94 protein-coding genes, 1 other RNA gene and 1 pseudogene (2 of these 96 running past the window's edge) are annotated in these 115343 nt (G+C 40.2%); 27 read left to right on the top strand and 69 right to left on the bottom strand.

The features are described from left to right. The 3 genes in view from RB604_RS09990 to RB604_RS09980 are tightly spaced (at most 7 nt apart) and all read left to right on the top strand, a layout consistent with a single transcriptional unit that may run on beyond the window. Positions 1-366, top strand: the 3' end of a protein-coding gene (locus RB604_RS09990) for a FecR family protein (RefSeq protein WP_021936518.1). Its footprint begins 477 nt before the window's first position; 366 of the gene's 843 nt are visible here — the last part of the coding sequence; its start codon lies off the left edge, out of view; it ends in the stop codon at positions 364-366. Next, a complete protein-coding gene (locus tag RB604_RS09985) occupies positions 363-2864 on the top strand; it encodes a TonB-dependent receptor domain-containing protein (RefSeq protein WP_007478452.1) in 2502 nt (833 codons plus the stop codon). Before RB604_RS09990 ends, RB604_RS09985 begins: the two co-directional genes overlap by 4 nt. 7 nt (positions 2865-2871) lie before the next feature. After that, entirely contained in the window at positions 2872-3876 is a 1005-nt protein-coding gene (locus tag RB604_RS09980) for a DUF4249 domain-containing protein (RefSeq protein ID WP_021936521.1), read from the top strand. A gap of 11 nt (positions 3877-3887) precedes the next feature. Here the strand turns inward: RB604_RS09980 and dinB are convergent, their stop codons facing one another. The 4 genes from dinB to ssrA all read right to left on the bottom strand — a co-directional run bounded on the left by dinB (position 3888) and on the right by ssrA (position 9646). Continuing rightward, the gene (gene dinB, locus RB604_RS09975; protein WP_025819683.1) at positions 3888-4976 is read right to left on the bottom strand and encodes a DNA polymerase IV; all 1089 of its coding nucleotides are present in this window, start codon (positions 4974-4976) and stop codon (positions 3888-3890) included. Between the two features lie 130 nt (positions 4977-5106). Then, positions 5107-6003 (bottom strand): response regulator transcription factor, encoded by an 897-nt coding sequence (locus RB604_RS09970; protein ID WP_005924777.1) that lies wholly within the window; start codon positions 6001-6003, stop codon positions 5107-5109. A gap of 131 nt (positions 6004-6134) precedes the next feature. Next, a complete protein-coding gene (locus RB604_RS09965) occupies positions 6135-8855 on the bottom strand; it encodes a ligand-binding sensor domain-containing protein (protein ID WP_055295219.1) in 2721 nt (906 codons plus the stop codon). 394 nt (positions 8856-9249) lie between these two features. Beyond that, positions 9250-9646: a transfer-messenger RNA gene (gene ssrA / locus RB604_RS09960) on the bottom strand. A gap of 309 nt (positions 9647-9955) precedes the next feature. Here ssrA and RB604_RS09955 point away from each other — a divergent pair. The 7 genes from RB604_RS09955 (at position 9956) to RB604_RS09925 (ending at position 18052) form a co-directional block, all read left to right on the top strand. Continuing rightward, positions 9956-11095 carry an ABC transporter substrate-binding protein gene (locus RB604_RS09955; protein ID WP_055295217.1) on the top strand — a complete coding sequence of 380 codons (1140 nt, stop codon included), beginning with the start codon at positions 9956-9958 and terminating at the stop codon, positions 11093-11095. Continuing rightward, on the top strand, positions 11092-12108 hold the full coding sequence (locus RB604_RS09950; protein WP_007478461.1) for a FecCD family ABC transporter permease: 1017 nt from the start codon (positions 11092-11094) through the stop codon (positions 12106-12108). The genes RB604_RS09955 and RB604_RS09950 overlap by 4 nt, the downstream gene beginning before the upstream one ends. Continuing rightward, positions 12105-12860 carry an ABC transporter ATP-binding protein gene (locus tag RB604_RS09945; protein ID WP_005924789.1) on the top strand — a complete coding sequence of 252 codons (756 nt, stop codon included), beginning with the start codon at positions 12105-12107 and terminating at the stop codon, positions 12858-12860. The genes RB604_RS09950 and RB604_RS09945 overlap by 4 nt, the downstream gene beginning before the upstream one ends. A gap of 153 nt (positions 12861-13013) precedes the next feature. After that, complete coding sequence (locus tag RB604_RS09940) at positions 13014-15854, top strand: glycoside hydrolase family 3 C-terminal domain-containing protein (RefSeq protein WP_055295214.1); 2841 nt, start codon at positions 13014-13016, stop codon at positions 15852-15854. Positions 15855-15856: 2 nt separating this feature from the next. Then, a complete protein-coding gene (locus tag RB604_RS09935) occupies positions 15857-16981 on the top strand; it encodes a lactonase family protein (RefSeq protein ID WP_055295212.1) in 1125 nt (374 codons plus the stop codon). Positions 16982-17085: 104 nt separating this feature from the next. Next, complete coding sequence (locus RB604_RS09930) at positions 17086-17319, top strand: hypothetical protein (RefSeq protein WP_007478466.1); 234 nt, start codon at positions 17086-17088, stop codon at positions 17317-17319. Position 17320: 1 nt separating this feature from the next. Beyond that, positions 17321-18052, top strand: a complete 732-nt coding sequence (locus RB604_RS09925) for an ATPase (RefSeq protein WP_007478467.1) — start codon at positions 17321-17323, stop codon at positions 18050-18052. A 64-nt stretch (positions 18053-18116) separates the two neighbouring features. Here RB604_RS09925 and RB604_RS09920 read toward each other — a convergent pair whose 3' ends face one another. From RB604_RS09920 to RB604_RS09890, 7 genes and pseudogenes are all read right to left on the bottom strand, one after another. Next, on the bottom strand, positions 18117-18776 hold the full coding sequence (locus tag RB604_RS09920) for a B3/B4 domain-containing protein (protein ID WP_055295211.1): 660 nt from the start codon (positions 18774-18776) through the stop codon (positions 18117-18119). Positions 18777-18940: 164 nt separating this feature from the next. Beyond that, a pseudogene (gene pgeF / locus RB604_RS09915) lies at positions 18941-19748 on the bottom strand (peptidoglycan editing factor PgeF). Beyond that, positions 19745-20905: a GTPase ObgE gene (gene obgE, locus RB604_RS09910; protein WP_005924818.1), complete on the bottom strand. Its 1161-nt coding sequence runs from the start codon at positions 20903-20905 to the stop codon at positions 19745-19747. The pseudogene pgeF and the gene obgE overlap by 4 nt, the downstream one beginning before the upstream one ends. A gap of 50 nt (positions 20906-20955) precedes the next feature. Beyond that, positions 20956-21321, bottom strand: coding sequence for a four helix bundle protein (locus tag RB604_RS09905; RefSeq protein WP_005924820.1), 366 nt, complete (start codon positions 21319-21321; stop codon positions 20956-20958). A gap of 45 nt (positions 21322-21366) precedes the next feature. Continuing rightward, positions 21367-21936 carry an adenylate kinase gene (locus RB604_RS09900; RefSeq protein WP_005924822.1) on the bottom strand — a complete coding sequence of 190 codons (570 nt, stop codon included), beginning with the start codon at positions 21934-21936 and terminating at the stop codon, positions 21367-21369. A 133-nt stretch (positions 21937-22069) separates the two neighbouring features. Beyond that, positions 22070-22609 carry a hypoxanthine phosphoribosyltransferase gene (gene hpt, locus RB604_RS09895; RefSeq protein WP_007478471.1) on the bottom strand — a complete coding sequence of 180 codons (540 nt, stop codon included), beginning with the start codon at positions 22607-22609 and terminating at the stop codon, positions 22070-22072. 40 nt (positions 22610-22649) lie between these two features. Further along, positions 22650-24194 (bottom strand): peptide MFS transporter, encoded by a 1545-nt coding sequence (locus RB604_RS09890; protein ID WP_007478472.1) that lies wholly within the window; start codon positions 24192-24194, stop codon positions 22650-22652. A gap of 204 nt (positions 24195-24398) precedes the next feature. Between RB604_RS09890 and RB604_RS09885 the strand changes: the two genes are divergently transcribed. From RB604_RS09885 to RB604_RS09875, 3 genes are all read left to right on the top strand, one after another. Beyond that, complete coding sequence (locus RB604_RS09885) at positions 24399-25910, top strand: bifunctional ADP-dependent NAD(P)H-hydrate dehydratase/NAD(P)H-hydrate epimerase (protein WP_055295209.1); 1512 nt, start codon at positions 24399-24401, stop codon at positions 25908-25910. Positions 25911-25981: 71 nt separating this feature from the next. Then, on the top strand, positions 25982-27043 hold the full coding sequence (locus RB604_RS09880) for a DUF4831 family protein (RefSeq protein WP_007478474.1): 1062 nt from the start codon (positions 25982-25984) through the stop codon (positions 27041-27043). A gap of 30 nt (positions 27044-27073) precedes the next feature. After that, positions 27074-27355, top strand: coding sequence for a hypothetical protein (locus RB604_RS09875; RefSeq protein ID WP_007478475.1), 282 nt, complete (start codon positions 27074-27076; stop codon positions 27353-27355). Here the strand turns inward: RB604_RS09875 and RB604_RS09870 are convergent. From RB604_RS09870 to RB604_RS09670, 41 genes are all read right to left on the bottom strand, one after another. Then, complete coding sequence (locus tag RB604_RS09870) at positions 27345-27695, bottom strand: PqqD family protein (RefSeq protein WP_005924837.1); 351 nt, start codon at positions 27693-27695, stop codon at positions 27345-27347. The two genes, RB604_RS09875 and RB604_RS09870, sit on opposite strands and share 11 nt — an antisense overlap. A 5-nt stretch (positions 27696-27700) precedes the next feature. Beyond that, complete coding sequence (locus RB604_RS09865; protein ID WP_007478476.1) at positions 27701-29095, bottom strand: MFS transporter; 1395 nt, start codon at positions 29093-29095, stop codon at positions 27701-27703. Between the two features lie 156 nt (positions 29096-29251). Then, entirely contained in the window at positions 29252-29635 is a 384-nt protein-coding gene (gene secG / locus RB604_RS09860) for a preprotein translocase subunit SecG (RefSeq protein WP_005924843.1), read from the bottom strand. 6 nt (positions 29636-29641) lie between these two features. Then, the gene (locus RB604_RS09855; RefSeq protein WP_005924846.1) at positions 29642-30415 is read right to left on the bottom strand and encodes a DUF8458 domain-containing protein; all 774 of its coding nucleotides are present in this window, start codon (positions 30413-30415) and stop codon (positions 29642-29644) included. A gap of 5 nt (positions 30416-30420) precedes the next feature. Next, on the bottom strand, positions 30421-30948 hold the full coding sequence (locus RB604_RS09850; protein WP_025819665.1) for an LptE family protein: 528 nt from the start codon (positions 30946-30948) through the stop codon (positions 30421-30423). Beyond that, complete coding sequence (locus RB604_RS09845; protein ID WP_005924851.1) at positions 30935-32134, bottom strand: sigma-54 interaction domain-containing protein; 1200 nt, start codon at positions 32132-32134, stop codon at positions 30935-30937. The genes RB604_RS09850 and RB604_RS09845 overlap by 14 nt, the downstream gene beginning before the upstream one ends. A 32-nt stretch (positions 32135-32166) precedes the next feature. Continuing rightward, complete coding sequence (gene pdxA, locus RB604_RS09840) at positions 32167-33264, bottom strand: 4-hydroxythreonine-4-phosphate dehydrogenase PdxA (protein ID WP_007478478.1); 1098 nt, start codon at positions 33262-33264, stop codon at positions 32167-32169. 6 nt (positions 33265-33270) lie between these two features. Continuing rightward, on the bottom strand, positions 33271-34317 hold the full coding sequence (locus RB604_RS09835) for a DUF4837 family protein (protein WP_021936531.1): 1047 nt from the start codon (positions 34315-34317) through the stop codon (positions 33271-33273). Positions 34318-34391: 74 nt separating this feature from the next. Beyond that, on the bottom strand, positions 34392-35426 hold the full coding sequence (gene rlmN, locus RB604_RS09830; RefSeq protein WP_021936532.1) for a dual-specificity RNA methyltransferase RlmN: 1035 nt from the start codon (positions 35424-35426) through the stop codon (positions 34392-34394). 162 nt (positions 35427-35588) lie between these two features. Then, positions 35589-37727: a peptidylprolyl isomerase gene (locus tag RB604_RS09825; protein ID WP_005924863.1), complete on the bottom strand. Its 2139-nt coding sequence runs from the start codon at positions 37725-37727 to the stop codon at positions 35589-35591. Between the two features lie 120 nt (positions 37728-37847). Then, positions 37848-39104 carry a hemolysin family protein gene (locus RB604_RS09820; RefSeq protein ID WP_005924865.1) on the bottom strand — a complete coding sequence of 419 codons (1257 nt, stop codon included), beginning with the start codon at positions 39102-39104 and terminating at the stop codon, positions 37848-37850. Positions 39105-39107: 3 nt separating this feature from the next. Next, positions 39108-39686, bottom strand: a complete 579-nt coding sequence (gene lptC, locus RB604_RS09815) for an LPS export ABC transporter periplasmic protein LptC (RefSeq protein ID WP_021936534.1) — start codon at positions 39684-39686, stop codon at positions 39108-39110. 42 nt (positions 39687-39728) lie between these two features. Then, positions 39729-41054, bottom strand: coding sequence for a hypothetical protein (locus tag RB604_RS09810; RefSeq protein WP_007478481.1), 1326 nt, complete (start codon positions 41052-41054; stop codon positions 39729-39731). A gap of 45 nt (positions 41055-41099) precedes the next feature. Beyond that, the gene (gene bamG, locus RB604_RS09805) at positions 41100-42362 is read right to left on the bottom strand and encodes a BamG family beta-barrel-assembly machinery protein (protein WP_005924871.1); all 1263 of its coding nucleotides are present in this window, start codon (positions 42360-42362) and stop codon (positions 41100-41102) included. Then, the gene (locus RB604_RS09800) at positions 42349-43080 is read right to left on the bottom strand and encodes a type III pantothenate kinase (RefSeq protein ID WP_122281995.1); all 732 of its coding nucleotides are present in this window, start codon (positions 43078-43080) and stop codon (positions 42349-42351) included. Before RB604_RS09800 ends, bamG begins: the two co-directional genes overlap by 14 nt. Positions 43081-43214: 134 nt before the next feature. Further along, the gene (locus RB604_RS09795; protein WP_005924877.1) at positions 43215-43310 is read right to left on the bottom strand and encodes a smalltalk protein; all 96 of its coding nucleotides are present in this window, start codon (positions 43308-43310) and stop codon (positions 43215-43217) included. A gap of 112 nt (positions 43311-43422) precedes the next feature. Further along, entirely contained in the window at positions 43423-43896 is a 474-nt protein-coding gene (locus RB604_RS09790) for an HU family DNA-binding protein (RefSeq protein ID WP_021936537.1), read from the bottom strand. Between the two features lie 168 nt (positions 43897-44064). Beyond that, positions 44065-45624: a PD-(D/E)XK nuclease domain-containing ATP-binding protein gene (locus tag RB604_RS09785; protein WP_055295205.1), complete on the bottom strand. Its 1560-nt coding sequence runs from the start codon at positions 45622-45624 to the stop codon at positions 44065-44067. A 506-nt stretch (positions 45625-46130) separates the two neighbouring features. Beyond that, the gene (locus RB604_RS09780) at positions 46131-47270 is read right to left on the bottom strand and encodes a DegT/DnrJ/EryC1/StrS family aminotransferase (RefSeq protein WP_055295203.1); all 1140 of its coding nucleotides are present in this window, start codon (positions 47268-47270) and stop codon (positions 46131-46133) included. Between the two features lie 14 nt (positions 47271-47284). Next, positions 47285-47905 carry an MBL fold metallo-hydrolase gene (locus RB604_RS09775; protein ID WP_005924889.1) on the bottom strand — a complete coding sequence of 207 codons (621 nt, stop codon included), beginning with the start codon at positions 47903-47905 and terminating at the stop codon, positions 47285-47287. After that, positions 47883-48644, bottom strand: a complete 762-nt coding sequence (locus tag RB604_RS09770; protein ID WP_055295201.1) for an SDR family NAD(P)-dependent oxidoreductase — start codon at positions 48642-48644, stop codon at positions 47883-47885. The genes RB604_RS09775 and RB604_RS09770 overlap by 23 nt, the downstream gene beginning before the upstream one ends. After that, positions 48641-49699 (bottom strand): 3-oxoacyl-ACP synthase III family protein, encoded by a 1059-nt coding sequence (locus RB604_RS09765; RefSeq protein ID WP_007478488.1) that lies wholly within the window; start codon positions 49697-49699, stop codon positions 48641-48643. Before RB604_RS09765 ends, RB604_RS09770 begins: the two co-directional genes overlap by 4 nt. A 2-nt stretch (positions 49700-49701) precedes the next feature. Then, complete coding sequence (locus RB604_RS09760) at positions 49702-49923, bottom strand: acyl carrier protein (protein WP_055295199.1); 222 nt, start codon at positions 49921-49923, stop codon at positions 49702-49704. Between the two features lie 21 nt (positions 49924-49944). Next, entirely contained in the window at positions 49945-50592 is a 648-nt protein-coding gene (locus tag RB604_RS09755; RefSeq protein ID WP_055295197.1) for an acetyltransferase, read from the bottom strand. 6 nt (positions 50593-50598) lie between these two features. Further along, a complete protein-coding gene (locus RB604_RS09750; RefSeq protein WP_055295195.1) occupies positions 50599-51207 on the bottom strand; it encodes a sugar transferase in 609 nt (202 codons plus the stop codon). Between the two features lie 11 nt (positions 51208-51218). Continuing rightward, the gene (locus tag RB604_RS09745; RefSeq protein WP_055295193.1) at positions 51219-52424 is read right to left on the bottom strand and encodes a glycosyltransferase family 4 protein; all 1206 of its coding nucleotides are present in this window, start codon (positions 52422-52424) and stop codon (positions 51219-51221) included. Between the two features lie 3 nt (positions 52425-52427). Then, positions 52428-53612, bottom strand: coding sequence for a non-hydrolyzing UDP-N-acetylglucosamine 2-epimerase (gene wecB, locus RB604_RS09740; protein WP_055295227.1), 1185 nt, complete (start codon positions 53610-53612; stop codon positions 52428-52430). A 13-nt stretch (positions 53613-53625) separates the two neighbouring features. Then, complete coding sequence (locus tag RB604_RS09735) at positions 53626-54771, bottom strand: capsular polysaccharide biosynthesis protein CapF (protein WP_055295191.1); 1146 nt, start codon at positions 54769-54771, stop codon at positions 53626-53628. 108 nt (positions 54772-54879) lie between these two features. Further along, positions 54880-55935 carry a polysaccharide biosynthesis protein gene (locus RB604_RS09730; RefSeq protein ID WP_005932691.1) on the bottom strand — a complete coding sequence of 352 codons (1056 nt, stop codon included), beginning with the start codon at positions 55933-55935 and terminating at the stop codon, positions 54880-54882. 4 nt (positions 55936-55939) lie between these two features. Further along, complete coding sequence (locus RB604_RS09725) at positions 55940-57172, bottom strand: glycosyltransferase (protein WP_122281994.1); 1233 nt, start codon at positions 57170-57172, stop codon at positions 55940-55942. Beyond that, positions 57169-58242, bottom strand: coding sequence for a glycosyltransferase (locus RB604_RS09720; RefSeq protein WP_055295186.1), 1074 nt, complete (start codon positions 58240-58242; stop codon positions 57169-57171). The genes RB604_RS09725 and RB604_RS09720 overlap by 4 nt, the downstream gene beginning before the upstream one ends. A 7-nt stretch (positions 58243-58249) precedes the next feature. After that, positions 58250-59437, bottom strand: a complete 1188-nt coding sequence (locus RB604_RS09715; RefSeq protein WP_055295184.1) for an O-antigen ligase family protein — start codon at positions 59435-59437, stop codon at positions 58250-58252. Next, positions 59434-60039, bottom strand: coding sequence for an acyltransferase (locus tag RB604_RS09710; RefSeq protein ID WP_055295182.1), 606 nt, complete (start codon positions 60037-60039; stop codon positions 59434-59436). The genes RB604_RS09715 and RB604_RS09710 overlap by 4 nt, the downstream gene beginning before the upstream one ends. Continuing rightward, positions 60039-61487, bottom strand: a complete 1449-nt coding sequence (locus RB604_RS09705) for an oligosaccharide flippase family protein (protein ID WP_172680695.1) — start codon at positions 61485-61487, stop codon at positions 60039-60041. Before RB604_RS09705 ends, RB604_RS09710 begins: the two co-directional genes overlap by 1 nt. A 7-nt stretch (positions 61488-61494) precedes the next feature. Next, the gene (locus RB604_RS09700) at positions 61495-62118 is read right to left on the bottom strand and encodes an acyltransferase (RefSeq protein ID WP_172680694.1); all 624 of its coding nucleotides are present in this window, start codon (positions 62116-62118) and stop codon (positions 61495-61497) included. Positions 62119-62122: 4 nt separating this feature from the next. After that, on the bottom strand, positions 62123-63388 hold the full coding sequence (locus RB604_RS09695; RefSeq protein WP_055295167.1) for a nucleotide sugar dehydrogenase: 1266 nt from the start codon (positions 63386-63388) through the stop codon (positions 62123-62125). Between the two features lie 20 nt (positions 63389-63408). Beyond that, complete coding sequence (locus RB604_RS09690) at positions 63409-64380, bottom strand: SDR family oxidoreductase (RefSeq protein WP_055295162.1); 972 nt, start codon at positions 64378-64380, stop codon at positions 63409-63411. An 87-nt stretch (positions 64381-64467) separates the two neighbouring features. Then, positions 64468-66906: a GumC family protein gene (locus tag RB604_RS09685; protein ID WP_055295157.1), complete on the bottom strand. Its 2439-nt coding sequence runs from the start codon at positions 66904-66906 to the stop codon at positions 64468-64470. A gap of 18 nt (positions 66907-66924) precedes the next feature. Next, positions 66925-67716: a polysaccharide biosynthesis/export family protein gene (locus RB604_RS09680; RefSeq protein WP_021936612.1), complete on the bottom strand. Its 792-nt coding sequence runs from the start codon at positions 67714-67716 to the stop codon at positions 66925-66927. A gap of 40 nt (positions 67717-67756) precedes the next feature. Next, positions 67757-68239, bottom strand: a complete 483-nt coding sequence (locus RB604_RS09675; RefSeq protein WP_055295149.1) for a UpxZ family transcription anti-terminator antagonist — start codon at positions 68237-68239, stop codon at positions 67757-67759. Positions 68240-68320: 81 nt separating this feature from the next. Further along, complete coding sequence (locus RB604_RS09670; protein WP_055295145.1) at positions 68321-68872, bottom strand: UpxY family transcription antiterminator; 552 nt, start codon at positions 68870-68872, stop codon at positions 68321-68323. Between the two features lie 1056 nt (positions 68873-69928). On the opposite strand from RB604_RS09670, the gene RB604_RS09665 reads away from it, so the two are divergent. Both RB604_RS09665 and RB604_RS09660 read left to right on the top strand, forming a co-directional pair. Continuing rightward, positions 69929-70276, top strand: coding sequence for an SH3 beta-barrel fold-containing protein (locus tag RB604_RS09665; protein WP_005924960.1), 348 nt, complete (start codon positions 69929-69931; stop codon positions 70274-70276). A gap of 246 nt (positions 70277-70522) precedes the next feature. Further along, a complete protein-coding gene (locus tag RB604_RS09660; RefSeq protein ID WP_005924962.1) occupies positions 70523-71296 on the top strand; it encodes a DUF4373 domain-containing protein in 774 nt (257 codons plus the stop codon). Positions 71297-71426: 130 nt separating this feature from the next. On the opposite strand, the gene RB604_RS09655 is transcribed toward RB604_RS09660, so the two are convergent. Continuing rightward, entirely contained in the window at positions 71427-72695 is a 1269-nt protein-coding gene (locus RB604_RS09655; protein WP_005924964.1) for a sensor histidine kinase, read from the bottom strand. 590 nt (positions 72696-73285) lie between these two features. Here RB604_RS09655 and RB604_RS09650 point away from each other — a divergent pair. The 7 genes from RB604_RS09650 (at position 73286) to RB604_RS09620 (ending at position 82869) form a co-directional block, all read left to right on the top strand. Continuing rightward, a complete protein-coding gene (locus RB604_RS09650) occupies positions 73286-74035 on the top strand; it encodes a class I SAM-dependent methyltransferase (RefSeq protein WP_007478497.1) in 750 nt (249 codons plus the stop codon). Positions 74036-74058: 23 nt separating this feature from the next. Then, entirely contained in the window at positions 74059-74574 is a 516-nt protein-coding gene (locus tag RB604_RS09645; protein WP_007478498.1) for a P-loop nucleotide/nucleoside kinase family protein, read from the top strand. Between the two features lie 296 nt (positions 74575-74870). After that, positions 74871-76076: a lipoprotein N-acyltransferase Lnb gene (gene lnb / locus RB604_RS09640; RefSeq protein ID WP_055295141.1), complete on the top strand. Its 1206-nt coding sequence runs from the start codon at positions 74871-74873 to the stop codon at positions 76074-76076. Next, positions 76073-77647 carry an alkaline phosphatase family protein gene (locus RB604_RS09635; protein WP_055295139.1) on the top strand — a complete coding sequence of 525 codons (1575 nt, stop codon included), beginning with the start codon at positions 76073-76075 and terminating at the stop codon, positions 77645-77647. Before lnb ends, RB604_RS09635 begins: the two co-directional genes overlap by 4 nt. 48 nt (positions 77648-77695) lie before the next feature. Continuing rightward, the gene (secA, locus tag RB604_RS09630) at positions 77696-81013 is read left to right on the top strand and encodes a preprotein translocase subunit SecA (protein WP_007478500.1); all 3318 of its coding nucleotides are present in this window, start codon (positions 77696-77698) and stop codon (positions 81011-81013) included. A gap of 245 nt (positions 81014-81258) precedes the next feature. Next, positions 81259-82356: a DUF6340 family protein gene (locus tag RB604_RS09625; protein ID WP_005924980.1), complete on the top strand. Its 1098-nt coding sequence runs from the start codon at positions 81259-81261 to the stop codon at positions 82354-82356. A gap of 66 nt (positions 82357-82422) precedes the next feature. Continuing rightward, complete coding sequence (locus RB604_RS09620; protein WP_005924983.1) at positions 82423-82869, top strand: hypothetical protein; 447 nt, start codon at positions 82423-82425, stop codon at positions 82867-82869. Positions 82870-82983: 114 nt separating this feature from the next. Here RB604_RS09620 and RB604_RS09615 read toward each other — a convergent pair whose 3' ends face one another. Further along, entirely contained in the window at positions 82984-85617 is a 2634-nt protein-coding gene (locus RB604_RS09615) for a valine--tRNA ligase (RefSeq protein ID WP_055295137.1), read from the bottom strand. Between the two features lie 175 nt (positions 85618-85792). Here RB604_RS09615 and RB604_RS09610 point away from each other — a divergent pair, with 175 nt between their 5' ends. Together RB604_RS09610 and RB604_RS09605 are read left to right on the top strand one after the other, a co-directional pair. Then, entirely contained in the window at positions 85793-86857 is a 1065-nt protein-coding gene (locus RB604_RS09610; protein WP_005924989.1) for a DUF3810 domain-containing protein, read from the top strand. 51 nt (positions 86858-86908) lie between these two features. Then, a complete protein-coding gene (locus tag RB604_RS09605; protein WP_005924992.1) occupies positions 86909-87697 on the top strand; it encodes an aspartate dehydrogenase domain-containing protein in 789 nt (262 codons plus the stop codon). Here the strand turns inward: RB604_RS09605 and RB604_RS09600 are convergent. Beyond that, entirely contained in the window at positions 87680-88564 is an 885-nt protein-coding gene (locus RB604_RS09600; protein WP_055295136.1) for a D-isomer specific 2-hydroxyacid dehydrogenase family protein, read from the bottom strand. The genes RB604_RS09605 and RB604_RS09600 overlap by 18 nt on opposite strands. A 219-nt stretch (positions 88565-88783) precedes the next feature. Between RB604_RS09600 and mazG the strand changes: the two genes are divergently transcribed. Next, positions 88784-89569: a nucleoside triphosphate pyrophosphohydrolase gene (mazG, locus tag RB604_RS09595; protein ID WP_055295134.1), complete on the top strand. Its 786-nt coding sequence runs from the start codon at positions 88784-88786 to the stop codon at positions 89567-89569. A gap of 135 nt (positions 89570-89704) precedes the next feature. On the opposite strand, the gene RB604_RS09590 is transcribed toward mazG, so the two are convergent. The 13 genes from RB604_RS09590 to RB604_RS09530 form a co-directional block, all read right to left on the bottom strand. Continuing rightward, positions 89705-90142, bottom strand: a complete 438-nt coding sequence (locus RB604_RS09590) for a hypothetical protein (RefSeq protein WP_005925005.1) — start codon at positions 90140-90142, stop codon at positions 89705-89707. Positions 90143-90167: 25 nt separating this feature from the next. Then, positions 90168-90575 (bottom strand): hypothetical protein, encoded by a 408-nt coding sequence (locus RB604_RS09585; protein ID WP_005925007.1) that lies wholly within the window; start codon positions 90573-90575, stop codon positions 90168-90170. A 17-nt stretch (positions 90576-90592) separates the two neighbouring features. Continuing rightward, entirely contained in the window at positions 90593-91144 is a 552-nt protein-coding gene (locus tag RB604_RS09580; RefSeq protein ID WP_005925009.1) for an RNA polymerase sigma factor, read from the bottom strand. A gap of 14 nt (positions 91145-91158) precedes the next feature. Beyond that, positions 91159-92976, bottom strand: coding sequence for a L,D-transpeptidase family protein (locus tag RB604_RS09575; RefSeq protein ID WP_055295132.1), 1818 nt, complete (start codon positions 92974-92976; stop codon positions 91159-91161). Positions 92977-92983: 7 nt separating this feature from the next. After that, positions 92984-93346, bottom strand: coding sequence for a T9SS type A sorting domain-containing protein (locus tag RB604_RS09570; RefSeq protein WP_005925013.1), 363 nt, complete (start codon positions 93344-93346; stop codon positions 92984-92986). Positions 93347-93377: 31 nt separating this feature from the next. Continuing rightward, complete coding sequence (locus tag RB604_RS09565) at positions 93378-94292, bottom strand: ribonuclease Z (protein ID WP_055295130.1); 915 nt, start codon at positions 94290-94292, stop codon at positions 93378-93380. A gap of 72 nt (positions 94293-94364) precedes the next feature. After that, positions 94365-96161 (bottom strand): 30S ribosomal protein S1, encoded by a 1797-nt coding sequence (gene rpsA / locus RB604_RS09560; protein ID WP_005925017.1) that lies wholly within the window; start codon positions 96159-96161, stop codon positions 94365-94367. A 164-nt stretch (positions 96162-96325) separates the two neighbouring features. Then, positions 96326-97318 (bottom strand): GIN domain-containing protein, encoded by a 993-nt coding sequence (locus RB604_RS09555; RefSeq protein WP_005925020.1) that lies wholly within the window; start codon positions 97316-97318, stop codon positions 96326-96328. A gap of 586 nt (positions 97319-97904) precedes the next feature. Beyond that, positions 97905-100454 carry a M6 family metalloprotease domain-containing protein gene (locus RB604_RS09550; RefSeq protein WP_055295126.1) on the bottom strand — a complete coding sequence of 850 codons (2550 nt, stop codon included), beginning with the start codon at positions 100452-100454 and terminating at the stop codon, positions 97905-97907. A 99-nt stretch (positions 100455-100553) separates the two neighbouring features. Further along, positions 100554-101453, bottom strand: a complete 900-nt coding sequence (locus tag RB604_RS09545) for a T9SS type A sorting domain-containing protein (protein WP_005925028.1) — start codon at positions 101451-101453, stop codon at positions 100554-100556. Positions 101454-101495: 42 nt separating this feature from the next. Continuing rightward, positions 101496-103256: a RagB/SusD family nutrient uptake outer membrane protein gene (locus RB604_RS09540; RefSeq protein WP_005925032.1), complete on the bottom strand. Its 1761-nt coding sequence runs from the start codon at positions 103254-103256 to the stop codon at positions 101496-101498. Positions 103257-103285: 29 nt separating this feature from the next. Then, a complete protein-coding gene (locus RB604_RS09535) occupies positions 103286-106372 on the bottom strand; it encodes a SusC/RagA family TonB-linked outer membrane protein (RefSeq protein ID WP_007478511.1) in 3087 nt (1028 codons plus the stop codon). A gap of 12 nt (positions 106373-106384) precedes the next feature. Beyond that, the gene (locus tag RB604_RS09530; RefSeq protein WP_055295225.1) at positions 106385-108955 is read right to left on the bottom strand and encodes a zinc-dependent metalloprotease; all 2571 of its coding nucleotides are present in this window, start codon (positions 108953-108955) and stop codon (positions 106385-106387) included. A 136-nt stretch (positions 108956-109091) separates the two neighbouring features. Between RB604_RS09530 and RB604_RS09525 the strand changes: the two genes are divergently transcribed. Next, on the top strand, positions 109092-111590 hold the full coding sequence (locus RB604_RS09525; RefSeq protein ID WP_005925041.1) for a leucine-rich repeat domain-containing protein: 2499 nt from the start codon (positions 109092-109094) through the stop codon (positions 111588-111590). A gap of 330 nt (positions 111591-111920) precedes the next feature. Here RB604_RS09525 and RB604_RS09520 read toward each other — a convergent pair whose 3' ends face one another. After that, positions 111921-114107 carry a DUF5686 family protein gene (locus RB604_RS09520; RefSeq protein ID WP_005925045.1) on the bottom strand — a complete coding sequence of 729 codons (2187 nt, stop codon included), beginning with the start codon at positions 114105-114107 and terminating at the stop codon, positions 111921-111923. 375 nt (positions 114108-114482) lie between these two features. Between RB604_RS09520 and RB604_RS09515 the strand changes: the two genes are divergently transcribed. Continuing rightward, positions 114483-115343: the start of a glutamine synthetase III family protein gene (locus RB604_RS09515; RefSeq protein ID WP_005925048.1), read on the top strand. Its footprint extends 1329 nt past the window's final position; the window shows 861 of its 2190 coding nt (coding positions 1-861); its start codon is at positions 114483-114485; its stop codon lies off the right edge, out of view.

Here is a 115343-nt window from a genome sequence, read left to right as displayed (position 1 = left end):
TCCACTAAAGACAGCACAGTGACATGGATTGTTTCCGGGAAAGTCCGCTTCAGCACTTCAAGGCAGTGTACAGACCTTACACAGAATATGCGGGCCATAGTAAACCGGGAAAACGGACAAATTCAAGTCTCCGCAAAAGATCATCTGAACGAACTGGCCTGGAAAACCCACCGACTCGTTTATCAAAACACCCCGTTGCGAGAAGTAGTGGCAGATTTGGAAAAACTCTATCAAATAAAACTAAAAAATATACCTCCACAAAATCTGAAACTAACGGCAACTTTCGACACAATGGAGATTTCAGACATACTTTATATTATCAACCAAACACTCGACACGAACCTAACTATCACCATACAACAATGAAAGAATCTGTTATCTGTTTCAAATTTCTGTTGATCGTGCTGCTGAGCCTCTTGCCTACGGCAAAGGTGAAAGCAGCACCATCCGGCGAACCGCTCATCAGTCTGGAAGTTGCCAACGCCAGCCTGCAAAAGTTGTTACCCTTGTTGGAAGAGCAGGCCGGGGTTACTTTCACTTATGAATCTTCCCTGCTAAAAAATATGCCACAAATTAATATTTCTTTTTACCGGACTCCATTTTCCGAATGTATGCGTAAACTGTGTGTGCTTCTGTCTATCAGCTACAAGCAAGAAGGACATTTTATCATTCTGAAACGGACAAACATACATGAAGTTGCTACCAACGGATTACAATTCGACAGTATTCAGCATCTGCAAGAGGTCGTTATCAGTGCAACGTCTTTGCAAAAAAACTTATTGCTAAACCCACAAATGGGACAAGCCCGATTCGGCTATGAAAATATTAAAAGTACCCCTGTTCTTTTCGGAGAGGCCGATATTATAAAGATAATACAAACACAGCCGGGAGTATCGCCCGGAATAGCCGGATTTGCCGATATGTATGTACGAGGCGGCAATAACGACGAAAATCTCTATCTATTAGAAGGAAATCCACTCTATCAAGTGAACCATGCGGCAGGACTCTTCTCCGGATTCAATGTCGAAGCGATAGAAAGTACAGATTTCTATAAGTCAGCCTTTCCTGCACGCTACGGAGGCAGACTTTCCAGCGTAGTCGACATCCGGACTAAAGACGGAAATTTAAGAGAACACCACGGTAACATCATGTTGGGACTCACCTCTGGCAGCTTCAATCTGGAAGGTCCCCTTATTAAAGATAAAACTTCTTTCAATTTAAATCTACGACGCACCTGGTTTGATATACTATCGGCTCCGGCATTGGCAATCATGAATGCAACCAAACAGGACGGAGCAGATAAAACCATAGCCCGCTATGCCTTTACTGATCTCAACTTAAAACTCACACACCATTTCAACTCTCACAGCCACGCCTTTGCCGGTATTTATTTTGGTCGTGATTATCTCAAAGGAGGAAGTAAAAGTACAGACGAAAATGACAAAGAAGAAGATATCAGCCGATTACGCTGGGGAAATGTCATGGGATTTGCCGGATGGTCACATTCATTCAATTCCAGATTTTACAGCAACATCAACGTTGCCTACACCCATTACGCCTCCAAACTTCAAAGAAATCTTAAGGAACAGAATGACGAAAAACAAACCTATTACCAAACATCCAGCCTAAATGGAATAGATGATATCAGTCTACGAACCGATTTTAATTATCTACCGACAACCAACCAGCACATCCGCTTCGGGAGCCAGTATATCTATCACCGTTTCCGACCAGAATATAGCTCCGTCCGATCCTCTTCCGATGCAACCCTCAACAGAGACAATCGGAATCAGCAACTCCATGCACACGAATTAGGAATTTATGCCGAAGACGAATGGAAACTCAACAATGCAATCCGTTTAAACACCGGTCTGCGTTTCAGCCTATACAAAATAAACAATAAAACATACACCAATTTAGAGCCACGCATAAGTACCGCATTCCATGTTGCCCCCCAATGGAGCATAAAAGCATCATATGCCAGAATGAATCAATATGTACATCAGATCAGCGAAAGTTACATCAATTTACCTACGGATACATGGATGCCCGTAAATAATAAATTCAAACCCTTGTGTAGCGACCAACTTTCCGCAGGAGTTTATTACACTCCAAATAAGAATTATGCTTTTTCTGCCGAAGGATATTATAAATGGTTGAACCATATTTTAGACTATAAAGACGGTTACAACTACCTGTCTTCCTTTGCCGAATGGGAAAACAAATTCACTGCCGGTAAAGGTAACACGTATGGTATAGAACTTTTTGCCCGAAAAGAAACGGGGAAAATAACCGGCTACATCGGTTACGCTCTAAGCTGGAATAACCGCCAATTCGACGAAATCAACCATGGAAAATCTTTTCCGGCCAAATTTGACAATCGCCATAAATTAAACATTGTAGCCAACTGGCAAATAAACAAAAAGGTCGAACTGAACGCATCGTGGACCTATATGACGGGAAATAGAGTGACCGTATCTTTTGAAAATCAGCAAATTCTGGGACAGGTACAAAGCCCACAAACCGGGAATATCTACCCGGGACAGCCACTGCTCCCTCACTTCCATCCGGATGAAGGAGTCGGATATTACACCACCCGAAATAATTTTCGTCTGCCGGCCTACCACCGTCTGGATTTAGGTATCAACATTTATCGTTCACTAAAGAAAGGTAGAACCGGCATATGGAACATCAGTATCTATAATGCTTATTGTTATATGGCGCCTGTAGGTATATACAAAAGATTCTGGACCCAGAATCCAATGGGATCGGGTTACTACCCGGAAAATAAATCAGATTGCTATTTTGAAACTCTCCGGCTTATACCAATAATACCATCCGTATCGTACACTTATAAATTTTAACATTATCATGAAACAGAAATATTATACATTTATTCTTTTACTTCTCAGTTTGTCATTAAGCAGTTGCTACAAAGAAATAGACTTGGATAAATACCGTACACAACCCAAAATAGTCATAAACTGTGCCATTTCACCGGATAATGTCATCATGGCCAGTGTCACACGCACCTGGTTCTATCCCGAAAGTACCCCTTACGTTAAACTTCCTCATGCCAAAGTAGATTTATACATCAACGACGAATATGTCGAACAAATGAAATGGGAACAATACAACAAAAATGACCATTCAAGCGCCTCTCCCGATTCAGTTTTCACATCGCACATCACTCCAAAAGAACAGGACAAGGTAAAAATTGTAGTTTCCGCCAAAGGCTATGAAACCGCTGTTGCCGAAGAGACAGTTCCCCGTCATGTTCCCATCCTAAAAACCGGTTATCATAATATCACCAAACGTCCTAATACGGATGTTACATATATCGATCCTGACGGCAACCTCATAGAACAATTTATTTATGAAATAGAATACGAAATCACTTTTCAAGACAAAAATGAGACATCCGACTTTTATGCGTTGACTACTTCAAGAACAAAAACATATTCCTGGGGAGAGGATTTCTATCAAAACGAACTGCAAACAACAGATCCGGTTTTATCCGAGAATATAAATATCTTGGACGGTGCTATGGGATTTGATGGTTTGGATAATCATTCTTTCCTATTCACAGACAAACAAATATCCGGGCAAACATATACACTCAAATTTAAAGAGACTTGTAAAGAAAATCCCGACGGCAGTACAATCTCAATCTATCTTTACAGCCTGTCTCAATCTTATTACCAATACATCCTGTCAATACAGAAAATATCAGGAAGTACTCTGGAGGGAGCATTGGGAAATCTTGGCTTCGGAGAACCTATCCGTGTATACAGCAATATAGAAGGGGGAAGCGGCATTTTAGGTGCCTGCAATATATCTGTTCAAAAAACAACTATCCACTACAAAGAGCCATAGACTTTGACCGATCACTCCCAATCACTGAACTCAAAACTCAGTTGTTCCCAAGCACCATGCTCCTCTGCTTCTTCCTTCGGATTGGAAACAGAAAGCCCAATCAGACGGATCGGATGATGTTCGTAGTCCACCTCTTTCAACAGTTGTTTGGCCAAAGGAAGTATTTTATCCAAAACCGTTAATTCCTGTGCTTGAGTGATGCTACGTGTAATCTGACTAAAATCATGAAATTTGATCTTTAATGTCAGTGTATTCCCTTTAAAATCTTTCCGGTTCAAACGTTCGACCAACTCTACCGCCACATGATACAATTCTATAATAACAGAGGAATGCAAAGAGATATCTTTTTCCAAAGTTCGTTCACAACCGATCGATTTACGTATACGGACAGCTTCTACCGGACGCAAATCCACACCGCGGGCAAAATCATAATACAATGCCCCCACTTTGCCAAACTGCCGTACCAACATATCCAATGAGCACATACGCAGTTGCAATCCGTTATGAATCCCCAATGTATGCATTTTTTTTGCCGTTACCGGTCCTACTCCCCAAAATGATTCGATAGGCAAAGCACCGATAAAGTTCATAGCCTGATCCGGATGGATGGTACAAAGCCCGTCGGGCTTACGATAGTCCGAAGCTATTTTAGCCAGGAATTTATTATAGGATACACCTGCAGAGGCTACCAGATTCAGTTCGCCACGAATACGTTTTTTGATCTCTTTCGCTATATCCACAGCCAAAAAGATACCTGCCTTGTTCTCTGTAACGTCCAGAAAAGCCTCATCCAAAGAGAGCGGTTCGATGATATCCGTATACTCGTGAAATATTTCATGTATCCGGCGTGATACGGATTTATATACCTCCATTCGTCCGGGAACAAAAATCAAATGAGGACACAAACGCTTCGCCTTTTGCGACGACATAGCCGAACGTACTCCATACCGGCGCGCCTCATAACTGGCTGCGGCAACTACTCCCCGCTCTTCAGCATGTCCTACAGCAAGAGGTTTACCACGTAATTCCGGATTGTCCCGTTGCTCTACAGAAGCATAAAATGCATCCATATCAATATGTATGATCTTTCGTTCCATGATCTTGATTCAAGAGTCAAATATAAGGAAATGCAGGTATACACGACAAGCATTTATTCACAAATTTCGATAATAGAAACAAAAAAATCCGCATGCCGGTCATGCGGATTTCTTTCTCATTATCCTCCTTTCCTTACAAACTATTCACAAACTTCCTGGGAGATTCTCCATAATATTTCTTAAATACCTCCCGAAAATATTTCGGATCACTAAATCCGGTAAGCTCGGCTACTTCCGTCACCGTATACTTCTTGCTTATCAGTAAAACCAGTGCTCTGTTCAGCCTTACGGTACGAATATAATCGGCCGGTGCCTGATTGGTAACCAACTTTATTTTTGCATAAAAGCCGGAGCGGCTCATATTCATCTCCGCACTGAGCATATCGATATTAAAATCCGGATTAGAAAGATTCTCCTCAATCAATTTGCGTACCTTGCCAATAAAGTCCTGTTCGTCTCCCGGCAACGTATTTTCAATGTCCGGCCCTAACATGTCCTCAGCCCCCAATACCAGTTTGATGTATCTTTTCCTTATAATACCCCGGTTAAATATCAAGTTGTCTACTTCGGCCCGCAGACGGGAGATGTCAAGAGGCAACGTCAGACAGCAGTCGGCTATCCGATGACTGTCGTTCCCTATATTTACGGGGTCTTTCAACAATACAACGGGGATATGAGCGGTTTTTACATCCGATTTAACTTGCAGACAAAGCGCTTCTCCCGACAAATTCGTAAAGGTACTGGCCAGTAGAATAACATCCGGCTGTTCTTTAACTATTGTTTCACAAGCAGACTCCGCCTCGGATACGGCACAAATATTATACTCCCCTGATAAAACCTGTATCAGGAAAGAACGTAATTCTTCATTTTCTTCAACCAGCAGAATGGTATTTTTTTCTTTCAACTTCTTTTGGGAAAAATTTTCCGAAGTTAAAGCACGCTTTATAGAAGAGAATGTACCGTCTTTTTCATGGTTCTTATCGACAGGCTGTGACCGAAACAACGAAGTTCCCGGCAGTAGTTCCGGCAACTTTGAGAAAGACTTAAGAATGATAGGAAAAATCAAAATGACAGAGATACATCCATTTTTCTTTGAAGAAAAGACAACTTTTCCTTTATGTAATTGTATTAATCTCCGGATTAACAACCAACTTGCTACACCTAATGAATTGGTACCGGTTCCTTTTTTGCTGAATAGAGTTTTTTTTTAACACAGCCACCATCAGAAAATTCCAGTTTCATCTCCCAACTTCGGGAAGTATAGGCAGTGGTCAATTCAATTTCTTCCCCATCGTCCACATTATCCACGATTATTTCCAACATTCCTCTTATGATAGCCGTCATTTTCTCTTTATCAATCCAGACGCGCAGAAAACCGGGAGTACCATCCCAATGCAATTCTACGTTTTTCTGTTCTATTACCGGAGTTAACTGTTCTATGGTTTCATTCAAAAACATAGTCAGCTCCGTTTCCAGTAAGAAAAGTTTCTTAGGATGCGATGAAATACGCCCTATGGTAACTAAGTTAGTAAACATATAATCTATTCCCTTCACTTGCTGCAAGATGTCTTTAAATGTGTCAGAAGAATACTTTTGATATAAATTCTCCAACGGGCTCTTTATCAATGTCAAAGGCATACATATATCTTTGGCGGCATTGATAAAAACCTTTATAGTCTCGTGTGACAGATTCCTGTCTCTCCAAATCAATATGAACCGTACTGACAATATTCCAAGCAATACGACAACAATACCGTAAAATAAAAAAGCCCCTTTTGTTTGCCACAAAGGAGGATGTATGATTATTTGCATGTTTCTTTGTGCAATAGGATTACCATTTCTTACAGACAGGGCACGTACGGATACAAGATGTTTTCCCGAACTAAGATTTGAAAAATGAATAAGGTTCTTTGAAGTAGGCGTAGTCCATGCCTGGTTATTCAATTTCCATGAATACACAATACCCTCCGGTGCATCATAATTGATAGAAGTGGCAGTGAAAGAAAAAGTGTTCTGATTATGATTCAATTTCAGAATTCCAGTATAATTGATAGATAACTGTAAAGGAGACTTCTCTGAGGAAACCGTTACAGGCTGATGGAATACACTGAAATTATCCAGATATATGCACGGATGATTCCTATACAAAGTTTGAAGCGTATGTTTACCAAATCGGAATACCCCGTCGGACGTGCCCAACATAAAAGTTCCGTCGTCCAATAAAACACCGGAAGTCAGATAACCGTTCACACTGGATGAAAGCCAATGAAACTGTTTGGTATCCGGAATAAAGCTATAAAGAATTTTATCCGTACCGACCAACAACTTTTCCTTATCCGGCAAAATGAAAGAAATATTACGAATATCCCCGGATGTCTGTAATTTCGCTTCTTTTTGTCCCGGTGTTACTACAAACATCCCATACCCCCGGGTACCAATATACAAACCACTTTTCTCCTCATACAAAGCACATACAGGAACCCTGTGATATCCGGAAAATCCGATCGGCTTCAATGTGGTATCTTTCACATTAAAAAGCGATAATCCGGCATCCGTACCAACCCATATGTTGTCAGCATCCTTCCGAAGCAAAACATTGACAAAAGGAATATCGGCATACCTACTTCCGGTTTTCATCTTATCCTTGCTAATGATAAACAGTCCATGCATATAATTGCCCGCACAAATCTTTCCCGGAGATATTTCACAAAGAGAAGTATATTGCTTACAAGATAAATCGGAAGCCACATGTCTCCATTTTCCCGTTCGCGAAAAATAACAGGAAATACCATTATCCGTAGCAAACCAGATATCTCCTTCCGAATCTTTCAACAATGCATTTACCCGATCGTTGATAAGTGACTGTTCATCTCCCGACACATGTTTATACCATCCATGTTCCTCCAAATCGAGACCATCTACCATACTGACCCCGTCCGGAAAATCAGCTACCCATATACGTTGATGCTCATCCACAAATAAATCGGAAATCCGGTTGCTGCGAATCGATCCCCCTTTCTCAGAATCAGCATTCAGAAAGGAGGAAATCTGATAATTATCCATATTCAGACAATAGACACCAATTCCTTCGGTAGCAATCAGCACTTTTCCATCCCTATACTTTTTCAAGGAGGAGACCCGGTGTCCTTTCCAATCGCTTCGCGCATGCAACAACTGTTTCGTAGAACAATCATATACCTCCATTCCAGCCAAACGGTCGGCAAGAACAAGACGATGAACTTCCGGAACATAAAGCATCTTATAAACCTGCGTACATTTACTGAACAAATCAGAAGAGACATCGATCGGAGTATCACCGGAAGAGACAAAAGAATAAACTCCTGTTTCGGAAGCTAAATAATATTTCCCGTCTCCCACAGATAGTAATCCGGAAATATTTCCAAAAACATGCTGTATCCGATGTAACTTTCCTGTCGGCAAATGAAAAATGTATAGCTCCTTATTACTACCTAACCACGCATTATCTCCATCATCCATACAAAGGAAAGAGAAAGTCCCCCTAACTTTCTCTTTTAAATCAATGTACTTTTCAAACCGATCGCAGAGACGATTGTATAACCATATATTCCCATCTTCGCTAAACAGCCACAATTCATTCTTACTATCCGTACATAAATTATAAGAGTACAGACACGAGCGAACAGAATCATTACCCCAATTTAAATCATACCGCTTCAGGTGTGTACCGTCATAGCGGTTTATTCCATCGTAAGTCAAAAACCACATATATCCGCACAGATCTTTCTGTATTTTGAGAACAGACCGGTTATCCGTTTCGGTACCTCCCGAAACATGCTTACAGATGGCTGCATGACACAATATGCCTTGTATCATCATAATGATGAATAAAATATATCTCATTGTTTGTATAATTTTAAAATAAGAAAGTCACTTGTAAGAATACCACACAGAAAGAATGAGGGGGGAAAAACAGCCCTATCCATACACAATGGGTAGGTGATCTGATTCTTTGTGTCTCCGTCATACGCGCTAACATACAATCATACATGGTATAGGAAAACAATCAAAGAAGCCAATTGAATCATCATACACTAATTATTAATCAACTCATAAATACAAAATACGAATTTAGCGATTACATATTATCAACAGACTTATAGACTAACGAATTTAGCTTTTGAATTGTTTAGCAGAATAGCAAAGATGAACAAAAAAGAAGCTACAACATTCACACCACCGACAAAAACAATAAAAGCCACTTCCAATATTATATTGAAGTGGCTTTTATTATCTCCGGTGGACCTGGAGGGAATCGAACCCTCGTCCAAACGAGGAAATCATAAGCTTTCTACATGCTTATCTTTGCCTAATTTTTCGTGTAACGGCAGAACCAAAGCCATCAACCATTACCTTATCCTCTTAATTTTCACCAAAAGTGCGAGGCCACTTTAGGCTATCCCCGATGTAACTGCACCACTGGATCGGAATGCTTCGGAGCAACAGCTTCCGAGTGATGTCTCGTCCTGGCACCTTGTGCCTGGATTAAGCTAATCTACTATGATTCGATTAAGCAGCAAGAGCGTAATTAGTTTCGCCAGATAAAATTTTGAGGACTGAGATTTAAGTGCCAATCAACGACGCACTGCATGCTTACTCACCATTTCTGCCCGCTGTCAAATCCAGTCAAGCCCAAATTATGATTTTGCAAAGATAAAACTTCTTTTGCTATGTTGTGCAATGTATTCACAAATATTATCAATAGCAGGAATAATAAGACAATATGCAAATAGGTTAATGTGCCAATTGCCATATGACATATCAGCACAACCTATCGGCACATTATTAAATTAAAAAGTCAGTGGAAAAAGGGGAAATATTCTCAAAGAGAACTATCTTTGTGGCATTATTTTTATTCTTTGACGCAGTACTTTATTGGATGCATAATGTATTGTAAAAAAGCTAAAGCTCAACAATAGAATAAGTTGTCAAATTCAATAATCATGAAAAAGAAATCGACCATTTCAATTCTTACATTACTATGCCTTTTTGTTCTGACAGGCTGCGTATCTAATAAAAAAACTTCTTTAGAAGCATTCAAACAGGATGTATATACGCCTGAATATGCCACCGGATTCAAGATACTGGGTGCAGATAACAGTGCCAGTACTCTGATACAAATCTCTAATCCGTGGCAAGGTGCCAAGAATGTAGAAATGTCCTATTTCATTTCGCGCAATGGCGAACAGGCCCCAACCGGATTTACCGGCCCGGTGATTCGTGCCGGCGCCAAACGTATTGTGTGTATGTCTTCTTCCTACATTGCCATGCTCGATGCCATAGGACAGACAGACCGGATTGTGGGAGTATCAGGCATCGACTATGTATCGAATCCCTATGTCCTTGCACATAAAGAATCGATCAGGGATATGGGTGCTGAAATGAATTACGAACTATTAATCGGACTGAAACCGGACGTCGTTTTGCTTTACGGCATCGGAGATGCCCAAACTTCGGTAACGGACAAAATGAGGGAACTTTCGATTCCTTACATGTATGTAGGAGAATATCTGGAAGAATCGCCACTGGGCAAAGCCGAATGGTTAATCGCACTATCCGAACTCACAGACAGCCGGGAAAAAGGGATCGAAGTATTCCGTGAAATTCCGAGACGCTATCAAGCGCTGAAAACTCTCACAGAATCTGTTGAACAACGTCCTACGGTCATGTTCAATACCCCGTGGAACGACAGTTGGGTAATGCCTTCAACTCAAAGTTATATGGCGCAATTGGTTGCCGATGCAGGAGCAGACTACATTTATAAAGAGAATGTTTCTAACAGCTCGACACCTATCGGACTGGAAACAGCCTACGGACTGATACAGAAAGCAGACTACTGGATCAACGTCGGTGTTGCCTCCACGCTGGATGAACTGAAAGCGGTCAACCCTAAATTCGCAGATGCAAAAGCCGTACGTGAAAAAACAGTCTATAACAACAATCTGCGACTGACTCCCACAGGAGGAAACGATTATTGGGAATCGGCTGTCGTACGTCCCGATGTAGTTTTACGCGATCTGATCCATATCTTCCATCCCGAACTTGTAACCGATTCACTCTATTACTACCGACACCTGGAATGAGACAAACCCGTAAACGCAATGTTCTTTTATTTACCACATTAGGAATTGTTGCCGTACTGTTACTACTGACAGATATGGCAACAGGAGATACTTATATTCCTATCTCTAAAATAGGGGCGGTACTGACCGGAGGTGAATGCGATGAAATGACACGCAACATTCTCCTCTCTATCCGGTTTATACGGGTAGTAGTGGCGGCACTGATAGGTATTTCCCTATCCGTTAGCGGTTTGCAGATGCAGACCGTTTTCCAGAACCCACTGGCCGATCCCTATCTGTTAGGAGTCAGTTCCGGGGCAGGATTGGGAGTAGCCCTGTTCATATTAGGAGCTCCATTATTGGGATGGTCGGAATTTCCATTACTTCAATCGATGGGAATCGTAGGCTCCGGATGGATAGGAACTGCCGTTATCTTACTGGGAGTGGCCATCATCAGTCGGAAAGTAAAAAACATTCTCGGTGTCCTCATTATGGGAGTAATGATCGGCTATGTAGCAGGTGCCATTATTCAGATTCTGCAATATCTGAGTTCCGCCGAACAACTCAAGATGTTCACATTGTGGTCGATGGGATCACTCAGCCATATCACAACGACTCAGTTAGGAATCATGATCCCTATCGTATGTATCGGTCTGCTGATTTCCATCTCCTGCATCAAATCACTGAACTTATTATTGCTCGGAGAGAATTATGCGCGTACAATGGGAATGAATATCAAACGTTCGCGTACCCTTATCTTTGTATCCACCGCACTACTGACAGGAACCGTCACCGCTTTTTGCGGACCGGTAGGTTTCATCGGGCTGGCAGTGCCACACATCACCCGATTGATATTCAATAATGCCGATCACCGGATACTCATTCCCGGCACAATGTTAACAGGATTAATCGGTATGTTGCTTTGCGATATTATTGCTAAAAAATTTCTATTACCGGTCAATTGTATCACCGCTTTATTGGGAGTTCCGGTTATTTTATGGGTAATCGCTAAAAATCTGCGTATAATCAAATGATTCAACTCAAAGAATTGACATTAGGATACGGGCAACGAATCTTGTTGGATAAAGTTTCTGCCCGGATAACAGGGGGGCAACTCGTTGCGCTGTTAGGACGTAACGGAACAGGAAAAAGTACCCTGCTCCGTGCTATAATGGGACTGGAAAAACCGCAAACCGGAGAAATCGTGCTACAAGGAAAGAATATCGCTTCACTGAAACCGGAAAAGCTGGCCCGGAATATCAGCTTTGTAACAACTGATAAAGTACGCATCGCCAATCTGCGTTGCGAAGATGTCGTTGCATTGGGACGCGCTCCCTACACCAACTGGATCGGGCAATTACAACCGGCAGACCAGGAGCGCGTAGACAAAGCCATGCAACTGGTAGGCATGTCCGGATATGCCGATAAAACAATGGATAAGATGTCCGATGGTGAATGCCAGCGTATCATGATCGCACGTGCGTTGGCACAGGACACTCCTGTCGTCCTCCTTGATGAACCGACTGCTTTTTTGGATCTGCCCAACCGCTACGAACTTTGCCTGTTGCTTAAAAAGTTGGCACAAGAAGAGGGAAAATGTATTCTCTTCTCCACGCACGACTTGGACATTGCTCTGTCTCTCTGCGACTTTATCATGCTGATAGATAATCCGCAACTATATAGCCTGCCTACCCCGGAAATGGTGACCAGCGGGCATATAGAAAGGCTTTTCCGAAACAAATCCGTCACATTCGATGCACGGGAGATGAGAGTCCGAATCAAATAAGTACAAGTAATCATACGGTAAATCATACTGAGACGAAGCTCACTTTCAGACCTCTTGGATATTTTCACTCCCGTTTATGGACAATTTTATCCATCTTTTCTCACAAAGATGCATTATCTTTGACACTCAGAACATAATTAATAAAAAGATACCATGAAAAGACTAATCATCGCAACCCTTTTATTAGGAAGTATCTCGCCGCTACCGGCACAAAAATCAATGAAAATACCGGCCGTATACAAACCTGTGAAAACCGAAATGTATAAAAAAGGCTGGATCGATTTTAATAAAAACGGAATAAAAGACATATACGAAGATCCGACTGCCCCGATAGATGCACGCATCGAGGACCTGTTCAGTCAGATGAATCTGAACGAAAAGACCTGCCAGATGGTGACTCTTTACGGATATAAGCGGGTATTGAAAGACGATCTGCCTACTCCCGAATGGAAGCAGATGTTGTGGAAAGACGGCATGGGTGCCATCGACGAACATCTGAATGGTTTTCAACAATGGGGGTTGCCGCCATCGGACAATGAATATGTATGGCCTGCTTCCCGTCACGCCTGGGCACTGAATGAAGTACAACGCTTTTTTGTAGAAGAAACCCGTCTGGGAATACCGGTGGATTTCACCAACGAAGGTATCCGGGGAGTGGAAAGCTACAAAGCAACCAATTTCCCGACACAACTCGGTTTGGGACATACCTGGAACCGTAAGTTGATTCATCAGATAGGACTCATCACCGGCCGTGAAGCCCGCATGTTGGGATACACCAACGTATATGCTCCCATCTTGGATGTAGGGCGTGACCAGCGTTGGGGACGTTATGAAGAAGTATATGGCGAATCACCTTATCTTGTTGCCGAATTAGGCATCGAAATGGTTCGGGGCATGCAACACAACCATCAAGTTGCCGCTACGGGAAAACATTTCATCGCTTACAGCAACAACAAGGGTGCCCGTGAAGGGATGGCGCGTGTAGATCCGCAAATGTCACCCCGCGAAGTAGAAATGATTCATGTATATCCCTTCAAACGGGTGATACAGGAAGCAGGATTGTTAGGAGTGATGAGTTCGTACAACGACTATGACGGGTTCCCGATACAAAGCAGTTATTATTGGCTGACAACACGCCTGCGCGGTCAAATGGGCTTTCGCGGATATGTAGTTTCCGACAGTGATGCCGTAGAATATCTCTACACCAAACACGGCACAGCCAAAGATATGAAAGAAGCCGTGCGTCAAAGTGTGGAAGCCGGACTGAATGTACGCTGTACTTTCCGCTCACCGGACTCTTATGTACTGCCACTACGCGAACTTGTACAGGAAGGCGGATTAAGCGAAGAAGTCATCAACGACCGTGTACGCGACATCCTGCGTGTGAAGTTCCTTGTCGGATTGTTCGACGCTCCTTATCAGACGGACTTGAAAGGAGCAGATGACGAAGTAGAAAAAGAAGAGAATGAAGCGGTAGCTTTACAGGCCTCCCGCGAATCGATTGTCTTGTTGAAAAATGAAAATAACACCCTTCCATTGGATATAACTTCTGTGAAGAAGATTGCAGTTTGCGGTCCGAATGCAGCAGAGAAAGCATATGCACTAACCCATTACGGCCCATTGGCAGTAGAGGTTACTACGGTAGTAGACGGACTTCGCGAAAAGCTGAACGGAAAAGCGGAAGTGCTCTATACCAAAGGTTGTGATCTGGTAGATGCCCACTGGCCGGAGTCGGAAATCATCGATTATCCACTAAGCAAGGATGAACAGTCGGAAATTGATAAAGCCGTGGCCCAAGCCCAAGAGGCAGATGTAGCCGTAGTAGTGCTGGGAGGAGGACAAAGAACTTGTGGAGAGAATAAATCGCGCAGCAGCCTCGACCTTCCGGGACGCCAGTTGGATCTGCTGAAAGCAGTACAAGCCACAGGAAAACCAGTGATATTGGTACTCATCAACGGCCGGCCGTTGTCTGTAAACTGGGCGGATAAATTTGTACCGGCCATTCTGGAAGCCTGGTATCCGGGATCTAAGGGAGGAACGGCGATTGCCGATGTACTGTTCGGTGATTACAATCCGGGAGGTAAACTCACGGTGACTTTCCCAAAGAGTGTAGGACAAATACCGTTTAATTTCCCTCATAAACCTTCTTCACAAATCGACGGTGGAAAAAATCCGGGAACCAAAGGAGATATGTCACGCGTCAACGGTGCTCTTTACCCTTTCGGATACGGTTTAAGCTATACCACATTCGAATATTCGGATATAAACATCTCTCCCAAAGTAATTACTCCCAATCAAAAGGTACAGGTACGCTGCAAAGTTACCAATACAGGCAAACGTGCAGGAGATGAAGTGGTTCAGCTTTATGTACGCGATCTTCTCAGCAGTGTCACAACATACGAAAAGAATCTCGAAGGCTTCGAACGCATTCATCTACAACCGGGTGAAACAAAAGAGGTATCCTTTACCCTCGACCGGAAAGCACTGGAACTTCTGAATGCGAAAAATGACTGGGTAGTAGAACCCGGAGATTTCAGTATCATGTTGGGAGCCTCCTCAGAAGATATCCGGCTAACCGGTACATTGACCGTAAAAGAGCACGGAAGCATCGACATGGAAAAAGCAAAAACAGACAATCCCGTCAGTGCCAGCACCAATATGGAGATGACCGGCAATACGCTTGATCATAATTTATCCACCTCTTGGGAGGGAAATAAAGGAGATTATATTACCTTTGCCTTAGAGAACGGAGCCAAAGTGGACGGACTTTCCATCGCTTTCAGCCGTGAAAACGGACTCCCGGCAGAATTCGAAATTCAACTTTCGGGTGGTGGAGGACAGTTCCTCACTGTGTATTCCGGAACAGTCAATGAATACAACAAACTGCTCCCGTTCCGCTTTAAAGGAACCACCGCCAGCGACCTGCGTATCGTATTGGGCAGTGACCGGGTAGGTATCTCCGAAGTGAAACTGGAACAATTGAAAAAGAAATAATTATGTTCAGTAAATTGATTATGGGAGTGTGTGCCGTCAGTATGCTGTCATCAGCCTGCACCACCCGGAATGCTTCACAGCAACGGGCAGAAAATGAATTGACTATGCTTGTGGGGACTTATACTTCGGGCAATAGCAAGGGAATCTATACTTTCCGTTTCAACCAGGAGACAGGGAGTGTGTCTCCACTCAGTGAAATAGAAGTGTCCAATCCGTCTTATCTTACCTTATCGGCAGATAACCGTTTCGTTTATGCTGTCAGCGAACAGAACGACAGTGCGGCAGCCGTCCATGCTTTTTCCTTCAATAAGAAGAACGGGACGCTCCAACTGCTGAACAGTCAAAAAACAAGAAGCGAGGATCCCTGTTATGTATCTACGGATGGCCGAAAAGTACTGACCGCCAATTATAGTGGCGGTACCATGTCCGTTTTTCCTATCCGGTATGACGGTTCTCTCGATCCTTCTGACACGTTGTTCCAAGGATCGGCCTCGGGACCGGATACCGACCGGCAAGGCACACCGCATATTCATTGCGCCATCTTCTCACCGGATAGTAACTACATTTTCGCTACAGATTTCAGTGCAGACCGTATCCTACGATATGCAGTACACTCCAAAGAGGAACTTCCACGCCCCCTATCCGAAGCTGTCGACATACAGCCCGGTTCGGGCCCCAGACATCTGATATTCAGCAAAAACGGGAAATACGCCTATCTAATCAATGAACTATCGGGCAAGGTAATTGCTTTTGCATATGCCGACGGAAGATTGAATGAAATCCAAACCATCACAGCCGATACCATTCAAGCCCGGGGCAGTGCAGACATTCATCTGAGCCCGGATGGTAAATATCTATATGTCAGCAACCGATTGAAAGAAGACGGTATCGCCATCTTTGAAGTCAATCCGGAAAAAGGGACATTAGCAAAAGTAGGTTATCAGCTAACGGGAAGTCATCCACGCAATTTTAATATCACTCCGAATGGGAAATACCTGTTGGTAGCTTGTCGGGACAGTAATGCCATACAGATATTCGAACGGGACATCGTAAGCGGTTTGCTGAAGAAGACGGGAGAAGAAATAAAAATGGACAAGCCGGTATGTATTCAGTTTGCTGGAGAATAGTAAAGAATGAATAGTTTTCTGTAAAATAGGATAAAACAGTTGTCAATACAGACTAAAAAGCTTATATTTGAAAAACCTCTTAAATCAACAAAAAAATAAAAGGTATGAATAATAAAAAGATTGGAAAAGAGACAGATGAGGAAGTTCTGATACAAACTGCTTTATCAAAATATGGCAGAAGAGCTTATGATACCTCTATTGCTGAAGGGCATTGTGTTTCTGTCCTTCGCGGAAACAGCATCCTTTTGGTAGATTCAAGTGGGATCAGAAAAAAAATAGCGACCGTTAAGCAAGCTAAGACTAAAATTACCCAACGGAAATTCAGTTTAAAAAAATAAAATGAAAAGGTTAAGAATATTTGCCGGTCCTAATGGTTCCGGCAAATCTACTATTATAAAAGTAGTAACTGATGCAGGAGTTCATCTTGGTTTGTATATAAATGCAGATGAATATAAAAAAGAACTGAATAAGACACATTGCTTTAACTTTTCCAATCTAAATATCATACCATCCGAACAGGATTTTCAAGACACATACCATAATTCATTATTATTCGATTCATCGGATGGAAAAAATATTTCCCGACTAATAATGTTCAACAAAGAGGGATTTGCATTACCTTCAGAATATATGGTAAATGATTATTTCACCTCCTTTCTTGCCGATTATGTGCGAAATAAGCTATTAGGTAATTGCAATAAGTTTACATTCGAAACAGTCATGTCCCATCCTTCTAAATTAGATTTTATTTGTAAAGCCCAAGAAATGAAATATAAGGTTTACTTATATTTCGTTTCATTAAGCGATCCTACCTTAAATCTAAATAGGGTACAACAACGAGTTCAACAAGGAGGCCATGACGTTCCACCAGAAAAAATAAAAGAAAGATATTATAGGACAATGGAACTTCTACTTGATGCCATCAAACTTGTAGATAAAGCTTATATATTCGACAATAGTTATTCCGAACCTAAGCTTTTTGCATCAATTGAAAATGATGAAATTAAGATTAGTGACAATATAGACTACATTCCTACTTGGTTTCAAGAATATGTACTGAATAAGCTATAAATCACCACTACTATACTATCATTTCTCATACAATGAACAATCCCGGAGTTACCGCAGAAACGTATTACTCAAAGAAAAATACTTCACCGCCATCAGAGCCGGCATATTTTCTCAATAAATCCTGTATCATAGCAGCAGTCTCAGACAGACCTGCCTTTCCGCTATATCCATTGACAATAGCAAGGATATGAGTCGTATCCAATCCCATTTTTGTACGTTCATTATCACTGGTAGGCGTACCGATACCTCCGATTTCATCCCTATACACCGGAAGCCCTTCAATATTCAATATCCCCCTGCCGATACCTTCAAACGGTTCGCCGGATTTGCCTATTCCGAGTTCCAGTGTCTTGCCCTGTATCTTATCGGCATCAAACCCACCGATGGAATACCCTGTACGAAGTGAAACCAGATTAATCAAATCCACCAACGTATCAATCTGATACAACGGAATCCCCCGCATCAGACGCCGGCGCAGAGCTTCGGCCGAAGGACGATAACGTCCGGGATCTTTTCCACATCTTTTATATGCCTCACGCGTAGCGGCAATAGCAGGTTGCAACTTGATATCTTCCATCTTTGTGTTCGAAGTCAACTCCCGGGTAAAGGCATCGATTTCCTTCCAAAGTCCTTCACTGTAAGCTGTATTTCTTACTTCCGCATAAACAGCTACTCCTGCAAAACCAGGACATGCAGCTTTTATTTCATTTGATAATGTAATCATAAATAATGTGTCAATGAGTCAATATGCCAATGTATCAATAAGTCAATATGCCGAATGCCATGCCATGCAGAACAACACAGTTCAAACATCCTAAATAACAACGCAATGAATATACCCAAACCGAATGCAAGCGCAGCCAATTGACACATTGGCATATTGGCAAATTAATTAATTATTAGTATTCCCGACAAAATACGACCGGAAGCAATTCCCAACCGTCGAGCCGAAAAGAACTCTTCATGATGAATATAGGTACAAATACCGGCTACCTCGATTTGTGAAGAAGGAACACCGAAACAACTGCTGACGGTTTGTTTCCCATAAATCGATATGAAACTTTCCCGTATTCGCATTCCGGCAAGATATCCGTGACATATCGAAACCATTCAAACGAAAAGCTTCATAAACCTCATCGCCCACTTCAAAAGATTCCAATGAGATGCCAGGACCGATACAAGCCACAACCTCTTCTCCCACCGTACCATAAACCGCCCGCATGCGCTCCAATGTATGGCCGACTATAAAATTCACCGTTCCCCGCCACCCGGCATGCACCGCAGCAATTGCCTGATGCTGCTTATCGTACAATAATATAGGAATGCAATCGGCCGTAGAAATACAGATACAGCAGCCGGGAATATCAGTCACCAGCGCATCGATACCTTCCAACCGCACACGTCTTTCTCCTTCCGAAAGCGCAAGAAAAGCTCTGTCTATCACCAGATTTTTCACACCATGCGTCTGATGCGGAATAATCAGTTCCGAAAGTTTCACGGGCATCGCCTCAAACAACAACTCCTGATTCCGGCGTACATGCTCCATTTCATCATCGGTAAAAGGCGAACAATTAAATGTGGCATACGCATCCTTGCTGCAACCGCCTCTACGGGTCGTCACAAAATGAGAAATGTTGGAATACGAACCAAGCGACCCGTATCCCAACATCTTTTTATCTTCTGCAAGCGAAATCATTTCTCTTCCCAGTCTTCTTCTTCGTACTCGTATTCCAAGTCATCGTCATCATCCTCTTCCTCATATTCATATTCAAGGTCTTCATCCTCTCCCATGGCTTTGAGTTCGTCCTGCAATTTACTTACGTCCTTCGGACGATGTACGATAGCCTCTATTTTATTGCTCTCTTTGTTCAATTCTTCCCACAGAATGTCTTTCAGAACAGAAATACCGAGACCGGAAACCGAAGAGATAAACATGTGTGGAATATTATCCGGCAACGTAGGTTCTATTTCATCCATCAGCTCCTGATCGAGCATATCGCTCTTGGTAATAGCAAGCACCCGTTGTTTATCGAGCATTTCCGGATTAAAGGTTCGCAATTCATTCAGTAAAATCTCATACTCCTTACGGATATCATCACTGTCCGCCGGTACCATGAATAACAACAGAGAGTTACGTTCAATATGACGCAAGAAGCGCAATCCGAGCCCTTTTCCTTCACTGGCCCCTTCAATAATACCGGGAATGTCTGCCATCACGAATGATTTTCCATCGCGATAAGAAACGATACCCAAATTCGGCTCCAATGTGGTGAAAGGATAATCGGCTATCTTCGGCTTGGCAGCAGAAACAGCCGACAACAATGTAGACTTGCCCGCATTCGGAAAACCTACCAGGCCGACGTCCGCCAAAAGCTTTAACTCCATAATTACCGTCATCTCCTGCATCGGTTCGCCAGGCTGTGCAAAACGAGGCGCCTGTCGGGTAGCTGTCTTGAAATGCCAGTTACCCTGTCCGCCACGGCCGCCCTTCAGCAGAATTACTTCTTGTCCGTGTTCGGTTACATCGCAAATGTACTCTCCCGTTTCGGCATTGTACACTACTGTCCCACAAGGTACTTCAATTACTTTATCTGCTCCGTCCTTGCCGAAACTCCGGTTTTTACTACCCGACTCTCCATGACCGGCCAATGCATGACGGTCATATTTCAGATGAAGCAGCGTCCAATAGTTACGATTACCGCGCAGAATAATATGGCCTCCTCTTCCGCCATCGCCCCCATCGGGACCTCCGTTAGGAACATATTTCTCGCGCCTCATGTGCGTAGAGCCTCTTCCGCCCTTACCCGAGCGACAGTATATCTTTACGTAGTCAACAAAATTCGATTCAGCCATACTATTTAGTAGTTAGAATTTAGTAGTTAAGTAGTAAGTAGAAGATAGATTTAGTAATATTTCAGCAAACCCTGACAATATGCATTTAACATTTTACTCACTTCGGAAGCCGACACCAACAGTATCGTTTTATCTTCCTCTGTTATATACTCCAAGTCTCTGGAAAGAATAACAAAATTTCTTGTTTCTTCTAACGATCCTTGTGATATATTGTAAAAATGCAATTTATCTTTTTGCCCTATTCTTACAAACCCTTCTGCGATGTTAGCAGTAATAGAAGCAGAAGCACGCCTCATCTGATTAACCAACCCAAACATTTCTTCTTTGGGAAATCCCTTAGTTATCCGGTAAATGCTTAAAACATACTGATGAGCCTTTTGCCATACTAAAAGATCCTCAAATGATTGCGTCGACATTACTACTTTACTACTTACTACTCACTACTTAACTACTTTCATTATTTATAATGCACTCACCGCCTTGCAGATGTCCTCAAAAATAGCTTCCATCGAACCGAGTCCGTTGATATGCTGATACTTACCCTCACCTTTATAGAAATCTTTTAGCGGGGCAGTCTGAGTATTATATACAACAAGGCGTTTCTTAATTGTCTCTTCATTATCGTCGGCACGACCGGAATCTTTACCGCGTTTGATCAGACGGGTCATCAGTTCATCCTCAGGCACATCCAGATCGATCATTACAGAAATATCCTGTCCACGTTCTTTCAACATGACTTTCAACGCTTCTGCTTGCGGAATAGTTCTTGGAAATCCATCAAAAATCACACCTTTACTATCTTTGAAGCTATCAAATACATTTGCCAGTATATCCACCATTAATTCATCGGGAATCAATTGTCCCTGATCGATATACCCTTTAGCAGTTTTACCCAATTCTGTGCCGTTTTTAATTTCTGCACGCAATACATCTCCGGTAGAGATATGGTTGATACCATACTTTTCTACGATACGTTCGCTTTGTGTTCCCTTTCCTGAACCGGGAGCACCGAAAATTACAATGTTCAACATTTTGTTATTAACAATTTTACAATTTAAATCTATTACCTATCTTGCAATCTATTATTTTTATTCTCATTTTATTCTCAATCAGCAGTTCCATCCTACTTAACTACTTTATTACTCTGACTACTTAACTACTTGACTACTGTTCTACCACCGTATAAATATCAGGATAGTTACGTCCGAATCCATCATAGTCGAGTCCGTATCCCACGATAAAATCATTAGGAATCTCCATTGCAACGTACTCAATATTCAAATCGACCTTGAGTTTTTCCGGTTTCACCAACAATGAAGCAATATGAATCTCTTTCGGACCACGCGTACCTAAAGTCTCGAGCAAACGCTGCATAGTCAATCCCGTATCCACAATGTCTTCTACAATCACTACCGTGCGTCCGGAAATATCCTCGTTAATACCGATCACCTCCTTTATCACCCCGGTAGACGATACCCCCTGATAAGAAGCCAACTTTACAAATGAAATTTCACAAGGGATTGTAATATGTTTTATCAAATCGGCCGTGAACATGAATGATCCGTTCAGCACACTGAGGAACAGAGGATTTTTACCTGCCAAGTCGCGGTTAATTTCGTTCGCTACGCGAATCACTTCTTTTTGAATGTCCTGTTCTTTGATAGAAACAGTAAATAGTTTGTCTTTTATCTGAATGGTATTCATAACCGGTAGTTTAAAAAAGTTGGATGCAAAAATACGATTTTTATTCCACTCCATGCATCATCTTTTGCAATTTCTTTGATAGAAGGAACAGAATCAGAGAAGCAACTCCCGACATCACGACAAACACCATAAAGAAATCATACATGCTGGCAATCTGATATCCAAAGAGACTTTTCACCTTTCCTGCTTCGGGATAGAGACCTGCAAGCATCCCGGCAAACTTATTGGCCGTAGCCGTAGAGAGATACCAGATGCCCATCATCAGTGAAGCAAAACGAATCGGAGTCAGCTTGTTCACCATTGACAACCCGATAGGTGACAGAGCAATCTCTCCCATTGTATGTATAAAATACAGCCCTGTCAGCCAAATAATACTTACTTTTACTCCCGGTTGGGCATCTTTCACCCCAAAACAGATGAAAAGATAACCTAAAGAAAGAAGCAGTAATCCGATGGCCTGTTTGGTAGGTGAAGAAGGCTCCATATGACGCTTATTAAGAAATCCCCAGATACCGGGCATGATATAAGCAAGTATCACGACAAAGAACGGATTGAAAGATTGGAACCAGGATGCCGGCATCTCCCAACCAAAGATATCACGGTTGGTCTGATCGGCTGCAAAAAGAGTCAAAGAAGCTCCTGCCTGCTCATAAGCCGCCCAAAAGAAGATAACAAAGAATGCCACAATATAAATTACAAAAATACGGCTACGCTCTATTTTTGTCAAAGAGCCATCCAGCAAAATGGTAATCGGAAACACGATACAAGCTGTAAAAATGCCGATGCTGATCCAATCGTCACCGAACCATGCGTAAAAAAGAGTTCCCAATACCAACGTCAATGCAATCAGGATTACCGCATTCCGCTTTTTCCGGCTATTACTCAATTGCGGATGTATTTTCTTCTCTTCCGCATCTATCTTCTTTTCTTTCTTCGCATCCGGAATGATCCCCAAAGGTTCTCCCGTAGGAGAAATCAGATACTTATTCTTTTGTGTTTCGAACAGCAGAATTGTCAGTACAATCATAAATGCCGCTATCAAGAAACCCCATTTGAAATCTTCGGGATTACCCGTATCCCCGAAATATCCGCATACCAACGGAGCGATAAACGAACCGACATTCACCCCCATATAAAAAATGGTATACCCGGCATCAAGCCGTTTATCTCCGGGCTTATAAAGCTGTCCCACCAACGATGACACAGTAGGCTTAAAAGAGCCGTTTCCTAAAATCAGGAAAGTCAATCCACCATACATCAGCCAATGAGACAATACCACCCTATCCAACATAGAAGCACTGAGGAACATCATCAACTGCCCGATTCCCATCATTACGGCACCCCAAAAGACGGAACGACGTATCCCCCAATATTTATCGGCAATGTATCCGCCAATCAAAGGAGTAAGATACACCAAACCGGTATAACTGCCATAAATAGATGCCGCAGACTCGGTATCGAATAATAAAGCTTGAGTTAAAAAAAGAATAAAGATGGCGCGCATTCCATAATAACTGAAACGTTCTGCCGTGCTTGTAGCAAAAATAAGATAAAGGCCTTTCGGATGGCCTTGCAATGTCCCCATGAAATTCTATGTTTTGTAGTTTATGGGACACAAAGGTACGAAAAAACGACAAAAAACAAATTTATCTCCCACAAAGAAAAACTTATCTATTCACCTTCCACAAGCTATCTACCAACAATTAGCATGTTTTCTTCATGCAACAAACGGAAAAAGTCGGAAGAATCATGTACATTTGTAAGTCGAAAACTAAAAAAGAACATCACAATGAAAATATTTCCAAGTAGTACTATCAAAAAACTGGATGCTTATACCATTGAACATGAACCGATTCAATCGATCCAACTAATGGAACGTGCCGCCCATGCATTAACAGAAGCCATCATAAACCGATGGGACAATGGAACGCCCGTTACGGTTTTTGCCGGACCGGGCAATAACGGTGGAGACGCTTTGGCAGTAGCCCGCATGATGGCGGAAAAAGGATATAAAGTAGAAGTTTTTCTCTTCAACACCAAAGGAGAACTTTCACCGGATTGCCAAGCCAACAAAGAACTGGTAGAAATCATGGACGAAATAACTTTCCACGAAGTCAGTACCCAATTTGCTCCTCCCGCTCTGACAGAAGACCATCTGGTAATCGACGGCTTGTTCGGTTCAGGGCTGAATAAACCACTTAGCGGAGGGTTTGCAGCCGTAGTAAAATACATCAACGCATCACCGGCCACTGTAGTAGCCATCGATATCCCGTCAGGGTTGATGGGAGAAGAAAACACTTTCAACATCCGGGCCAATATCATTAAAGCGGATGTTACCCTCAGCCTCCAATTACCCAAACTGGCCTTTCTCTTTGCTGAAAATGCAGAATTCCTCGGAGAATGGGAATTGCTCGACATCCATCTGAGTGAGGAAGGAATCGAAGAACTGGATACCGATTATGAAATGTTGGAAGTGGAAGAAATACGTTCCCTCATCAATCCCCGAAAGAAATTTGCCCACAAAGGCAACTTCGGACATGCACTATTAATAGCCGGTTCTCGAGGAATGGCGGGAGCATCCGTCCTGTCAGCCCGTGCCTGCCTGCGTTCCGGCGTAGGGTTACTCACCGTACATGCTCCCATTTGCAACAACGACATTTTGCAAACTTCCGTACCGGAAGCAATGGTCGAACAGGATGCCAGTGAAACCTGTTTTGCCGTGCCAACCGATACGGACGATTATCAAGCAGTAGGCATCGGTCCCGGATTGGGGCAGAACGAAGAAACGGAAGCTGCCCTTCTGGAACAATTGGACGGTTGCCAAACTCCCCTTGTCGTAGATGCCGATGCGTTAAATATATTAGCCAATCATCGCCATACGCTCACCAATCTCCCTAAAGGTTCTATACTCACTCCCCATCCCAAAGAGCTGGAACGCCTCGTCGGCAAGTGTCAGGATTCTTACGAACGTCTGACCAAAGCCATCGAACTGGCTCATGCAGCCAAAATCCACATTGTCTTGAAAGGAGCCTATTCAACCATTATCACTCCTACAGGAAAATGCTTTTTCAATCCTACCGGTAATCCGGGCATGGCAACTGCCGGAAGCGGAGACGTACTCACAGGTATCATTCTGGCGCTACTCGCCCAGGGATATCCGGCCGAAGAGTGCGCTAAAATCGGTACATTCGTACATGGACTTGCCGGTGACTGTGCCTGTAAAAAGTTAGGGACAATCAGTCTGACGGCAGGAGATATCATTAGCCATCTGCCGATGGCATGGCGCCTTGTAAGCGAATAAAGGTTAAGAACTTATGGATTTATCAATAAGTTCATTAACTTTGTTATCAAATCAGTTAAAAAGAAACCAATATGAAAAGACTAATTATACTGACAGGATTGCTGGCTACCACCATCATAGCATCTGCACAGACAGAAGTTGTAACCGGCGTGATGCGCGGCAAAGATTACGGAGTGACTTATGCACTTCCGAAAACCCAGATAGAAATCGAAGTTAAAGCCAATAAAATAACCTATATCCCCGGAGAATTCAGCAAGTATGCCGATCGTTATCTTCGTTTGAATAAAGTATCCGCCGATCCGGAAGAATATTGGGAATTGACGAGCGTACAAGTCAAACCGGTAGGTATACCGGACAAAGACAACGTATATTTCGTAAAGATGAAAGATAAAACCGTTGCCCCACTCATCGAATTGACCGAAGACGGTATTATCAAGTCCATCAATGTCCCTATCGATAAGAAAGCGGCAATTCCGGCCCAATCATTAGTACCTGCACAAAAGAAAAAAGTAAATCCGCGTGATTTTCTTACAGAAGAGATACTAATGGCAAACTCTACCGCAAAAATGGCAGAACTTGTCGCTAAAGAGATCTATAACATCCGTGAAAGCAAAAATGCCTTAGTACGCGGACAAGCCGATAACATGCCCAAAGACGGTGCACAACTCAAACTGATGCTCGATCATCTGGATGAGCAAGAACAAGCTATGACTGAAATGTTCTCGGGAGTACTCAACAAAGAGGAAAAAATATATACCATCCGCCTAACTCCCGGTAAAGACATGAACAACGAGGTCGCTTTCCGCTTTTCTAAAAAGCTGGGAATAGTAGCCAACAATGATCTTGCAGGTGAACCGGTATACATCACTCTTAAGAATCTGAAAACGGTCAAAATGCCAGAAGACGACGGAAAGAAAAAGGTAGACGGTGTAGCCTACAACGTCCCCGGTAGGGCTTCTATCGTATTGAAACAGGAAAAAGAGATACTGTTTGAAGATGAGGTGCCTGTTACCCAATTCGGAACAGTAGAGTATTTAGCTCCTACTTTGTTCAATAAAAATTCAACGGTAAAAGTAACATTCAATCCCGTAACCGGTGGATTGGTAAAAGTAGATCGCGAAGAGAATAAATAACCGATTATCCTACAAAAAACAACTTATAATATGGGTGGTGAAGGACATATGCTCGACATGATCCGTCGACTGAAAGAGGGAAGAGATTCTTCCCGCCTGCGGCGTGAACGGACCAATGAAAGGATGAAACGCCTGCAAAAAAAAGAGCCTTACCCCATGCCCGATACATCCCCGGAAGAGATGGGACGCATTATCCGTCAATCAGAAGAGAAAAAAGAGGCGGACGACCGTTATTTCGTATTCGGAACCCTCATCATCATAGGAATCCTTCTCCTATGTGCCGTTATACTATGGGCCATCTTCATTCGCTGACAGCTAATTTAATGAACCCGTCTTTTTGTAACTGAGAGAAATAAGCCAATACACGAGACTCGTAGTTCTCTTCATCGTTGAAGTGGGCTGCGAGTTTCTCTATAATCTCACGCACTGTACTTTTACCATCGATCAGCTCCCACACAGCAGTACCATGTTCCTCCAGACGGACATGAATATCAGGAGACATTCCTTTAGGAAGCAGAAAGCGACGCATCCAGTCGTATTTAAACCGGGGAAAAGCGATGACAACAGTGCCATCGCTTTCTTTTTCGGTCGTTATATGCGTACTACGGAAAGGAATAACATCCAACAGGTTTATTTTTTCTTTCGTAGCCATATCGTTTATTTCTTTATGTTAGCTTCCTGCAAACCATAACCTTTCTTCTTGTCTTCCGCTTTCAGCATCAAGGCTACAATCAAAGCCAAAACACCGAACACAGCAAAAATACTCATTGGCAAAGTATAGTCATACGTCTGTATACCATCTACAACAGGCCCCTTGCAGAAAGAGTTCAATACCCATCCTATCAAGAGAGGAACCAGCATCAATCCCCAATTCTGCACCCAGAAAATAAGTGCATAAGCTGTTCCCAACTGGTTTTCGGGAATAATTTTAGGTACGGAAGGCCACATCGCAGAAGGAACCAAAGAAAAAGCAATCCCCAACACGATCATTACAAAAGTAGCAAACCACCATACATTCAGAATCGGAAGTGCAAAAAGCACGTGTACACCGATCAACAGCCAAGCTCCCGTAATCATCAAAGAAGCACCTTTTCCTATACGGTCATACAAAGTTCCGAAGAGGGGAGTAAGGAATAAAGTCCCCAATGGCAAAAGACTTGGAATGGTACCGGCCAACTCCGGATCCACATGATATTTCTGTACCATCAGATCGGCTGCATACTTAATGAACGGGAAAACAGCTGAATAGAATAATACACATAATAAAGCGATCAGCCAAAAGCCTTTATTGCGCATAATAACAAACACATCTTTTGCACGGAAAGGTTCCTCCGGTTCTTCACCTTCCGCTTCAAGAGAAGCATCCAGCTTTTTATCATAGAAAGTATAAATGAAAAATGCAATGGTTCCTACACAAAGCATCACCAGACAGAACAATACAGGAGCCGGAATATTAGAATGGAATACTCCGCTTTCATCCGTATGCCCGAAGAAGTTGGAAATAGGTACGGTTATTGCCATAGCCAGCATGGTTCCGATACGAGCCGTAGCCATTTCAAGTCCCATAGCTAAAGCCATTTCCTTCCCTTTAAACCACTTTACAATAATCTTGGAGACCGTAATACCGGCAATCTCCACTCCTACACCAAAAATAGCAAATCCCAATGCGGCCAATGCAACTTGAAGTTTCAATGTCATTCCGAAAAATTCCAGATTTCCGGTAATATCCGTAGAAATGGCATAATATTTAAGTCCGCAACCGAAGACCATGAATAAACAGGCTCCCATTCCGGTGAAACGTACCCCCATTTTATCAAGAATGATACCACCGAAGATAAGCATCAATAAAAATACATTGAACCACCCGTAAGCACTGGTAAAAATACCATAATCCAAACTATCCCAAAGGAGTTCTTTTTCAAGCATCGGTTTTAACGGAGACATTACGTCAGTGAGGAAATAGCCGCACAACATTGTAAAAGCGACCAAGGCGAGCACACTCCAGCGTAGTGCTTTAGAGTCACTCAGATTTTTTTTCAATTGTTCTGTCATTGTAATATTTAAAATCTTTATTAGTATTAGTACAGTTTACAAAGGTAACTAAATATATAACAAAAAGATAGATTTATAAACAAAAAAGAAGCGAAACTATAACTTTCAAATGAAAATTATAGCTTCGCTTATAACCAACCAAAAGCTTCTCTGTTATTAGTTAGCAGGCGCTTCTGTTGCCGGTGTTTCTGTTGCAGGCGCATCAGCGGCAGGTGCTTCAGTAGCAGGTGCGGCTGTACCTGTAGGCATATTATACGGATTTGTTTTTTCTTCTTGCTTAGCTTGTTCCAGAATCACATCTTGTGTTTTTGAGGAAGAAGTAGGAACAACATAAGCTGTAGCGATGCTCATTACAACCATAAATGCAGCTAATCCCCAAGTAGCTTTTTCCAAGAAATCTGTAGTTTTGCGAACACCCATAATTGCATTAGATGATGAAAAGCCTGATGCAAGACCTCCACCTTTTGAGTTTTGAATCAGTACGATAAAGCACATCAATATGGCTGCAATAACCATTAAGATAACGAATACTAAGTACATTTTTTGTTATTTTGATTTAGCGTTAATAATCAGTTTCTCCAAAAATCTTATTTGGTCTGCAAAGTAAGCATTTTTTTTTGGATATTTCAAACTTAATTTTTTAATAATTTCAAGAGCTTTGGAATATCTTTGCTGTTTAACATAGATTTTCGCCAATGTTTCGGTAAAACAACTATCATCTTCCTCCTCTTCAGACTTCGATTCGTCAGAAGACAAATCCTTGGCAGCTTCCTCTGCGACGGAATCCTCTCCGGGCAGAAGAGGTTTCAATCGGATAGCCGATTCATTCTCACTCTTTTCTATAAAGCCGTCGATCAGTTCAAATCCGCGAAGTTTAGGAGCTTCAGGCTGTTCGCCGACAGAAGCGTCATTGTCTTGCAACAAGTATGCCGTATAATCCATCGCATAATCCAGATCGGTCCGGGCAGTAACTTCCTCGGGAACCGTAGACAAAAAAGCGTCGATCAATGTCAATGTCCGATCAAGACTGAGCTCCGTTTCCGGCAACTCTTCCGTAACCGCCTTCTTCTTACGGGAAAGTACATACTTGTCCCCTTCGATCAGATAAAACAGTGAACGCCGATCGGCTACGTATAAAATCGCTTTCCGCAATTCCGCCCCGAAAGTGATATCATGCAATAAATACAAATTCTTAAGATACAACAGACGGAGCGACTGAAAATAAGGATAACGTGTGAGCTGCGTACGCAGCTCATACAACGTGTCTTTATTCAACATTTCAGGATGCTGAATCCATTGTCGAAGGTTAGCAGAGATCATTTAAATTACCAATTTGCCACAGTCGCGTTAAATATCTGATCAGTTATCTCTTTGGTTATTTCAGCAATCGTTGCGTCCGGTATATTGGGCAATAAAGAGTTCGGGTCGAGGTCGGAACGGAAAGCCGAGAATTGTTGTTCAAAATCTTCCTGATGGTTCGTGTTGTTCACATAACGTACATTTACCGTAATGGTCACTTTGGCTTTCGAAGAATAACCATCGGCTGCAACGGCCTCATTATATACATTAATACCGGTTATTTCTCCCTCGATCTGCAAATCTGCATTGGCCGATCTTACCAATTGCAACCGGGTCTGGCGGGTAAAGATGTCTTTCAAATCATCATTAAACTTATTAGCCAAAGGCTGATAAACGTAAGTAGACTTTATAGGGAAATCAGCAATCGAAATCGTCTTTACCTTATCATAGTTAATAGACGCCCCGTTAAACTTATAAGAGACGCTACACGCCAGAAGTATTGCCGGTAAAACCAACAATAACATCCATTGTGGCATTTTTTTAATCCAAACCATATTCTTTTATTTTTCTATAAAGGGTACGCTCGGAAATATTCAGATCCTGTGCTGCACTTTTTCTATTTCCGTGATGCTTTTCCAAAGCTTTGCGTATCATTTCTTTCTTCACTTCGTCCAACGAAAGGGACTCTTCCACATATTCCTCTGTATCTTGTATATCGTCATCTACCGGACAGGGAGCTTTCACCGGATGAATAATCGTAGGTACCGACGCAGGAGGCACCGGTGTCACAAGCGACACATTTCCCTTTTCCGCCATCAGATTATGTACCATCTTCTTCAATTCCGATACTTCCTGTCGCATATCAAACAAAACAGAATAAAGAATCTCACGCTCGCTCTCGAAGTTCTTACTGTCCTTTATCCCGAACAAAGCAGGAAGCCGTTGCGTGTTCTGCACCGGAAGATACCCTTGCAGAATAGCAGCGTTAATTTCCCTATTGGTCTCTATTATCGAAATCTGCTCTGTTATATTCTTCAACTGGCGTACATTACCCGGCCATGGATAGGCAAGCAATACCTGCTTGGCATCTTCCGTCAGTTGAATGGCAGGCATACGGTATTTCTCTGCAAAATCACCGGCAAATTTACGGAACAACAATAAAACATCCTCCCCACGCTCACGCAAAGGAGGTATCTGGATAGGAACCGTATTCAAACGATAATACAGATCTTCACGAAAACGACCGTCAGCAATCGCTTGTGTCAGGTTCACATTCGTTGCGGCAACAATACGTACATCTGTTTTCTGCACTTTTGACGATCCTACTTTGATAAATTCACCGCTTTCAAGCACACGAAGCAAACGCGCCTGAGTAGGCAAAGGCAACTCCCCTACTTCATCCAGAAAAATCGTTCCACCGTCCGCTTCACCAAAATATCCTTTGCGCTCACCGATAGCACCGGTAAAAGCACCTTTTTCATGTCCAAACAATTCCGAGTCGATTGTCCCTTCGGGAATGGCGCCGCAATTCACTGCAATATACTGTCCATGCTTCCGACGGCTATATTGATGAATGATCTGCGGAAAGCTCTCCTTTCCCACCCCGCTTTCCCCGGTTATCAGTACGGACAGATCAGTGGGAGCAACCTGGATGGCTACATCAATGGCGCGCGACAAAGCCTCCGTATTACCAATAATACCGAACCTGAGTTTTACTTGTTGAATCTCCGCTTTCGTCATAACTGCACTATAAATTCCTTCTCCAATTTCATTTATACATCATCGTCCACAGTGTCAAGTTTCAGCTTGTCACTATCGTCACGTTTCTCGTAATATTGCTTTCTCAACGGATTGGCATGAGCAGCCTTATCACGCTGCCGGTTACGGAATACATCTATCGCCACATATACCGCCTGACGGAAAGAATCTTCACAAGCCAATCCCTTACCGGCGATATCATAGGCTGTTCCATGGGCAGGTGAAGTACGTACCACCGGAAGACCGGCCGTATAGTTCACTCCTTCATCCATAGCCAATGCCTTGAATGGCGCCAACCCCTGATCGTGGTACATAGCCAGCACACCATCAAAATGAGTAAAGTTACCTGATCCCATAAAACCGTCTGCCGGATAAGGTCCGTAGCAGAGCATTCCTTTCGCAGCCATTTCCTGAATAGCCGGAATGATAATTTCCTGTTCCTCCGTACCGAGCAATCCCTCATCCCCGGCATGCGGATTCAGTGCCAATACAGCTATGCGAGGTGCACCGATTCCAAAATCCTGTTTGAGGGACTGATGGAAAATAGTCAGCTTGTCTTGAATAAGCTCTTTAGTGATAGAAGAAGCAATTTCACGAACGGGAATATGTCCGGTCACTAATGCTACCCGGAAATCATCCTTCATCAGAATCATCAGCGACTTGCTGCCATTGCCCAATCTCTCCTCGATATATTCAGTATGGCCGGGAAATGAAAATCCCTCCGACTGAATCGTATGCTTATTAATGGGTGCCGTCACAATGACATCGATCAACCCTTCTTTAAACTCTTCGATTGCTTTTTCCAGCGCACCGAGAGCAGCCTTACCGGCTTCCGGATCGGGTTTCGAAAATTCCACTTTCACCTCGTCGTCCGTACAATTCACTACACTCAAACGATTGTGAGCAGCTTCCGAGGCAGAATTAACAATACTGAAGTTAGTCGGCAAATCCAAAGACTTACGATGATAAGCAGCCACTTTAGGCGAACCGTAAATAATCGGAGTACACAACTCCAACATAACCGGATCTGCAAAAGCCTTCAATATCACTTCATAGCCAACGCCGTTAATATCTCCCTGGGTAATACCAATCCGTATTTTAGAATCTTCCATGTGTCGTTATTTATTAGTTTGTTCCTCTCTGGCGACGTTGCCCATCGGAATTTCTCCCTGTACTTTCTCTGCAGGAAGTTTCAGCGTATAGAGTGATGCTTCGAGCATGCGTACCAGATTGCGTTTTAATTTATCAGGTGAATATACAAAAATCTCTGCTGTGATTATACGCTGGTTGGCTTTATCCAAACGGGTATGCGATACGAACGGGCCACCCATAAAATCGCCCTTCATTCGCCAAAGCCCACGGGCTTCCATCGTATAATCTCCATGTATATCAATAGGTCTCACGTCCACCGTTATAGAATCCGTAGACATATACATCCCTTCTTTTGCCCCCGGAATATTCGCTTTCATCACCGAATCACGCTTATGAATAAAATATTCCTTCGTGAATGTATTCTTATCGGTATACGGATAAGAATATATAACAAAATTCTGATCGCCGGTAGCTGTATTGGTAGATGCCCAGAAGAAATCCTTTCCCTCCTTGGAAGAAGCGAGTTCCGCCGGAAGCCAGATATCACAATCGAATTTACTACCTACTTTAGTAGATATATAATCATTGTGCTTATGCTGTAACTGAGCTATCTGACGATTCATCTCGGCGCGCGTAAAGAAATCGATAATCTGCTGCTTATTCTCTTCTACAAATTTCTCAAATTCCTGTTCATTAGGTGCCTGTATGGTAAGAATCAACTGCGGGGCCGCATAAACATCCTTAGCATATTTAAAAGCCGGTTTTGTATAAATATCGCGTACGTCCACGATGATGATATTACGTATCAGCTTCAAAGTAGAATCGTAATCTTTCGGAGAAGTATACATAATCCTAAAAGAACGTTCCGACTGCGGCAAACCCGGCACATCCGTATCGAGCACATCATACAAAGCCCTTCCTGCCGGACGCTCCCACAAAGCATGATCAACAACTACAAGAATCTCATACGCACGACCGCTGGAGGTCGGGGTAAATACACCCTTCTTACCATTACAAGAAGAAAAAATCAATGCTACAAGAGCCATACCGAGGAAAAACAGATACTTCTTCATATTGATCATTTTTTATGTTTTTACAAAACTACGACAAGTTCGTATATTTTCATCCGATAAGTTAATAATTTATATTAATTCTTGTTATTCTCTTCCTGCTTCGCCGTAGACAACATACCACAAGCAGCAAATATATCCTCCCCTCTTGAAGAACGGATAGTAGAGAACAAGCCATGCGAAGTCAGATAATCACGGAAAGCCGTCATCGTCTCCATATCAGCACCGTTCAGATCGACATCGGGAATAGCATGAAAACGAATCAGATTCATCCGGCAATCCAACCCACGAAGCAATTTCACAAGTTCCTTAGCATAAATCAACGAATCATTAACACCCCTAAAAACAATATATTCGAACGAAAGTCTACGTTGTTTACTAAAATCATAGTTCTTTAACAAATTTACGATTTCAACTATTGAGAAAGCACGTTCGGCAGGCATCAAATCCGAGCGTTGAGAAGGAAGCGGCGAGTGCAAGCTAATCGCCAGATGGCAATCGCTCTCTTCTATAAAACGCTGCAGCCCCTTACGCAATCCCACAGTAGAAAGAGTGATCCGTTTAGGACTCCACGCGTAGCCATAAGAAGCTGTCAAAATTTCCAAAGCCTTCAGCACCTCATCCAAATTATCCAAAGGTTCACCCATTCCCATCATGACAATATTGGTCAGCTTATCGCACTCCGGCAATGAGTTTATCTGATTCAGTATTTGATTAGAAGTCAGATTCGCCGTAAATCCCTGCTTTCCGGTCATACAGAACTTACAATTCATTTTGCACCCCACCTGTGAAGAGACACAAAGAGTAGCACGGTCGTCATCCGGAATATACACTGCTTCCACGAAATGATTCTCTCCTACCCGATAAAGATATTTAATAGTGCCATCGACCGAATGCATGGCATCGACAGGCGCTTCCCCTCCTACTTCATAATCGGCCTTCAATGCTTCCCGGTGTTTCAATGACAAATTAGTCATTTCATCAATAGTAGCCACCTTTTTATCATAAAGCCATGATGCAATCTGCTTAGCGGCAAATCCCGGCATTCCCAAGCCTCTGACTACCGATTGCAACTCAACAAGAGTCATTCCCAAAAGAGGATATTTAGACATATTCTTTACAAATCAACGTTATTTATGCAAATGTAAGGAATTAAAGTTAATTTCAGAGCAGACTACAGACAAAAGTTAACGTAAAAAGGCCGTTCCCATCCAGGAACAGCCTTTTACATATCTTCATTCGGTTTTAGCCCCTATTTAAACAGCCTCTTATTATCAGAAGAATAAATAACGTGAATCCTTCACTTCACCCTTCAGATAAAGATCATTCATCAAACGTCCTGCCAAACGAGCGTGCATATTTTCCAATGTAGCTTCTTCTGTTTTCGCATCAAACGTTTCATTTAGCTTATCTTTCGCATACATCTGCAGCACAAACACTCCGGCATTTCCTTTAATCGGAGCACTCAATTTATTAAGTTCTGCTACTGAAGCATAAGCACCTACCAACGGCTCACTGCTACGCAAAGCGGCAATATAAGCAGGAGCAGCGAAAGTAACATGTTTCACAGAATCACTCACCGCATTGGCCATTGACTTGTACTGATCAAAAGAAGTTGCATTAGCAGCTTTCATATCGGCCATTATCTTTTCAGCCTTCTTATCTTTTACAATCTCCGCTCTCAACTGATCTTGTACCTGTTGCAACGAACGATAGCCTTCAGGAGTTACACCAGCCAGTGCAACCACCAGCAGTCTGTCGCTTTCACCACATTCATATAATCCGGAAACTTCACCCGGCTTAGCAGAGAACGCCCATTTCAAAGCTTCTTTGGTACCTCTGACACCACCAATTCCATGCTCAGAGCTATACAAATCGTTTCTTTCCAACAATCTATATCCAGCTTCTTCCGCATTCGCCACCATTTTATCCAAAGAAGGATTAGCAGCAATAAACTGGCTGAAATTATTATAAGCTCTATTATAAGTTTCCTTGCTGAAATTTACCGGACGCTTGATCACGGCTACTTTATATTTATCCTTAACAGCCTTTTTATTGGTCACTTGAAGAATAATATTAGCCTGTCCGAAAGCCAAATTAGCTACCTCTTTTACTCCCAAATTATTGATAGTAGAGATAAATTTCAAATTCTCATTATCAATCTGCTGATTCTCATAACTTGCAGCAGCCAGCCAGTTGGCATCTCCGGTCTGACCATACTTCTTTGCCAGTTCAGCAAAGTCCGCACCACCTTTAATGGCATTATAAATACTGTCGGCCAATGTTTTTGTTTTGGCAGCATCTTCTGCATATACCTGAATCTGACGGAATTCGATTGAGTCGGGGGCAGCCGCCTTTGCAACTACCTTGAAAGAATTAATCGTATTATCAGCACCGTTATAATAAGGACCATATACTTTACCGATCGCAGCAGAGTCCATACGGGCAATTACATCTCTCGGGAAAGCTGTTTTGTTATAAAACAAATCAACATACGGCTGTTCCGAACCGGTAAAACGGATGAAAGAAGTATAATCATTATCCGTAGCAGCCAACTGCTGAGTATAATCCTCAACCTCTTTTTCGATAGCAGCTCTGTCTTCAGGGCTTGCAGTTACCTGTACATCGATATATTTGATGTCACGGGTTTCCACATACTGTTTGAACTGTTCCTTTTTCTTATTATAAAGATCTTTCAATTCCGATTCCTTCACTGTAATTGTAGAATCCACGATAGAAGAATAAGGCACTGCTGCAAGCAACACATCCATTTGATTTACTCTTGCATCAAAAGCATCCTGTGCCTCTATCGGATTAGACAAAAGTGATTTCGAAATCAAAGCCTGATATTTTTCTGCCAGACGGTTCTGAATCAAACTCTTTTCTACAAACGACCAGAATTTATACATCATAGTGTATTGTTCCACGTACTGAGCCGGCATTTGAGAAGGATTCATTTTCGAATACTCTACCAAGAACTTCTTCAACATATCTTTATCAAAAGCACCTGTTTGTGGATTCCGGAACGGAGTCTGCTGCAAAAGCGGATGAACACCGGCATCGATGATTGCCTGAATCTCTGCTTTTGATACAGTAAGTCCGAGTTTTTTTGCTTCGTTTTCAAGAAGTTTATTATTTACGTACGTACGCCATACTTCATCTTTTACTTGATTGGTCTGATCGTCACTCAACGAAGTCGTCCCACTTGAAAACTTTATTATGTCAGTATACTCTTCTACCAATGCCTGATAGTCTTGAGCGGAAAGTGCGTCCCCGTTCACCTCTCCTACATCATGTGACTGGTGCGGCTGCAATACTTTCCATGCGTCACCCGCAATGAAAGCAAACAACGCCAAGCCAATAACGATCACCAATAAAGGTCCTTTCGATCTAATGTTTTGTAATGTTGCCATTTTAATTAATACAGTTTATTTGTTTATTATTATTTTCTCCTTAGTTGTTTTAGCGCACGAAGATACAAAAAATGCTAATATACATCTATTTATTAGCGAAAAAAATGGAGGTATACAGCATTATTCCGCAACTTTCAGCCGTACAAGCTCTATTTTTGTCGGTGTAACCTTAATAATTTTAAACTCATACCGCCCGATAGAAATAATTTCATGCAATTTCGGGAAGCTCTGATATTGACTAAGAATCAATCCGCCAACCGTCAGATAATCGTCTGATTCGGGCAGGTCAAGATCAAAGGTTTCGTTCACTTTTTCTATTTCCAGACGTCCGGAAAGCACATACTCCCCTTCTCCTATCTGCTTACAAATATAAGATGTATTATCGTGTTCATCCTCTATATCACCGAATATTTCTTCTACCAGATCTTCCAAAGAAACAATTCCGGAAGTTCCTCCGAACTCATCCACTACCACGGCAATTGTTTTCTTTTGCTGCATAAAAAGTTTCATCAATTTGTGGGCGGCCATCGTCTCCGGTACGATAGGTACCTCCTTTACGTTTTCCCGCCAATCTTTGGGATTACGGAACATTTCCGACGAATGAATATAACCCACCACATTATCGATGTTCCCATCATAAACAATAATCTTGGAAATCCCGGATTCCACAAACCGGTTTTTCAAATCTTCCAGCGTAGTAGACAGATCGACAGCTACCACCTCTGTACGGGGCACAATACAATCCCTTATTTTTATCGTTGAGAAATCCAGAGCATTCTGAAATATCTTCACCTCCGTATCCAGTTCTTCACTGTTATCGGCATTATCTATGCCGGACTGCACAAAATAATCCAAATCGACCTTTCCAAATGCCTTTGCGGATGCCTCCTTGTTTATTTTCATCCCGAACAGACGCAGGAACAAATAAGATACTCCGGAAGCAAATTTAGAAATAGGATAAAGAATAATATAACAAAAGAACAAAGGAACCGCACAGACATTCAATACCAGATTAGGGTTAATTTTAAACAGCGTTTTGGGCAAAAACTCCCCTGTCACCAAGATAATCAGAGTTGAAATAACAGTCTGTACCAGAACCATCACAAAGTGATTCGTAATAAATCCGGATAAAAGATTATCACCAATAATCTGTGCCATCAAAATACCATAAATAACCAATGCTATGTTGTTACCCACCAACATAGTAGAAATAAAGTTATTCGGATTTTTAAAAAAGATAGATAAGATTCGCGACGAGATTCCTCCTTTCCGTTCCAGTTCAAATCGCAATTTGTCTACTGAAATGAAAGCAATTTCCATTCCCGAAAAGAAGGCAGAGAAAGCCATGGTTATCAAAAGGTAAATAATAATGCTCATAATCTAATTTACAGAATCCGCAGGTGCCTTTTGCTCTTCTTCGTCCACATAGAACACCCCTCCCATATTTCTTATCTGATAATTCGTCATTTGCTGGTTCGAATCAAAACCATATCCGGTGATAATCCGATCCGGTTGCTCGATACGTATGAAACGATCCGAATAAACCTTTTCCGTCGCTTGATTCCAATACAACAGCTCCGTATTGAAACGTTCCCCTTTCCGGTTCTTAATATCAACATGTCCCATCAACTTCCAGAGTTTTTGCTTATCATAATAATAAGCAGTATCCGCTTTTATACTGGCATCCACATTAAACACAGAATCGAACTGTTCCAGATAGACCCCTTTTTCAAAAGCCCAATAGGAAGGCTTCTTGCGGTCGTATACCAGCCATTCGTCAGCATCCATGCGATAGCGCGTCACTCCTGAATCAGAGATATAGGTAACCACGTCCATAGTAGCCATCGAAGGCAATGAATCCCGTTCCGTTATGGCCTCGCCGAGTTTTTTTTCCTTTCCTCCGCAAGAAGGAAATAAAAGAAGCATAACAATTGCCCCAAAGGCAATTGTTATGCTCATATTTTTACTAAATAAAAAGTTACTTTTCTGTTGTAACATATATTATCTGATCGTCGTAGTCTCCCCGATCCATCCACCAATAGTGATACGGTCTCCTGCTTTATAACCCAACATAAAGAGGTCTTTAGCTTCTGGAGTATAAGCTGAATAAGAAGAGATTAACTTATTTGCTTCTTCAGCAACACTGGGATCTACCGCTTTTGCTCTTTGCAACTTGTCAATAGCAGCAAAGAAAGTACATTTATTCAATGCCGGCTCATCGTTCCATTTATAATTACCTGCATACAGCTGTGCAATCAAAATATAAGGAGCCCCAAAGTTCTCATTGAAGCTGATAGCCTTTTGTGCATAACTTCTTGCCTGAGAAAGTTTTTTAGCCGAAGCCAATACACTCGCAGCTTTATAAGCGTTATCCGCTTTCTTTGCATTGTCTGTTTCAAGGTTTATAGCTTCATCAAAAAACTTAACCGAACCGTCGATATCTCCTTTCTTGAATGCCATTGCAGCACAACCTACGGCAGCATCTGCACTCGGTTCCAGTTTGTATGCATATAAAGAAGCCTGCAGATATGCATCACTGTCTTTACAGCCCATTAATGCCATTACCTTGATCACTTCTTTCAGCGCCTCCAGATTAGCCTGGTTAGCTTCAACTTTCGGAGCATATATTTCCTGTAATGATTCACAAGTAGCAGCACCACTGTTAATAAACTGAGCGTCCAATCCTTCTCTTACCGATTTCAAAGCAGTCTTAAGAGCTTCTTTATCTGTACTGGCAATAGCTTCATCCGTATATTGAGTATCAAGCAGATAATCCTTGATAAACTGCTCCTTGTGAGACGGATCAGCTTTCAACTTCTGCAAAGACATATCCAAGAAGAAATGCATTACATTAGGAGAAGCTTCCGCTTTCGTGTTTTCAAGAGATTCTTTAAACCATGCATAAGCTTGGTTCACATCTGGTGACGGAGCATACTGAATATATGCAAGCGCCTTATCTCCAAGCGCATCCGCAACAGAAGGTACTCCTTTCATTCTCGTCTGGAAATCTGGAATATACTTCATACGTACATCATGCGTATGCATCAACTCCTCAAAATACTTTTTATATTCAGGACTGTTCTTATCACTGATTTGTTTCATTAATCCCTCTAAAATCAAGAATCCGTCCTTAAATGTATAATAACGAAGTGTAGGACAAGTTTCCAACACAATCTTCCACGGCGCATAGGCATCCTTGAAGTTACCTGCTTTCACAGCTTCATGTGATACACTACTGTTAGGGATACAGATACTGTCACTCTGTGCCATAACAGAGGTTGCACCCGCCGAAAGGAACAACACAGCCATTAGCGTTTTAATCTTCATTGTATCTAAATTTTAGTTGTTATATAATTTGTCTATTCTTCAATATTAATCCACCTTACGTTTAAAGAACCAACGTTCATTAAATGTAATGCCGATACTGAATCTCAAAATATTTTCATTCAGCATGCCTGCCTGCAAGCCTTCCACGCGCACATATTGTGCCGTAACACTGACAATCGAACGTGAACGGGGAACAGGCAAACCAAAGCCGGCCGTTACACCATATTCACGAGAAGCTCTTTCACCGGCTTCCGTTTTATAATAAGGAGTCGTATAATACCCTCCCAAACGATATTTTACATGTCCGAAATAGTTTCTTCCTATTTTTGAAGGAATATACTCCGCACCCACAGAAATCTTCGTACGGTCACAAAAAGCATTCGGTTGATTCATGTACGTTACATCTCCCCATTTCTGCAGACTATAGTCAACACCTACAGTCAGCCGGTCGTCGTATTTATAAGTAACACCTGCCCCGAAGCAATTCGGTGTACCAAATGTCGCTATCGTATCTTTTACGGTAATTACGCTCGTATTTGTCTGCACATAAGTATCATTATTCAAATTGTGCTTCGGGGTAAACACCGCTCCCAGCGTTACAGAATGTTTCTTCCCAATCGGCTGAGTATACTGTATACCAAAATCCAGTTTATAATCACGCACTGACATACCGGTAGTTTCTACATACGAATTCGACACCGTCTGTCCGTAAATATCCGTGTAAGAAGGATAAACCATACCCAATGTCCGTGTGATATCTCCCCAAAAATAAGAGACATTCGCACCGATAGACAGGTTATTCAAAACCTTCACACCCAATCCGACATATAATTGATGCAAACCGCCGTCACCAAGCAATTGTTTTGTATAAGCAGGGCTGGTAGATGTTTCCGAATACGATTGCGACACATTGTATCCCACATTCGAAAAAGGTAACAACCCGATACTCATCGCCACTCTTCTATGCAGACGGAACTGCATGGCAATATAATCAAAGCTGGAATTCTTTACATTCAGCTTTACCGAACCGTCACTTATGTTAGAATTCTGCAAACTCGCCCCACCTTCAAACAAGAATGTCAGCGAATCGATAGCTGTATATGAAGCAGGATTCAACGGATTAATCTGTGAGCCGTCTCGCAATCCAAAAGCAATCCCTCCCATTGCTTTGCTGTTTCCAAAATTCTGATTGACTAAATCGCCATAGCCATATCGTGTATAGGGAGAGTTTGTATTATTTTGAGCGACTGTCACCCCTGCAAAAGCCATGAGCAAAAGCGCACAAAGTGTCTGTTTAAATCCTACCATTATTATAGTTTAAAATTCTATTTAATCCTTTCAACACTAAAAATCTATCTGCAAAGATGACACTTTTTACGTTCGTATCAAAAGAAAAATCATCTCCACCCGTTAAAAAAACCAAAAGTTCAGGATATTTATGTTTCATAGCCGTAATATAACCTGATATTTCATACTCGATTCCTTTCTTCACACCGGCACGTATGGCAGTCTCCGTATCCTTTCCCAAATCCAAAGAACGTCCTTGAGGGTCAACCAGTGGCAGGCGTCCGGTAAATTGATGTAACGCTTTGAAGCGCATCTGCAGCCCCGGTGAAATATTTCCACCATGATATTGTCCTTCAGAATCAATAAATTCATAGGTTATACAGGTACCGGCATCGATCACCAATATATTTCTATCCGGAAATTGTTCATGGGCAGACACCACAGCCGCCATCCGGTCATACCCCAAAGTATCAGGAGTTTCGTACAAATTGATTACCGGTAAAGGAGTATCTTTATCCAGCCAGAGCAAAGGTATAGGAAGTTTACGCAAACGCTCGGAAACACATTCATTCAGATCGATAACAGTGGCTACAATTCCCTGTTCAACCGGATGCTCAATGCAAATATTCTCCAGGCAATCCAATGACTGATTAGAATCATAAATTACATTCACCATCGCCTCCCCATCAAAAAGGGCTACTTTGGCTATCGTATTTCCTATATCGACAATTAAATTCACTATACTTATCGTTTTTGAGCGTGCAAAGATAGGCATAAAAATTAAAGCATGTAGCACACTTATACAAAAAACTCCCGGGAAGTTCTTTCACCAAACTTCCGGGAGTCTCCTTAAATCAATTACATTTTCTTATTTTAGAATGTCATTGCCTGACCACCTATTACGCCTGCAATAGCACTTGCCACTGCAATAACCACTTTCAAAATTGTATTCCAAACCGTTTTCTTCATATTTCCGTTCTTTTTAATAATTAAGGGGCAAAAGAATCAAGTTCTGCGCAGCCACCTTTTACCCCTCAACTTTCAATTTTCAACTCTCAACTAAATAAGGCTTTCAGCTAAATTAAGCTGCCGGATCTTCTCCTTCTCCGTCTCCCCCGGCATTGCTATCCACCACTTTTCCTATCAAGTCGGCATGGGCAAAAGTCATTCCCTGTGTCAATGCACGAGTAGTGCCCACTGCTATCGGACGGAAATATTCGGGAGTAAACCGGCAATGTACCGAGGTGATCTGATTCGGATTCACCTTTTCTTCCGTATCCACCCCTTTTCCTCTCGACCGTATTCCCATGGTAAAAGTTCCCAATCCTTCCAGACGTACAGAATGGCTATTCAACAGATGCACACGCATCACCGAGAGCAGGTTTCGCACCACATTCTGCACATCACCCGGCGTCAGTGAAGCCTTCTCTGCAATCCCTTCCGCCATCGTTTGTGTATTAATCACTTTTTTCATTTTCACCAAAGCCGGATGCCATGTTTTCACCCCCTCCTTATTTGCTTTTGCAGCTTGTATTCCCTTGTAAAATAAAGGCATAGTTACCTCCTGTTTTTAATGTTACCAATCGTTTTTTTCATTCACTTGTTTTGTTGATCAACGATACAAAGGTGAAGTTTTATTTTCAGTGCACCAAGCAAAAAAATGCCTCCGAAGTAATTAGCAACGGAGGAATTTTACAATTATTTATATATCAGCATTTTACTTTCACAGATTTTCATCTGCTTTTACTTTCCAACCATCTATATTTCTCGTCTTCGAACTAAAATTAACCCCTATTACGATCAATTGCCTTGGATCTTTTCGGAAAGGAACGGCATATCTTTCTTCTATCTGCTTCAAAGCCTCATCGGCCGTACCATCAAATTTAAACTCCATCACATAAACATACTTATCCGTTTTCAATATCATATCGATACGACCATTGGAAGTATGGTATTCCGCCTGAACATAAAAGCCGAGTAATTTATAGATGATAAAAAGAACATTCTGATAATGCAACTCCAAATCGCGTACAAGCTCATAAGGAGTATCGGCAAAGAAACTTTGCAAGCGACAGAGAAAAGCATCATAATCGCCGTGCTCTATTTCATAAACAAAACGGGATATATGAAATATGGATTTCCCTTCGTCCATATTGACATAAAAAGGAAGCAGATACTTTATAAAACCCTCTTCCACTTCGCGATTGGGAAATCCCAAACGGTACAGATCGAAGCGTGCGTCATATCCCTTGATAGTCAGATAACCGCTCTGATAGATCACCGGCAGAGGATTTCTTGAAGCAGAATCAATGCTGTTCAACATATCGGAAGTGGCTTCATCATGTGCCAAACGCTGCAAGTCATAATGATCACGTTGCAAGAGTTTCACCAGATAAGAAGGAGTACCTGTCTCGAACCAATAACTGCCGAACGACATCTTATAAAATGTATTGAGCAGACTAAAAGGATTGTATATCCCCACGGAGTTGTAAGTGAAATGATAACCATCATAACGTTCCTTTAACTCCTGACACGTCTGTTCATATGTCATCCCTTGAGATTCGGAAAGTTCATACAGATCAGGCTCCAGATCACGGTGAATTTCTGATTCCGTGATGCCACATAGTTCCACGTATCTCCTGTCCATAGAGATATCATTCAGATTATTCAAGTCACTGAACACGCTGACCTTGCCAAACTTCGTGACACCCGTCAAAAGAGCAAAACGGATATAGCCATCCAAACTTTTCAGCACCCCGTAAAAAGGTTTCAATGCATTGCGATATTTCTCCTGCAAGTCCTCGTTACCAATAGTTTGCAACATCGGTTTATCATATTCATCCACCAAAACAACCACCCGCTGTCCTGTCTTCTCAAATGCTTTTTGAATCACCCAATAAAAGCGTTCTTCCGGTGCACGGTCTGCATAAGGGGAATCATATTCTTGCTCCCACTTTTCCAGATGCTTGTTCAACTCTTGCAACAAAGATTCTTCTTTGTCGTATTTCCGGGCATTAAGATCCAAATGCAAAACAGGGTATTTCGTCCAATCTTTCTCCAATTGCTCTATAGCCAAGCCCTGAAACAACTCCTTCTTTCCTTGAAAATAGGCTTCCAAAGTAGAAATAAGCAGACTCTTCCCAAAGCGACGGGGACGGCTCAGAAAATAATATCGACCGGTATTAGCTAATTCATAGACAAGTTTCGTCTTATCAATATAAAAATACCGATCTTTTCTTAAACTTTCAAAGTTCTGTATGCCGATAGGATAAAGCTTAGCCATAACACTTATTCAATTAACGTTTCACTCACAAATATACAGGATTAGTCCCATTTTAATAGCGGATATGACAAAAATAAATTTCCTGTATAAATGGAATACAAATATGATTTTTGAGATCTTTAAAATCAAAGATAGCCAAACTCCTCCATAAAACGGAGAAATTTGGCTATTGATAGCTACATTTGAGATGAAAAGAATGCAGCATCATTATTTTAAAAAGGATACATCCAAATAAAGGCCCTCCTTTAATTTAATAAACCACGCCAGGCCTTATAAAGGAGGGCTACACAAACAAACAATAATATTAAGCAGAATTACTATGATTCACATCAGAGTAATCCGGCATTCCTTACGTCATCTAAATCTTTATTAGTAAGGAAGAAAGCATTGAACGAATTCAATGTTTACTTTATACGGTCGTTTTCTTCTGCTTCCAAACAAAATAGGGAACGCAGAAAAATAAGAAAAGTCCTTTCAGTAAATTCAAAAAAGTACTCATCAAGAACTTATTTCTTCATACAGTTTTTAATCTCTGTAACTATATAAGCTACATCCTCATCCGTTACACAAGGACCTGCAGGGATACAAAGTCCCTTATTAAACAGTTTTTCGGAAGTACCGTCTATGTAACAGGGATTATTCTTGAATACCGGTTGCAAATGCATAGGTTTCCACAACGGCCGTGTCTCGATACCCTTAGTATCAAGAGTTACCCGCAGTTCTTCATAATCAAACCCCGTAAGTTCCTTATCGATCAGAATTGTGCACAACCAATAATTCGCATTAAAACGGCTGTCCGGATTAGACATTAAAGTAATACCTTCCATATCGGCAAAAGCCTTCTCGTACAATTCATGTACATGCCGGTGATGGGCGATATGATCATCCAGAACCGTCATCTGCCCACGACCGATACCGGCACAGATATTACTCATACGATAATTATATCCGATATGTTCGTGTTGGTAGTACGGAAATGGTTCACGAGCCTGAGTAGCATAATACATCGTCTGTTTCTTGGCAGCTTCATCCGCTACGACCAAAGCGCCTCCACCGGAAGTCGTGATCATTTTATTACCATTAAAACTCAAAGCGCCGAATGTACCGAACGTACCACATTTGCGCCCATTAAATTCCGAGCCTAAAGCCTCCGCAGCATCCTCTAATACAGGTATTTCATATTTCTCAGCTATCGCACAAATCTCATCGATCTTTGCCGGCATGCCATAAAGATGAACGGGAATGATCGCTTTGGGCTTCTTACCTGTCTTCGCTATCCGGTCTTTAATCGCTTTTTCCAAAAGAACCGGACTCATATTCCAGGTATCCTCTTCACTATCCACAAATACAGGCGTAGCGCCTAAGTAAGTAACCGGATTGGCGGAAGCACAAAAGGTAAAAGACTGACAGACCACCTCATCACCGGACTGTATCCCCAATTGGATCAATGCCAAATGGATAGCAGCCGTACCGGCAGACAAGGCCACTACTTTTTTATTATCACCTACAAAACTTTCAAGTTCTTCCTCAAAAGCATTCACATTAGGACCAAGAGGAACTACCCAGTTGGTATCAAAGGCTTCCTTTATAAAACCCTGTTCTTTACCGCTCATATGAGCGAGACAAAGATAAATTCGTTTGTCCATTGTTCTATTATTACTTAATTAGTTACAGATTCGACATTCCCATGACCAGGAAAGATTTTTGTTATATCAGCAAGAGTCAATATTATTTCTGTAGATTTTGCAGCTTCTATCCGATTACTCTTAGGAAAAGTCGTCACGACTTTTAAGCCGGGTATGTAAGAGTCTCCCGTAAACAACCAACTACCAATTTTGTAAGTCAAACAACTCCAATCATGACCAGGTGTTTTAATTATGTGTAACATAACACCAGGCCACAACTCCATTATCTGTTTATCCGACAAAATACACACATTACTTCCCGCATAAATAAACGGACAATGGTGATATCGAGAAAAATTCCATTTATCAGAATACAATCCTTCCCGGCCTTCCGGTGAAGTGAAAACTATCATATCCGGATACCTATCCAGTAATTGATTCAATCCATAAATATGGTCAAAATGAGTGTGAGTCAACAATACCCCTTTCAACTTTTTTGAATGTTCTTCAATCCATCGGATAATAACGTCCGCATCTCCTACATCCACCAACCATGCTTCATCGTGCTGAAACCGGTACAATATGTAAGAATTCGAAGCATATACCCTATTTACAATTTGCGTCACTTCCATGTCACCTGGCAGTATATCCTCCATCGACACACAAATCAATACCTGTCACCCATTTTGAAGCATCGGACAAAAGGTAAATACATGCATTAGCTACGTCTTCCGTTTCACCCAACCCAAGGAGATGCTGCTGTTCTAAAACAGCTCTTCTTTCGGGATCAGCAATATGAGGTAAATTATAATTAATAGGAGTAATAACAACTCCAGGAGAAACCGTGTTAACACGGATCTTTTTCTTTGCAAGTTCACAAGCCAGAGATCGTGTACCGGAAACTAATGCCCCCTTAGTCATCCCATATAAAGATTTTCCATTTTCACCGACCTTTCCCATTACAGAAGAAAAAAAGACAATGCTCCCCCCTTCCTTTGAGAAGTTCCCCATCTTACAAACCTCCCTTGTCAGATTATAGGCTGAGAAAACATTTGCTTGAAAGAACTCAGCCAATTTCTCAGGAGTAACCAACTTTAAAGGTAACGTGGTCGAGATTCCCGCACAATGTAATACTCCGCTAATTCTTCCAACCTGACTTACGATATTCTTAACCACCAACTCTACCGTGGCATACTCTGTCAAATCAACAGGAATAATAACATGCTTATCCGGATTATCCATTATTGATAGAGTCTCATGTAACCGTTGTTCATTACGCGCCAACAGAACTACAGTTGCCCCCATCCGGCTACAACTTACAGCACATTGTCTGCCTATACCGGAAGAAGCACCAGTCACACAAATCACCTTATTACTCAGATCAAAGGGATTCATACCTCCACGATATCACTAATTTTACAATTATTGAAGTTAATTATTGCAGTAGCCCAAGTCATACCAACCCCAAAAGCGCTCAATAATAACTTCTTATCACCATCCAATTTCCCTCTAAGCTCGCTTACAATGGTCAAAGGAACAGAAACAGATGAAGTGTTTCCGTATTTGGCTATAGTAGAAGGAATCTTAGTTGTGTCCAACTTAAGCTTTTTAGCCAGATAAGAATTAATAAAGTTATTCGCCTGATGAAAAACCATATAATCAAATTCATCCTTATCAGTTTCCGCATATGCAAGCAGTGCCTTAATATCTTTAGGAATTTCCCTTATCACAAAATTAAAGACATCCCCTCCATGCATATATCCCTGTTCCTCACTACGTATATTACCATACTCATCAACAACGCGCTCTTTCACAGTCTCTACAGAACTCATTTTTCGGTAACCTCCCGCATCAACCTTAATAAGTCCTTCACGTGATCCGTCCGAATTCAGTGAGAAATAACTTTTACCAAAACATTCACCTCTCTCTACCAATGCAGCTACCCCTCCATCGCCAAAAAGAAATGCAGTACGTCTATCTTTTGGAGAGTAAACTTTAGAGCGTGTTTCCCCATCCAAAATCAAAGCCTTACGCAATCCTTTTTGTTGCATCAAAGCGTATACCACACTCATGCCATACATAAATGCCGAGCAACCTAAATTTATATCAAACGCAATCGTAGAGTTAGACAAGTGCAACCGATCCTGCAAAATAACCGAAGTAGCCGGCATTCTATAATCAGGGGTTTGAGATATGAACACAAGCAAATCTATTTCCGATCGATCTATATTATTATCGGCAATCAACTTTTCAGCCGCAGCATAACACAAATCGGAAGAACAGGTATTCTCATCAGCAAACCGACGTTCAAATATTCCCACTTTATCCACAACCTCTTTTACCTGATCAGCCGGAAAATACTGGGTATACTCATAATTATTTATCACAGTGCGAGGTACAGCTGCCGCCAGTGCAGTAATACCTACTCCTTCATATTGCAAAAAGGCCATTATTATTTTTTTATTACAGCGTTATACAAATCTCCAATTGTCTGTAGTTTACGAAAATCAGCTTCTTCTATTTGGCAATCGTACTCCTCGTCCAGCATTGCAATAACAGACAAATAAGCTAATGAGCTCCATTCTTCATATTCCCGAAAATTATCATTCATATTTATTTCACGGTCTTCAATTTCCAAAACATCTTTGATTAATTCTATAAATTTCTCTTCCATAACGTTTATTTTATTGATTAGTTATTGTATTCTTATCATTTTCGCTGGGTTACCAAAATAACTCATGCCGTCTTTTGTTTTTCTCATAACAACGCTTCCGGTTCCTATCCTCACACTATTTCCTATTGTCAATCCTTGCAATACAGTACACCTGACTCCTAAAAAGTTAGCATTACCGACATTTGTTTCTCCGGATATTCGAACCTCCGGCTGCATCACGTTACAATCTCCGATTGTAACATCATGTCCCAATGAGACACAGCCATTCATCAGATTGAAATTTCCGATTGTGACACCGCAACTTACCCTTCCTCCGAATGTAATTACATTTCCCTGTCCGATACGAATTGACTCCTCATCAAAAAAAAGAACATTAGGTGCTATAATGTTAGGAAAATAGATACAAGGATTATGAATCCTGCCTGTGATGTTTTGCAATACAGCAGGAGAAGCAATAGCCATTACAATAGCAAGTGGTGATCCATTGTACTGATTTACAGTTTCCATATTCCCCAAAACCCTGCCATATTTATTCGCTTCTCCAACAGAATGCCCGTCATCAAAATAGCCGATAAAATTCCACGTCGGAGTAACTTGATTGATGGCATTGATGACACAAGCTATTTCCCGGCCAAATCCCCCAAATCCATAAATTGCAATATCTTTCATAATCTACTAATTCTTACCATTAAAAGGTTCCATCGTGGTCTGCCCTTCCTGAGAAATCCCCTCCCGTATGAATACCTTTTTTATTGTTTTAAAAATAATACACAGATCCAGCCATAACGAACAATGATCCACATACCACACGTCAAGTTCAAACTTCTTTGTCCAACTGATTGCATTACGCCCATTCACCTGTGCCCAGCCGGTAATACCGGGACGGACTTCATGCCTGCGCGCCTGTTCCTTCGAATAAAGCGGAAGATAACGAACCAGTAACGGCCTGGGACCAATCAATGCCATGTCGCCTTTCAAGACATTGATTAACTGAGGAAGTTCATCAACAGAAGTAGAACGAACCAATTTGCCGATTTTAGTAATTCGCTGAGAGTCCGGTAATAATTTGCCATCGGCACCCCGTTCATCGGTCATTGTTTTAAACTTAATTACTTTAAAGATTTTTTCATTTTTCCCTGGACGTTCCTGGAAAAAGAAAATTCCAGCTCCTTTGTTGGCAAAATGGAGCCAAATACTTATAATAAGTAAAAAAGGCCAAATAAGTAAAAGAACTACAAAAACAATAGTAAAGTCAATTACACGCTTAAAACAACTTTTATACATACGTCGTTTTTTTACTTTATATGAGAAATTATTTTCTGATAAGTACTATCTACTTGATAATTATCCAATAAAAATTGATAACCGCGTTCTCCCATTTTTCGAATAGTATCAGGAGTCGTAATATACTTATTTACACAAGCCGTAAAACTTTCTACATATTTACTCTCACAACAATATCCATAACCATTCTTTTCCGCAATTGTACCAATGTCCGTGTTTATATCCGTTGCGGCTATAATAGGCATTTTATATTCCAAATAAGATAGTAAACGAGAAGGATAATTGGGAATTTGAAAACGATGATCCAAAAATATCAAACCTATGTCACAAGATTGTACCAGAGCATCATAATCTTCTTTAGGAAGTCTGGGAAATAAAGATACATTATCGGTCTTGGTATTGATAAACCAATTTTCCAACTTGTGGTATTCCGTACCATTACCTACAATTAAAAAATGGCAATCATTTCTTTGGCAATTTGCATTTAAACACTGAATTAAAAAATCAATTCCCTGTGGTTTACCTAAATTCCCTCCATAAATGAATATCGGTCTGTCAATAGGAAGATCGTATTTTTTACGGATACTCTCTCTGTCAATATTAATAGGATCCTTTTTTAATTCAATACTATTAGGTGCTATCTCAACACGTTCGTGGACAAGAAAGCTGTTATGCCTCAATACAAATTCCACATTTGCAGGAGACATACAACCAATGTAATCAGCATGCTTATACAAACCAATCTCTTTCTGCCGAAAATACCAATAAATAAGGCTATTCTTCGAAAACATTCCCAAGTCCACGGCATTCTGAGGAAAAATATCTTTTAATAGAAGATAAGAGATAGCAGAAGAAGTTCCTTTTTTTAAGTTTCTGACCACATCAGTAAATGTAATCGGAGGTGTAGAATAAAGAATCAAGTCAAAATTAACATGACTAAGATACTTCTTGATAGCTCTATTAAATTGAGTCTCCAATAGAATAGTTCCTATTCCTTTTTCTATAATATTCGTCTTCTGAATATTCAGAGTTCGTACCCCCAATAAATGGATACCATCCACTTCAGATAAAGATGTAGGCAAGGCAAACTGCCGTTCATAAGGAGTCACAATATAAACATTGTGACCCTCATCACGAAACTTACGCATCAAGTCAGTATAAATACCTCTCGATTTTATTTCCTTAATCCGGCTGACAGTCAAAAAAATGATATTCATTGACTAATATTTTCTCCAAACCATTTTATTGACCACTCCCGTATAGCTCTGAATAAGTTTTACTACTTTCGTAGATACATTCTCATCCGTATAATCGGGAACCGGTAACCCATGATCACCATTGTTATTCATATCCACAGCAGTTTCCACAGCCTGAAGCAGCGACTGCCCGTCAATACCCGCCAAGACAAACACACCTTTGTCCAATGCCTCCGGACGCTCTGTGGAAGTACGGATACAAACTGCCGGAAAAGCATGGCCTACAGAAATAAAGAAAGAGCTTTCCTCAGGTAAAGTACCCGAATCTGATACAACCGCATAAGCATTCATCTGAAGACAGTTATAATCATGAAAACCCAGAGGTTCGTGTTGAATCACACGGCTATCTAATACGAAGCCACTCATTTCCAAACGTTTCCGACTACGTGGATGGCAGGAATAAAGAATAGGCATATCATATTTCTCTGCCAATTTATTTATAGCTGTAAACAAAGAAAGGAAATTCTTTTCTGTATCAATATTTTCTTCACGGTGAGCAGAGAGCAAAATATATTTACCTTTCTCAAGCCCCAAACGACTGTGAATATCCGAAGCCTCAATATCCTTCAAATTCTCATGAAGTACTTCAGCCATAGGAGAACCGGTCACATAAGTGCGTTCCTTAGCGATTCCGGACGCATTCAAATACCGTCGGGCGTGTTCCGAATAACACATATTCACATCAGAAATGATATCCACGATACGCCGATTCGTCTCCTCTGGAAGACATTCGTCAAAACAACGATTACCGGCCTCCATATGGAAGATAGGAATATGAAGACGCTTGGCACCGATTACCGAAAGACAACTATTCGTATCTCCTAATACCAAAAGTGCATCCGGACAAGTCTGAACCATCAACTTATAACTGCAATTGATTATATTGCCCACAGTCGCACCAAGGTCATCTCCTACAGCATCCATATAGACCTCCGGAGCTTGCAACTTCAAGTCGTGGAAAAAGACACCGTTCAGGTTATAATCGTAATTCTGCCCCGTATGGGCGAGGATACAATCGAAATACACACGGCATTTGTTGATCACCGCAGCAAGACGAATAATCTCAGGACGGGTACCTACAATAATCAGCAGTTTCAGTTTACCGTTCTCCTGAAACTTAATATCGGAATAATCTAATCGTATATTCATATCGGTCATTCTATTAAACTTCTTCAAAGAAAGTATCGGGACGGGCAGGATCGAAACATTCATTGCACCACATGAATGTCACAAGGTCTTCCGTATCCGAAAGGTTAATTATGTTATGGGTATAGCCGGGAATCATTTCCACAACTTCAATCTTGTCACCGTTCACCTCATAGTTCAGCACCTCATCCGTACCAATTTTACGAAGTTGGATCAGGCCGTGTCCGCTGACAACAACGAATTTTTCATTCTTCGTATGGTGCCAATGCTGACCTTTGGTAATTCCCGGTTTAGAGATATTCACAGAGAACTGCCCACGATCCGGAGTACGAATAATTTCCGTAAAACTCCCCCGAGAATCAACATTCATTTTAAGAGGATAGCTAAACTTATCCTTTGGGAAATATGACAAATAAGTGGAATAAAGCTTCTTAGTGAACGGATCACCCAGATCGGGAACTTGCAAATTACCGGACATTTCCCTAAAAGAATAAAGCAAGTCGACAATTTTCCCTAAAGTAACTGTGTGTACAATAGGGACAACGCAATAGTCTCCCTCACGATGCTCATTCCCACTCAAAGCGGCAATCAATTCATCCACCACATCATCCACATAAACCAAATGCAACATGACAGAAGGATCATTGACCTGAATCGGAAGATTATGGGCTATGTTGTTACAAAAAGTGGCAACGGCACTGTTATAATTTGGACGGCACCATTTACCAAACACATTCGGAAAACGGTAAACAAGAACACGTGCACCTGTCTCCCGTGCATAATCAAACAAAAGATTCTCACCCGCACGTTTGGATTCGCCATAAGGATTGTCCAAAGCGGCCTGAGTGGAAGAGGAGATCATTACAGGACAGGAATTATTATACTTTTTCAAGGTATCAAGTAGAGCGGAAGCAAAACCGAAATTGCCTTGCATGAATTCAGCTTGATCCTTGGGACGGTTAACACCTGCCAGATTAAAGACAAAATCCGCTCTTTTACAATAGACATCCAGTTCGCAAGGGTCGCTGTCTACATCGTACTCAAAAACCTGCATATCCGAAAATACGCCATAGTTCTTCGCCTTGCCCGATTGGATATTGTGTAATTGAGACACCAGATTACGACCGACAAAACCTTTGGCGCCGGTTACTAAAATATTCATAAAGTAATTAGTTTGAATGATATTCCGCCGTTCATAAGTAAAACGCTCAGAAAAAATGAATCAAGAGATTAAAAAGAAAAGCGTCTGGACGGTCAGGAAAGGATTTGTTTATTCACTTTTTATTTCAGAAGATTTGGCTTTCTCTGTCAGACCCAGATCCTCACGGATAAAACGAAGTTTAAGCAACAACTGCTTCATTCCCTCCACATCAAGACGAGCAGTATTATGGGAATGATAATCTTCAATCCGAGCGACATCCTCATTGCCCTCTGTGAAGAACTTATCATAGTTTAAATCACGCGTGTCACAAGGAATACGGTAATACTCACCCATGTCAATGGCCTTTGCCATCTCTTCACGGGTTACTAAAGTCTCATACAGTTTCTCACCGTGGCGGGTACCAATAGTTCTGACTTCCGTATCCGCATTATACAATCCTTTCAAAGCTTGTGCCAAAACATCCAATGTCGCGGCGGGAGCTTTCTGAACGAATAAGTCACCATTATGACCGTGTTCAAAAGCGTACATGACCAAATCAACGGCATCGTCAAGTGTCATCATAAAACGGGTCATATTAGGATCGGTTATGGTGATGGGATTACCAGACTTTATCTGATCTACCCACAAAGGAATAACTGAGCCGCGACTAGCCATTACGTTACCATAACGGGTACAACAGATAGTTGTCGATGCACCCTCTCCCAAAGCACGTCCCTTAGCAATAGCTACTTTTTCCATCATAGCTTTGGAGATTCCCATAGCATTAATCGGATAAGCAGCCTTGTCGGTAGAAAGGACAACCACATTCTTTACACCATGTGCTATGGCAGACTCCAATACATTGTCTGTACCAATCACATTCGTCTGTACTGCCTGTAACGGAAAAAATTCACAAGAAGGAACTTGCTTCAAGGCAGCAGCAGCAAAAACATAGTCAACACCTCTCATGGCACCGTCCACAGACTGCCGATCGCGGACGTTACCAATATAGAACTTAACCTTGGGGTTTTGTAACTGATGACGCATGTCATCCTGCTTCTTCTCGTCACGACTAAAAATACGAATCTCTTTAATATCGGAACCTAAGAAACGTCTGAGTACGGCATTACCAAAAGAACCCGTACCACCTGTAATTAACAGGACTTTGTCTTTGAATATGGACATAATATTACATTAAAGAATTTATTAGTGTTATAACCTTTTCACACTGTGAAATAGGATTCTTCTTATCTAAAATAAACCGTCTAGCTTCTAAACCAATCCTTATCAACTCATTACAATCCAATCTTAATATATCCATCATTTTATTTGCAAGAGCTTCTACACCTAAATCTTCTAATGAAAAACAATATTGATAATACTCATCTGGAATACCTGGTAATTTATATATCAAAGTAGGAATTCCTGATGCCAAATATTCCATTGTTTTTGATGGAAAAGAATATCTAGTGAACTCTCCCTCTGGAGTACGTGGATTTACAAGCAAACTTGCATTCCGTTGTAATTTTAATACTTCATTTCTAGGAATTTGCCCTTTAAACACAATTCTCTCATCTTTCTTTGCATAATCAAGAATTTCACTTTCCGCATCACCAGCACCACAAATTACCAAACAGACATTTGTATCCACTAACATGAGAAAAGCTTTTACTAAGTTCAAAACTCCATATCTTTTAGCAAGTGTTCCTGAATAAAATATATATTTTTTTTGAGTCTCAAAAGTCTGATTTATCGTCTTTATATCGTCTTGAATATTATTAAAAATTCCCTCAACTATTGTCCATTTCTTACCTTCTATAGGCAACATTTCTTGCATATATTTAGTTAATAAAACAAAACCATCTATATCAACATAAAGTTTCCTCAAGACTTCCCTATTTAGTGCATGCACATAAGCAGACAAAAAAGATTTATGCCCTCCCATATGTTCAGGTAAATCAGGTACAATCAATATAATTTTCAATGAAACACCATAACGTCTTTTTAATTCCACACATGCTTTTAAAAAAGGTGTATGTATAGCATAAATTATAATTACTTTTTCTTCTTGATTATTATCTTCACACCACTTTTTTAGACTTTTTTTTACATTATAATACCTGCTATACATTTTTAATCCCATCAAATTACAAAAGCTTATGTTCTTACCAGATATAACATTCCCTTTCTGAGTAACATATTCAATACATACAGAACGAGAGTATAAACTGCTATATCTCAATGGATAAGATCCTATATATGGAAGATTAAATATCTCAATGTTAGTACCTAAAGTACCAAGTCCTTCTATAAAAGATTTCTGTAAAGCGTCTGCAGCATATTGTATTACCCCTTTACTATTAACAATTATTTCTGAATAAATTTCTTTAGGAAAAAATCCAAATAAAAATGCAATTTTCATTCTTTTTTTTGTAAAATAGTATTAATATATTCTATCCAAATAGGAAGTATTCTTTCTTTAGAATTAGTTTCTCTGATTTTCACAGCATTAGCCTTTATTTTTTGCTTTAAATCCGTATTAAATACTACGTTTAATATTGCATTTTTTAACGAAAAAAGATCATCTACAGGTACAATTATCCCATTCTCATTATTAGTTATCAGAGCTCTAGCCCCTCCTGAAGAAAAATCTGTAGAGATACATGCTAACCCCATTGCCATAGCTTCAATTAAAGCATTAGGCATTCCTTCATGATTAGATGACAAAACAAATATATCCGAATTCCGAATAAAATCAACAACTCTATCTACACTTCCTTCTAATATAATTTTATCATTCATCCTTAAAGAATCTATCAAATCTGACAGCTCATTAAATAATGGACCCTTACCAAAAATTTTCAATCGATACTCTGGAATATTCAATTCAGCAAAAGCTCTAATTAGTAATTTATAATTCTTTTCTATAGATAACCTACCGACAGCAACTATCTCTTTTTCAGCACTATTATCATTAGCTACAGGTAAATTATCATCCATGATAGGATTCTGAATTACAATACTTTTCTTTTGAATAGACTTTGAAAAATATTGTTTAACTTGCACCGTTTGAAAAACTATTCCATCACAAAAATGATAAACTAACAATTTCAAAAGACGATGGATTTTAGATTGAGGTAAATATTTGGGATCTACACGTTCTGATAAAATAGTTGGGACACAAACTGTTTTCGCTACAAAAACACCTATTTCTGCTAATCCCAAACTAAAAATGATTAAGCAGTCAGGTCGTGTAAGCAACATCTGTCTTCTCAAATTTCTATAAGCAATTATCTTCCCTTTTACACCAATCGGTTCACCCGGTAACACATATATATTGTAATTATGAATATTATTAAAAGAAAGCCACTCTTTATTCCAACTATAAATTGAAATCACATGCCCTCGTTTACAAAATTCATCAATTAACATTTTCAAAATTCGCTCTCCACCTCCAAAAGCGATTTTATCTACAAGAAAACCTATCTGCATAGATAAATTACAATAAATTATATTTATAATAAATAGAACCAGTAAATAAAACTGTCAGTAGTAACCAGACAAAACGATCTTGAAGAACAACTATACTAAAGTGATTAAAAAGTAAAATCATCAATAAAACAAACAACAAGTATCCATAATCAAAATGAGCCTTTCTTAAATCAATTCTTTTTAGAATAATTCCGTGAAGACTGTAATAAATAAAAAAGCCAATAATCCCTCCACCTACAAATGTCTCAATAAAATTATTATGTGAATACAATATGATTCCACAGTCCTTTCTAAACAGCTGCGAAAAGCTATAATAACCATGCCCCAATATTGGACTCTCAATACAATATGTCAATCCATATTCTATTAGGCGAACCCTTGTTTCATCACTTGAATCAATTTCTGACATTTTAGACGACCAAAAACTCAATTGAGCTAATCGCTCTGAAATAAAATTTAAATATTCTATAGGCACATAAAAAAGTAATAATGCAATCAAAAGGACAAGAAGAAATAATATTTTCAATTTTGATGTTTTCTGTAGTTTGATAAACATTAAAAAAACGCATATAAATAATGATATAATTGATTTTCTTGAACCTAAAAAAAAGGTTACTATAAAAGCCAATCCTGCTAAAGCCATATATACATATTTCTTATCAAGAAAATACATATAAATAAAATAAGCAAAAGAAAAACTTATTATTAATCCCACAGTATTTACATTAGGAAGAAAATCACCTTCTGCCATAATACGATTAGCACCAAGTGAAGATATATCAACATGATTTAAGTAAAGCAAAGCATATATAATTCCTGAAAGCGAAAGAATAAACAAAGCCCATTTAAAATGTTCTTTAGAGTCAATCAACGTAATAAAACAAATAGCTACAACAGCACTTTTACTTAATTGTATGACAGAGTTATAAGAGGTATCAAAAGACTCCGCCCATAATGACGAAAAAAAGCTATATATCACGAAAATCAAACATAATACAATGAAATCTTTATAAATCAGCCCTCTGTGTTTAATTAAATTATAAATAAACGCTCCTCCGAGTAAAGCATAAGAGCATGCAATAAGAGCAACATATTCTTGATAATATAACCCACAATAGACGATCAAAAACAAGGAAATAAATATTTTATTAAATGTCAGATTTTGAATACTCTTTTTTACACGAGCGATAATCATTTGATTCCAAAAAGTTTTAATTCTTCAATAGTAAAACGTTCTTCAGCGGCATATAACTTTTTCTCATGCTCCAATATTTGATCCATTGTCCACTTAAATTTTACAAATTTGGCTGGTACACCAGCCACAAGCGAATAAGGTAACACATCTTTATTTACAACAGCTCCCGCAGCAATAATAGCTCCTCGACCTATAGTGACTCCCTTTAATATAGTAACTCTTGAAGCAATCCAAACATCTTCATTTACAATAACATCTGCATCATAACCGTCTCCTTTTTCAGCATCTGTTATACTCATACAGAAACGTCCTGGTATCATACGATGATTTCCTGTTGAAATATATAAATAAGGAGCAGCTCCAGTCCACTTTTTTATTACTATCTTAGCATTAATAGCCGACAAAGTAGAATATGCACGTATATTTACATGCTCACCAATATATATATTTTTCTCACCTTGGATTATAAAAGGATAAATGATATTAGAACGCTTTCCAAAAGAATAAAAAGAAGAACAAATTCGTTCTACTCTATATTTACAATAAATCCGATAAAAAACATCTAATATGACTCCAACAATATTAATTATTATTTTCTTCATTATTTCCTTATAATTTTATCTACCAACGAAAGTAAACCCGCATAATTTATTACAAAAACATTATTATACATTTGTACCCAAGAAACAATTATCAAATAAAGCACTATCCAAACTAATGAAAGCCAAAAATTTTGATGACCAACATACAGATAAATAAAAATAAATGGAATAAGAATTAATATTGAAATCAAAAATATCTTTGATATAATTTTCCAAGGATATAATCTAAAAATGGAAATTCTTATAGCCTTTGCATCATACATAGATAATAATAATTTAGGTAATATACTTCCTAATATCGCCGCCACTATAGCCCCATTTAAATAATAAAATTTTATCGCGAGATAGGTAAAAGGAATTAATATAATAGCAGTATAAACATATGCTAATAATGATTTTCTAGTCTCACCTGTTGCTCTTAATATATTTCCACATCCAATAGATGAAACTATAAATGTAAGCAAATATAACTGAAAATAAGGAATACTGTCTATATATTTTGAGGAAAAAACAAATGGAATAATTGGGTCTGCAAATAGAATGACGATCAAGACAATAGGAATCGTATACGATAAAGTCTTAGACACCATAGAATGATATAAAGTTATTACATTATTTAAATCATTACTCTTATAGGCAGCAGCCATCCTAGGTATATATACTTGAGAAATAGACAAATATACTTGAGTAAGTCCTGGTACTCCATAAAACGCAATAGAATATATAGCATATGCTGCAGGTGAAACAAATGCCAAAATTATCAATTTGTCCATTTGTTGTACAAAAACTCGTGTAGAACTAGCAATTCCCAATGGAATAGAATATTTTAACTGTTCCTGCAATATATGCCTATCAATCAGCCGAGTTCCCTCATTTTTCTTTATTAACTCAAAAGCATAGAAAGAAACATAGAAAAATTTAATCGCTATACTTATTACAATAGCAATAAAAATAGATTCAATCTTTGGCCATTTCAAATACAAAATTAATATCAAAATAAGCCTAAGAATTGTCATTAATGGTAAAAATAATGCACTTGTTTTATTATCATGATTCAATACATACAACGCAGTTATTAGAATCTCCGGAACAGAAAACCATACAGCTAAACCTAAATATAGATAATTATTAGAAAAAGATCCATCTGAAATAATATATTGTTTTATTACAGGTATATACAAAACACCAAAAGCCACAATTCCTGCTATAAACAACAATAATAATGACTGAAAAATTAAAATTCGTCTTTCTCTCTCTGTTGCAGATGGATATGAATAATATAACTCCGAAGATAAACCAAAACTAAAAAAAACAGTACAAAACGACAATATAACATTAAATTGCGCATATACTCCATAATCATTCTTTGTAAGTATACGTACAAGAATCAATGGAAGTAGAAAATTCAATAGGAGTGAAAACATCTGCCCTGTTATCAATGCTCCCATCTGTTTCTTATAATTCACCATTATCCGGAATCAATCTTGGTTCTTTATCTATATCTATTTTTACAACTTTTGCTGGATTGCCTGCTACTATACAATTAGCCGGCACATCCTTTGTTACCACACTGCATGCTGCAACTATTGAATTCTCACCTATAGTAACCCCCTTATTTATCACAGAATTTCGACCGATCCATACATTATCGCAAACAACTATCGGCTTAGAAACTGTATACTTCCAACTACGATATGGGGATGAATAATCTACAGAGTTCATTATCTTACGATCAACAGGATTAACAGAATGATTATTGTTATCTATCATTATAACATTTGTAGATAACCGTACATAATCTCCTATCTTTACAGAGTTTACAGCTCCAATTACACAATTAGGACCAACTAAACAATGATCGCCTATCTCTATTTTACCATGATGGGAAGAAATCAATTCACCTACAAACTTAAAATAGCTTCCTATTTTTATGTCTTCCTTATCCGAACCATATAGTAACTTCACATGTGCAGGCGCAGATATGATACTATTTTCACCTATTGTTACAGATGCTAGCACATGTCGTCTTGCATTTCGTAACTGAAAATTATGGTATATTTTTTTTATTAATCCTATCATAACACTATAACCTTCCATCAATAAAGTTAGGATCCACTGCCCCCTTTACATCAAAAATCACATGATTAACTTTCACCAACGAGGTTATATTAAAATCTCTAAATTTTTCATGTGCTACTGCCAAAATCACAGCATCAACTTTCTCTTTATCTAATTCACTAATAATATCAATATTATACTCTCTTTTTACAACGGAAAAATCAGCCCATGGGTCATAAACCAGAACATTTACATTATATTCTTTTAAAGCCTTGTATATATCTATCACCTTTGTATTACGAATATCAGGACAATTCTCCTTAAATGTAAAACCTAAAATCAAGATGTTTGAATTCAAAACTTGTATGCCTTTTTTCAGCATTAATTTAATAACCTCATTTGCCACATATTCACCCATACCATCATTCATCCTTCTACCAGCTAAAATAATTTCAGGATTATAACCATAACGTTGAGCACATTGGGCCAAATAATAAGGATCTACACCAATACAATGGCCACCAACCAACCCCGGCTTAAAAGGAAGGAAATTCCATTTTGTAGAAGCAGCCTCTAATACATCTTGCGTATCAATACCCATTTTATTGAAAATCTTAGATAATTCATTTACAAAAGCAATATTAATGTCACGCTGAGAATTTTCTATTACTTTCGCTGCCTCCGCTACTTTTATTGTAGGAGCTAAATGAGTACCGGCCGTAATTACAGAAGCATATATTGCATTCACCTTTCGACCAACTTCCGGAGTAGAACCAGAAGTAACTTTCTTAATCTTCTCCACAGTATGAAGTTTATCACCCGGATTAATACGTTCAGGAGAATAACCAGCAAAAAAATCTACATTAAACCTCAAACCGGAAATCTTCTCTACTACTGGAATGCATTCATCCTCTGTTACACCTGGATAAACGGTTGATTCATAAACAACAATATCACCCTTAGAAATAACTTTACCAACAGTTGTACTGGCACCGTAAAGAGGGGTCAAATCAGGATTATTATTCTTATCTACTGGGGTAGGAACAGCAACAATATAAAAATTACAATCACGGATATCTTCAATTTCAGCAGTACACTTAAATCCGCCAGCAATAGCAGATTGCAACAATTCATCCGGAACTTCCAATGTAGCATCATGACCTTTCATCAAAGCGTTCACACGTGCCTGATTCATATCAAAGCCGATTGTTTTATACTTAGTTGAGAAAAGACGGGCCAAGGGAAGTCCCACGTAACCAAGACCGATTACGCAAATTCTAACTTCATTCATAGTTTTATCTTAATAGTAATTTAAATATTATTCCAATACCACTTAACTGCTTCTTTCAAACCATCACGCATATTATATTGAGGATGATAACCCAAAAGTTTTTCAGCCTTATCAATACATGCTAAAGAATGAGGAATATCCCCCAAACGATTTGGGCCGTGAACCACCTCTATATTAGCAATTTCAGGATCAAACTCACTCAAAAATTCTTTTAAATAACTAATCAATTGATTCAAAGTAGTGCGTTCACCGAAAGCTGTATTATACACCTGATTCACAGCATCTAAATTGGTAGTAGTCATAGCTAACATATTCATCTGAATAACATTATCAATATAAGTAAAATCACGACTATACTCACCGTCACCATTAATCACTGGGCTCTCATGAGCCATAAGTTTCTTTACAAATAAAGGAATGACAGCAGCATATGCACCAAAAGGATCCTGACGTCGACCAAAAACATTAAAATAACGTAAACCAATACATTCTATACCATAAATTTTAGAAAACACATCGGCATAAAGTTCATTAACATATTTAGTTACAGCATATGGAGAAAGAGGTCTACCTATCACATCCTCCACCTTGGGAAGAGATTTACTATCTCCATAAGTAGAAGAACTAGCCGCATACATAAAACGTTTTACTCCAACATCACGAGCTGCAACCAACATATTTAAAAAGCCAAAAATATTGGTCTCATTCGTAGTGATAGGATCTTTTATAGAACGAGGGACAGAGCCTAAAGCAGCCTCATGTAACACATAATCAACACCTTCTACCGCCTTCTGGCAATCGGATAACTTACGGATATCTCCAACAATCAACCTAAACTTATTCGGATACGCAGACAATAGAGGTAATAGATTCTCTATTTTTCCTGTAGAAAAATTATCCAAACAAACAACTTTATAATTATGAGCCAACAAATACTCACAAAGGTTAGAACCGATAAAGCCAGCACCACCCGTTACTAAAACCTTAACCATAAAATTCTATTCTATATATTAGTAAAAACACATGTATTACAAATCACGCACAAAATACCTTATGTGAATCTTTCAAAGACAAATTCATTAACACTTCAAAAAACGAGAGAAAAACTTCTTTAAATTACTCTTTTTCCCCTGCTTGTGAATATTATTACCATAGCCGTAACCATAACCATAACCATAGCCATAACTGTAGCCATAACCTCTATGCTCTGAAGGAATACCATTTAATATCACAGACATATTACGGAGTTGTTCCTGACGATACATATTCTCAAGTTCCGGTAATTGGCGACGATCCATCACACCAGAGCGAACTACGAAAATGGTAAGATCAACCACACGGTTTACAATAGAAGCATCAGCTACCATACCCGCAGGAACGTTATCCACAATAATATAGTCATAACGTTTACGAAGTTCTACTATCAGGCGATCAAAACGATCGCTCAATAGTAATTCTGCAGGATTGGGAGGTACGGGACCAGAGAAAATAATATCAAGTTTATCATATTCTTCACTAGCACCAATAATATCATTCAGATTATCTGTTCGACCGGATAAATAATGAGTCAATCCCATACGATTGGAGGGGTTAGAGAAAATACCACTCAAGGTACCTTTACGAATATCAACGTCCACTAAAACCACTTTTTTATTTGTCTGAGCAATACTCATAGCAAGATTGCTTGAAACAAAAGTCTTTCCGGCACCGGGATTAGCAGAAGTAAACATGACCACCTGTAATCTCTCCGACTTCACATGCATAAAATCCATATTCGTACGAATAATACGGAAAGCTTCTGAAATAGAATCACTCCCATTCTCACGTACAATAATACTATCTGTATTTTCGCCTTTCTGATTTCCTCGACGAGGAACATTACCCAAAAAAGGAATAGTCAGAACTTCATCCAATTCCTTACGAGTCCGAACTTTGGTATCCGTCACATTTAATAACCAAAGTATCGCCATAGGAATGCCCATACCAAGAACAATAGCAGCCATAAATATCATCATTGTCTTAGGAGCTACTGGAATACTACTGCCCGAAGCAGAATCTATAATACGGGCATTACTCTCCGTAATAGCCTGTGTCAAAGCATTCTCTTCACGCTTATTCAACAAATAAAGATAGAGTTCTTCCTTAATTTTCTGCTGACGTTCTATAGTGAGTACATATTTCTGCTGTGCAGGCACAGCCTCAATGCGTTTTGTAGTCTGTTCTTCCTGCTCACGAATGTTTTTCAATTGAATATTTAAACCTACAATCAGATTATCCACCGAACGAATAATAGTCTGTTTCATAGCACTCAGAGAATTATTCAAATCCATCACAATCGGATTTTTGCTACTACTACCTACTACGAATTTATCACGTTTCAACAAGATGTCATTATATTCCTTAATCTGAGATTCAACACTGTTATCTGATATACCCGTATTGGCAGGAATCAAATCTGAACTTTTCTGAGGATCCGTCAAATATTCTTTAATGTATTTGGCAATACTTAACTGATTCTCCAAGCTAAGTCCCTCCTGTTGATAACGACTAGTGTTCTGAAGGTACATACCCGTCTCGGAGGTTATATCGGTTAATTGATTTTCACGCTTAAAACTTTCGATATTGGCATCTACACTACCAAGTTCACGTTCGATGATAATCAGACGCTCATTGATAAACTTGGATGTATTTACAGCTATCTGATTCTTGTCATTAATCACATCCTCATTATAGACAGCAATAAGCATATTCAGAATATCTTCTGCGCGGGCAGTAGATACATCCTCCAAAACCAAGTTGATAATAGTAGCCGTCTTGCTGGCAAGAGAAACATTCAGTTTGCTACGATAACTTTCAACAATACTCTCTATATTGGATTTAACAACATTTACAGGATTACCATAAAAAACATCCGTATAATATAACGTAGGAGTAACAACAATTGGTCCAATGGGAGTAATAATAGTATCATTCAAATTTACCTCAAGAAACTCTTCCGAGCGAATCACCCCATCACCTACCGATAACGAAAAATCAGACAGATGTACCGTAACGGAATCGATAGGAGTAACTGACACTTTTATAACCTGACGTTCTTCCGCATCCGGGAAAGAAACTATAACCGGTGAATGAGTATAAAGTTCATCACTGCGTAAACCATTCTTCACTTTATAACTCATATCCAAATGTAAACGACGAGCTACTTCTTCCATCAGATGGCGAGACTGAAAAACAAGCACTTCATTATCCACATTGCGTTTACCACCAAAAAGAGACAAATCAGCAAAAGCAGCCGATTCACTCATTCCACCACTTTTAGAATCGTCACGAATAAGAACAGATGCCTTACGACTATATATTTTTGAAGAAGATTTCAAATAAAAAAAAGCGATTCCACCACAAACCAAAATCGACAATGCAAACCAATACCAATTAACAAGTATAAGATGAAAAATATCGGTGATATTAATTTCTGACTCCTGTTTACGGATATCATTATTTTTATATTCAGCGCTCATTATCTTTTGTTATCTGAATTATTTAAACATAGTTACTATCAAAGAAGTAATGGAAGCCAATACGGAAACAGCAGACAACCAAACCCCCACAGAATTATTAGAGTTAATGCGACTCTGCCCTGTCTTCGCTTTATTAGGCTCTACATACACAATATCATTCTGTTGTAAATAATAGCAGGGAGACTGAAAAATATCAGAAGAACGAAGATCATGGTAAAGAATACGGCGCTTGCCATCCTTTTCACGAATAACAGCTACACGGTCACGACGACCATAAATGGTCAAATCACCTGCCATACTCAAAGCTTCCAACAAGGTTATTCTATCACCGGAAATATCAAATGTACCCGGCCGAGCCACTTCACCCATCACAGATACTTTAAAGTTCAGGAACTGAACAGTGACAATAGGATCTTTTATCAAATCCTCTTCCATCAGTTTTTGCTTAATAAGTTCAGTTACTTGCATACGGGTTAACCCTTCTACATGAAACCTACCCAAAATAGGAAAATCAATATCGCCATTCTGATCAACTAAATAGCCTAATAAACGCTGCTGTACAGAAGTTTGAGCACCTATCTGATAAGTAACCACAGGCATATTAAACGGTAATGCCAATTCCGGATCTTTACTATTCACCAGAATAGCCAATAAATCATCTTTATGAATGATTACTTCATAGTTCTTATCAATGACTTCCTCTTTCAAAGAGGTAATATCCTGCAAATAAAGTACCTCTTTAGGAGCAGAGCAGGATGCCAAAAGTGCCAATAAGCACAGCAAACAATTATTCAGAAATTTCATTCTCATATAATAGCTATTAATGATTTCTTACCGTTATTTATCTTAATTATTCATCCAGTTCCCAAGCTGTCCAGGGATTAGTTTCCAAACTATTCAGATATTCAGAAACTTCCAACTCTGCCGGAGACAATTCATGATCTTTCCAAGTATCGATAATGGCATGCGCTTCTTGGGCCAGTTTCTCATCATAAACCTCACCATAGCAGGCTACTAAAAGCTGGCATTTCAACAACGAAACAGAAAGCTGTTCGAGCACGTTCCAACTACGGTTAAGAATAGATTGTATTTTTTGATTCTTATCACCATGATCATAGATGGTGGCATGAAAACCGGTCAGCAGAGCATAACAGAGCTGTGCTTCTTCTTCGGCAGTAGAACCATGTGAAAGAAAAAGAGCCTCGGACTGACGATAAACCTCCGTATTCAATTCACAAAAACGATTGGAATAAAGAGGAGTGCCATCAAAACCTAAATTGAGAAGCTCATTGGTAACATGACACAGAGCGTCAATTTGTGATTGCAAAGACATATATTTGAATATTTAGATTGAACGATGACTATTTACAATTGAAATAAAATCAATATGGATAGAGTCCAAATGAACAGGTCGCTATTTATGAACAGGTTCGGAAACAAGTTCCATTAAAGAAGGATGAACATAAGCAGTAGCCACCGCCATAACTCCTTTGATGCAGACTGATACACGACGATCGCCTTTGACACGAAGAATAATTCCTTCAACTCCCTCAAAAACGCCACCGGTGATACGAACACGGTCACCTTTCTGTAAAGCGGTGACAGCAGGGTCGAGATAAACGATCTGCTCTTCATAATTGCCCGAAACGGCAATAAAGCTACGCATCTGCGAATCCGGTACAATAAGAGGCCGATTGGTCTCACGATCGATAATATAACGGACGGCTAAAGAAAGTCCGACAGATTGTTTTATCCGATCGATACACGCAAGTGAACTATGAACAAATACGAGATTGTGCACTACGGGCACTAATTTACGCACCTTACGATCTGCTTTTTTCACATACTCGTAATGCATCGGAATGAAGTTCTCGATATTTTCGGCATCAAGAGCTTCCTTCAAAAGAAGTTCACGGCTATAGGTAACACGGAGCGGATACCAAAACACATCGGTAGATTTGTTCACGAATGGATATTCTTTAGGGACACCGAAATTATAGAATTACTTTCGGTCAAGCGTGTATAAAACAAAAATTTAATATTTTAGTACACTGGCTCTCAACTGTATCCCTATCCCAGGAGATAAACAGGAGGAGAGAAATATGTAATGCACAAAGTTTTGTTCAATTTAGTGCACAAATCACTATAAACGAGATATTTGACACATAAAAGTGTTTCAATAAACGTTCGTTTAATGGCACACTTATTTTTCGGCTTTTCTTAATATATTGAAATACGATTTATTGTTAATGGTATACATATAATTTTATATTGTAATATATTGATAATTAATTTAATATATTCAATTATGAAAAAATACAAATACTTTTTATTGGGAAATATTTTGCACATTCGAGAATAGTATATATTTTTGTGCCATTAAACGAACGTTTATTGAAACACTTTTAGGAAAAATAAAGTCCAAAATATCAATATTATATTCCGTAAAAGTACTTTTCTCAATTTTTTCATCATTTAATCATCTCCGAATCATCATTTTTAACAATCTTTGCACGATATAAAAATCATTTAAAACCTAAAAAAATGACAAGCAAAGAAGAAAAAAAACGGATTTTAGTGGACACATTAAAATCGAACTCACCGATGGAATAATCATAGAAGGCAGTATTAAAGCACAAAGCCATGACAAACAACCGATTGATGACAGGACAGTTATCAGAATAGCCAAAGGAGAATTGATAAAAGCACTTACTCGTTCGTTGACAGATGAAAAAAGAAACATCACAACCGCTACTGACATTGCCAAAGAAATCAGAAGAATATTCCGCATTGAATATAGAGATCATGGAACTTACAAAGAAATGGAATACAAATCATTAGTAACAGAAGTGAGAAGAATTTTAAATAGTATGAAAAGAAAATAGAGATAGAAAAAAGGAGACATAAAAAATCGCCCAAAAGGCGATTTTTTATGTTAAATAGAGCGATTAGTTCTATCCAAATATAATCCCGACATTGCGGCCTTAATTCAAAAAAATACAATCTTATTAAAGTAAACGCAATGAAAAAAAGAAATTCAAATTTTATCATGGAGAACACAAAAAATCAGTGGGTAAAACTTATTATGCAAGAAAAAGGATATACGGAAATTACTGCCACATGGATGTCAAATCGTATTGAAGCCTTAATAAATCATATGCAGTACGGACATGCAGTTATTGCTTATCGCCGGGCTATCGATGGAGAATTTCAATTTGTAAAGGCAACCCTGATTTATTACCGGCATGATTTCAAACGGGAATATGAAGGAAATAAAATACAAGAAGCTGTCATGTATTGGGATGTAGAAGAGAGAAAATGGAAGCGTTTCCGTATAGAAAACTTCTTGGAATGGAAACCAGTGGTATAATTGATAGTTAGGAGCTGGTAGTTAGGAGTCAGAAGTTAGGAGTCAGAAGTTAGGAGTTAGGAGTTAGAATCTATGCAGAGGGTTAGTTTTGGCATATATACAGAAAGAATTTTAACTATCGGCTACTTACCACTAACTTCCAACTACCGACTTCTAACTACCAACTACTAACTTCTAACTACCAGCTTCTAACTACCAACTTCTAACTACCAGCTTTTAACTACTAATTACTAATCACCAACCATCATGGCTACAGAATTTTTCGGGATCGTTTATTTCCCTACCAAATCGGCTTTCTTTGAGGGGGCTATTCCAGAATCAATGGAAGCAAAATACGGCATCAAAGGACCTTATTTTCTTATAAAAATACTTTGCAAAATCTATAAAGAAGGATATTACATCCCATGGGATGAAGAACAGTGTGAAATATTTGCCTACAAATTGGGTAGAGAATACAGCAAAGAAGAAGTGACAAGCATGGTAAGCCTGCTACTCGAAAAAGGATTTTTCGACAAGGAGAGCTATCAGAAACAGCAGATACTGACTTCGCTGGATATTCAACGTGTCTGGTTGGAGGCTACAAGCCGCAGAAAAAGAGATTTGACCAAACTCCCCTATCTGTTGGAAGAAATAAAATGCAGACAGAACACAAGTTCGAAGTCAGAATGTGCAGACATTCCTCCTGCTCAAATGGAATTGAATCTGGAAAATGCAGACATTTCCCGACAAAGTAGAGTAGAGGAAAGTAAAGTAGAAGAAAATAGGAAGAAGAAGGACGAAGATCTTGTCTTATCTCCTCCGCCGGAATACGCACTCAATACAAAAACACACAATTACGGTGGCCTGCTATTGGCACTGGAGCAAATCAAGATAATCGATATCGGAGAAAAAAAAGCGATTTTACGAATGTCCAATTATGGAGAAATCGGTACAGCCGTATGGAAAATACTGGCACAAACTCCGTGGAATAAAATCGGAATGCCCGGGAAATATCTTATAAAATCACTTAGAAACAGTTGATAATCAACAGATATAAGAATATATATTTTTGTATACCAAGAGTGTATATTCTTATCATCCAAAAGTGTATATTTCTGTACAAAAGAAGTTTATACCTTTATAAAAAGCTTATAATCATCACTGAAAAAAGTCACAGGGAGATAGCACGATGAGCAGTCATTTTCTCATAAGGAAGCGTAAACCAGAAAGTAGAGCCTTTCCCAAACTCGGACTCCACTCCTATCTCGCCTTTAAGCTCCTTGATGATGTTCTGCGAAATGGCCAATCCCAATCCGGTACCTTGCTTGAAAGAATCCAACTTCACAAACCGGTTGAATACATCCTGCACATTTTCGGGTGGTATACCGGTACCGGTATCTGTCACGAAAAAACGGATATGTCCGTCTCGAGGTTCTTCATACCCGAACAGGACGCTTCCGTTGCGGGTAAATTTCATGGCATTGCTGATAAAGTTGTTCAAAACCTGTGTCACTCTGCGCCGGTCGGTATACAAAAAAAGATCGGGCAGAGATGTCACTGCACGTATAGTGACCTCCTTGTTCGTTTGCTGCATTCTGGCAGCTTGTTCTATTTCCAGCAACATACTATTGACATCTACGTTCACATAGACATACTCCAACGTACCTGCTTCCATCTTCGACAAATCCAGAATATCACTGATGAGTTGCAGCAATATGGCATTGTTGTGCTCGATAATACTCAGATATTCAATTCTTTCCTCTTCGGAAACATCCGTAGCCAATAAACTGGAAAATCCGATAATGGCGTTAAGCGGAGTACGTATCTCATGACTCATATTAGCCAGAAAAGCCGACTTTATGCGATTGGATTCTTCGGCCTCTTCCTTCGCCAAGCGCCAGTTCCGCTCCAATTTCTTCATGTCGGTAATGTCCCAGGCCGTATAGATGATCCATTTGCGCCCGTTGGAAAAAGAGAGCAGATTATTATTCTGAAAAGTAAACCGTTCTTCGTTCTTATTAGTAAAGAAATGCCGGACACCGGACTGTGCGATACCGGTTCGTACCAATTCTTCGTCCTCTTCCCTTATCATCCCGGCAGCTTCGGGCATGGTATCGAAATCAGTCTTCCCGATAGCACTTCCGGCCGGATATTCAAAAAGCTCTTCAGCCTTCTTGTTCCAGAAAGTATAACGCCAATTATTATCCACGTCTTTCACCTTGGCGGCAATCGGAAGGTTATCAAGAATCCCTTCCAACAGGCGCAAATGTTCTTCCTGATCCTTTTCTTTCAACGCCTTTATACGCATCTGCATAAAGAAAAACAAGGTAAGCACAATAATCACTCCTGCTATACTTACCATATAAACAATATCTTTTTCTATGAAACCGACCGGAGCGGCATCATAAAAAAGACATAAGAACAGATTCTGATTAGGCATATTTAAGGTAATATTTTAATATAAAACAGCAAAGAATCACTCGTTTAGTTTTCGCAAAGTTAGAAAAAAATAAATGATTCAGCAGTTTCCGCCTCCTTTATTATACTGTCTATCAGCGAAATATTTACAAAATTCCTCATATTTGTACTGTTTTAAAAAAACACATAGCGGAATTGCAAATTTGAGCAAAGTGTAGCGAATTAGCTAAAACAGCGTTCGTTACGTTTTGCTTTTCTATTGGGCAGAGCCAACGGAATGCCACCTCGAAGCCAAACGGTGCAGAAATTCAGTTACCACCTCATTACCCCCGCAACGGGTGCGGATTTCTTGCTAAATAATTCTTTTACTGTGTTTTGCGGCATTTTACATAGTTGTCGGTAACTCACTATAAACTACTGAAACTGTAATTCCCTCATTACATTAAAGTACAATAAAAAGTGCCGCTCATAAACGGCTGATGTGCGGTATTTTTGCTAATTTTACATCGAATAATATGAAAAATGAAAAGCAAGAGAGGTATAAACACTATATAAAAACAAAGTAATTAATCTTACAGAATTAAATAATTGAGAATAATATATTTACATAAGATGATTGAAGAGAAGAACTATTACGGAAACCTTTGTACAGAGATGTACGAAATCTTGCATGCAGAAGCACCGCAAGACGAATTGAATTTTTATCTTTCTTATGCTGAAAAAGGAAAAAAGATTTTAGAACCTTTATGCGGCAGTGGACGTTTTCTTGTCCCATTCGTGGAAAGAGGGCTTGATATAAGTGGCATAGACTTATCCAATGAAATGTTACAAAAGTTAAAACAGAAATTGCCTGAGGCAAAAGTCGTTCAGGCTGATATTATGAAATATTCTCCAAGAGAAAAGTTTGATTATATATTTATCAGTTCGGGCTCTGTGTCATTATTTACCGATATTGATTTGTGTAAACAAATCTTGTGCAGAATAAAAGAATGGTTGTCTCCAATGGGTAAGTTTGTATTTGCTGTTGATACAATCGCCAATAGATGTACGGATGACAATGATTATGCGATTGCGGTTTCTGTAAAGACAAAGGAGAATTTTGAACTGGTGCTAAAGTCGAAGAACCATTACGATGAGCAAAGTCAGACCCAGCTCTCTCCCGGAATTTATGAAATGTACAGTGATACGGAATTGATTCAAAGCGAATTTATGGATTTCCAGACGCACCTTTATAAGTATGGTGAAATGGAAGAATATTTGAAAGAAGTCGGGTTTACTCAAGTCAAAACTTATTCTTCTTTTGACAAGGAAATAGCCATTAACGATCGATGTGAAATGTTTTTATTTGAATGTGGGTTGTAACAACCATAATAACAAAGTCTAAAATGATTATTCTGATTGCGGGAGATACCCATACGGGGAAGACCTTGCTGGCGCAAAGGTTATTGGAATACTATAAATACCCCTATCTGTCAATAGACCATTTGAAAATGGGGCTTATCAGAAGCGGGCAGTGTGGTCTTTCCGCTGACAGCAGCGATGCAGAACTGACGGAATATCTGTGGCCGATTGTTCGGGAAATGATAAAGACCTGTATTGAAAATTCTCAGAACCAGATTGTGGAAGGCTGCTATATTCCGTTTGGTTGGGAAAAAGATTTCTCCCTTGAAGATTTGCGACAAATCAAGTATATCTGTTTAATATTTAGTAGAAAATATATAGAAACTCACTTGGATGATATTCTTCGATTCGAAAAAGTCATAGAGAAACGATTGTCTTCTGATGTAATCTTAGACGAGATAATAAAAATAAACGAGTATAACTTGGAACAATGTGTGTTACGACACTATAACCATATTCTGATTGATGATACTTATCAAATTGACATTGACTGCATATAGTTTTTTGATTGGGACATTGTAGTTTTGAATATTTGTTCTAACTTTGCATTTAGAAAATTTATTTGACAGCATAGCAACGCAAAACGCTGAAATTTGCACGGTTGCTAAATCGTTACCTATATATCTCAATAATCCGTTAAAAGTTTATTACTCAATCGGTTAAATCAAACCGATAAAAATCTAAAATAATTAAAAAGCATGTTTTTCCTTTTTTTTCGTTAGAGATACAGATTTAATATAAGCTTTGTATTACTTTTGCATGCGATTGTGGTAATCACTCTGAATAATTGTTCATTATGAAAAGAATAAAAACAATATTAATTCTATTTCTCGTATGCCTGACAGCGAAAGGAGAAGACGTTTTCCGTAACGATAACGATTCTATCCGTCTCAGCCTGCTGACTTGTGCCCCCGGAGAAGAGATATATTCTTATTTCGGACATACTGCCATCCGTTATGAAGATCCCGGCAAAGGAATCGATGTTGTTTTCAACTACGGATTGTTCAATTTCGGAGCGCCCAACTTTATCTTCCGTTTTGCCCTCGGACAAACCGACTATATATTGGGAGCCACTCCATACAACCGGTTTGCAGCCGAATATATATTCGAAGAACGCAGTGTATGGCAACAAACATTGAACCTGACTCCGGATGAAAACCGGAAGTTAGCTTCACTACTCATAGAAAACAGCAAACCGGAAAACCGGACATACCGGTATAACTTCTTTTACGATAACTGTTCGACCCGTCCGAGAGATAAGATAGAAGAGTGCATCGAAGGAAAAATTATTTATGACTACCCGGCAAAAGACGGCACGAAGTCATTTCGGGAAATTGTGCATCAATACACCCAAGGACATCCGTGGTCGCAATTCGGCATCGACCTTTGTATCGGCAGTGAGGCAGACCGCCCCATCACCAGCCGCCAGATGATGTTTATTCCCTTTTATCTGGAAGACGCAATAGCATCGGCCAGAATTGTAAACAACGGTAATGAACGCCCTCTGGTACTGGAAAGCACATCACTTATCAGTTGTGAAGACGACGGCTCGTCACCCGGAACGATAGGATTTTGGGACCTCCTGACTCCCATACGTGCAGCATTGCTTCTGCTCATACTCACAGCAGCAGCTACCATCTACGGTATCCGGAGGAACAAAAGTCTTTGGGGAATAGACATTATATGGTTCGGCACTGCCGGCATTGCCGGTTGCATACTTGCCTTCCTCGCCCTGTTTTCCGAACATCCTACTGTCAGTTCTAATTATCTCCTTTTCGTTTTTCATCCGGGACAGCTTGTTTTCCTCCCGATCATGATAAATGCCGCCAGAAAAGGCCGAAAATGTTGGTATCATGTGTTGAACTTTACAGTTTTAACACTTTTTATACTGCTTTTTCCGCTAATACCGCAAAGAATTGATTTAGCTGTCGTACCTTTGGCACTTAGTTTGTTGATACGTTCTGCAAGCAATCTTATTTTGACTTATAAAAAAAAGAAATGAAAGGATTACTGACTTCCATAATAACCGTACTTACCATTACCGGACTACAGGCCCAGCCGATGTCATCTACTCCCAAACTGGTGGTAGGACTGACAATCGACCAGCTTCGTACGGACTATCTGGAAGCGTTCTCCTCCTTATACGGTGAAAAAGGATTCAAACGGCTCTGGAAAGAGGGAAAAGTATTCCGCAACGCCGAATATAAATTCAACAGAGTAGACCGGGCATCGGCCGTGGCCGCTATCTACAGTGGAACCACTCCGTCGATAAACGGCATCATCGCCAATCAATGGCTGGATATTTCTACCCTGCGATCGATGAGTTGTGTAGACGACCCCGCTTTTATGGGGAACTACACGGACGAGAACAGTTCACCGGCCCTGTTACTGACTTCCACCATCGCCGACGAGCTAAAAATCGCTACACGCAATAAAGGACTGGTATATGCCATTGCCCCTTTCCGCGATGCTGCCATCTTTGCAGCAGGACATACCGGGAACGGTGCTTTCTGGCTGAACGAAAATACCGGAAAATGGTGTAGCACTACTTATTATACGGAATTCCCCTGGTGGGTAAGCCAATATAACGACCGGCAGGCAATCGATTTCCGCATCGGAGAGATCACCTGGACACCGGTTCATCCGATGGAGAAATATGTATATCTCCCTGAATGGAGAGATATGCCGTTTAAATATAAATTCGACAATGAACGGCAAAATAAGTTCCGCAGATTCATTGCCAGCCCTTTCGTCAATGATGAAGTCAATCTTCTGACCGAAGAGTTGCTGGATAAAAGCACTATCGGGAAAGACGAAGTGCCGGATATGCTCTCACTGATGTATTATGCCGGCAATTATGCCCACAAGACATCACAGGAATGCGCGATGGAGCTGCAGGACACGTATGTAAGGCTCGACCAGAGCATTGCTCACCTGCTGGAAGTGCTCGACAAGAAGATAGGGCTTCAAAACATACTTTTCTGTATCACCTCTACCGGATATGTAGACACGGAAGCTGCCGACCACGGGCTTTACCGCATTCCGGGCGGTGAATTCCACCTGAACCGTTGCGCCGCTTTATTGAATATGTTTCTGATGGCTACTTATGGTGAAGGCCAATTTGTAGAAGCTTATCAGGACCAGCAAATATACCTCAACCATAAACTGATTGAAAAGAAACAACTCGACCTGGCCGAAATACAGGATAAGGCGGCTGATTTTCTGATACAGTTCAGTGGCGTGAATGAGGTTTATTCCGCACACCGTCTGCTGTTAGGCGCATGGACACCGGAAATCCATATGATCCGCAACGGTTTCCACCGCAAGCGTTCCGGAGATTTATTAATCGATGTGCTTCCGGGATGGACGGTTGTCAACGAACACAATCCGTCGGAAAATAAAATTATCCGCCACGCACATATACCGGTACCGCTTATCTTCTTTGGAAATTCAGTAAAACCGGAGGTAATACAAACACCTATTACCGTAGACCATATTGCACCCACTCTGGCCAATGCCATGAGAATAAGGGCTCCCAATGCCTGCACTGCAACTCCGCTTACCATACGGTAAAAACACTTTTTTCAATCTAAGTAAATAATAAATAAATAGAATACACAAATGGGATTTAATGAATTTTTAAGCTCGATTTTCGGAAACAAATCCACGCGAGACATGAAAGAAATTCAACCTTGGGTAAACAAGATCAAAGCTGCTTACCCGGAGGTTGCTAAATTGGATAATGACGGTCTCCGTGCGAAAACACAGGAACTTAAGCAATACATCCACGACTCTGCAAACAAGGAACGCGCTAAAGTGGAAGAACTGAAAGCCAGTATCGAAACCGTAGAGTTGGAAGACCGTGAAGAGATTTTCACTCAAATAGACAAACTGGAAAAAGAAATTCTTGAAATATACGAAAAAGCGCTCGACGAAGTATTGCCGGTGGCTTTTTCTATCGTGAAAGATACCGCAAGACGTTTTACGGAAAACGAAGAAGTGGTGGTTACGGCTACCGACTTCGACCGTACACTGGCTGCAACAAAAGACTTCGTACGCATCGAAGGCGACAAGGCTATCTATCAGAATCACTGGAATGCCGGCGGTAACGACACGATATGGAACATGATTCACTATGATGTACAGCTTTTCGGTGGCGTAGTGCTTCATAAAGGTAAAATTGCCGAAATGGCGACAGGTGAAGGAAAAACCTTAGTGGCTACCCTGCCTGTGTTCCTGAACGCACTGACCGGAAACGGTGTGCACGTTGTAACCGTGAACGACTATCTGGCAAAACGTGACTCGGAATGGATGGGACCGCTTTACATGTTCCACGGACTGAGCGTCGACTGTATCGACAGACACCAGCCTAACTCGGATGCACGCCGTCAGGCTTATCTGGCAGACATCACTTTCGGTACAAACAACGAATTCGGTTTCGACTATCTGCGTGACAACATGGCCATCAGCCCGAAAGACCTCGTACAGCGTCAGCACAATTATGCGATCGTCGATGAGGTAGACTCGGTATTGATCGATGATGCCCGTACACCGTTGATTATTTCCGGTCCTGTACCTAAAGGCGAAGACCAGCTTTTCGAAACTCTCTGCCCGATGGTGGAACGTCTTGTGGAAGCACAGAAAGTATTGGCAACCAAGTATCTGACAGAAGCGAAGAGACTGATTGCTTCTGATGACAAGAAAGAGGTGGAAGAAGGATTCCTGGCTCTTTTCCGCAGTCACAAGGCACTCCCGAAAAACAAGGCATTGATTAAATACCTCAGTGAACAAGGTATCAAGGCAGGGATGCTGAAAACAGAAGAAATATACATGGAACAAAACAACAAGCGTATGCATGAGGCTACGGACCCGTTGTATTTTGTTATCGATGAAAAACTGAACAGCGTAGACCTGACAGACAAGGGGGTAGACTTGATTACAGGCAACTCGGACGACCCGACATTATTCGTCTTGCCTGATATCGCAGCACAGCTCTCCGAACTGGAAAATGAAAAAGATCTGAGCGACGAACAGAAGTTGGAAAAGAAAGATGCCCTGCTTACCAATTATGCCATCAAATCCGAACGTGTACATACCATCAACCAATTGCTGAAAGCATACACCATGTTCGAAAAAGACGATGAATATGTCGTTATAGACGGACAAGTGAAAATCGTTGATGAACAAACCGGCCGTATCATGGAAGGCCGCCGCTACTCGGACGGACTGCACCAGGCTATTGAAGCGAAAGAACGTGTGAAAGTGGAAGCTGCCACACAGACTTTTGCAACGATTACCCTGCAGAATTACTTCCGTATGTATCATAAGCTGTCCGGTATGACCGGTACTGCCGAAACGGAAGCAGGCGAACTTTGGGACATCTACAAACTGGATGTGGTGGTAATCCCCACCAACCGTCCTATCGCCCGTAAAGATATGAATGACCGCGTTTACAAAACCAAACGCGAAAAATACAAAGCCGTTATCGAAGAGATCGAGCAACTGGTTCAAGCCGGACGCCCTGTACTGGTAGGTACCACTTCCGTAGAAATTTCGGAAATGCTGAGCAAGATGCTTACCATGCGCAAGATCGAACACAACGTATTGAACGCCAAACTGCACCAGAGAGAGGCGGACATCGTAGCCAAAGCCGGTTTGAGCGGTACGGTTACCATCGCTACGAATATGGCAGGCCGTGGTACCGACATCAAGTTGAGCCCGGAAGTAAAAGCTGCCGGCGGTTTGGCCATCATCGGTACGGAACGTCACGAATCCCGCCGTGTAGACCGTCAGTTGCGTGGTCGTGCCGGACGTCAGGGTGACCCGGGTTCGTCCGTATTCTTCGTCTCACTGGAAGACGACTTGATGCGTCTCTTCTCATCCGACCGTATCGCCAGTGTGATGGATAGATTAGGATTCCAAGAGGGAGAAATGATCGAACATAAGATGATCTCAAACTCCATCGAACGTGCACAGAAAAAGGTGGAAGAGAATAACTTCGGTATCCGTAAACGTTTGCTTGAATACGATGACGTAATGAACAAACAGCGTACGGTAGTCTATACCAAACGCCGGCATGCATTGATGGGTGAACGTATCGGAATGGATATCGTAAACATGATATGGGACCGTTGTGCCGCAGCCATCGAAAACAATGCCGACTACGAAAGCTGTAAACTGGATCTGCTTCAGACTCTGGCCATGGATGCTCCTTTCACAGAAGAAGAATTCCGCAATGAAAAGAAAGAGAAATTAGCAGAAAAGACATTCGATGAAGCAATGGCTAACTTCAAACGCAAATCGGAACGTCTGGCTCAAATAGCCAACCCGGTTATCAAACAGGTATATGAGAATCAGGGACATATGTATGAAAACATTCTGATTCCTATCACAGACGGCAAACGGATGTACAACATCTCCTGCAACCTGAAAGCGGCCTATGAAAGCGAATCTAAAGAGGTGGTGAAATCTTTCGAAAAATCAATCCTGCTCCACGTTATCGATGAGTCGTGGAAAGAGAACCTGCGCGAACTGGATGAATTGAAACATTCTGTACAGAACGCCAGCTATGAACAGAAAGATCCGTTGTTGATCTACAAACTGGAGTCTGTCAACCTGTTTGACACAATGGTAAACAAGATCAATAATCAGACAGTCTCTATTCTGATGCGCGGACAGATTCCTGTACAGGAAGCCCCCGAACAGCCACAACGCGTGGAAGTACGTGAAGCCGCTCCCGAACGTCGTCAGGATATGAGTAAATATCGCGAACAGAAACAAGATCTGAACGATCCGAACCAGCAAGCCGCCGCACAGCAAGATACCCGCGAAGCAGTAAGACGCGAACCGATACGTGCTGAAAAAACAGTAGGACGTAACGATCCTTGCCCATGCGGTAGCGGTAAGAAATACAAGAACTGCCACGGGCAAGGGAAGTGATGAAGATAGGAGATAGAAAGTAGAAGTTAGAAGATAGAAGGTAGGAGATAGAATCCATGCAGAGTATTAGCTTTGGTACACATGCCTAAAGGATTCTAACTACCAACTCCTAACTCCTAACTACTAAATTCCACCTCCTAACTACCTGCTCACCTCCTAAAAAAGTTCAAAACAATTAAATATTGTTTTGGACTTTTTTTTATCCACACAAAATCGTATTTTTGCTAAATAAAGAAAACAAGACTATGGCAAAATATTCATTCTTTCTTACATTGCTTTCTTGTCTGATATTTGGTTCATGCCAAACCATCGAACAGATATCCATCGATTACATGATGCCGGCTGAAATCAATTTTCCTCCCGAACTGCGTCGGGTAGCTATTGTAAATAATGTCAGTGCAATCCCCGACAATAAATGGATAGAAGCAGAAAAGCCGATATCGGGTAATGAAGTAGCCCGTGCCATAGCCTACACCCACGGAGATGCGGGCATAGCAACAGAATCATTGGCCAGAGCCATAGCGGACGGAAATTATTTCGATGAAGTCGTCATTTGTGACTCTGCATTACGTGCCGATGATAAAATAGCACGTGAAGAGACATTAAGCCAAGAAGAAGTAGGCGAACTGACCGACAAGTTAGATGTAGATTTTCTGATAGCTTTGGAAAACCTGCAATTGAAAGCCACAAAATATATTCACTATCTTGCCGACTGGCAATGTTATTATGGTACTATCGACCTGCTGGCACAGCCAACGGTAAAAATTTACGTTCCGAACCGGATACGCCCCATGCTAACTATCACTCCGAGTGACAGTATTTTTTGGGAAGAATACGGCAACACGCCTGCTTATGTGGAAAACCATATGATCAAAGAAGAACAGATGCTGAAAGAGGCCTCCGAATTTGCCGGAACCATTCCCGTCAAGCATCTCCTGCCCTATTGGACTTCGGCAACACGCCAGCTTTATGCCAACGGCTCTGTATATATGCGAGATGCCATCATATACGTCCGTGAGAATTCATGGGACAAAGCTTTCAATCTCTGGCAACAAGCCTTTGAAACAAGCAAAAGTGACAGGAAGAAGATGTATGCAGCGCACAACATCGCCGTTTATCATGAGATGAAAGATGACATCCCGGAAGCAGAAAAATGGGCATTAAAAGCACAGGAACTCGCCCGGAAAGTAGAAAAGATCGACGATGAAAAAAAAGGGAAACAAGATCTTTCGCGAATACCGAATTATGTGATGATCAGCCTTTATTTAGTAGACTTGCAGAAAAGAATGAACGGATTATCGACATTAAATATGCAAATGAGCCGATTTAATGATGATTTTTAATGAAATCATATGAAGGTTGGCATTTTTTTTATACCTTTGGACTAAATAACTAAGGAGGAAAAACCCATGAAACTGAGTCAACAATCACAATCTGTAATCGAATCGGCTATCCGAAAGGCAATCGGCAAGTTTGCTTGCGGTTGCGAACAAACGATCGTTACAGATATTCATATACAGCCTAATCAGAATTCCGGCGAGCTTTGCATCTTCGATGACGAAGATGATGAACTGGCAAACGTACTAATAGAGGAATGGTCGGCATACGAAAATGATGATTTTTATGAAAATGCCGAGCGTATACTACGTCCCATTCTCTGTAGAATGAAGGAAAGCGGAGAATTTGACAAACTCACCATCCTCAAGCCGTATTCTTTTGTCCTGGTTGATGAAGAAAGAGAGACCATTGCCGAACTGCTTCTGGTAGACGATGATACGTTACTGGTAAACGACGAACTACTGAAAGGCTTGGACCAGGAGCTTGATGCATTCTTGAAAGAATTGCTTGAAAAATAATAACTGCTTCTTTTCCTCTCCTATTTTCCGATAATAGTTTTACAAATAGAAATACCTAATAAAAAAGGCATCCCAATAATTGAGATGCCTTTTCTATTAGACGAAAAATGAAAATCATGCTTTCTTTAAAGCAGCAATACTTTCTTTCAAAGATTTTATAATACTCTCCGCATCCGACTGCTTTTTGCGTTCTATCTCGATCACAGCTGCCGGAGCATTGTTTACGAATTTCTCGTTGCTTAGCTTTTTAAGCACGCCTTGCAAGAATCCTTCTTTATGCTTGAGTTCGGCTTCCATACGGGCAATCTCCGCTTCCACATCGATCATATTTCCCAATGGTACAGCAAATTCCGTAGTTCCCACCATAAAGGATGCCGCTCCTTCGGCTTTGGCATCTACAACTGTAATAGCAGATAAATTACACATCTTGGTAATCACTGCATTGAACTCGACTACCGGATGCTCTCCTACCACCTGCAACTCGAGCGCCTCTTTCTGTGCAATGTTCTTCTGCAAACGAATAGTACGGATATTACTGATTACCTCCTTCACCACTTCAAACTGCTTCACAAAATCCGTATCTACGTACGAATCCAATGTAAGCGCACTTACCATCAGACTTTCACCATCTTCACGCTCACACATCTGCTGCCATAACTCCTCGGTAATGAAAGGCATAAACGGATGAAGCAGATGAAGCAGATTATCCATGAAACAAAGGGTAGCATTATAAGTGCAACGATCGATGGCCTGTCCGTAAGCCGGTTTAATCATTTCCAGATACCAAGAAGAGAACTCATCCCAGAACAACTTATAAACAGCCATCAACGCTTCGCTTAGGCGATATTTACCGAACAAGTCGGCTACTTCCGCTGCCACTTCGTTCTGTTTCGATTCAAACCAATGTACAGCCAGACGGGAAGCTTCTGGTATTTCGGCATGGTCGTCCACCTGCCATCCCTTGATCAGACGGAAAGCGTTCCATATCTTATTGCAGAAATTACGTCCCTGCTCGCACAATGCATCGTCAAAGAGAATATCATTACCGGCAGGGGCTGCAAGCATCATTCCCATACGTACGCCATCAGCACCGTATCTATCAATCAGCTCCAACGGGTCGGGTGAATTGCCCAGTGATTTTGACATCTTACGTCCCAGTTTATCGCGAACGATACCGGTGAAATAGACATTCTTGAACGGCATCTGGCCTTCGTACTCATAACCGGCCATAATCATGCGGGCTACCCAGAAGAAAATAATATCCGGACCGGTGACAAGATCACTCGTAGGATAGTAATATTTTATCTCTTCATTGCCCGGATTATTAATTCCATCGAACAAAGAAATCGGCCACAACCAAGAAGAGAACCAAGTATCCAGACAGTCCTCGTCCTGACGGAGATCCGCCATCGTCAATGCCGCATTTCCGGTCTTCTCTTTTGCCAACTTCAATGCTTCCTCGTCCGTAGAAGCTACCACATAGCCACCCTCCGGCAAGAAATAAGCCGGAATACGGTGTCCCCACCACAACTGACGGCTGATACACCAGTCTTTGATGTTCTCCATCCAGTGACGATAGGTATTCTTATATTTGGGAGGATAGAATTTCAGTTCGTCATTCATTACAGGGGGCAATGCCATATCGGCAAAATGCTGCATCTTGAGGAACCATTGCATAGAAAGTTTCGGCTCGATCACAACATTAGTACGTTCCGAATAGCCTACTTTGTTAGTATAAGCCTCCGTCTTTTCGAGCAATCCGGCAGCATCGAGATCTTTCTCTATCTGCTTGCGGACATCAAAACGATCCATACCGATATACAGGCCGGCAGCTTCGCTCAGTGTTCCGTTATCATTGAAAATATCGATGCTCGGCAGATTGTACTTTTCACCCAACATATAGTCGTTCACATCGTGGGCAGGAGTTACCTTCAGACAACCGGTACCGAATTCGATATCCACATAATCATCTTCAATAACCGGAATCACACGGTTTACCAATGGCACAATCACCTTCTTACCTTTCAACCAGGCATTTTTAGGATCGTTCGGATTGATACACATAGCCGTATCACCCATAATCGTTTCCGGACGAGTGGTAGCCACCACGGCATAACGTCCCTCCGGATCACCTTCTACTTTATAACGCAAGTAATAAAGTTTTCCATGTTCTTCTTTATAGATTACCTCTTCGTCCGACAGAGCAGTCAACGCTTTCGGATCCCAGTTCACCATGCGCACACCGCGATAGATAAGTCCTTTATTATAAAGATCGACAAATACTTTCAGCACACTTTCACTACGCTTTCCATCCATAGTGAAAGCAGTGCGATCCCAATCGCAGGAAGCTCCCAGTTTACGAAGTTGTTTCAGGATAATTCCTCCGTGTTCATCCGTCCATGCCCAGGCATGTTTCAGAAACTCATCACGGGTCAAATCCGTCTTTTTAATACCTTCCGAAGCCAATTTATTTACGACTTTCGCTTCCGTTGCAATAGAAGCATGGTCCGTTCCCGGCACCCAGCAAGCATTTTTGCCTTCCATACGGGCACGACGAACCAAAATATCCTGAATGGTATTATTAAGCATGTGTCCCATGTGTAACACACCAGTGACGTTAGGAGGCGGAATGACGACGGTGTAAGGTTCACGGCCATCGGGTTTCGAACTGAATAATTTGTGGGTCAACCAATACTGGTACCACTTTCCCTCCACGTCAGCGGGACTGTACTTACTTGCTAATTCCATGTTACGTTTCTATATATTTAATTTATTTCGAATAATGGGTGCAAAATTAATAATTTAAATTCAAATCTTACCACTCTCCGGTTGTTTCTGCATATGGAAGGAAAAATATAGAAGTAATTTTTCGTGCAGCATTTAATAAATGCATATTTTTGTTTCCTAAAAGGAAAGACGGATCATGAAGCGAAGACAAAAAATACGATATATTGTTTTAGGAATTCTTTTATTGGTTGTGTGGAGCACTCAGGCAATATCCGTCATGGGCGAATTTTATGCACGATCCGTCTATCCTGTCATCTCACTGTGTCTGTCTTCTTTTTCCCGTCTGTTTCCTTTCGCCATAGGCGATCTGTTCATATTCCTCAGCATTATCGGCGTAATTGCTTACCCGATTTACGGACGGATAAAAAAACAACCGTGGAAAAAGATAGTGCTACGTGACGGTGAATATCTATTATGGATATATGTGTGGTTTTATTTGGCATGGGGGTTGAATTATTCGCAAAAGAATTTTTACGAACGCACCCATATTCCTTATGTGGCATATACCCCCGATAAATTCAAGGCATTTGTAAAGGAATACATCCGGCATCTGAATAATTCGTATGTGCCAATTACCGGTATCGACAAAAATAGAGTCTGCAAAGAGGCTGTCAAAGGATACAAGCAGATTAGTGACACCCTGGGGATACACCGCCCTCCCTATGATTCGCCCAGAGCAAAAACGATGTTATTCACTCCTCTCATCTCGATGGTAGGGGTAAGCGGCAGCATGGGACCTTTCTTTTGTGAATTCACCCTGAACGGAGACTTGCCTCCGTCACAATATCCGGCAACGTATACACATGAACTCGCTCATCTATTGGGAATAACCAGTGAAGCCGAAGCCAACTTTTATGCTTACGAGGTTTGTACCCGCTCTCAGGTGGAGAGTATACGTTTCAGTGGGTATTTCTCCATACTGAGCCATGTTCTCGGTAATGCACGAAGACTCCTGACAGAAGAGGAATATACGGAACTATTCAACCGTATCCGCCCGGAAATTATAGAATTAGCCCGTTCCAATCAAACCTATTGGATGGCAAAGTACAGTCCGCTGATCGGTAACATACAGAATTGGATATACGACCTTTACCTCAAAGGAAACAAAATAGAAAGCGGACGGAAAAACTATTCAGAAGTCATAGGACTATTGATCTCATATCATGCTTCCCGCACGGAAGAGAAGTCATCAGGAAAGTAAATATCACAAAGAGAGCTCATGGATTATACATAAAAGTCCTATCTTTGCTACATGAAAAAGTTAGTAATTGTTGGATGCGGACGACTCGCCGATATCGTTGCGGACGCAGTTGTCAATGGTTTATTGCCCGAGTATGATTTAACGGGCGTTTATTCGCGTACGGCATCAAAAGCCGAACGTATTGTGACAAAAATGGAAAAACACGGGAAAACATGCCGTGCATGCGCCACATTGGAAGATTTGTTGGTACTGAAACCGGATTATCTGGTAGAGTCGGCTTCTCCTGCGGCCATGAAAGAGCTCGCCTTGCCGGCACTAAAGAACGGTACTTCCATTATTACTCTGTCTATCGGTGCCTTAGCAGACACCGGATTCTATCAGGAAGTGATGAAAACAGCCAAAGCAAACGGTACACGTGTATATTTGGTTTCCGGAGCTACCGGAGGATTCGATGTACTGAGAACTGCTTTTTTAATGGGAAATGCCAGTGCACGCTTCTTCAATGAAAAAGGACCGAATGCATTAAAAGGAACGGCTGTATACGATGATTCCTTGCAATCGGAGCAACGCATAGTATTTTCGGGGAATGCAACGGAAGCAATAGGAATGTTTCCAACTAAAGTAAATGTAGCAGTTGCCGCTTCACTTGCTTCGGTAGGACCGGAGAAAATGCAGGTATCCATGCAATCCACACCCGGATTCGTAGGAGACACTCAAAGGGTAGAAATAAAGAACGACCAAGTGCACGCTGTGATAGATGTATATAGCGCTACATCAGATATTGCAGGGTGGTCGGTTGTGAACACCCTGATCAATATTACATCACCCATTGTATTCTGACAAATTGGCAAGCACCTTTTCGCTCAGGCGGTCAAACGCCTGACGGGTGCGCCCTGTAGACACCTGCATGCAACGCACATGAGGATGATCGAGAAAACGGGTTCCCCCCAATGCGCCTACCGTATCACAAAAACAAAGGTTATCTCCTTCCAGCCATCCGGCAAAAGCCGCTTCATCCCATGCCGGGGACAAACTTGTATTAAACAATATTTTTCTGTTGCCAAGCCGACGGAATTCGGCATCATGTAATAAAACCGTGTTTTTGTTAAGGCAGCAACACACAACTTCGCTATGGACAAGCAATTCCTCCAATGGCAAGAAACGATATCCTTTTTCTGCGGCATCCTGTTTCACGCTACGGGCATAATAGGTAATATCAGCACCCAGAAAATTCAGAGCATCCGCTATCATCCCGCCGGACTTTCCCAATCCCACGATCCCGACTTTCAATCCGGTGATTTCACGAGCCATCCCGTCCCACGGTTCCTGGCCAAACCCATGCAAACAACGCACTAATTCGCTGATCACATACTCTACCACTCCTTCATCCCCATAATCACGAATGCCGGTCACAGTTATCCCCCGCTCATTGGCATAACGGATATCTACATTGGCACTTTCGGGAGAATAGAGCGAACAGCACATACCGATATATTTAACATTCGGACATTTCTCCAAAGCCTCCCGAGTAATTCGGGAAGTATAACTCAAAAGAACGGCATCGGCATCACCGATACGGGCAGCCACTTCCTCATCCCCCGCCGGTACATCGGGAAACAGGATCACTTCCTCTGCAAATGAATACAGTTCTTTTTCTGCTGACGGAACCAGACTCACCGGCTCTATTGCTACAAGTTTATGGAACATAATTATTTCAATTTGATTTGTGCGGTAAAGTTAATAAAAAGGAACCGGATAAGAAGAACGCCTTGTGATGAATTTCCTTATCTTTGCCCAAAGCGAAGACAAGCCGCACCTCGGCATAAAAAATGAACGAGTTCATTTTATTCTGCTCTCGGTTTGCATTATCTTTGCAAGAGATTTCAAATTCTAATATTCTCATATCAAACTCATATTTATAAAAAGATGCATTCAAGAAAAGAACAAATGGAAGCTTTCGGACGCTTCCTGGATATACTGGATGAACTACGTGTAAAATGTCCTTGGGACCGAAAACAAACCAATGAGAGCTTACGCCCTAACACCATTGAAGAAACTTACGAACTCTGTGATGCCATCATGCGTGATGACAAAAAGGAAATATGTAAAGAATTGGGAGATGTACTGCTACATGTTGCCTTTTATGCCAAGATAGGATCGGAAACAGGAAATTTCGATATCAAAGATGTGTGCGACCGGCTTTGTGAGAAACTGATCTTCCGCCATCCTCATGTATTCGGAGAAGTAAAAGCCGATACAGCCGGACAGGTGTCTGAAAACTGGGAACAACTGAAACTAAAAGAAAAGGATGGAAACAAAACTGTGCTCAGTGGTGTACCGTCTGCTTTACCTTCACTTATAAAAGCCTATCGCATACAGGATAAAGCCCGGAATGTAGGGTTTGACTGGGAAGAAAAGGAACAAGTATGGGATAAGGTAAAAGAGGAAATTGCCGAATTCCAAGTGGAAGTAGCCAATATGGATAAGGAAAAAGCAGAAGCAGAATTCGGGGATGTAATGTTTAGTCTTATCAATGCCGCCCGCCTATATAAGATCAATCCGGATAATGCACTGGAACTTACCAACCAGAAATTCATCCGCCGTTTCAATTATCTGGAGGAACATACCATTAAAGAGGGAAAAAACCTTAAAGACATGTCATTGGAAGAAATGGATGCAATCTGGAACGAAGCAAAAAAGAAAGGATTATGATAAATAATGTGCCAATATGCCAATGAAAGAATGCTTTAAATAATGTGCCAATTGGACAATGTGTCAATGTGCCAATTATCCTGTGGAAACATAGCGCAGCTAATTGGCATATTGGCACATTGTCATATTGGCACATTATTTCTTCGCTTTTTTCAGTAACTCCTTATGAAAACGCATTTCGGCTTTCTGTACCATATAAATCTTCTTATTTGATAGAATTTTCTTATATTTCTCATAATAGGTTCTTTCCAACTGATCCGAAGCGATACGGGCATCGTACACTCCTTCCATTATTTCAGCATATTGAGCCTCTGTTGTCTTATCGTCTTTTCCTTTGCGAATCAAGCCCCAAGCTTTATCATTCAATGCTTTCTTTTTATCCTGAAGCTCAAAGTATACAGGAAAGAATTTTGCAGCTTCTTCTTTGGTCAAACCTGCCTTCTCAATGATAAACGCTTTTTGTTTGGCACGGAATTCCTCAGGCGACAAGCGTTCTTGATTACATCCATCCACCGCCCAAATCAAAGGAGAAAAACCACAAATAATAAACAGCAGAATTATCAGTCTTTTCATTTCTATAAAATCAATTTAGTTTATTTTATTCCACACTGGCATCAGTGAGATATACATACAACGAATAATCATCCATCATCGATCCTTCGAGCACCGCGTTGATATACTCGTCGGCATCGCTGTCAACTTCTACTGCTTCAATAGATGCTGTTTCAGTAGTTTCAGGCTTATAGTTTACAGAGGCCACACGAATAATAAGTGCCGCTCCGACAAACATGGCTGCCATATAAAAAAGTGGTTTCAATTTATCCCACTTCGTTGGTTCTTTCACTTCAAAGGCAGGTTGTTTTTGCTCGGGAAGCTTGTCCATAACTTCTGAAGTAAGATTTTCAAAGTAACCTTCGGGTACTTTAAAAGCATTCCCCGTGCCCACTTTCCTCAATATTTCATCTTCTTCTTTCATATAATCTTCTCCTCTCTTTTTCTTAGACATTGAATGATTTAAAAGGTTTAATCGATCCCTTCCAAAAACTTTTCGATTTTCTTCACCGCGTGATGATAAGATGCTTTCAAGGCACCGACGGATGTTCCGAAGATATCCGACATCTCTTCATATTTCATTTCCTGATAATATTTCAGATTGAAAACCATACGCTGTTTCTCCGGCAAAGACAACAAAGCCTTTTGCAACATCAATTGTGCCTGGTCGCCCGAGAAATAAGGATCGCTCTCCAGCCTCTGGACAACTGCTGCTTCCGGATCGTCAATGGCTACGGTATTCATGGCACGTTGCTTATTCAGAAAAGTAATACATTCGTTTAAGGCAATACGATAGAGCCAGGTGGAAAGCTTCGCTTCCGCCCGGAAATAATCAATATTCATCCATGCCTTGACAAACGTATTCTGAAGCAAGTCGTTCGCATCATCGTGAGAAAGCACCATCCGCCGGATTTGCCAGTACAACTGTTCGCTATATTGCGACACAATCATCTCAAATCCTTTCCGCTGTGTACTCTCATCCTGAAGGAGCAACAAAACCTCTCGTTCATTATAAGGGTTCATAAGGTTATTAGTATTCAGTATGTTATGTTTTTATGGTTCAATTTATTCAATGCTTCAAGTAAAGGAGCATCGTATTTATAGATATCATCACAGTAACTGAGCTGCCCGGCGGCATCCAGATACATTGTCTGATAATCCAGATACACAGGAACAGACTCCTTCAAACTATAATGTTTGAGTTCCCGATATGCCTGGCTGCGAGTCAGTTTCTTTCCTTCATCGCTTTTCGGTGCTATATCCATTGCGATCCGTATGCGGTCTTCCAGCAGTTCATCGGGTTCTTTTAACAGAAAGAATGCAAAATCCAATGCTTTCTCCAATCTCACACAGCCATGACTCACAGCACGATTAGCTCTGGCAAATGTTCGCCGGGAAGGCGTATCGTGCAGATAGACAGCAAAAGAATTAGGAAAACGAAAAATAATACGGCCCAATGAATTACCTTCTTTATTATCCTGTTTTACAGTAAAAGGAACACCTGCCTTGTATTTAGACCATTTTATATCACGAGGGTTTACCCGAACTCCGTTTTTATCGTATACTTTCATACGATTTCGGGTAAAATAAGTCGTATCACGAAGGTAAGACGGAATGATTTCCTTGCGTATAATGTTCTGGGGAACATTCCAATACGGATTTAATTCCATATAATAAATCCGGCTGGAAAGCAAGGGTGTCTTATTTCTTACTGAACCGCAACAAGTACGCATTTCAAGAATAGAATCAGTTTCTTCATTAAATGCCTGAAGCATGCAAGCCGCCACATTGACAAAGACGTATTTAGTTCCTTTCTCCAATGCATACTGCCAACGGGCACGCTCCATATTGATATGCAGCAGATCTTTGTAATAAGAAAAAGGATGATTCAAATAGCGAATGGTATAAGTACCGATTGAATGATCAGTAGCCAAGCGGTTGTTTATCCGAAAGCGGTTGACAGCTTCCAGCAAAGCAGGAGTCAACACATTCTCTATGGAATCCGAATCCTGTTGCAGTTCTCCCGTTTGCAAAAGCCTTTGTGCTATCAACGGTACAATCCGGTGTCTCTCTCCTACTTTCAATAATGTATCACCAATAAGAGGAATCGGCTCGAACTCAAATTCACCTAAAGAATCCAGACGATCCGACTCTTTCTGCAAACTCAAATAGAACCGGGAAGACGGCTGAACCTGACGAAAAGCGAAACAGGCATCTTGTTTTAACTTATCCAATGCTCCTTGCGCAAACTTCTTATCACATTTCTTCAACGGAATGAGAGATACATCTTCTTTCTTCGATTTCGTAATTGCCTGTTTACGGACATCAGAAGTCTTTTCTTCCAGATTGTTCAGGATTTCGGAAGGAGAAAGAAAACCGAATGAAAGCCCACAAGCATAATGCAAATAGGAAGCCGTCAATCGATATTCCAGACCAGCCAATAAATGGTTGACACTCCTTTCGTTCAACTGCAAAGAACGAAAACGTTCCAGATCACTGCGCATACCGGAAACAGCAAAAAGTTCGGGATTTATACCGTGGCGATAAGAATTCTCCAACCAATAAAGCAAGGTGTCCGTACGTGAACCGACTTCATCTCCGAACCAGATCAGGGTATCATTAGCAGTATAATATTCGGTAACGACCGAATCCCAAACAGCAGTATCATGGACGGCCGACAGATTCATACGGATATACCGGCGAATACTATCGGAATTTATCAAATAAGCAGGATTTACCAATTCATGAAAGGAAGACAAAGCAAGAGCCTCCAAAGTTTTCGGTTCCTTTTGCTTTTTGCAAGCAGACAATGCAACGAGCAGAATAAAAAAGCTTAATAATATCCGCTTCATCATCCGCTCTTTATTTTATAACTACTTTCCGGACCGTATCGCCTACTTTAAAAATATAATATCCTTTAGGCAAGTTCAAAGTAACTGTTTTATCGGCTGTATCAATACGTACAGACGTAATCTTTACTCCGAGAATATCATATACTTCCATCGTTGAACCCGGAGTAGCATTCTGAACACGGATCGTTGTTCCGGACACGGTAATAGTAAGAGAAACCGGCTCATGTTGAACCGTCTCCACCTTTCGTCCGTCCTGTGCCATCACAGAAGAAAAAGACAAAAGAGCCAAAACCAAGAAAAAGTATAAAAATAACCTTTTCATCTGATGCGCATATGAATCTATTTTATTCTCTACAAATATACGTTGTTCCATTCTATAAAACAAACTTTGCCCCCGAAAGTTGCTATAGATTAATACAGAGATTCTCTTTTGCCAAAATCGTAGAAGGGAAGATGGCAGCAGCCTCATCCAGCAACACCTGTTCATTTTCATAGCGGGCAGAGAAATGCCCAATGACAAGTTGTTTCACCTCTGCATCCAAGGCAATCTGAGCCGCTTGAGCAGCAGTCGTATGGAAAGTCTCTTTTGCACGGGCCGACTCTGTCTGTGCAAAAGTTGCTTCATGAAACAATAAGTCCACTCCGGAAATCTGTTGAACTATTTCTTTCCGATAAATCGTATCAGAACAATATGCATAGCGTCTGGGTGAAGCAGAAGGTCTTGTCAAGCGTGAATTTGCAATAACATCCCCTTCCGGAGTTACAAAATCTTCACCATTCTTAATACGATTCAATTCATATACAGGCACTTGATAGAAATCTATCATTTCGCGAATAATATGATTGGGACGAGGTTTTTCAGCAAATAAAAAGCCACAGCAAGGAATGCGGTGTTGTAAAGGAATAGTCGTAACCGCTACTGAACGGTCTTCGTAAATCACACTGGGTTCTTTCGTTGCAAACTCATGAAAAACGACCCGATAACTCATGTTCTTACAGAAGAAAGCCAACAACGGAGAAAATAGTTCCTCAAGTCCCTTAGGAGAATGAATATGCAATTCGGCTGTACGCCCGAGCAGTCCGAAAGTCGAGATAAGCCCAAGCAAGCCGAAGCAATGATCACCATGCAAATGTGAGATAAAAATATGATTCAAGCGCGAAAACTTCAACCGGGACTTACGAAGCTGCATCTGTGCCCCCTCGCCACAGTCTATCATAAAAAGTTTATCACGCAGGTTTATCACTTGTGAAGTTGAAAAATGCCGTGTAGTAGGTAGCGCAGAGCCACATCCCAATATATGTAATTCAAATCTCTCCATAACGGACACAAAGATAAAGAAAAAAGGGTATCAGCATGCTGATACCCTTTCTAAAAATATATTGGAAAAGAATTATTTCTTACCTTCCAACTGTTCTTTCAAAGCTGCCAGAGCGTCAATGTCACCCAAAGTTGTAGAAGCAGCCTGATTTTGGATCATCGGAGCGTCTTCTTTCTTTGAAGATGCTTTCTTTGCATTAGAAGCTGCTTTCTTTTCAGCTCTTTCTTCTGCTTTTGCAACATCTTCGAAAATGCGGCTATGAGAAAGGATAATTCTCTTAGCATCCTTGTTGAATTCGATCACTTTGAATTCAAGTTTCTCATCCAACTGAGCCTGTGAGCCGTCTTCTTTTACAAGATGTTTCGGAGTAGCGAATCCTTCAACACCATAAGGAAGAGCAACTACGGCACCCTTATCCAACATTTCGATGATTGTTCCTTCGTGTACAGAACCTACAGTAAATACAGTTTCGAATACATCCCAAGGATTTTCTTCAAGCTGTTTGTGACCAAGGCTCAAACGACGGTTTTCTTTGTCGATCTCCAATACCTGAACTTCGATGTCTGCACCGATCTGAGTAAATTCTGAAGGGTGTTTAACTTTCTTCGTCCAAGAAAGATCAGAGATGTGAATCAATCCGTCAACACCTTCTTCGATTTCTACGAATACACCGAAGTTAGTGAAGTTACGAACTTTTGCAGTATGCTTAGAACCTACAGGATACTTCTCTTCGATTGTTTCCCATGGATCTTGTTTCAGTTGCTTGATACCCAAAGACATCTTACGTTCTTCACGGTCCAGAGTCAATACAACAGCTTCTACTTCATCGCCCACTTTCATGAAGTCTTGAGCAGAACGCAGGTGCTGTGACCATGACATTTCAGATACGTGAATCAAACCTTCAACACCCGGAGCAATTTCGATAAATGCACCGTAATCAGCCATCACGACTACTTTACCCTTCACGTGATCACCTACCTTCAAGTCCGGATCAAGAGCATCCCATGGGTGCGGAGTAAGTTGTTTCAGACCCAAAGCAATACGTTTCTTTTCGTCATCGAAATCAAGGATAACAACGTTAAGCTTCTGATCGAGTTCAACCACTTCTTTCGGATCGCTTACACGTCCCCATGATAGGTCAGTGATATGGATCAATCCGTCTACGCCACCCAAATCGATGAATACACCGTAAGAAGTGATGTTTTTAACGGTTCCTTCAAGAACTTGTCCTTTTTCAAGCTTACCGATAATTTCTTTCTTCTGTTGTTCCAGTTCAGCTTCGATAAGAGCTTTGTGAGAAACAACCACGTTTTTGAATTCCTGGTTGATTTTAACAACTTTGAATTCCATTGTTTTTCCAACGAATACATCATAATCACGGATCGGCTTAACGTCGATCTGGGAACCCGGCAAGAATGCTTCGATACCGAATACGTCTACGATCATACCACCCTTAGTGCGGCATTTGATGTAACCTTTGATAATTTCTTCATTTTCCAAAGCAGCATTCACACGATCCCAAGAGCGAGTAGCACGTGCTTTTCTGTGAGACAGAACCAACTGTCCTTTTTTGTCTTCCTGATTTTCGATATATACTTCTACAGTATCACCTACTTTCAAATCGGGATTGTAGCGGAATTCATTCAAAGGAATGATACCGTCTGATTTGTAACCGATGTTCACAACAACTTCACGCTTGTTCATTGCGATTACGGTTCCGTCAACTACCTCACGGTCGTTAACTTTGTTAAGCGTACTGTCGTAAGCTTTTTCAAGATCTTCGTGGCTGGCGCCGGCGAATGATTCGCCATTCTCATACGCTTCCCAGTTGAAATCTTCAACAGGAGCAATGTTCTTTAAGTTTTCCATTAATAATTACTTGTTTTGAAATACTTTAATTAAATAAGACATTATATTATCTATAAATCGGGCGCAAAGATAGAACATTTTTCGGGACTAACAAAAAGTTAGAAAAAAAAAAGCCGTCTCACGACGGCTAATTTTCAGACACTTAAGTTATTCTGTATGCAATTTTACAATTTATGAGGTTTATTTCTTCCGGTCGAATGCACATTAACCGGATTACCTTTATAGCCTACATCACCGCTCCCCGAAATATCGCACTTCAATGTACCGGAAACATAGCATGAAATATCTCCGGAACCATTTACCGTAGCGTCTACATCTACGGCTTTCAAATCTTTCGCATCCAGGTCACCGGAGTTCCGCAGCATCAAGACAGCCTGTTGAACTGTACCTGTCACTTTCAAATCACCGGAACCATTCAACTCGGCTCTTACATTATTTCCCTGGATACCTGCAAAATTCAGATCACCGGCACCCAGTAAGCTAATCACAACATCACCTACCACATTTCCACCTTTCACTTTCAGATCACCCGAACCTTGAAGAGTAGCAGCCGCAGACTTTGCCGTCATATTATAAATATCGATATCACCGGAACCTATCAGATTCAAAGCTGCATTCCCAGCTTTCACGCTATTCTTAATAGAAATATCTCCGGAACCTTGCAAAGTGACCGCAAGATCATTTGCACAAACAACTTCACCGGCAGTAATATCCCCGGAGCCCTGCAATGTCAAAGACAAATTATCACATTCCAGTTTACTATCTAAGACAACGTCTCCGGAACCTTGCAGATGCACATCTTTCAACATAGGACTGGAAGCCATTATTTTAAGTCTCCCCTGTTTGCCAAATTCAATGCTGGTCCTATTCTTAAAAGAAATGGATAATACACCATCTGTTACCGTACAATCCACCAAGTCGATCACATTATCCGAACCATAAATTTTTAATGTCGACTTATTATTGGCAGACTGTGTATAAATGACTGTAGGACTTCCCAAGAGTTTGATTTTATCGAAGTCTTTGATCTTAACTTCTTTGGTTTTATACGTTCCACTGGCTTTTACACGTCTGGTCTGAGCACAAACCGTTGTTACAGAAAACAAGAATGAAAACAATGCAATCATTCCGATAAATCCCTTCATTTTACTATTCATAGGTTTCAATTTTGTAGTTTCTATATTAATAGACGACCAGCAGTGGGAAAAAGTTGCATGGCATAGAAACTTTTTTGTAGAAAATCAGAGATAAGTAATAATAAAAATATAAATCGGTACAGTTTTCATTCGCAGCGTTTCTCTCCTATCTATAAAAAAACAGATAGTTGACTATGAACTTACCCCCTTCATCTCCTTCACCTTTTTTGCTCTATCGGCTTATTCATCGGAAATTAAGGGTGAAAGCGATCCCCCTCTTGCTATGCACCGTGCTTGCCGTCAATAACAAGCGTGCTCATGACTCGTAAGAACCGCCTTTATGGTGCATAAGGACCGTGCCGACCAGGGCTTCACCCTGCATCTACGATGAATAAAGGCTTTGATTGAAAAAGGTGAAAGCGGTGAAGAGGGTAAAAACATACTGAATAAAGGCAGTTTGCAGAACAATTTCAGTTCATAAGTCAAAGATTCATGCTGAAACCGGTGGTTCTTTTGCACTTTAGAAGACAACTCAAAAAAAATCTTCCACTATCCAAACATCGATCGACATTCAAATAGTGGAAGATAATTGTCAACTAAAGAGAGATTATTTTAGCATCAATTTCCGTATCACCGGATGATTCTGATCTTGCATGAAGACATAAGCAATATACACTCCGGCTTCAAGATGGTTTATACTGATATCACAAGACTCTTCTCCCGGAGCAGTAAACAGAACAGGTTTTCCATCTAAAGAGTAGAGAACCAAAGTCTCTATCCTATTTTCACTTTCCAAATGAAGCATTCCTTGATAAAGCAACATTGTTACTTCTGACAAAGAAACAGGTGATTTACAGATACCGGTTCCTGTAAATGATACAGTTACCGATTCCGAATCCGGTGTATCCCCAAAAGCACCTTCCGCGCGTACAGTATATACATTCTCTCCAGAAAGCGGAGCGATATCCGTAAAAGTAGAAGTTACGGAATTACCTATTTTCTCTCCATTGCGGTAGATGGCATAACCTGTTATCATTGAATGCTCTACCTGCGGATAAATAGCAACATCATCTACATGCCACCAGTAAGATAGCCCCGTCTGATTTGTATCGTATGCATGAAAAGCAATCTTCATGTTATCAGACATATAAGGAGATAAATCGATATCTACGCGGGTGTATTTGTTCACTACAGAGCAATCTGTTTTCAAATCCCAAATCTGCTTCCATGTGGTACCACCGTCCGAACTTACTTCTACATAATAAAAGTTCTGCGGGTTATTTTTTTGCGGAGCTGTAGATTTTGAATAGAAAGTTAGCGATTTTCCATTGGCAAAAACAGGAGAAATCAGATATTCATCCTGATGGATATCTTCCCATGCCTCCAACAAGCGCATTGAATAATTTCCGGCATAAGGCTCTTTATACTTCTCGTTCTTTTGCCAGAGCCATCCCCGGTTACCCTCATTTTTGATTGTCCATTTCGCCAGATTACCCGAGTCTTCAAAATCTTCCATCAACGCCGGAGTTCCTTCATGAGGTGCCACCCACGTCAATACAACCGTATTTCCTTCTTCTTTGGCAGTCAATGCAGAAGGTGACTGTATTAGATCGGAACGTTGCGACACATTAACAATAGCAGTTATCGATGGATCTTCTACTCCCTGCAAATGAAAATCAGATATACGTAGCTGCGCATTCTCATTAGCCGATTTAGCCTGAAGAACGATTGTCGACTGGCCGGCCTCTCCCTGAAGCGGGGTAATTGTCAACCAATCGGGGACATCGACTATTCGCCATGCTACATCAGACTCAACAATAACTTGAGCAGTGCTGTTTATTGCCCCTCCCAAAGTGACATTCGGTTTAGGTATATAAATCTGCGGTGTCAGTTCCAACAAATCAAAAGAAATGGTCTCACCACAAGAGGATATATTTGCCAACGCAAATTTCGCTTCTTTACCGTCGCTGTAGAAAGGCTTAAGTTCCGCATTGCCTCCGATCGCAGTACGCCCGCTTTCTGCACTAAAAGCAGCTTTTGAGATATCACCGTCAAGTGTCACTGTTCCACCCGGACGAAACAGATACTGCTCGTCCAAGCGGGTAGTTCCATTATAATTCAGATTTCCACCCGTTACATTCGGATTAATGCGATAAACCAATAACCCGGAAGACGGTAACCCTCTATCAAATGTCCCGTCCTTTCTTCTATATTCCACTATAAAGTATTCATCCGAACCTGTCGGTTTAATCTTATATGCTATATTTTCTTTTGTTGTACCTCCTACCGGATTTAAGGTATAAGTCCCCGGAGTAGATATTTCAGGAATCTCGTCAATCCATTTACAATAGCGGTATTTAGTATAAGCGCTCATCTGCTGAGGAGTTGTCAGATTATCGGACATTAAATCCCAAACTCCTACCGGATTCAAATTATCATTTACATGATAAAGATCATATGTACCGAGCGTATGTGACATCTCATGGCAAAGAACTCCTGTATTCAAAGGAACAGGACTCAGAGAACTCCAACCATTCGCATCATTGAATACCATCAGATATCCCACGATCTTTTTGCCTTTCACATAAATAGCTTTCTCGTCGGGTAATGCCAAATCGGAACGGTGAGGCCATAACATATATTTACTGCTCAGATCGGAATTGCCGCTTACAATTATACAAATATTGTCGAGTAAACCATCATTATTGGCATCAATCACTACATCATCAGGAAGATTTTCAGACAAATAAGCAGCAAGCTCTTTTATTAAAGCTTGTTCACGAGCAGCTTTTTCCGTTTCATTACTATACCCTAAATCATTAATACTATTCTTTTCCCGATAATATCCACGCTCATTTTTAGCTTTATAAGAAATGATCTGTGTACCGTCTGATTTGGGGAAGAAAGAACTTTTCCAAAAAAGCTGATTATAAGAAGCTTCTCGAAAATAGCTATACACAGAATTGGCTCCTTCAACTTCAGCGTTAAACATCGTTTCGTAATAGCTGATAGGTTTGTCGAATTGCTCCTTGTTGTCTTCGTCATTAAAACGCAAAAAACAAACCAAGTTGCTCAACTCACCTTTATTCTTTTCGGCAGCCGACAGCAGTAACGGAAAGAATAAAACAACGATCCAAAGAATAGGATATCTCTTCATTGTTTTATGTATTAAAAAATAAATAAAAAAGGGAAAACAACTACCGTCCCATCATCTCAGATTCCAATGAGTACAAGCAGGTTTTCCCTATAAAAATTATTACCGGATAACAATCTTAGTGGTACGTTCGGTAGTACCGTTCTTTGCTTTCACAATATATATACCACTTGTCAAAGGAGACAAATTCATCTTGTCTGTTATAGCCGATGCGGCCAATACGCCGGTAGTTGTATAAACCTGCACATTTGCAACCTCTCCCAAAGAAAGGGTAATACCATCAAATTCAATTTCAGAATTAATTGATGTGTCATTAATACCGGAAGGTTTAGTTGAAGTAAGCACTTTCATTCCGTGAATATACAAAGGAGCTTTTGTCAATGATTCAAACCGGGCATAAATAGGAGCATCTGATTTTAATTTGAAATAGGGTTCATTACCACTATCCAAAGTCTCCATTCCTGTCCATTCTTTTTGTCCGGCACTCATCAATGGCTTAAACATAGTTGAATACATAGCAGAAACAATTGTATAATCTTTAAAAGGTTTATCTTGTTCCGTCGTTCCTAACAGACGTACATAAGTTTTCACGCCGCTTGATATGAATATATTAAAAGATACACATGAAGGCATACGTACTACAAAACCGCCACCATTCGTATTCATTGCAGAAGAAGAACTGGCAGTAACAATAGCACCGGTTTTAGCATCCGCACTTTCCATTTCTCCATCAGTACCTGCTCCCTTTACAGCCGGATCGGCCGTAGAGTCTTCATAATCTCCAAAATCCGCACAAATCAACTGAATAATCTTTCCATTCGGATCTATCTTTCCATCTTCATTGTTTGCCTGACCGATATACTTGTCTATCTTTTCCTGCGTATCGAACCATATCCATCCATTGGCATCCACATCAGCCGGATCAAATAGATTATACTCTTGTGCATTTGCAAACATAACCACACTTAAAGTCATTAATAAGACCGTAATTTTTCTACTCATACATTTTTTTATTAAAGTTAATAATACATTGATTGATAAAGGTTAAACTTCCTCCCATTCTGGATTTTGTTCAACGCCATGATAACGTATTTCATCCCAAGGTATGGGATAATAATATTGCATCTGACGAAACTCACGTACACGTTTAGGATACTTGTTCATATTTGAAATCGTATATATCGGATCTTTACCCTCTTCTTTTACTATTTTCATCGCTTTCAAAGGATTAGTAGCTCCACTCATTTTTTCTACGGCAACTCCCCAACGAAGCAAATCCCAATAAGTAGTCTCTTCGAAAGCCATCTCTACACGACGTTCATTCACCAGTTGTTCCCAAGTCAGACTCGGTAACTCATCCATATGTACACGACGGCGAATTTGATTTACTTTATCCAACGCATCATCAACACGATTCTGCAAAAAATCAATTTCTGCATAATCCAACAAAACCTCTGCAAACCGCCAAATAATATAATTCTGTTTACTCGCATAAGTCTCATCACTATCAATTTTCTGCTGTTCATTTACGAATTTTCCTAAATAATATCCTGTTTTTGAAACAGCAGCATTAGCAGATGTTCCGTATGGCGTCAGATCTGCTCCAGCAATCTCTTCTTTACCTTCTTTATTATAGTGAATTTCCATTTCATGATCGCGAAAAATACAACCGTCATATAAGATATTCGCATAAAAACGATAATCCCTGTTATCATACGGGTGTGTCGGATCGTAAGGTTTACCATCACGCATATTATATTCATCCACATGATTTTGAGTAGGTGAATAGGCTGCTATTGTTCCGCCAAAGAAAGGAGAAACAGATTCACGATCAAGCTTATGCCCGAACCCATCTGCGAAATCACCATCATTCGAATGTTGTACTTCCCAAATTGATTCCTGACTATTTTTCGTTAGAAAAATCTGACGATACTGTTCTTTTATTTGATCTTGTGTTGTTCCGGTTATCTGTATCAACGAATAAGGCAACTTCATCAATTCATCATATGCCTTAGCAGCCTCTGTCAACATGGCATCCGATCGATCATCCGGAAAACCTAAATACGATTTCTCCTTATTCTGAAATACCTTACTGGCTACCCAAAAGTAGGTTTTAGCTTTCAGCATCAGAGCAGCTCCTTTAGTAGCACGCCCTATATCGCTGGCTTCTAACTTATCAGACAATAAAGAAGCCGCTAAATCCGCCTCTTCCACAATAAATTCCACCATTTCTTCATAAGAGGCGCGAGGAAATTTTTTATCATCAATCAACGGATCATAATTGTTCTTTATCAGTAAAGGACCTCCAAACTGTCGCAACAATAAGTAATAATAATAAGCACGAAAAAAATGTGCTTCGCCCAATATGCGTTGTTTATGAGCGCCCTCCTGTATTTTTCCTTCATTCTCTAATAAAAGATTCACAGACTGAATACGAGCGTAATAATTATTCCAATTTACAAGTCCTCTACGAGTAATTTCACTGGAAATACTCTTCAAAATATCACCATAGGCTGTATTATACCAATCCGCTCTACTTATAGTTATTTGATCACCATACCAAGGTAAATAATCACGGCATGCCCCTTTTAATAATGATGAAGAAGTAGGCATATAAATTGAAAAGCCATTACTCATATTACGATACCAAGGCAATACATATTCATCAAGCAATAATTGGCTTCCCCAAATCGTTTCTTGGGACAATTTATTATAAGGAGCGTCACGGAATAAACCATCACATCCGGAAAGTCCGAATATTCCTCCACAAATCAAAAAAGATACTATATATTTTCTCAACTGCATACTATTTCTGTTTTTAATGCCACATTATATTAAAAGCCTAAATTCAATGTCATACCATATGAGCGTTGGATCGGATATCCGCGAAGTGACTCGGGATCCATATCTTTTAAAGTAGACCATGTGCATAAATTACTTCCTTGTAGAGAGATACTGGCTGATGACAATTTGATTTTTTTCAATACAGATACCGGTAAAGCATATCCCACCGATAAAGATTTCAAACGAATAAAATCACAGTCTTTCACCCAAAAAGTGGATGCTTTCCGGTTATTGTCATTCGTATTAGCAATCTTGACACGAGGATAGGTTGCATTCATATTACTTTCAGACCACGTATCTGTAAGATGATATTTCTGAAAACGTTGCAAACTTCCGGATTCTAATGTATACAATTCAGTCAACTGTTGCTGATACCCACTAACTCCTTGAAACATCGCATTCACAAAAAAGCCTTTATACTTTACTCCCAAACGTAAACTCATTGTCATCTCCGGATTTGAAGAATTCTTCACAGCTATTTTATCAATATCTGTAAGTTTACCATCGCCATTCTGATCTTTATATTTAATATCACCGGGTGCAAGAGTAATATTACCTTGTTCATCTTGATCTACCAGATGATTATCAATTTCTTCCTGTGACTGGAAGAGTCCATCGGCTTCATATAACCACCATACCATATAACTCTTACCTACACGACGCCGAGTCGGTTCAAGAGAAGACTCATCTCCATAATCTAAAACCCGGTCTCTGGTTTGTGCCAATGTAAGAGTTAAATCATATTTCACTTTTTGAATGGAATTACGATGTGTCAAAGTCAAATCCCATCCCCATGCTTTTATCTTTGCAAAATTCATGTTGGGTGGATTACCATCTACTCCTGTCGAAGGCGGATACAAATAAGAAGGAGCTACCATAATCATATTGGTACGGTAACGCCAATAATATTCAAATGACAATCCAAACCGATTTCCCCAAAAGCCTAAGTCGGTAGCCACATTGTAATCCCTTGATTGTCCCCACTTTAAATCCGGATTAGGATAAGCACTTGTGTCCATAACAATACCTGGCTTCAGATTCCCTCCAATATTATATCCTTGACGTACAACATACATATATTTCCGCAAATACGAATAGTCGTCTATCGCTCCGTCATCCCCCAATATACCCATAGAGCCTCGAAACTTCACATTAGAAAGCACTGGTTGATCCCAATTCTTAAAAAATTGTTCATTCGAAAGTACCCAAGAAGCAGAAGCTGTAGGGAAAAATCCCCATCGATTGTCAGGGTGAAATTTTGTAGAACCATCCACCCGAAAACTACCTTCAATAAAATAGCGGTTATCATAACCATAAGTGGCACGCCCAATCATTGAAGCACGTTCGCTATACGACTCTTCCCCATTCACTTTGGGAGTAGTAGCACTTCCCATTATCTCCGGATAAATACCCGCCATATCCAAATTTTCTCCAGTCAAATAACGATTGTGATAATCTTGATAATTGATAACCAACAACCCGGAAACATCATGTTTTGCAGCAAAAGTGCGATTATAATTCACCCCAAGCTCCACTAATTTATTATCCACAAAACGATCGGTTTCTTTCAAAGTAATCTTTGCTTTCGGATAGGTAGTTTTATCATCTTCTTTTATCTCTCCGGTCTGCTTGTCATAAGTGTAAAGAGTTACAGGACTACTAAATGTTTTTTGAACAGAATTATTATTATCAAAAGTAGCACGTAAATAGGCGGAAAGCCCCTTTACCCAAGGAACATCGTATTTCAAAGTAGCAGTAATAGTATTCATGTTCATTTTATTACGAACATATCCCCCCGAACCGTCTACAGCTATCAAAGGGTTGCTACTATTTACACTGGCCAACCTACCATCTGTAAACCTAAGTACCTCTACTGGAGAAAAATTATAGGCAGCATCAATCGTAAAATAACTGGTATTCTTATTTTCCGAACGAGTTCCGTTTACATCCAATGACAATACAAGCCCTTTTAATAATGTTGCATCCAGTTTCATTGAATAATTATAGCGATCTCGTCCCACACCGCTATACAATCCCTTCGTATTGGTATACCCACCAGACATATAATACTTCACGAAATTATTGCCACCACTAACAGAAAGACTATGAATCATGGAATACCCAAACTTATCCAGATAGTCAATCAAATTTTCGTCACCATATACATTAGGATTAGAATGGGTACGAATCATTTCAAGCTGTTCATCGGTATAAGGATTAATACCAACAGCCGATGGTGAGTTTTCCAATGCCCGGTTATACAATTTAGCAAACTCATATGCATTAAGAAACTCAGGTAGATTGGTAGCCTGTTGCAAATTAAACTGTCCTCTGTAGTTTACCGATACTTTCTGATTACCGGTAGCACGCTTTGTCTGGACCAGAATGACACCATTAGCCGCCCGTGCACCATAAACAGCAGCTGCAGCCGCATCTTTCAATACGGAAATACTCTCAATATCATCCGGATTCAAATCCGAGAGACGCATTTCTCCTTCAGTCGTATTTGTACCGAAACGAGGTACACCATCAATAACGAGTAAAGGAGCACCATTAATGCCTCTAATATGTATATTCGATTCTTTAGATGAACTCGGATCACCTGTTGTAGACATCACTTGCAAACCTGCAACCTGTCCGTTCAATGCCTCATCCAAATTTATTGTAGGCATTTGTAGAAGTTCTTCACTCCGGACCACTTCTACCGAACTTGTCAAAGATGATTTTTTCTGTGTTCCATATCCTACTACTACAATCTCATCCAATTGTTGAGCATCATCTTTAAGTACAACTTTCAGGTTATTTTCTCCTGGTTTCAACCGGATTTCCTGAGATTGATAGCCTATAAAGGAAATGATCAATATTGCCCCTTTAGCCGGAACCAATAAAGAAAAATTTCCATCCAGATCAGTTATTGTTCCGATATCGGCCCCCTTTATTTTAATATTGGCCCCAACGACGGTTTCACCCGATGTGTCCTGTACTTGCCCTTTCAATGAATAGTTCTGTGTATTCTGTCCCCACACATTATAAGAAAGAAAACACAAACAAACAAATAAGTAAAAGATTCTATTCATATAATTTATTCATTAATTATTTTTCAGTGTACGTTCTATCAGTAATAACTGATAATCATAAAAATCCCGAGTATCGCCAACAGAGGCAGCTCGACGACTCTTATACAACTGAGCTATTTTATTTAAACGTCCTACCATAACCGCTGCCAGTTGTTCTTTAGAAAGTGTCGGCAAGCCAAAATTGATTCGGGTAAATGAATCCCCATTCATATAACTATGACTACAAGGAAGAGACGGTTCACATGTTTGACGCAAAACGTCTTCATAATCAGCGAGAGCAGTAGCAGTCTTCTTCTCAGCAGTTTTGTTCAAACCAGTATAATTGATCATCAATCCGACTGCCGCCGATTGAATATTCATATCTGCAGCAGACAATTTAATTCCTTGATAAGTAGGTTTAAACATTTCAGAGAAAACATCATCCAAATAGGAATTTAATGTATAATTCGCTTTTGAATCTATTTGTCCTCCCTCACTTATACGATATAATGCAGATGAATTCAATAAAGCCCCGACTACTGATGACTGCAACTTATCATTCACATTCATATTTACATCCAACTTAGCAATCAAGTCTTTCGGAGTAAGCCATTCGTTATAAGTGCGAGCCTGATTCAGCAACCATAACACCGCTTTTTTCTGTGTAGCCTTATCTATATAATTTTTTGCTGATGAATCCTCACCCTGACGAACTTCTTGGAAACGAATACCACCGACATAAGGCATTACATGACGCAAATGCCGTGTATATTGCCTTACAACTTCAATATACATATTTTCTACTTCATCATAGCGTGCTCCCTTATCAAAAGTCCACGTCTCTAAATTCTTCATTATGACTTTCAAATTCCGAATAGCCAAATCCCCAGCTTTCAAATGATCATCTCCTAAATCCTCAGACTGGTCTGTCGGATCAACCGTACCAAAAACTTGTTGCGCCCCGAATTCATACATCGGATCAGATTTCTTTTTCTCAATCCAAGCATCAAGTACCGTTTTTTCTTTCTCGGGAGTATCCGCTCCTGGAATAAGGCGATATCCCCAATCAATAGCATATATATCGTATACACCTAAATTCGGCGGTGTTAATTTTACCCCTTTCTCCAAATCTCCCGGTTGAGCAATATAATTATTTCTTGCATAATCCATAATACTGGGAGTGGTTCCATACTTTTGTGTAAACTTCGGACTGCGTAAAGAATCTACCGGAAAAGAATAACTAGCTCCCATATTATGCATCAACCCTAATGTATGTCCTATTTCATGAGCCGCAGCATAACGAATAGCCTCTTGCATCACATCATCATCAAATACCGCTTTACGTACACGATCATCAACAGCAGCAGTTTGCACAAAACGCCAATTATGCAATAAAGAAATAACATTATGATACCATATTACGTCTGCAGTCAGAATCTCCCCTGTACGCGGATCAATATGACTCGGTCCCATTGCATTAGCAATAGAAGTAGCAGCATATTTCACACAACTATAACGCATGTCATCCGGATCAAAATCGGGATTATTACTCGGATAATCCAGTGCTTTCACTACATTTTTAAACCCAGCAGCTTCAAAAGCCATATTCCAGTCTTCAATTCCCTGTTTTACGACAGTACGCCATTTCTCTGGGAAAGCAGTATCTACATAAAATACAATCGGTTTCATCGGTTCCACCAGCTCCCCTTTAAAGTAGCGTTCTAAGTCTTGTTTCTTGGGCTCTATCCTCCAACGATGAATAAAAGTTTGAGGAATAATCTTATCTTTAGAGGATGTGTATAAACTTTTATCTGAACTAAAATATCCCACTCGATTATCCTGTAATCGCATAGCCATCAATGTATCAGGCAAAACGAACAACGAACGATGTACCGTAACTGAATAAGGCTGATTCAACGGAGTGGTAGTAAATGACAACAAACTTTTTATCTCTATGTTATTAGGAAATGTTTTCACACTCAGAATATTAGATGCATCTGCCGCAAAAGTTCCTTTTAATGAATTTCCTCCACCAAATAATTTAGCTAAAGGACTCTCTTGCTTAATAGGGCTAATACATTTTTCATTTCCACCAAAAAAGGAAGTAACATCTATAACAACATTACCTTGATTACGAGCTACAATCTTAAAGCCTTTCAATACTGGATCTGCAAAATTCTTATTAAAAGCAGATGCGATAGGATCATTCTGGTCTACCATATTACTACTTTGCACCAAATGCATATATACTTTCTGCCCATCTTTGCTGAAACGAATCATCAATGGATTAGTTGCCATTTGCCCTGCCACATAATCATGTGTATTACTTGTTTCTGCAATACGGTTCGTCAATAGATAAGTATGCGAAAAAGCTGAATCTGGAATCTCAAAATACAAATTATTTTCTTTTTTACTCAAAAAAGTAGTAAAAAGCCCTTGCTTAATAACGGCATCTTTAGTGACTTTTTTATAGTCAGCATTCACCGAATCTTTTTTCACTTCAATAGGATTAGTCACCTTTTTTTTATTCTTTTTTCCGATTGCCGCATAGATACCCTCGCTAACAAAAAGAAACAAGAAAGACAGTAGTATTATCTTTTTCATACAATACATATATTTTTTATCTTTTCCTAATAGTTAATTCACACTCCTATATCCTTTTTCCAATAAAAAGCAATGATAATTCCGCTATTTTATTTTTTTTTCATAGTTTTGCAAAACTAATTAATTTATAATTATTATGGAAAGAAAATTACTATTTTTATTATTATTTTGCATCGCAACAATCGTGAATGCAAAAAGCGAACCTATAATTACATTAAACGTCGAGCCAGACGGATCTGAACGTACACTTGAATTTGAAGTCAGTACCCCAAATACCAAACTATTCATTGATTGGGGAGATGGAACATTAATAGAAACCGATGTGATACAAATGCCAGATCCTTATGCGAATGCCACAGTAGTAGTAGGAATTCCTAAAGGAGAAGGGTTGATTAAAATTTATGGCGAAAACATTGTATATTTCGGATGTACATCCAAAGTAGGTGAAGCCCAAGTCACAGCTGTCGACCTGACAAAAGCAACCGAATTGACTGAATTATACGTAAATACCAATAAACTGTCAACACTTGACATTAGCAAAAACAGAAAATTGCAAAAACTTTATTGTTACTCTAATCCACTCAAATCGATTAATTTATCTGAAAACATTGCCTTAACCTACATAAATTGCAATGATATTGAAACAGAAAGCCTTGATATATCAAAATGTATCGACTTAGAAACTATTTATTGTAACAACAATAAGCTAAAAGCATTAGATATTTCCAAAAACACGAAACTCAAAAGTTTATACTGCCTAAACAATCAACTGAAAAGTATAAACTTTTCCAATAACGCCAATTTAGATTACATATCGGTTAACAACAACCTGTTAACGAGTATAGATGTCACTCCATGTACAGCATTAAGATATTTATATTGTATGGGAAATCAAATCTCGGAAATTAAAGTCGGGAATATTGGAAAAACATTAAATTGCAGTAAAAACAAGCTGACTTTTGCAACATTGCCAGCAACAGCAATGGGTAGTTACACATATGCACCACAAGAAGTACTGTCTATTGCAGAAGAAATCGCTATAAACAAAGAATTGGATTTATCTGCACAAAACAATATTAAAGGCATTACAGATAAAGAACAAAAAACTGCATATACCTGGAAAACTGCTGATAATGAAAAAATCTTAGAAGCTGGTAAAGATTATACAGAAAATAATGGCAAGTTTACTTTCCTTACTCTGCAACCGCAACCAGTCTACTGCGAAATGACAAGTGATGCTTTCCCAAAATTTTCAAGCGTTAATGTATTCAAGACTACCCCTATAACAATCTCAAACGCTATAGTAAAAGAACCAATAATAACTCTCAACGTTGAAGTAAACGGAATGGAACGTACATTGGATTTTGAAGTTAGTACACCAGATACCAAATTGTCTATCGACTGGGGAGATGGAGTATTGGTAGAAACCGATGTAATACAAATGCCAGATCCTTATGCGAACGCCACAGGGGTCATAGGAATTCCGAAAGGAGAAGGACTAATTAAAATTTATGGCGAAAATATTGTATATTTCGGATGTGTATCTAAAGTAGACGAAGCACAAGTTACTGCCATTGATCTAACCAAAGCAACCGACCTGACAGAATTGTACGTAAATACCAATAAGTTGTCAATACTCGACATTAGTAAAAATACAAAGTTACAAAAGCTCTATTGTCACACAAATCCGCTTAAATTCATCGATCTATCTCAGAACGTCACATTAACATATCTGAACTGTAATGAAATTGAAGCAGAAAACCTTGACATATCAAAATGTACAGCATTAGAAACACTTTATTGTAATAACAACCAACTAAAAGCGCTGAACATTTCCCAAAATATTAAACTCAAAAACTTATACTGTGTAAACAACCAATTAGAGAGTATAGATTTCTCTAATAACATCAATTTAGATTACATATCAGTCAATAACAATCTATTAACGAGCATTGATGTCACTCCATGTACAGCATTGAGATATTTACTTTGTATGGGGAATCAAATCGCTGAGATAAAAGCTGGAATTATCGGAAAAACATTAAATTGTAGTAAAAACAAACTAACTTTTGAAACATTGCCAGCAACTGCAATAAGTGGTTATACATATGCTCCACAAGAAGCACTAATCATTGCAGAAGAAATTACCACAAATAAAGAGTTAGATTTATCTGCACAGAATAATATTAAAGGTATTACTGATAAAGAACAAAACACTGTATATACTTGGAAAACTACCGATAATGAAAAAATCTTAGAAGTTGGTAAGGATTATACAGAAAATGATGGTAAGTTCACTTTCCTTACCCCACAAATCCAACCGGTTTACTGTGAAATGACAAGTGATGCTTTCCCGAAATTCTCTGGAGTCAATGTATTCAAAACTACTCCCATAACGATCCAAAAAGGAACGGGAGTTCAAAACAACTCACAAGACGACATTATTGTAACAGCTCAAATGGGTAAAGTATATATAGGAGGTTTACAAATAGCAGATAATATTCAAATTTATACCATCATCGGAGAAAAAGTTATAGAAACAAAAGCAAACAACGATGCTATGACATTCGAACTTGCTGGTAATAATTATATTATACTCATTAATGGTAAAGCTCATAAAGTAGTCGTTTTATAAAACGTACCTATATTACAAAATAATCAAAAAGTATATCAAAATCTCTCTCTTAATAAAAGGATGAGGAAACGTCGAAAACCTCTCTGAAAAAAAGGGGATGTCAAAACTCCCCTTTTATCAAAATCACCCTCGCTACAACTGTGAACTGCACTCCTAAAGTTTTGTGTCCAACTTTTGGGGTGCAGTTTAATCCTGTGGCGAGGGTGATTTTTAGTTTATGAGAATTTCGACACACCCTCCATTTTTTATACAAAATCTATTGGAAAAATATCGTTAATATTTCTTACAATATTCATCCAAGTCTTTCATTTAGATCCGAATCACTCTTATTTATCTATTGAACAGCTCGAATGTAAATTTACACCCAACCTGTTTATATTTAAAATTCTCGCTGCTTACAAAAACACCCACATCAAAAATATGCGTACCTATACCATATCCTATTTCCATATACGGATTAAGGTGCGGAACAAACAATGTATTAACATACAGACGTTCGTTTTGAACATAGCGGGTATATTTTATCAAGTGCCGCAAAAGCAGGAAAGGAGCTTCATAAGTGAAATGCGCACGAACATATTTACGGGAAGAGTTATACCAGCGTCCATCCAATAATTGAAAAACGCCGCCAATATCATCATTCCACCCTACGGGCAGGTTACTCCTTGCCAAATTAGCAAAATCGACAAAATAAAGCTGTTCCTGATTCGTAAATGCACCAAGCCCGAAACGATAATAGATATTACGCATAGGCCCCAATGGGACATGGTGTTGAAGATCAAATTCAATTCTCTCATATTCTCCCGTACTTTTAAATACACCTTTGATACCACGTTCGTAGTCAAAAGAGAAAGTAGGAAAAGACGAGTGAAGGTTCAGCTTTCTTTTCCCATTCATATAATAATACAGGCAAGGAGTCCACTCGACACGGATACGAGGAGCAAAGCTTATATATGTATCCTTAAATTTATTCATAAAATCGGGGGTAGGAGGAACTATGGGATTTACAATCACAAACTTCGATTTCTCAATAGCCGTCCTCCTGTGAGCAGAAAAGCCGACACTTAACTCCAACCCGTTGACAATCTCGATACTATGACGGAAATTAAAAAACAAGTCCTTAAAATAATCCAAATGTATCTGGTCAAAATCAAAAATACTATCTGGAATGGCTTTCAACTCATCCAATACGTCACTGCTATAAATACGGTTACCATTACCAAAATTAACATGAATAGCCCCCCTCTTCTGCGGCCAATAATCAAAATCGGCATTTGCCGACCAATAAAATTCCTTACGGGTAAAATTATAACCAATCCGGGGTACAATCCGCAATACTTTATCTCCGGAAAACAACCGGTTGTACTTAAAATCCTGCCGCCAGGAGAAGCCGTTACTACCACTATAACTCAGCAGTAGCGGATTTATAATAGGAGAACATTTGACACTACCGACATGGGACAGATCCATGTTAATATCAGATAACAAAAAATCACCAACCTCCCCCCAAAACACACGACGCCGTGAAGGAGGTTTCGAAACGGAAGTATCTTTCCTTAAAGCATAATCCTCATACAGTTTTTTTTCATCGCTGCTCAACTCGACAGGACGTAAAGAAGCAAAATGGGCACTATCCACCAGCAGAGAGTTCGTATCCGATCTCAATGTATAAGATTCCGTAAGGTCAAACTTCTTTTTTTCTTTACGATACTTACCCCGGTCATTCAACTCGATGGAATTATAATTCAATGAAGCCAGATAACTGCCATCTACCACATTACCCACAAAATTGAAACGGACCTTAAATTCATAACACACAGGCAGAAATTCATTGTCATCCCCCACCTCTCCCATTTTAATGAGATTTTCAAAAGTCAGAAGTTCAGAACGTCCGGAAAAACGTATTTCACGCAGACTCCACACATCAGAACTGACAATCATATATCCTCCCACCAACTGGTCACTTTTCGACTTAGGAATAAAACGTATTTTATAGTGCATATTATCCTGTGTCCCCATGATAGTATCTATCTGGTAACGATAATATTTTTTCGCATTTTTGGCAAGTGGCGAGAGCAGGCGGTCGTAAAGCAATGTAGGAGAATAGGCATTAACATGAAAATATTCAAGCATCGTTGCCTGGAAGCCGCCACTGAAAACAGTACCGTAACCGGCTTTTACCTTTTGATCGTAAATATTGGGAGCTGTGAAATGCAATTCACTATACGATTCCATCAAATACTCACGCACCCCTTTCTGCATGCGAAACATTTTCGGAAGGTAGCGGAACATGAAATTCTTTTTTCGGATATTCAGTTTACCTTTTATATAAAGGTCTGCCCGGTAGTCATTCACTATTTTTTCATAGAAAGGGGTAAAGGTCATCACATTATGCAAGATAGAATCCACAGTGATGGGTTCACTCGTATACAGGTTCAAAACAGAATTGGCTCTTCCTTTCGGTACTAAAAGGAATAAAACCAGAACCAAAATCCATATCAACTTATAGTGTTTCAAAAAAAATCCTTTCCATTACTATGGAACAAATATACTTAAAAACAATGAAAAGAAAAGATCTATCCGGAGATTAACACTGATTTATAAAAAAGAGTTATAGTCAACCTTTGGCTTTGATGAGCTCCGAACGATACACGACAATGTATCCCTTTTATCATGTAATGGAACAGATATCAGGCAACGCGACAAAAAAAACAGCAAAGAAAAATTCCCCAAAGAAAGACATGACGAAACACTTATCGGGTTTGTGCCATTCATCAAGGGGGATTATCTAAGAAAAAAAGATATTTTTCAAAATTACCCCCTAAAATATAGGGGTACTATCAGAAAAAACATATAATTTTGCAGCATCAACCGATAAAAAACAGACCATTTATGTCTAAAATGAGATTTTTCGCTTTACAAGAGCTCTCAAACAGAGGCCCTCTGGAGGTCATCACTCCTTCCAACAAATTATCCGATTATTATGGCAGTCATGTATTCGATCGTAAGAAAATGCAGGAATATCTTCCTAAAGAAGCTTACAAGGCGGTAACCGATGCCATTGAAAAAGGTACTCCTATCAGTCGTGAAATGGCCGATCTGATTGCCAATGGCATGAAAAGTTGGGCTAAATCGCTCAATGTAACTCATTATACGCACTGGTTTCAGCCTCTTACAGACGGAACAGCAGAAAAGCATGACGGTTTTATCGAGTTCGGCGAAGACGGAGGGGTCATTGAACGCTTCTCCGGAAAACTGCTTATCCAGCAAGAACCGGACGCTTCCTCTTTCCCTAACGGAGGTATCCGCAACACGTTCGAAGCACGCGGATATACTGCTTGGGACGTCTCTTCACCGGCTTTCGTAGTAGACACTACCTTGTGTATCCCTACTATTTTCATCTCTTATACCGGCGAAGCATTAGATTATAAAACACCTTTGCTGAAAGCACTCGCAGCCGTTGATAAAGCAGCAACCGAAGTGTGTCAGTTGTTCGACAAAAACGTAACCCGCGTATTCACCAACTTAGGATGGGAACAGGAGTATTTTCTTGTCGACTCCTCTTTATATAATGCACGTCCGGATCTTTGCCTGACGGGACGTACGCTGATGGGGCACTCTTCGGCCAAAGACCAGCAGTTGGAAGATCATTATTTCGGTTCTATCCCCCCCCGCGTCACTGCATTTATGAAAGAGTTGGAAATAGAGTGCCATAAACTGGGAATTCCGGTAAAAACCCGTCACAATGAGGTT

Origin of the sequence: Bacteroides salyersiae (assembly GCF_031172035.1) — a bacterium.
GTDB classification, from domain to species: Bacteria; Bacteroidota; Bacteroidia; order Bacteroidales; family Bacteroidaceae; genus Bacteroides; species Bacteroides salyersiae.
Note: the sequence above shows the minus strand (reverse complement) of the source record. Positions and strands in the feature narration are given on the sequence as shown.

Excerpts from the sequence above, each read along its gene's own strand:
- RB604_RS09765 (WP_007478488.1), bottom strand. The coding sequence starts at position 49,699 with ATGGCCTTTTTGCAATATGAAGGAGTAGGTATTACTGCACTGGCGGCA.
- rlmN (WP_021936532.1), bottom strand. The coding sequence starts at position 35,426 with ATGTCTAAATATCCTCTTTTGGGAATGACTCTTGTTGAGTTGCAATCG.
- RB604_RS09950 (WP_007478461.1), top strand. The coding sequence starts at position 11,092 with ATGAGACAAACCCGTAAACGCAATGTTCTTTTATTTACCACATTAGGA.
- RB604_RS09525 (WP_005925041.1), top strand. The coding sequence starts at position 109,092 with ATGGAAAGAAAATTACTATTTTTATTATTATTTTGCATCGCAACAATC.
- RB604_RS09945 (WP_005924789.1), top strand. The coding sequence starts at position 12,105 with ATGATTCAACTCAAAGAATTGACATTAGGATACGGGCAACGAATCTTG.
- RB604_RS09675 (WP_055295149.1), bottom strand. The coding sequence starts at position 68,239 with ATGTCTTTGCAATCACAAATTGACGCTCTGTGTCATGTTACCAATGAG.
- RB604_RS09545 (WP_005925028.1), bottom strand. The coding sequence starts at position 101,453 with ATGAGTAGAAAAATTACGGTCTTATTAATGACTTTAAGTGTGGTTATG.
- RB604_RS09650 (WP_007478497.1), top strand. The coding sequence starts at position 73,286 with ATGATTGAAGAGAAGAACTATTACGGAAACCTTTGTACAGAGATGTAC.
- RB604_RS09920 (WP_055295211.1), bottom strand. The coding sequence starts at position 18,776 with ATGATTACATTATCAAATGAAATAAAAGCTGCATGTCCTGGTTTTGCA.
- RB604_RS09615 (WP_055295137.1), bottom strand. The coding sequence starts at position 85,617 with ATGGAATTAGCAAGTAAGTACAGTCCCGCTGACGTGGAGGGAAAGTGG.
- RB604_RS09965 (WP_055295219.1), bottom strand. The coding sequence starts at position 8,855 with ATGAGATATATTTTATTCATCATTATGATGATACAAGGCATATTGTGT.
- RB604_RS09730 (WP_005932691.1), bottom strand. The coding sequence starts at position 55,935 with ATGTCCATATTCAAAGACAAAGTCCTGTTAATTACAGGTGGTACGGGT.
- RB604_RS09760 (WP_055295199.1), bottom strand. The coding sequence starts at position 49,923 with ATGGAAGAGAAATTTATAGAATTAATCAAAGATGTTTTGGAAATTGAA.
- RB604_RS09695 (WP_055295167.1), bottom strand. The coding sequence starts at position 63,388 with ATGAATGAAGTTAGAATTTGCGTAATCGGTCTTGGTTACGTGGGACTT.
- RB604_RS09905 (WP_005924820.1), bottom strand. The coding sequence starts at position 21,321 with ATGTCGACGCAATCATTTGAGGATCTTTTAGTATGGCAAAAGGCTCAT.
- obgE (WP_005924818.1), bottom strand. The coding sequence starts at position 20,905 with ATGGCTGAATCGAATTTTGTTGACTACGTAAAGATATACTGTCGCTCG.
- RB604_RS09715 (WP_055295184.1), bottom strand. The coding sequence starts at position 59,437 with ATGATTATCGCTCGTGTAAAAAAGAGTATTCAAAATCTGACATTTAAT.
- RB604_RS09550 (WP_055295126.1), bottom strand. The coding sequence starts at position 100,454 with ATGAAGAGATATCCTATTCTTTGGATCGTTGTTTTATTCTTTCCGTTA.
- RB604_RS09930 (WP_007478466.1), top strand. The coding sequence starts at position 17,086 with ATGAATAATAAAAAGATTGGAAAAGAGACAGATGAGGAAGTTCTGATA.
- RB604_RS09870 (WP_005924837.1), bottom strand. The coding sequence starts at position 27,695 with ATGGCTACGAAAGAAAAAATAAACCTGTTGGATGTTATTCCTTTCCGT.
- RB604_RS09535 (WP_007478511.1), bottom strand. The coding sequence starts at position 106,372 with ATGAATAGAATCTTTTACTTATTTGTTTGTTTGTGTTTTCTTTCTTAT.
- RB604_RS09890 (WP_007478472.1), bottom strand. The coding sequence starts at position 24,194 with ATGGGGACATTGCAAGGCCATCCGAAAGGCCTTTATCTTATTTTTGCT.
- RB604_RS09875 (WP_007478475.1), top strand. The coding sequence starts at position 27,074 with ATGGGTGGTGAAGGACATATGCTCGACATGATCCGTCGACTGAAAGAG.
- RB604_RS09625 (WP_005924980.1), top strand. The coding sequence starts at position 81,259 with ATGGCAAAATATTCATTCTTTCTTACATTGCTTTCTTGTCTGATATTT.
- hpt (WP_007478471.1), bottom strand. The coding sequence starts at position 22,609 with ATGAATACCATTCAGATAAAAGACAAACTATTTACTGTTTCTATCAAA.
- RB604_RS09925 (WP_007478467.1), top strand. The coding sequence starts at position 17,321 with ATGAAAAGGTTAAGAATATTTGCCGGTCCTAATGGTTCCGGCAAATCT.
- RB604_RS09880 (WP_007478474.1), top strand. The coding sequence starts at position 25,982 with ATGAAAAGACTAATTATACTGACAGGATTGCTGGCTACCACCATCATA.
- RB604_RS09700 (WP_172680694.1), bottom strand. The coding sequence starts at position 62,118 with ATGATAGGATTAATAAAAAAAATATACCATAATTTTCAGTTACGAAAT.
- RB604_RS09985 (WP_007478452.1), top strand. The coding sequence starts at position 363 with ATGAAAGAATCTGTTATCTGTTTCAAATTTCTGTTGATCGTGCTGCTG.
- RB604_RS09600 (WP_055295136.1), bottom strand. The coding sequence starts at position 88,564 with ATGTTCCATAAACTTGTAGCAATAGAGCCGGTGAGTCTGGTTCCGTCA.
- RB604_RS09590 (WP_005925005.1), bottom strand. The coding sequence starts at position 90,142 with ATGAAAAGACTGATAATTCTGCTGTTTATTATTTGTGGTTTTTCTCCT.
- pdxA (WP_007478478.1), bottom strand. The coding sequence starts at position 33,264 with ATGGAAGATTCTAAAATACGGATTGGTATTACCCAGGGAGATATTAAC.
- RB604_RS09570 (WP_005925013.1), bottom strand. The coding sequence starts at position 93,346 with ATGGAACAACGTATATTTGTAGAGAATAAAATAGATTCATATGCGCAT.
- RB604_RS09770 (WP_055295201.1), bottom strand. The coding sequence starts at position 48,644 with ATGAATCCCTTTGATCTGAGTAATAAGGTGATTTGTGTGACTGGTGCT.
- RB604_RS09935 (WP_055295212.1), top strand. The coding sequence starts at position 15,857 with ATGTTCAGTAAATTGATTATGGGAGTGTGTGCCGTCAGTATGCTGTCA.
- RB604_RS09620 (WP_005924983.1), top strand. The coding sequence starts at position 82,423 with ATGAAACTGAGTCAACAATCACAATCTGTAATCGAATCGGCTATCCGA.
- RB604_RS09710 (WP_055295182.1), bottom strand. The coding sequence starts at position 60,039 with ATGAAGAAAATAATAATTAATATTGTTGGAGTCATATTAGATGTTTTT.
- RB604_RS09655 (WP_005924964.1), bottom strand. The coding sequence starts at position 72,695 with ATGCCTAATCAGAATCTGTTCTTATGTCTTTTTTATGATGCCGCTCCG.
- RB604_RS09785 (WP_055295205.1), bottom strand. The coding sequence starts at position 45,624 with ATGGCTAAGCTTTATCCTATCGGCATACAGAACTTTGAAAGTTTAAGA.
- RB604_RS09645 (WP_007478498.1), top strand. The coding sequence starts at position 74,059 with ATGATTATTCTGATTGCGGGAGATACCCATACGGGGAAGACCTTGCTG.
- RB604_RS09745 (WP_055295193.1), bottom strand. The coding sequence starts at position 52,424 with ATGAATATCATTTTTTTGACTGTCAGCCGGATTAAGGAAATAAAATCG.
- RB604_RS09575 (WP_055295132.1), bottom strand. The coding sequence starts at position 92,976 with ATGATGAAGCGGATATTATTAAGCTTTTTTATTCTGCTCGTTGCATTG.
- RB604_RS09585 (WP_005925007.1), bottom strand. The coding sequence starts at position 90,575 with ATGTCTAAGAAAAAGAGAGGAGAAGATTATATGAAAGAAGAAGATGAA.
- RB604_RS09855 (WP_005924846.1), bottom strand. The coding sequence starts at position 30,415 with ATGATCTCTGCTAACCTTCGACAATGGATTCAGCATCCTGAAATGTTG.
- RB604_RS09955 (WP_055295217.1), top strand. The coding sequence starts at position 9,956 with ATGAAAAAGAAATCGACCATTTCAATTCTTACATTACTATGCCTTTTT.
- RB604_RS09565 (WP_055295130.1), bottom strand. The coding sequence starts at position 94,292 with ATGGAGAGATTTGAATTACATATATTGGGATGTGGCTCTGCGCTACCT.
- RB604_RS09580 (WP_005925009.1), bottom strand. The coding sequence starts at position 91,144 with ATGAACCCTTATAATGAACGAGAGGTTTTGTTGCTCCTTCAGGATGAG.
- RB604_RS09825 (WP_005924863.1), bottom strand. The coding sequence starts at position 37,727 with ATGGCAACATTACAAAACATTAGATCGAAAGGACCTTTATTGGTGATC.
- RB604_RS09680 (WP_021936612.1), bottom strand. The coding sequence starts at position 67,716 with ATGAGAATGAAATTTCTGAATAATTGTTTGCTGTGCTTATTGGCACTT.
- lnb (WP_055295141.1), top strand. The coding sequence starts at position 74,871 with ATGAAAAGAATAAAAACAATATTAATTCTATTTCTCGTATGCCTGACA.
- RB604_RS09665 (WP_005924960.1), top strand. The coding sequence starts at position 69,929 with ATGAAAAAAAGAAATTCAAATTTTATCATGGAGAACACAAAAAATCAG.
- RB604_RS09885 (WP_055295209.1), top strand. The coding sequence starts at position 24,399 with ATGAAAATATTTCCAAGTAGTACTATCAAAAAACTGGATGCTTATACC.
- RB604_RS09755 (WP_055295197.1), bottom strand. The coding sequence starts at position 50,592 with ATGAAAGATATTGCAATTTATGGATTTGGGGGATTTGGCCGGGAAATA.
- bamG (WP_005924871.1), bottom strand. The coding sequence starts at position 42,362 with ATGGTAGGATTTAAACAGACACTTTGTGCGCTTTTGCTCATGGCTTTT.
- RB604_RS09725 (WP_122281994.1), bottom strand. The coding sequence starts at position 57,172 with ATGAAAATTGCATTTTTATTTGGATTTTTTCCTAAAGAAATTTATTCA.
- RB604_RS09605 (WP_005924992.1), top strand. The coding sequence starts at position 86,909 with ATGAAAAAGTTAGTAATTGTTGGATGCGGACGACTCGCCGATATCGTT.
- lptC (WP_021936534.1), bottom strand. The coding sequence starts at position 39,686 with ATGAGCATAACAATTGCCTTTGGGGCAATTGTTATGCTTCTTTTATTT.
- RB604_RS09750 (WP_055295195.1), bottom strand. The coding sequence starts at position 51,207 with ATGTATAAAAGTTGTTTTAAGCGTGTAATTGACTTTACTATTGTTTTT.
- RB604_RS09555 (WP_005925020.1), bottom strand. The coding sequence starts at position 97,318 with ATGAATAGTAAAATGAAGGGATTTATCGGAATGATTGCATTGTTTTCA.
- RB604_RS09810 (WP_007478481.1), bottom strand. The coding sequence starts at position 41,054 with ATGAAGATTAAAACGCTAATGGCTGTGTTGTTCCTTTCGGCGGGTGCA.
- RB604_RS09980 (WP_021936521.1), top strand. The coding sequence starts at position 2,872 with ATGAAACAGAAATATTATACATTTATTCTTTTACTTCTCAGTTTGTCA.
- RB604_RS09610 (WP_005924989.1), top strand. The coding sequence starts at position 85,793 with ATGAAGCGAAGACAAAAAATACGATATATTGTTTTAGGAATTCTTTTA.
- RB604_RS09820 (WP_005924865.1), bottom strand. The coding sequence starts at position 39,104 with ATGAGCATTATTATTTACCTTTTGATAACCATGGCTTTCTCTGCCTTC.
- secA (WP_007478500.1), top strand. The coding sequence starts at position 77,696 with ATGGGATTTAATGAATTTTTAAGCTCGATTTTCGGAAACAAATCCACG.
- RB604_RS09635 (WP_055295139.1), top strand. The coding sequence starts at position 76,073 with ATGAAAGGATTACTGACTTCCATAATAACCGTACTTACCATTACCGGA.
- RB604_RS09720 (WP_055295186.1), bottom strand. The coding sequence starts at position 58,242 with ATGCAGATAGGTTTTCTTGTAGATAAAATCGCTTTTGGAGGTGGAGAG.
- mazG (WP_055295134.1), top strand. The coding sequence starts at position 88,784 with ATGCATTCAAGAAAAGAACAAATGGAAGCTTTCGGACGCTTCCTGGAT.
- RB604_RS09850 (WP_025819665.1), bottom strand. The coding sequence starts at position 30,948 with ATGGTTTGGATTAAAAAAATGCCACAATGGATGTTATTGTTGGTTTTA.
- RB604_RS09780 (WP_055295203.1), bottom strand. The coding sequence starts at position 47,270 with ATGGACAAACGAATTTATCTTTGTCTCGCTCATATGAGCGGTAAAGAA.
- RB604_RS09530 (WP_055295225.1), bottom strand. The coding sequence starts at position 108,955 with ATGAAAAAGATAATACTACTGTCTTTCTTGTTTCTTTTTGTTAGCGAG.
- RB604_RS09705 (WP_172680695.1), bottom strand. The coding sequence starts at position 61,487 with ATGGGAGCATTGATAACAGGGCAGATGTTTTCACTCCTATTGAATTTT.
- RB604_RS09845 (WP_005924851.1), bottom strand. The coding sequence starts at position 32,134 with ATGACGAAAGCGGAGATTCAACAAGTAAAACTCAGGTTCGGTATTATT.
- secG (WP_005924843.1), bottom strand. The coding sequence starts at position 29,635 with ATGTACTTAGTATTCGTTATCTTAATGGTTATTGCAGCCATATTGATG.
- RB604_RS09835 (WP_021936531.1), bottom strand. The coding sequence starts at position 34,317 with ATGAAGAAGTATCTGTTTTTCCTCGGTATGGCTCTTGTAGCATTGATT.
- rpsA (WP_005925017.1), bottom strand. The coding sequence starts at position 96,161 with ATGGAAAACTTAAAGAACATTGCTCCTGTTGAAGATTTCAACTGGGAA.
- RB604_RS09795 (WP_005924877.1), bottom strand. The coding sequence starts at position 43,310 with ATGAAGAAAACGGTTTGGAATACAATTTTGAAAGTGGTTATTGCAGTG.
- RB604_RS09690 (WP_055295162.1), bottom strand. The coding sequence starts at position 64,380 with ATGGTTAAGGTTTTAGTAACGGGTGGTGCTGGCTTTATCGGTTCTAAC.
- wecB (WP_055295227.1), bottom strand. The coding sequence starts at position 53,612 with ATGAATATACGATTAGATTATTCCGATATTAAGTTTCAGGAGAACGGT.
- RB604_RS09735 (WP_055295191.1), bottom strand. The coding sequence starts at position 54,771 with ATGAATATTTTAGTAACCGGCGCCAAAGGTTTTGTCGGTCGTAATCTG.
- RB604_RS09660 (WP_005924962.1), top strand. The coding sequence starts at position 70,523 with ATGGCTACAGAATTTTTCGGGATCGTTTATTTCCCTACCAAATCGGCT.
- RB604_RS09790 (WP_021936537.1), bottom strand. The coding sequence starts at position 43,896 with ATGCCTTTATTTTACAAGGGAATACAAGCTGCAAAAGCAAATAAGGAG.
- RB604_RS09940 (WP_055295214.1), top strand. The coding sequence starts at position 13,014 with ATGAAAAGACTAATCATCGCAACCCTTTTATTAGGAAGTATCTCGCCG.
- RB604_RS09540 (WP_005925032.1), bottom strand. The coding sequence starts at position 103,256 with ATGCAGTTGAGAAAATATATAGTATCTTTTTTGATTTGTGGAGGAATA.
- RB604_RS09775 (WP_005924889.1), bottom strand. The coding sequence starts at position 47,905 with ATGGAGGATATACTGCCAGGTGACATGGAAGTGACGCAAATTGTAAAT.
- RB604_RS09865 (WP_007478476.1), bottom strand. The coding sequence starts at position 29,095 with ATGACAGAACAATTGAAAAAAAATCTGAGTGACTCTAAAGCACTACGC.
- RB604_RS09900 (WP_005924822.1), bottom strand. The coding sequence starts at position 21,936 with ATGTTGAACATTGTAATTTTCGGTGCTCCCGGTTCAGGAAAGGGAACA.
- RB604_RS09685 (WP_055295157.1), bottom strand. The coding sequence starts at position 66,906 with ATGAGCGCTGAATATAAAAATAATGATATCCGTAAACAGGAGTCAGAA.